This window comes from Streptomyces sp. NPDC093261, assembly GCF_044753645.1.
Lineage (GTDB): Bacteria > Actinomycetota > Actinomycetes > Streptomycetales > Streptomycetaceae > Streptomyces.
In genome coordinates this window covers 1-110,573 of sequence record NZ_JBIVNO010000014.1, presented here as the reverse complement: position 1 = coordinate 110,573, position 110,573 = coordinate 1, and the positions used below count along the sequence as shown (strand labels likewise).

General features: G+C 71.6%; 108 protein-coding genes, 1 rRNA gene, 3 pseudogenes and 1 riboswitch (1 of these 113 running past the window's edge). Of the genes and pseudogenes, 51 read left to right on the top strand and 61 right to left on the bottom strand.

Annotated features, from left to right (window positions below):
* The 4 genes from bioB to ACIP94_RS26530 all read left to right on the top strand — a co-directional run.
* Window positions 1-641, top strand: the 3' portion of a protein-coding gene (gene bioB, locus ACIP94_RS26545; protein ID WP_402430582.1) for a biotin synthase BioB. The gene continues 571 nt to the left of window position 1, outside the view; 641 of the gene's 1,212 nt are visible here — the last part of the coding sequence; its start codon lies off the left edge, out of view; its stop codon occupies window positions 639-641.
* Window positions 634-1,914, top strand: coding sequence for an adenosylmethionine--8-amino-7-oxononanoate transaminase (locus tag ACIP94_RS26540; protein WP_402430579.1), 1,281 nt, complete (start codon window positions 634-636; stop codon window positions 1,912-1,914). The genes bioB and ACIP94_RS26540 overlap by 8 nt, the downstream gene beginning before the upstream one ends.
* A 1-nt stretch (window position 1,915) precedes the next feature.
* Window positions 1,916-2,632 carry a dethiobiotin synthase gene (gene bioD, locus ACIP94_RS26535; RefSeq protein ID WP_402430576.1) on the top strand — a complete coding sequence of 239 codons (717 nt, stop codon included), beginning with the start codon at window positions 1,916-1,918 and terminating at the stop codon, window positions 2,630-2,632.
* Between the two features lie 158 nt (window positions 2,633-2,790).
* Window positions 2,791-3,477: a class I SAM-dependent methyltransferase gene (locus ACIP94_RS26530; protein ID WP_402430573.1), complete on the top strand. Its 687-nt coding sequence runs from the start codon at window positions 2,791-2,793 to the stop codon at window positions 3,475-3,477.
* Here the strand turns inward: ACIP94_RS26530 and ACIP94_RS26525 are convergent, their stop codons facing one another.
* Together ACIP94_RS26525 and ACIP94_RS26520 are read right to left on the bottom strand one after the other, a co-directional pair.
* Window positions 3,478-3,852: a fic family toxin-antitoxin system, toxin component gene (locus ACIP94_RS26525; protein ID WP_402430570.1), complete on the bottom strand. Its 375-nt coding sequence runs from the start codon at window positions 3,850-3,852 to the stop codon at window positions 3,478-3,480.
* Window positions 3,849-4,115 (bottom strand): antitoxin, encoded by a 267-nt coding sequence (locus tag ACIP94_RS26520; RefSeq protein WP_402430567.1) that lies wholly within the window; start codon window positions 4,113-4,115, stop codon window positions 3,849-3,851. The genes ACIP94_RS26525 and ACIP94_RS26520 overlap by 4 nt, the downstream gene beginning before the upstream one ends.
* 237 nt (window positions 4,116-4,352) lie before the next feature.
* Between ACIP94_RS26520 and ACIP94_RS26515 the strand changes: the two genes are divergently transcribed.
* From ACIP94_RS26515 to mug, 9 genes and pseudogenes are all read left to right on the top strand, one after another.
* Complete coding sequence (locus ACIP94_RS26515; RefSeq protein WP_402430565.1) at window positions 4,353-5,192, top strand: ABC transporter ATP-binding protein; 840 nt, start codon at window positions 4,353-4,355, stop codon at window positions 5,190-5,192.
* A gap of 7 nt (window positions 5,193-5,199) precedes the next feature.
* Window positions 5,200-7,782, top strand: coding sequence for an ABC transporter permease (locus ACIP94_RS26510; RefSeq protein WP_402430562.1), 2,583 nt, complete (start codon window positions 5,200-5,202; stop codon window positions 7,780-7,782).
* Window positions 7,783-7,804: 22 nt separating this feature from the next.
* Window positions 7,805-8,014 (top strand): annotated as a pseudogene (locus ACIP94_RS26505) (hypothetical protein); the annotation flags it as partial.
* Between the two features lie 171 nt (window positions 8,015-8,185).
* Window positions 8,186-9,511 (top strand): hemolysin family protein, encoded by a 1,326-nt coding sequence (locus ACIP94_RS26500; RefSeq protein WP_402430559.1) that lies wholly within the window; start codon window positions 8,186-8,188, stop codon window positions 9,509-9,511.
* Window positions 9,508-10,521 (top strand): hemolysin family protein, encoded by a 1,014-nt coding sequence (locus ACIP94_RS26495; RefSeq protein WP_402430557.1) that lies wholly within the window; start codon window positions 9,508-9,510, stop codon window positions 10,519-10,521. Before ACIP94_RS26500 ends, ACIP94_RS26495 begins: the two co-directional genes overlap by 4 nt.
* A gap of 142 nt (window positions 10,522-10,663) precedes the next feature.
* Window positions 10,664-11,461, top strand: coding sequence for an SGNH/GDSL hydrolase family protein (locus ACIP94_RS26490; protein WP_402430554.1), 798 nt, complete (start codon window positions 10,664-10,666; stop codon window positions 11,459-11,461).
* Between the two features lie 24 nt (window positions 11,462-11,485).
* Window positions 11,486-11,845: a DUF4326 domain-containing protein gene (locus ACIP94_RS26485; RefSeq protein WP_402430551.1), complete on the top strand. Its 360-nt coding sequence runs from the start codon at window positions 11,486-11,488 to the stop codon at window positions 11,843-11,845.
* 136 nt (window positions 11,846-11,981) lie between these two features.
* Window positions 11,982-13,424 (top strand): adenylosuccinate lyase, encoded by a 1,443-nt coding sequence (gene purB / locus ACIP94_RS26480; RefSeq protein WP_402430548.1) that lies wholly within the window; start codon window positions 11,982-11,984, stop codon window positions 13,422-13,424.
* On the top strand, window positions 13,421-14,002 hold the full coding sequence (gene mug / locus ACIP94_RS26475) for a G/U mismatch-specific DNA glycosylase (RefSeq protein WP_402430863.1): 582 nt from the start codon (window positions 13,421-13,423) through the stop codon (window positions 14,000-14,002). Before purB ends, mug begins: the two co-directional genes overlap by 4 nt.
* Here mug and ACIP94_RS26470 read toward each other — a convergent pair.
* Window positions 13,980-14,423, bottom strand: a complete 444-nt coding sequence (locus ACIP94_RS26470; RefSeq protein ID WP_402430545.1) for a hypothetical protein — start codon at window positions 14,421-14,423, stop codon at window positions 13,980-13,982. The two genes, mug and ACIP94_RS26470, sit on opposite strands and share 23 nt — an antisense overlap.
* A gap of 89 nt (window positions 14,424-14,512) precedes the next feature.
* Window positions 14,513-15,247 carry an SDR family oxidoreductase gene (locus ACIP94_RS26465; protein ID WP_402430542.1) on the bottom strand — a complete coding sequence of 245 codons (735 nt, stop codon included), beginning with the start codon at window positions 15,245-15,247 and terminating at the stop codon, window positions 14,513-14,515.
* A gap of 111 nt (window positions 15,248-15,358) precedes the next feature.
* Between ACIP94_RS26465 and ACIP94_RS26460 the strand changes: the two genes are divergently transcribed.
* Together ACIP94_RS26460 and ACIP94_RS26455 are read left to right on the top strand one after the other, a co-directional pair.
* Window positions 15,359-16,027 (top strand): TetR/AcrR family transcriptional regulator C-terminal ligand-binding domain-containing protein, encoded by a 669-nt coding sequence (locus ACIP94_RS26460; protein ID WP_402430539.1) that lies wholly within the window; start codon window positions 15,359-15,361, stop codon window positions 16,025-16,027.
* 143 nt (window positions 16,028-16,170) lie between these two features.
* Entirely contained in the window at window positions 16,171-17,328 is a 1,158-nt protein-coding gene (locus ACIP94_RS26455) for an ROK family transcriptional regulator (protein ID WP_402430537.1), read from the top strand.
* A 69-nt stretch (window positions 17,329-17,397) separates the two neighbouring features.
* Here the strand turns inward: ACIP94_RS26455 and ACIP94_RS26450 are convergent, their stop codons facing one another.
* Entirely contained in the window at window positions 17,398-18,159 is a 762-nt protein-coding gene (locus tag ACIP94_RS26450; protein ID WP_402430534.1) for a GntR family transcriptional regulator, read from the bottom strand.
* A 351-nt stretch (window positions 18,160-18,510) separates the two neighbouring features.
* Between ACIP94_RS26450 and ACIP94_RS26445 the strand changes: the two genes are divergently transcribed.
* From ACIP94_RS26445 to ACIP94_RS26435, 3 genes are all read left to right on the top strand, one after another.
* The gene (locus ACIP94_RS26445) at window positions 18,511-19,341 is read left to right on the top strand and encodes an alpha/beta fold hydrolase (protein ID WP_402430531.1); all 831 of its coding nucleotides are present in this window, start codon (window positions 18,511-18,513) and stop codon (window positions 19,339-19,341) included.
* Window positions 19,342-19,610: 269 nt separating this feature from the next.
* On the top strand, window positions 19,611-21,197 hold the full coding sequence (locus ACIP94_RS26440) for an alkaline phosphatase D family protein (protein WP_402430528.1): 1,587 nt from the start codon (window positions 19,611-19,613) through the stop codon (window positions 21,195-21,197).
* A 285-nt stretch (window positions 21,198-21,482) separates the two neighbouring features.
* Entirely contained in the window at window positions 21,483-22,904 is a 1,422-nt protein-coding gene (locus ACIP94_RS26435; protein WP_402430525.1) for a GNAT family N-acetyltransferase, read from the top strand.
* A 77-nt stretch (window positions 22,905-22,981) separates the two neighbouring features.
* Here the strand turns inward: ACIP94_RS26435 and ACIP94_RS26430 are convergent, their stop codons facing one another.
* On the bottom strand, window positions 22,982-24,199 hold the full coding sequence (locus tag ACIP94_RS26430) for a trans-sulfuration enzyme family protein (protein ID WP_402430522.1): 1,218 nt from the start codon (window positions 24,197-24,199) through the stop codon (window positions 22,982-22,984).
* 60 nt (window positions 24,200-24,259) lie between these two features.
* Here ACIP94_RS26430 and ACIP94_RS26425 point away from each other — a divergent pair, with 60 nt between their 5' ends.
* On the top strand, window positions 24,260-24,763 hold the full coding sequence (locus ACIP94_RS26425) for an Lrp/AsnC family transcriptional regulator (RefSeq protein ID WP_402430520.1): 504 nt from the start codon (window positions 24,260-24,262) through the stop codon (window positions 24,761-24,763).
* 55 nt (window positions 24,764-24,818) lie between these two features.
* On the top strand, window positions 24,819-26,513 hold the full coding sequence (locus tag ACIP94_RS26420; RefSeq protein WP_402430517.1) for a DUF885 domain-containing protein: 1,695 nt from the start codon (window positions 24,819-24,821) through the stop codon (window positions 26,511-26,513).
* Between the two features lie 49 nt (window positions 26,514-26,562).
* Here the strand turns inward: ACIP94_RS26420 and ACIP94_RS26415 are convergent.
* Together ACIP94_RS26415 and ACIP94_RS26410 are read right to left on the bottom strand one after the other, a co-directional pair.
* Window positions 26,563-26,803 (bottom strand): annotated as a pseudogene (locus tag ACIP94_RS26415) (SDR family oxidoreductase); the annotation flags it as partial.
* Window positions 26,804-27,004: 201 nt separating this feature from the next.
* Entirely contained in the window at window positions 27,005-27,463 is a 459-nt protein-coding gene (locus ACIP94_RS26410; RefSeq protein ID WP_402430513.1) for a rhodanese-like domain-containing protein, read from the bottom strand.
* Between the two features lie 124 nt (window positions 27,464-27,587).
* Here ACIP94_RS26410 and ACIP94_RS26405 point away from each other — a divergent pair, with 124 nt between their 5' ends.
* Window positions 27,588-28,034: an Lrp/AsnC family transcriptional regulator gene (locus ACIP94_RS26405; RefSeq protein ID WP_402430510.1), complete on the top strand. Its 447-nt coding sequence runs from the start codon at window positions 27,588-27,590 to the stop codon at window positions 28,032-28,034.
* On the opposite strand, the gene ACIP94_RS26400 is transcribed toward ACIP94_RS26405, so the two are convergent.
* The 3 genes from ACIP94_RS26400 to ACIP94_RS26390 all read right to left on the bottom strand — a co-directional run bounded on the left by ACIP94_RS26400 (window position 28,002) and on the right by ACIP94_RS26390 (window position 33,298).
* The gene (locus tag ACIP94_RS26400) at window positions 28,002-31,049 is read right to left on the bottom strand and encodes an AAA family ATPase (protein ID WP_402430507.1); all 3,048 of its coding nucleotides are present in this window, start codon (window positions 31,047-31,049) and stop codon (window positions 28,002-28,004) included. The two genes, ACIP94_RS26405 and ACIP94_RS26400, sit on opposite strands and share 33 nt — an antisense overlap.
* A 31-nt stretch (window positions 31,050-31,080) precedes the next feature.
* Window positions 31,081-32,238, bottom strand: coding sequence for an exonuclease SbcCD subunit D (locus tag ACIP94_RS26395; protein WP_402430504.1), 1,158 nt, complete (start codon window positions 32,236-32,238; stop codon window positions 31,081-31,083).
* A gap of 421 nt (window positions 32,239-32,659) precedes the next feature.
* Window positions 32,660-33,298: a YigZ family protein gene (locus tag ACIP94_RS26390; protein WP_402430501.1), complete on the bottom strand. Its 639-nt coding sequence runs from the start codon at window positions 33,296-33,298 to the stop codon at window positions 32,660-32,662.
* Between the two features lie 308 nt (window positions 33,299-33,606).
* On the opposite strand from ACIP94_RS26390, the gene ACIP94_RS26385 reads away from it, so the two are divergent.
* Window positions 33,607-35,595: an amino acid transporter gene (locus ACIP94_RS26385; protein ID WP_402430498.1), complete on the top strand. Its 1,989-nt coding sequence runs from the start codon at window positions 33,607-33,609 to the stop codon at window positions 35,593-35,595.
* A gap of 16 nt (window positions 35,596-35,611) precedes the next feature.
* Here ACIP94_RS26385 and ACIP94_RS26380 read toward each other — a convergent pair whose 3' ends face one another.
* Together ACIP94_RS26380 and ACIP94_RS26375 are read right to left on the bottom strand one after the other, a co-directional pair.
* Window positions 35,612-36,154: a SixA phosphatase family protein gene (locus tag ACIP94_RS26380; RefSeq protein WP_402430495.1), complete on the bottom strand. Its 543-nt coding sequence runs from the start codon at window positions 36,152-36,154 to the stop codon at window positions 35,612-35,614.
* The gene (locus ACIP94_RS26375) at window positions 36,151-36,834 is read right to left on the bottom strand and encodes a hypothetical protein (RefSeq protein WP_402430492.1); all 684 of its coding nucleotides are present in this window, start codon (window positions 36,832-36,834) and stop codon (window positions 36,151-36,153) included. The genes ACIP94_RS26380 and ACIP94_RS26375 overlap by 4 nt, the downstream gene beginning before the upstream one ends.
* 172 nt (window positions 36,835-37,006) lie before the next feature.
* On the opposite strand from ACIP94_RS26375, the gene ACIP94_RS26370 reads away from it, so the two are divergent.
* Together ACIP94_RS26370 and ACIP94_RS26365 are read left to right on the top strand one after the other, a co-directional pair.
* Window positions 37,007-37,414 carry a CoA-binding protein gene (locus ACIP94_RS26370; protein ID WP_402430489.1) on the top strand — a complete coding sequence of 136 codons (408 nt, stop codon included), beginning with the start codon at window positions 37,007-37,009 and terminating at the stop codon, window positions 37,412-37,414.
* A 560-nt stretch (window positions 37,415-37,974) separates the two neighbouring features.
* Window positions 37,975-38,157: a hypothetical protein gene (locus ACIP94_RS26365; RefSeq protein ID WP_311691280.1), complete on the top strand. Its 183-nt coding sequence runs from the start codon at window positions 37,975-37,977 to the stop codon at window positions 38,155-38,157.
* Window positions 38,158-38,200: 43 nt separating this feature from the next.
* On the opposite strand, the gene ACIP94_RS26360 is transcribed toward ACIP94_RS26365, so the two are convergent.
* The 5 genes from ACIP94_RS26360 to ACIP94_RS26340 all read right to left on the bottom strand — a co-directional run bounded on the left by ACIP94_RS26360 (window position 38,201) and on the right by ACIP94_RS26340 (window position 42,680).
* On the bottom strand, window positions 38,201-39,061 hold the full coding sequence (locus tag ACIP94_RS26360; protein ID WP_402430486.1) for an ABC transporter permease: 861 nt from the start codon (window positions 39,059-39,061) through the stop codon (window positions 38,201-38,203).
* Window positions 39,021-39,875 carry an ABC transporter ATP-binding protein gene (locus ACIP94_RS26355; RefSeq protein ID WP_402430483.1) on the bottom strand — a complete coding sequence of 285 codons (855 nt, stop codon included), beginning with the start codon at window positions 39,873-39,875 and terminating at the stop codon, window positions 39,021-39,023. The genes ACIP94_RS26360 and ACIP94_RS26355 overlap by 41 nt, the downstream gene beginning before the upstream one ends.
* Window positions 39,872-40,327: a MarR family winged helix-turn-helix transcriptional regulator gene (locus ACIP94_RS26350; RefSeq protein ID WP_402430480.1), complete on the bottom strand. Its 456-nt coding sequence runs from the start codon at window positions 40,325-40,327 to the stop codon at window positions 39,872-39,874. The genes ACIP94_RS26355 and ACIP94_RS26350 overlap by 4 nt, the downstream gene beginning before the upstream one ends.
* Before the next feature lie 133 nt (window positions 40,328-40,460).
* The gene (locus ACIP94_RS26345; protein WP_402430477.1) at window positions 40,461-41,471 is read right to left on the bottom strand and encodes a cation diffusion facilitator family transporter; all 1,011 of its coding nucleotides are present in this window, start codon (window positions 41,469-41,471) and stop codon (window positions 40,461-40,463) included.
* A gap of 534 nt (window positions 41,472-42,005) precedes the next feature.
* A complete protein-coding gene (locus ACIP94_RS26340; RefSeq protein WP_402430474.1) occupies window positions 42,006-42,680 on the bottom strand; it encodes a TetR/AcrR family transcriptional regulator in 675 nt (224 codons plus the stop codon).
* 151 nt (window positions 42,681-42,831) lie between these two features.
* Here ACIP94_RS26340 and ACIP94_RS26335 point away from each other — a divergent pair, with 151 nt between their 5' ends.
* The 4 genes from ACIP94_RS26335 (at window position 42,832) to ppk2 (ending at window position 45,961) form a co-directional block, all read left to right on the top strand.
* Entirely contained in the window at window positions 42,832-43,389 is a 558-nt protein-coding gene (locus tag ACIP94_RS26335) for an NAD(P)H-dependent oxidoreductase (RefSeq protein WP_402430471.1), read from the top strand.
* A 255-nt stretch (window positions 43,390-43,644) separates the two neighbouring features.
* Window positions 43,645-44,799: an anion permease gene (locus ACIP94_RS26330; protein WP_402430469.1), complete on the top strand. Its 1,155-nt coding sequence runs from the start codon at window positions 43,645-43,647 to the stop codon at window positions 44,797-44,799.
* A gap of 19 nt (window positions 44,800-44,818) precedes the next feature.
* A complete protein-coding gene (locus tag ACIP94_RS26325; RefSeq protein ID WP_402430466.1) occupies window positions 44,819-45,052 on the top strand; it encodes a hypothetical protein in 234 nt (77 codons plus the stop codon).
* A 21-nt stretch (window positions 45,053-45,073) separates the two neighbouring features.
* The gene (gene ppk2, locus ACIP94_RS26320; protein WP_402430463.1) at window positions 45,074-45,961 is read left to right on the top strand and encodes a polyphosphate kinase 2; all 888 of its coding nucleotides are present in this window, start codon (window positions 45,074-45,076) and stop codon (window positions 45,959-45,961) included.
* A gap of 211 nt (window positions 45,962-46,172) precedes the next feature.
* Here ppk2 and ACIP94_RS26315 read toward each other — a convergent pair whose 3' ends face one another.
* A complete protein-coding gene (locus tag ACIP94_RS26315) occupies window positions 46,173-46,550 on the bottom strand; it encodes an ArsR/SmtB family transcription factor (protein ID WP_402430460.1) in 378 nt (125 codons plus the stop codon).
* Window positions 46,551-46,624: 74 nt separating this feature from the next.
* Between ACIP94_RS26315 and ACIP94_RS26310 the strand changes: the two genes are divergently transcribed.
* Entirely contained in the window at window positions 46,625-47,734 is a 1,110-nt protein-coding gene (locus tag ACIP94_RS26310) for a cation diffusion facilitator family transporter (protein ID WP_402430457.1), read from the top strand.
* An 81-nt stretch (window positions 47,735-47,815) separates the two neighbouring features.
* On the opposite strand, the gene ACIP94_RS26305 is transcribed toward ACIP94_RS26310, so the two are convergent.
* Complete coding sequence (locus ACIP94_RS26305) at window positions 47,816-48,370, bottom strand: YbaK/EbsC family protein (RefSeq protein WP_402430454.1); 555 nt, start codon at window positions 48,368-48,370, stop codon at window positions 47,816-47,818.
* A 43-nt stretch (window positions 48,371-48,413) separates the two neighbouring features.
* A complete protein-coding gene (locus ACIP94_RS26300; protein WP_402430451.1) occupies window positions 48,414-48,986 on the bottom strand; it encodes a helix-turn-helix domain-containing protein in 573 nt (190 codons plus the stop codon).
* Between the two features lie 93 nt (window positions 48,987-49,079).
* Here ACIP94_RS26300 and ACIP94_RS26295 point away from each other — a divergent pair, with 93 nt between their 5' ends.
* Window positions 49,080-49,937, top strand: a complete 858-nt coding sequence (locus ACIP94_RS26295; RefSeq protein WP_402430448.1) for an EamA family transporter — start codon at window positions 49,080-49,082, stop codon at window positions 49,935-49,937.
* Between the two features lie 73 nt (window positions 49,938-50,010).
* On the opposite strand, the gene ACIP94_RS26290 is transcribed toward ACIP94_RS26295, so the two are convergent.
* Window positions 50,011-50,775: an acyltransferase gene (locus ACIP94_RS26290; protein ID WP_402430445.1), complete on the bottom strand. Its 765-nt coding sequence runs from the start codon at window positions 50,773-50,775 to the stop codon at window positions 50,011-50,013.
* Between the two features lie 106 nt (window positions 50,776-50,881).
* On the opposite strand from ACIP94_RS26290, the gene ACIP94_RS26285 reads away from it, so the two are divergent.
* Entirely contained in the window at window positions 50,882-51,415 is a 534-nt protein-coding gene (locus ACIP94_RS26285; RefSeq protein WP_402430442.1) for a gamma carbonic anhydrase family protein, read from the top strand.
* Window positions 51,416-51,421: 6 nt separating this feature from the next.
* Here ACIP94_RS26285 and ACIP94_RS26280 read toward each other — a convergent pair whose 3' ends face one another.
* The gene (locus tag ACIP94_RS26280) at window positions 51,422-52,078 is read right to left on the bottom strand and encodes a DedA family protein (protein WP_402430440.1); all 657 of its coding nucleotides are present in this window, start codon (window positions 52,076-52,078) and stop codon (window positions 51,422-51,424) included.
* Window positions 52,079-52,804: 726 nt separating this feature from the next.
* Between ACIP94_RS26280 and ACIP94_RS26275 the strand changes: the two genes are divergently transcribed.
* The gene (locus ACIP94_RS26275) at window positions 52,805-53,215 is read left to right on the top strand and encodes a DUF485 domain-containing protein (RefSeq protein ID WP_402430437.1); all 411 of its coding nucleotides are present in this window, start codon (window positions 52,805-52,807) and stop codon (window positions 53,213-53,215) included.
* A complete protein-coding gene (locus tag ACIP94_RS26270) occupies window positions 53,215-54,819 on the top strand; it encodes a cation acetate symporter (RefSeq protein WP_402430434.1) in 1,605 nt (534 codons plus the stop codon). The genes ACIP94_RS26275 and ACIP94_RS26270 overlap by 1 nt, the downstream gene beginning before the upstream one ends.
* A 191-nt stretch (window positions 54,820-55,010) precedes the next feature.
* Here ACIP94_RS26270 and ACIP94_RS26265 read toward each other — a convergent pair whose 3' ends face one another.
* From ACIP94_RS26265 to ACIP94_RS26250, 4 genes are all read right to left on the bottom strand, one after another.
* Complete coding sequence (locus ACIP94_RS26265; protein WP_402430860.1) at window positions 55,011-55,448, bottom strand: DUF4442 domain-containing protein; 438 nt, start codon at window positions 55,446-55,448, stop codon at window positions 55,011-55,013.
* 95 nt (window positions 55,449-55,543) lie between these two features.
* The gene (locus ACIP94_RS26260; RefSeq protein WP_402430431.1) at window positions 55,544-56,389 is read right to left on the bottom strand and encodes a spermidine synthase; all 846 of its coding nucleotides are present in this window, start codon (window positions 56,387-56,389) and stop codon (window positions 55,544-55,546) included.
* Window positions 56,390-56,872: 483 nt separating this feature from the next.
* On the bottom strand, window positions 56,873-58,042 hold the full coding sequence (gene tuf / locus ACIP94_RS26255; protein ID WP_402430428.1) for an elongation factor Tu: 1,170 nt from the start codon (window positions 58,040-58,042) through the stop codon (window positions 56,873-56,875).
* A gap of 289 nt (window positions 58,043-58,331) precedes the next feature.
* Window positions 58,332-59,060 carry a DNA alkylation repair protein gene (locus ACIP94_RS26250; RefSeq protein ID WP_402430425.1) on the bottom strand — a complete coding sequence of 243 codons (729 nt, stop codon included), beginning with the start codon at window positions 59,058-59,060 and terminating at the stop codon, window positions 58,332-58,334.
* A gap of 49 nt (window positions 59,061-59,109) precedes the next feature.
* Between ACIP94_RS26250 and ACIP94_RS26245 the strand changes: the two genes are divergently transcribed.
* Window positions 59,110-59,946 (top strand): TVP38/TMEM64 family protein, encoded by an 837-nt coding sequence (locus ACIP94_RS26245; protein ID WP_402430422.1) that lies wholly within the window; start codon window positions 59,110-59,112, stop codon window positions 59,944-59,946.
* Window positions 59,947-59,953: 7 nt separating this feature from the next.
* On the opposite strand, the gene ACIP94_RS26240 is transcribed toward ACIP94_RS26245, so the two are convergent.
* Complete coding sequence (locus ACIP94_RS26240) at window positions 59,954-61,123, bottom strand: thiolase family protein (RefSeq protein WP_402430419.1); 1,170 nt, start codon at window positions 61,121-61,123, stop codon at window positions 59,954-59,956.
* A 115-nt stretch (window positions 61,124-61,238) separates the two neighbouring features.
* Between ACIP94_RS26240 and ACIP94_RS26235 the strand changes: the two genes are divergently transcribed.
* The gene (locus ACIP94_RS26235; protein WP_402430416.1) at window positions 61,239-61,709 is read left to right on the top strand and encodes a winged helix-turn-helix transcriptional regulator; all 471 of its coding nucleotides are present in this window, start codon (window positions 61,239-61,241) and stop codon (window positions 61,707-61,709) included.
* 6 nt (window positions 61,710-61,715) lie between these two features.
* On the opposite strand, the gene ACIP94_RS26230 is transcribed toward ACIP94_RS26235, so the two are convergent.
* From ACIP94_RS26230 to ACIP94_RS26215, 4 genes are all read right to left on the bottom strand, one after another.
* Window positions 61,716-62,438: a cupin domain-containing protein gene (locus ACIP94_RS26230; RefSeq protein WP_402430413.1), complete on the bottom strand. Its 723-nt coding sequence runs from the start codon at window positions 62,436-62,438 to the stop codon at window positions 61,716-61,718.
* Window positions 62,432-63,361, bottom strand: coding sequence for a PmoA family protein (locus ACIP94_RS26225; RefSeq protein ID WP_402430410.1), 930 nt, complete (start codon window positions 63,359-63,361; stop codon window positions 62,432-62,434). Before ACIP94_RS26225 ends, ACIP94_RS26230 begins: the two co-directional genes overlap by 7 nt.
* The gene (locus ACIP94_RS26220) at window positions 63,358-64,740 is read right to left on the bottom strand and encodes a Gfo/Idh/MocA family oxidoreductase (protein ID WP_402430407.1); all 1,383 of its coding nucleotides are present in this window, start codon (window positions 64,738-64,740) and stop codon (window positions 63,358-63,360) included. Before ACIP94_RS26220 ends, ACIP94_RS26225 begins: the two co-directional genes overlap by 4 nt.
* A 272-nt stretch (window positions 64,741-65,012) precedes the next feature.
* Complete coding sequence (locus tag ACIP94_RS26215; RefSeq protein ID WP_402430404.1) at window positions 65,013-65,810, bottom strand: SAM-dependent methyltransferase; 798 nt, start codon at window positions 65,808-65,810, stop codon at window positions 65,013-65,015.
* Between the two features lie 234 nt (window positions 65,811-66,044).
* On the opposite strand from ACIP94_RS26215, the gene ACIP94_RS26210 reads away from it, so the two are divergent.
* The 4 genes from ACIP94_RS26210 to lnt all read left to right on the top strand — a co-directional run bounded on the left by ACIP94_RS26210 (window position 66,045) and on the right by lnt (window position 69,747).
* Window positions 66,045-66,224 carry a hypothetical protein gene (locus ACIP94_RS26210; RefSeq protein ID WP_402430401.1) on the top strand — a complete coding sequence of 60 codons (180 nt, stop codon included), beginning with the start codon at window positions 66,045-66,047 and terminating at the stop codon, window positions 66,222-66,224.
* Between the two features lie 490 nt (window positions 66,225-66,714).
* Complete coding sequence (locus ACIP94_RS26205) at window positions 66,715-67,368, top strand: hypothetical protein (protein ID WP_402430398.1); 654 nt, start codon at window positions 66,715-66,717, stop codon at window positions 67,366-67,368.
* Window positions 67,369-67,471: 103 nt separating this feature from the next.
* Window positions 67,472-68,083: a nuclear transport factor 2 family protein gene (locus tag ACIP94_RS26200; protein WP_402430395.1), complete on the top strand. Its 612-nt coding sequence runs from the start codon at window positions 67,472-67,474 to the stop codon at window positions 68,081-68,083.
* Between the two features lie 89 nt (window positions 68,084-68,172).
* Window positions 68,173-69,747, top strand: a complete 1,575-nt coding sequence (gene lnt, locus ACIP94_RS26195) for an apolipoprotein N-acyltransferase (RefSeq protein ID WP_402430392.1) — start codon at window positions 68,173-68,175, stop codon at window positions 69,745-69,747.
* Here lnt and ACIP94_RS26190 read toward each other — a convergent pair.
* The gene (locus tag ACIP94_RS26190) at window positions 69,665-70,576 is read right to left on the bottom strand and encodes a Gfo/Idh/MocA family protein (protein ID WP_402430389.1); all 912 of its coding nucleotides are present in this window, start codon (window positions 70,574-70,576) and stop codon (window positions 69,665-69,667) included. The two genes, lnt and ACIP94_RS26190, sit on opposite strands and share 83 nt — an antisense overlap.
* A gap of 209 nt (window positions 70,577-70,785) precedes the next feature.
* Between ACIP94_RS26190 and ACIP94_RS26185 the strand changes: the two genes are divergently transcribed.
* Window positions 70,786-71,250 (top strand): hypothetical protein, encoded by a 465-nt coding sequence (locus ACIP94_RS26185; protein ID WP_402430386.1) that lies wholly within the window; start codon window positions 70,786-70,788, stop codon window positions 71,248-71,250.
* Between the two features lie 77 nt (window positions 71,251-71,327).
* Here ACIP94_RS26185 and ACIP94_RS26180 read toward each other — a convergent pair whose 3' ends face one another.
* The 7 genes from ACIP94_RS26180 to ACIP94_RS26150 form a co-directional block, all read right to left on the bottom strand.
* Entirely contained in the window at window positions 71,328-71,891 is a 564-nt protein-coding gene (locus ACIP94_RS26180; protein WP_402430384.1) for a hypothetical protein, read from the bottom strand.
* 338 nt (window positions 71,892-72,229) lie between these two features.
* Entirely contained in the window at window positions 72,230-72,913 is a 684-nt protein-coding gene (locus ACIP94_RS26175; RefSeq protein ID WP_402430381.1) for a uracil-DNA glycosylase, read from the bottom strand.
* Window positions 72,914-73,004: 91 nt separating this feature from the next.
* Entirely contained in the window at window positions 73,005-74,591 is a 1,587-nt protein-coding gene (locus ACIP94_RS26170) for an ABC transporter substrate-binding protein (protein ID WP_402430378.1), read from the bottom strand.
* Between the two features lie 179 nt (window positions 74,592-74,770).
* Window positions 74,771-75,529 carry an SDR family oxidoreductase gene (locus ACIP94_RS26165; RefSeq protein WP_402430375.1) on the bottom strand — a complete coding sequence of 253 codons (759 nt, stop codon included), beginning with the start codon at window positions 75,527-75,529 and terminating at the stop codon, window positions 74,771-74,773.
* Between the two features lie 19 nt (window positions 75,530-75,548).
* Window positions 75,549-76,310 (bottom strand): 3-oxoacyl-ACP reductase FabG, encoded by a 762-nt coding sequence (gene fabG, locus ACIP94_RS26160; protein WP_402430373.1) that lies wholly within the window; start codon window positions 76,308-76,310, stop codon window positions 75,549-75,551.
* Between the two features lie 162 nt (window positions 76,311-76,472).
* The gene (locus ACIP94_RS26155) at window positions 76,473-76,889 is read right to left on the bottom strand and encodes a DUF3037 domain-containing protein (protein ID WP_402430370.1); all 417 of its coding nucleotides are present in this window, start codon (window positions 76,887-76,889) and stop codon (window positions 76,473-76,475) included.
* A complete protein-coding gene (locus ACIP94_RS26150; protein WP_402430367.1) occupies window positions 76,886-77,650 on the bottom strand; it encodes a HipA family kinase in 765 nt (254 codons plus the stop codon). The genes ACIP94_RS26155 and ACIP94_RS26150 overlap by 4 nt, the downstream gene beginning before the upstream one ends.
* Before the next feature lie 200 nt (window positions 77,651-77,850).
* Here ACIP94_RS26150 and ACIP94_RS26145 point away from each other — a divergent pair, with 200 nt between their 5' ends.
* Window positions 77,851-78,360, top strand: coding sequence for a Rieske (2Fe-2S) protein (locus tag ACIP94_RS26145; RefSeq protein ID WP_402430364.1), 510 nt, complete (start codon window positions 77,851-77,853; stop codon window positions 78,358-78,360).
* Window positions 78,361-78,372: 12 nt separating this feature from the next.
* Here ACIP94_RS26145 and ACIP94_RS26140 read toward each other — a convergent pair whose 3' ends face one another.
* Window positions 78,373-79,023 carry a cysteine hydrolase gene (locus tag ACIP94_RS26140; protein WP_402430360.1) on the bottom strand — a complete coding sequence of 217 codons (651 nt, stop codon included), beginning with the start codon at window positions 79,021-79,023 and terminating at the stop codon, window positions 78,373-78,375.
* A gap of 231 nt (window positions 79,024-79,254) precedes the next feature.
* On the opposite strand from ACIP94_RS26140, the gene ACIP94_RS26135 reads away from it, so the two are divergent.
* Window positions 79,255-79,722 (top strand): pyridoxamine 5'-phosphate oxidase family protein, encoded by a 468-nt coding sequence (locus tag ACIP94_RS26135; RefSeq protein ID WP_402430357.1) that lies wholly within the window; start codon window positions 79,255-79,257, stop codon window positions 79,720-79,722.
* 28 nt (window positions 79,723-79,750) lie between these two features.
* Here ACIP94_RS26135 and ACIP94_RS26130 read toward each other — a convergent pair whose 3' ends face one another.
* Window positions 79,751-80,659, bottom strand: a complete 909-nt coding sequence (locus tag ACIP94_RS26130) for a LysR family transcriptional regulator (RefSeq protein ID WP_402430354.1) — start codon at window positions 80,657-80,659, stop codon at window positions 79,751-79,753.
* Between the two features lie 74 nt (window positions 80,660-80,733).
* Between ACIP94_RS26130 and ACIP94_RS26125 the strand changes: the two genes are divergently transcribed.
* Window positions 80,734-81,687, top strand: a complete 954-nt coding sequence (locus tag ACIP94_RS26125; protein WP_402430351.1) for a DMT family transporter — start codon at window positions 80,734-80,736, stop codon at window positions 81,685-81,687.
* A gap of 30 nt (window positions 81,688-81,717) precedes the next feature.
* Here the strand turns inward: ACIP94_RS26125 and ACIP94_RS26120 are convergent, their stop codons facing one another.
* Window positions 81,718-83,049: an aminotransferase class I/II-fold pyridoxal phosphate-dependent enzyme gene (locus tag ACIP94_RS26120; protein WP_402430348.1), complete on the bottom strand. Its 1,332-nt coding sequence runs from the start codon at window positions 83,047-83,049 to the stop codon at window positions 81,718-81,720.
* Between the two features lie 36 nt (window positions 83,050-83,085).
* On the opposite strand from ACIP94_RS26120, the gene ACIP94_RS26115 reads away from it, so the two are divergent.
* Together ACIP94_RS26115 and ACIP94_RS26110 are read left to right on the top strand one after the other, a co-directional pair.
* Window positions 83,086-83,775, top strand: coding sequence for a pyridoxamine 5'-phosphate oxidase family protein (locus tag ACIP94_RS26115; protein WP_402430345.1), 690 nt, complete (start codon window positions 83,086-83,088; stop codon window positions 83,773-83,775).
* The gene (locus tag ACIP94_RS26110) at window positions 83,769-84,401 is read left to right on the top strand and encodes an FMN-binding negative transcriptional regulator (protein WP_402430342.1); all 633 of its coding nucleotides are present in this window, start codon (window positions 83,769-83,771) and stop codon (window positions 84,399-84,401) included. Before ACIP94_RS26115 ends, ACIP94_RS26110 begins: the two co-directional genes overlap by 7 nt.
* Window positions 84,402-84,575: 174 nt before the next feature.
* Here ACIP94_RS26110 and ACIP94_RS26105 read toward each other — a convergent pair whose 3' ends face one another.
* The 3 genes and pseudogenes from ACIP94_RS26105 to ACIP94_RS26095 all read right to left on the bottom strand — a co-directional run.
* Window positions 84,576-85,529, bottom strand: coding sequence for a DMT family transporter (locus tag ACIP94_RS26105; RefSeq protein WP_402430339.1), 954 nt, complete (start codon window positions 85,527-85,529; stop codon window positions 84,576-84,578).
* A 179-nt stretch (window positions 85,530-85,708) separates the two neighbouring features.
* A complete protein-coding gene (locus ACIP94_RS26100) occupies window positions 85,709-86,713 on the bottom strand; it encodes an EamA family transporter (RefSeq protein ID WP_402430336.1) in 1,005 nt (334 codons plus the stop codon).
* Window positions 86,714-87,040: 327 nt separating this feature from the next.
* Window positions 87,041-87,592 (bottom strand): annotated as a pseudogene (locus tag ACIP94_RS26095) (Clp protease N-terminal domain-containing protein); the annotation flags it as partial.
* Between the two features lie 244 nt (window positions 87,593-87,836).
* Here ACIP94_RS26095 and ACIP94_RS26090 point away from each other — a divergent pair.
* A complete protein-coding gene (locus ACIP94_RS26090) occupies window positions 87,837-88,265 on the top strand; it encodes an SRPBCC family protein (RefSeq protein WP_402430333.1) in 429 nt (142 codons plus the stop codon).
* 74 nt (window positions 88,266-88,339) lie between these two features.
* On the opposite strand, the gene ACIP94_RS26085 is transcribed toward ACIP94_RS26090, so the two are convergent.
* Window positions 88,340-88,996, bottom strand: coding sequence for a PadR family transcriptional regulator (locus ACIP94_RS26085; protein ID WP_402430330.1), 657 nt, complete (start codon window positions 88,994-88,996; stop codon window positions 88,340-88,342).
* 328 nt (window positions 88,997-89,324) lie between these two features.
* Here ACIP94_RS26085 and ACIP94_RS26080 point away from each other — a divergent pair, with 328 nt between their 5' ends.
* Together ACIP94_RS26080 and ACIP94_RS26075 are read left to right on the top strand one after the other, a co-directional pair.
* On the top strand, window positions 89,325-89,918 hold the full coding sequence (locus ACIP94_RS26080; protein WP_402430327.1) for a DinB family protein: 594 nt from the start codon (window positions 89,325-89,327) through the stop codon (window positions 89,916-89,918).
* A 420-nt stretch (window positions 89,919-90,338) separates the two neighbouring features.
* Window positions 90,339-91,148, top strand: coding sequence for a PhzF family phenazine biosynthesis protein (locus ACIP94_RS26075; protein ID WP_402430324.1), 810 nt, complete (start codon window positions 90,339-90,341; stop codon window positions 91,146-91,148).
* A gap of 15 nt (window positions 91,149-91,163) precedes the next feature.
* Here the strand turns inward: ACIP94_RS26075 and ACIP94_RS26070 are convergent, their stop codons facing one another.
* Window positions 91,164-91,964, bottom strand: coding sequence for a CPBP family intramembrane glutamic endopeptidase (locus ACIP94_RS26070; protein ID WP_402430321.1), 801 nt, complete (start codon window positions 91,962-91,964; stop codon window positions 91,164-91,166).
* Window positions 91,965-92,207: 243 nt separating this feature from the next.
* Window positions 92,208-93,725 (bottom strand): glutamate-cysteine ligase family protein, encoded by a 1,518-nt coding sequence (locus tag ACIP94_RS26065; protein ID WP_402430319.1) that lies wholly within the window; start codon window positions 93,723-93,725, stop codon window positions 92,208-92,210.
* 549 nt (window positions 93,726-94,274) lie between these two features.
* Between ACIP94_RS26065 and ACIP94_RS26060 the strand changes: the two genes are divergently transcribed.
* Complete coding sequence (locus ACIP94_RS26060) at window positions 94,275-94,859, top strand: hypothetical protein (protein ID WP_402430316.1); 585 nt, start codon at window positions 94,275-94,277, stop codon at window positions 94,857-94,859.
* A 429-nt stretch (window positions 94,860-95,288) separates the two neighbouring features.
* On the top strand, window positions 95,289-95,495 hold the full coding sequence (locus ACIP94_RS26055) for a DUF5999 family protein (RefSeq protein ID WP_200423537.1): 207 nt from the start codon (window positions 95,289-95,291) through the stop codon (window positions 95,493-95,495).
* Between the two features lie 142 nt (window positions 95,496-95,637).
* On the opposite strand, the gene gcvP is transcribed toward ACIP94_RS26055, so the two are convergent.
* Window positions 95,638-98,523, bottom strand: a complete 2,886-nt coding sequence (gene gcvP / locus ACIP94_RS26050; protein ID WP_402430312.1) for an aminomethyl-transferring glycine dehydrogenase — start codon at window positions 98,521-98,523, stop codon at window positions 95,638-95,640.
* 177 nt (window positions 98,524-98,700) lie between these two features.
* A riboswitch (glycine riboswitch) is annotated at window positions 98,701-98,796 on the bottom strand.
* A gap of 114 nt (window positions 98,797-98,910) precedes the next feature.
* Here gcvP and ACIP94_RS26045 point away from each other — a divergent pair.
* Complete coding sequence (locus ACIP94_RS26045; RefSeq protein ID WP_402430309.1) at window positions 98,911-99,282, top strand: PRC-barrel domain-containing protein; 372 nt, start codon at window positions 98,911-98,913, stop codon at window positions 99,280-99,282.
* 479 nt (window positions 99,283-99,761) lie between these two features.
* On the opposite strand, the gene ACIP94_RS26040 is transcribed toward ACIP94_RS26045, so the two are convergent.
* The 11 genes from ACIP94_RS26040 to rrf all read right to left on the bottom strand — a co-directional run.
* A complete protein-coding gene (locus tag ACIP94_RS26040) occupies window positions 99,762-101,294 on the bottom strand; it encodes a DNA polymerase IV (protein ID WP_402430306.1) in 1,533 nt (510 codons plus the stop codon).
* Between the two features lie 54 nt (window positions 101,295-101,348).
* Window positions 101,349-102,023: a MerR family transcriptional regulator gene (locus tag ACIP94_RS26035; RefSeq protein WP_402430303.1), complete on the bottom strand. Its 675-nt coding sequence runs from the start codon at window positions 102,021-102,023 to the stop codon at window positions 101,349-101,351.
* Window positions 102,024-102,536: 513 nt separating this feature from the next.
* The gene (locus ACIP94_RS26030) at window positions 102,537-103,010 is read right to left on the bottom strand and encodes a bifunctional nuclease family protein (RefSeq protein ID WP_004002801.1); all 474 of its coding nucleotides are present in this window, start codon (window positions 103,008-103,010) and stop codon (window positions 102,537-102,539) included.
* Between the two features lie 84 nt (window positions 103,011-103,094).
* Window positions 103,095-103,850 (bottom strand): MerR family transcriptional regulator, encoded by a 756-nt coding sequence (locus tag ACIP94_RS26025; protein WP_402430300.1) that lies wholly within the window; start codon window positions 103,848-103,850, stop codon window positions 103,095-103,097.
* A gap of 45 nt (window positions 103,851-103,895) precedes the next feature.
* Complete coding sequence (locus ACIP94_RS26020) at window positions 103,896-104,768, bottom strand: FHA domain-containing protein (protein ID WP_402430297.1); 873 nt, start codon at window positions 104,766-104,768, stop codon at window positions 103,896-103,898.
* A gap of 61 nt (window positions 104,769-104,829) precedes the next feature.
* On the bottom strand, window positions 104,830-105,786 hold the full coding sequence (locus ACIP94_RS26015; RefSeq protein WP_402430294.1) for a DUF881 domain-containing protein: 957 nt from the start codon (window positions 105,784-105,786) through the stop codon (window positions 104,830-104,832).
* A gap of 5 nt (window positions 105,787-105,791) precedes the next feature.
* Window positions 105,792-106,124 (bottom strand): small basic family protein, encoded by a 333-nt coding sequence (locus tag ACIP94_RS26010; RefSeq protein WP_019708255.1) that lies wholly within the window; start codon window positions 106,122-106,124, stop codon window positions 105,792-105,794.
* Window positions 106,121-106,951 (bottom strand): DUF881 domain-containing protein, encoded by an 831-nt coding sequence (locus tag ACIP94_RS26005; protein WP_402430291.1) that lies wholly within the window; start codon window positions 106,949-106,951, stop codon window positions 106,121-106,123. The genes ACIP94_RS26010 and ACIP94_RS26005 overlap by 4 nt, the downstream gene beginning before the upstream one ends.
* Before the next feature lie 166 nt (window positions 106,952-107,117).
* Window positions 107,118-109,613, bottom strand: coding sequence for a sugar phosphate nucleotidyltransferase (locus ACIP94_RS26000; RefSeq protein ID WP_402430288.1), 2,496 nt, complete (start codon window positions 109,611-109,613; stop codon window positions 107,118-107,120).
* A 113-nt stretch (window positions 109,614-109,726) separates the two neighbouring features.
* Window positions 109,727-110,335: a CDP-alcohol phosphatidyltransferase family protein gene (locus ACIP94_RS25995; protein ID WP_402430285.1), complete on the bottom strand. Its 609-nt coding sequence runs from the start codon at window positions 110,333-110,335 to the stop codon at window positions 109,727-109,729.
* A gap of 143 nt (window positions 110,336-110,478) precedes the next feature.
* Window positions 110,479-110,573, bottom strand: a 5S ribosomal RNA gene (gene rrf, locus ACIP94_RS25990); the annotation flags it as partial.

Sequence of the window (110,573 nt, the reverse complement as noted above, 5' to 3'; positions counted from 1 at the left end):
TGCAGAAGGCGCACGCCGCCGGTCTGTCGGCCTGCTCCGGGCTGATCGCGGGCATGGGCGAGAGCGACGCGGACCTGGTGGACGTCGTCTTCTCGCTGCGGGAGCTCGACCCCGACTCCGTTCCGGTGAACTTCCTGATCCCGTTCGAGGGCACTCCGCTCGCCAAGGAGTGGAACCTGACGCCGCAGCGGTGTCTGCGGATCCTCGCCATGGTCCGGTTCGTCTGCCCGGACGTGGAGGTGCGGATCGCGGGCGGGCGCGAGGTCCACCTCCGTTCGATGCAGCCGCTGGCCCTGCATCTGGCCAACTCCATCTTCCTCGGGGACTACCTGACCAGCGAGGGCCAGGCCGGCAGGGCCGACCTGGAGATGATCGCCGACGCCGGGTTCGAGGTGGAGGGCACGGACCAGGTGACGCTGCCCGAGCACCGCGTGGCGGGCGGCTGCGGCTCGCACGGGGACGCCGGGTGCGCGTCCCACGCAGGTGGTGGGTGCGGGTCCCACGAAGGCGCCGGGTGCGGGTCCCGCGAGGAGAGCGGTGTCTGTGGCTCCGCTTCCGCGCCGCACGTCGGCGAGGCCCGTACGGACCTGGTCGCCGTGCGCCGCCGGGGCGCCGGAACGGATCTGGCGCCCAATGCCTGAGTTGTCCGTGGACGAGCTGCTGGTGCTCGACCGGCAGCACGTCTGGCATCCGTACGGCCCCATGCCGGGCCGTCAGGAGCCGCTCGTCGTGGAGTCGGCGAGCGGGGTGCGGCTGCGGCTGGCCGACGGCTCCGGCGAACTGGTCGACGGCATGTCGTCCTGGTGGGCGGCGATCCACGGCTACCACCACCCGGTGCTCGACGAGGCCGCGCGCGACCAGCTCGGGCGCATGAGCCATGTGATGTTCGGCGGGCTCACCCACGAGCCCGCCGTCCGGCTGGCGAAGCTCCTTGTCGACATGTCGCCGGACGGTCTGGAACATGTGTTCCTCGCCGACTCGGGCTCGGTCTCGGTCGAGGTCGCGGTCAAGATGTGCCTTCAGTACTGGCGTTCGCTCGGCCGTCCTGCCAAGCAGCGGCTGCTGACCTGGCGCGGCGGCTATCACGGCGACACCTGGCACCCGATGTCCGTGTGCGACCCCGAGGGCGGCATGCACGAGCTGTGGCGGGGCGTTCTGCCCCGGCAGGTCTTCGCCGAGGCGCCGCCGGCCGCCTACGAGGAGGCGTACGCCGACCTGTTGCGCGAGACGATCGCGCGCCACGCGGACGAACTGGCCGCGGTGATCGTCGAGCCGGTGGTGCAGGGAGCGGGCGGAATGCGGTTCCACTCCCCCGCGTATCTGCGGGTGCTGCGCGAGGCCTGCGACGCGCATGACGTCCTGCTCGTGTTCGACGAGATCGCCACCGGCTTCGGCCGCACCGGCGCGCTGTTCGCCGCCGACCACGCGGCGGTGACCCCCGATGTGATGTGCGTCGGCAAGGCGCTGACCGGCGGTTATCTGACCATGGCGGCGACGCTGTGCACCCCGCGGGTGGCCGAGGGGATCTCCCGGGGGGAGGTGCCCGTGCTCGCGCACGGCCCCACCTTCATGGGCAACCCGCTGGCGGCGGCCGTCGCCTGCGCCTCGCTCGGCCTGCTGCTCGGTCAGGACTGGCAGACCGAGGTCAAACGGATCGAGACGGGCCTGAAGGAGGGGCTCGCTCCCGCGCGGGACCTGCCCGGAGTGCGCGAGGTGCGGGTGCTCGGCGCCATCGGCGTCGTCCAGCTCGACCACGAGGTGGACATGGCGGCGGCGACCCGGGCCGCGGTACGCGAGGGTGTGTGGCTACGGCCGTTCCGCGACCTCGTCTACACGATGCCGCCGTATGTGACGGGCGACGCGGATGTGGCACTGATCGCGCGCGCGGTGTGCGCGGCGGCACAGGAGGGCTGACATGTCGGTACTGGTGGTCACGGGGACCGGCACGGAGGTCGGCAAGACGATGGCCACCGCCGCCGTCGCGGCGGTGGCGGTCGCGGCGGGCCGGTCGGTGGCCGTGCTCAAGCCCGCGCAGACCGGTGTGGGACCGGACGAGCGCGGGGACGCCGACGAGGCGGCCCGGCTCTCGGGCGCCTGGACGGTGCGCGAACTCGCCCGCTACCCCGACCCGCTGGCGCCCGCGACGGCGGCCCGGCGGGCCGGCCTGCCGCCGGTACGGCCGGGTGAGGTGGCGGAGGCGGCCGCCAAACTGGCCGTCGAGCACGACCTCGTGCTCGTCGAGGGGGCGGGCGGGCTGCTCGTACGGTTCGACGACGAGGACGGCACTCTGGCGGACGCGGCCCTGCTGCTGGCGGCACCGGTGCTGGTGGTCGCGACGGCCGGCCTCGGCACCCTCAACGCCACCGAGCTGACGGTGCGGGAGGTGCGGCGCCGGGGGCTGGAGTTGACGGGTGTGGTCATCGGCAGCTGGCCCGAGGCCGCGGACCTCGCCTCCCGGTGCAACCTCGCGGATCTTCCGGTGGTGACGCGGGCGCCGCTGCTCGGGGCGCTGCCCGCGGGCGCCGGAGCGTACGCGCCCGCCGACTTCCGCGCCGCAGCGCCCGGTTGGCTGGCGCCGGTGCTCGGCGGGACATGGGACGCGGAGGCGTTCACCTCGTCCCACGCGCCCTAGCGACGGGGCCGGCCACGACGGGGGCGGCCACGGCGGGGGCGGCCACGGCGGGGGCGGCCACGGCGGGCGCGTATGGCACGTATGGACGGCGGCGGGGATGCGGACGGCGGGTGCGGGGGACAATCCGGATAAGGCCCGATCCTCCCCCGGAGGTGCTCATGGCGTTGCGGTCCGCCCGCCCCCGTACGGTGTCGCGCGACACCGTGCACCATCCGCTCTTCGCCCGCTGCTACGAACGGATCAGCGTCGCCGCCGAGACCCGTGCCGGTATGGGGGCGGTACGGGACCGGCTGCTGGCCGGTCTGTCCGGCCGCGTGATCGAGATCGGCGCGGGCAACGGTCTGAACTTCGCCCACTATCCGCGTGCGGTCTCGGAGGTCGTCGCCATCGAGCCGGAGCGACACCTGCGCAGGCGGGCGGTCGAGGCGGCCCTGCGCGCCGACGTGCCCGTGGACGTGGCCCCGGGTGCGGCGGAGGCGCTGCCGGTCAAGAGCGAGGCCTTCGACGCGGCGGTCCTCTCGCTGGTGCTGTGCAGCGTGCGCGACGTGCCCCGGGCGCTCGCCGAGGTGCGGCGGGTGCTGCGGCCCGGCGGGAGCCTGAGATTCCTCGAGCACGGAGCGGGCGGCGGACCCGCCATGCGCTACGCCCAGCGCGCCCTGGACCGCACGGTCTGGCCGCCGCTCAACGGGGGCTGCCACCTCTCCCGGGACCCGATCGGGGCCCTGCGCGCCGCGGGCTTCGAGCTGGGCCCCTACCGACAGACGCTGATGCCGGAGAAGGGGCTGCGGCTGCCGACGTCGTACTGCGTGCTGGGCACCGCCTGGCGGCCCGGGCACGGGGCGTAGTCACAGGCTCCACTGCCGCAGCTCCCGGGCGATGTCGTCCACCGAGGCGGCCCCGCTCTTGACCAGCCGGGCCAGGTCGCGCACCTGCTCCGGTGAGGTAGCGACCTTGACGCCGCTGGCGACGAGGTAGGCGTAGGCGACCGCGGAGGCGAACAGCGCGTTGGAGCGCTCCAGCGCCGGTATGTGCAGCAGGAGTTGGAGCAGGGCGGCGGCGCGGGTGTGCGGGGTGTCGTAGACCGGGACGCCGAATATCTCCGCCTCGTGTCGGCTGACCGCCGCGACCAGCGCTCCCCAGTCGGTGACCTGAGGGTCCCCGGGGGTCTTCTGTTCGGCGACCATCAGCAGCCAGGCGAGGTCGATTCCAAGGGGGCTCAACGGCTCGGCGACTTGCCTTCGCTCCGGCGCTCCCGCGGGCCCGTGCCCTCGGGGGCGGACCCGAACTCCTCGGCGAAGACCGACTCGTACTGCTTCATGAAGTCGGCGGCTGCCTCGACGAACGTGTGGCCGACCTCGCCCGTGTCCTGCCGGACCAGTTCCTCGATGTAGCGGTTGACACTCATACCGCGCTCCAGGGCACGTTCGCGGGCGGCTCGGGCGGTGTCCTCGTCCACCCTCACATTCAGCTGGGTCTTCGCCATGCTTCGACGCTAGCGCCATGGTGCTAGCACCGGCAAGGGAGCGCGGAATCCGGCGCGGTGCGGCGCGGGCGCCCCCGCGCGCCGGTGGCCGGGCGGACATGCCGGTGACCGGGGTACGGACCGTGAGGGAGGCGTGTCTGGACTCAGGGGGATACCCGGTGTGCAGCGCATCACATTACGCTCGTGCGGGACAGGACGGGCGAAGGGGCCGGACAGTCCACGACCGAGGAGGCGGCCTTGTCCACTGCTGCTGCGGAGCACTCTCCCGGCCGCGGGGAGGCGGACGGCATCGCCGCCCGCGCCCGGGGGCTGACAAAGGCGTACGGCTCGGGGGAGACCACGGTGCTCGCCCTCGACGCGGTCGACGTGGACATCGCACGCGGCCGTTTCACCGCGGTCATGGGTCCCTCGGGCTCCGGAAAGTCGACTCTCATGCACTGCCTGGCGGGGCTCGACACCGCGTCGGCCGGGCAGGTGTGGCTCGGCGACACCGAGATCACGGGCTTGAAGGACCGCGAGTTGACGAGGCTGCGCCGGGACCGGATCGGCTTCATGTTCCAGTCGTTCAATCTGGTGCCCACGCTCACCGCGGCCGAGAACATCACGCTGCCCATGGACATCGCGGGCCGCCGGCCCGACCGGACGTGGCTGGACCAGGTGATCGACACCCTCGGACTGCGCGACCGGCTGACGCACCGGCCGGCGCAGCTCTCCGGCGGGCAGCAGCAGCGCGTGGCGTGCGCCCGCGCCCTCGCCTCACGCCCCGAGCTGATCTTCGCGGACGAGCCGACGGGCAACCTCGACTCCCGGGCGGGGCTCGAAGTGCTGGGTTTTCTGCGTGAGGCGGTCGACGAGCTGGGGCAGACCGTCGTCATGGTCACGCACGATCCGGGCGCGGCGGCCCACTCCGACCTGGTGCTGTTCCTGGCCGATGGGCGGATCGTGGACGAGATGGAGCGGCCCACGGCGGAGGCGGTGCTGGGACGCATGCGTCTGTTCGCCGGGGCTCACCACGGCAGGCCCGCCTCCGGCGCGGTCCGGGCGGGCGTGGACGACGCGGTCCGCCGCGAGGACTGAGGCGACCATGCTGAGGGCGACGCTGCGCAGCTTCCTGGCGCACAAGGGACGGCTCGCGCTCTCGGCCCTGGCCGTCGTGCTGTCGGTGGCGTTCGTCGCGGGCAGCCTGATCTTCTCGGACACGGTCACCCGTACCTTCGACCGGTTGTTCGCCTCCACGGCGGCCGATGTGACCGTAAGTCCCAAGGAGGACTTGACCTCCCCGTTGCCGAGCGGGGTGACCGCGACCCTGCCCGCCTCGCTCGCCGGGCGGATCGCCCGGGTGAACGGGGTGGCGGCGGCCCATGTGGATGTCGCCGTCCGGAACATCACGGTCGTCGACCACAGCAACGAACCCGTGGGCCCGACCACGGGCGCGCCCACCATCGCGAAGAACTGGTACGTCACCGACCGCAGCCCGGTGAAGCTGACGTCGGGGCGCGCTCCGCACGGCGCCGGCGAGGCGCTGCTCGACGCGGACACGGCCCGGCACAGGCAGGTGCGGATCGGCGACACGCTGAGGGTGCTCGCACAACCCGGCTCGTTCCCGGTGCGGGTGACCGGCATCGCCACCTTCACCACCACCAACCCGGGTGCCGCCCTGGTCTTCCTGGACACCCCGACCGCCCAGACGCGGCTGCTCGGCCGGCCCGACACGGCCACCGCCATCTCGGTCGACGCGGCCCCGGGCCTGACCGACGCGCGGCTCAAGGAGCGGATCGCCGCGGCGCTCCGCTCCCCGTCCGGCGGCTCGGCGTCCTACGACCTGAGGACCGCGAGCGAGCAGGCCAAGTCCAGCACCGACCAGCTCGGCGCGTTCCTCGACGTGATCAAGTACGTGATGCTGGGCTTCGCCGGCATCGCCGTGCTGGTCGGGGTGTTCCTCATCGTCAACACGTTCTCGATGCTCATCGCCCAGCGCACCCGGGAACTGGGCCTGCTGCGCGCCCTGGGCGCCGACCGGCGGCAGGTGCGCCGGTCCGTGCTGACGGAGGCGCTCCTGCTCGGCCTGGTCTCCGCGACGCTGGGGCTCGCCGTGGGGATCGGGCTGGCCGCCGGACTGATCCGGCTGATGAGCGCGTTCGGCATGAACCTGAAGTCCACCGAGATGGTGGTCGGCTGGGTGACCCCCGTCGCCGCGTATGCCGTGGGGGTCGGTGTCACCTTCGTCGCCGCGTACCTGCCGGCCCGGCGCGCGGCCGCCGTCTCCCCCATGGCGGCCCTCGCGGACGCCGAGGTCGCCGGCGTGGGACGGCCCCTGACCGTCCGCGCGGTGGCGGGGACGGTCATGGGCGCGCTCGGCGTGGCCGCGCTGGCGGGTTGCGTACGGGCGACACAGACCGCGCCGTCCGCCTCGCTGCTCGGGCTCGGCGTGGTCCTCACGCTCGTCGCCACGGTGATCGCGGGCCCGCTGTTGGTGCGTCCCGTGATCCGGGTGCTGGGTGCCGCCTTCCCCGCCCTGTTCGGCTCGGTCGGACGGATGAGCCAGCGCAACGCGCTGCGCAATCCGCGGCGCACCGGTGCCACCGCCTCCGCCCTGATGGTGGGGATCGCCCTGGTCGCCGCGATGTCGGTGGCGAGCACCTCCATGTCCAAGTCGTTCGACCAGCAGATCGACAAGACGCTGGGCGCCGACTTCGTGGTGCAGAACACCAACTTCCAGCCCTTTTCTCAGGAGATCACCGACCGGGTCAGGGCGACGGACGGCGCGGGGCTCGTCGTGCGCCAGCGGTTCGCCCCCGTGGCGCTGCGGCTTCCGGACGGCAGACGGGTCGAGACGACCGCCGGGGGCTATGACGCGCCACTCGACGCCGTGGCCCATATCAACTACGTCCGGGGCGACACGGCCTCCGCGCTCGCGGACGGCGCCCTCGCCATGGACGCGACGTTCGCGAGGGATCACGGCGTCCATGCCGGCAGTACCCTTCCGGTCCGGTTCCCGGACGGGCACAGCGCCGTCCTCAGGGTCGGCGCGCTCACGGACCAGGGCACCTCGGACGGGTTCGGCACCGAGGGCGGGCTGTTCCTCGGCATGGCCACGTTGCGGAAGTACGTGCCGGGCGCACAGGACTCCGCGCTGTATGTGAACGCCGCACCGGGCACGCCCAAGGACCGGCTGCGGTCCCGTCTGGAGCGGACACTCGGCCCGTACCCCCAGGTGCAGGTCCGGGACCAGGCCGACTACAAGAAGATGGTGCACGACCAGATCGCCGTGCTGCTCTACCTCGTCTACGCGCTGCTCGGTCTGGCGATCATCATCGCGGTGCTCGGAGTGGTCAACACCCTGGCCCTGTCGGTCGTCGAGCGCACCAGGGAGATCGGGCTGCTGCGGGCGATCGGGCTCGCCCGGCGGCAGCTTCGCCGGATGATCCGGCTGGAGTCCGTGGTGATCGCCGTGTTCGGGGCCGTCCTCGGGCTGGGGCTCGGGCTGGTGTGGGGTGTGTGCATCCATCGGGTGCTGGCGTTGCAGGGCATGAAGGCGCTGGCGATCCCCTGGGGCACCATCGTGGCCGTCATGGTGGGCTCGGCGTTCGTGGGCGTGGTGGCCGCGCTGCTGCCCGCGTTGCGCGCCTCGCGGATGAATGTGCTGGCGGCGATCGCCCACGAGTGAGGGCGTCCCCGGTGAAGCCGCCCGGCGGCGGCGCGGCGTCGGCTCCGCGCTGTCGGCCGCCGCCGCGGAGCGCTTCGTACGGCTCGGCGGGCGCCGCGGAACGCTTCGTACGACTCGGCGGGCGCCGCGGGGACGCGAGGGTGCTCCGGCGCAACGAGAGGGCCGGCATGCGTGGCGGGCCGCCGGGTACGCACCCGAGGAGCGGTGGCGCCGCTGGGTGAAGCCCCTGGCGAGCGGCGCGACTTTGCCGATCTTTTACCATAGGGGGGATGAACGGTCCTCCCTCGGGGTCAACCCGTCCCACCATGGAGATGTGTGAGCATCAGCCGATGGGCGAACCTCCCGAAACCCGACCACGCGTGGTCGCCACGTCCCCGGCCGATCCCGGGACGGAGGTGACCCGATGACCGAGCTGCTCCTCCTGCTGGTGGCGATCCTGCTCTCACTCGCCTGCGGTGGATTCGTCGCGGCGGAGTTCTCGCTCACCACGGTCGAGCGCAGCGAGCTTGAGCACGCCGTACGACGCGGTGAGCGCGGCGCGTCGGGCGCCCTCAAGGCCGTACGGAATCTGACGTTCCAGCTCTCCGGCGCCCAGCTCGGCATCACGGTCACCAACCTGGTGGTCGGCATGCTGTCCGAACCGTCGATCGCCAAGCTGATCGCGGGTCCGCTCGCCTCGCTGGGCCTGTCGCGCTCCACGTCCACCTCCGTGGCCCTCGTCCTCGGCACGGCTCTGTCGACCGTCTTCCTGATGGTGGTCGGCGAACTGGTGCCCAAGAACTGGGCGATCTCCTCGCCGCTCGCGGTGGCCAAGCGGGTGGGCACGCCCCTGCGCTGGTTCAGCTCCGCGTTCCGCCCCTTCATCACGCATCTGAACAACACGGCCAACCACATGGTCCGCCGCTTCGGCCTCGAACCGGCCGAGGAGCTGGCCTCCGCGCGCAGTCCCCAGGAGCTGGTGGCGCTCGCCCGGCACTCCGCCAAGGAGGGCGCCCTGGAGGCGGACACCGCCGAGCTGTTCGTGCGCACCCTCAACCTCGCCGACCTGACCGCGGAGAACGTGATGACCCCGCGCGTCCAGGTGATCGCCCTGGACGCCCAGGCGACCTGCGAGGACGTGGCGAACGCGACGCGCGCCACGGGTCTTTCCCGCTTCCCCGTCTACCGCGGAAACCTGGACTCGGTCATCGGCGTCGCGCACATCAAGGACGTCGTCGCCGTGCCCGCCGACGCACGGCCCCACCGTTCGGTCGCGCAGGTGATGCGCGAACCGCTCTTCGTCCCGGAGTCCCTCACCGTCGACCGGCTGCTGGACCGGCTCTCCGGCAAGAACACCATGGCCGTCGTCATCGACGAGTACGGCGGCACCGCCGGGGTCGCCACCCTGGAGGACATCGTCGAGGAGGTCGTCGGCGAGGTGCGCGACGAGCACGACCCGCACGAGACGCCCGATCTGGCCCCGGCCGGCACGGACGCCGCGGGCCGCGCGCTGTACTCGGCCGACGGCTCGGCCCGGATCGACCAGCTCGCACGCGTCGGGCTGCGGGTGCCCGAAGGCCCCTACGAGACGCTCGCCGGGCTGATCGCCACGGAGCTCGGGCGGATACCGGCCAAGGGGGACAGCGTCGAGGTGGCCGGGTGGCGCCTCGACGTGGTGGACGCGACGGGGCGCCGGGCCGCCCGGATACTGCTGCACGCGCCGGCCGCCGAGCGGGAGGAGGAGCGGTGACCCTCGTCCAGCTGCTGATCGGTCTGCTGACGCTCGTCGCGAACGCCTTCTTCGTGGGCGCCGAGTTCGCGTTCATCTCCGTGCGCCGCAGCCAGATCGAGCCGCACGCCGAGACGGGCGACCGACGGGCCCGCAGTGTGCTGTGGGGCATGGAGCATGTGTCGGCGCTGCTCGCGGCCGCGCAGCTCGGCATCACGCTGTGCACCCTGGTCCTCGGTGTCGTCGCCGAGCCCGCGATCGAGCATCTGCTGGAGCCGGTGTTCCACGCGGTCGGTGTCCCTCCGGGCGCCGGCCGGGCGGTGTCGTTTGTGATCGCGCTGGCCCTGGCGACGTATCTGCACATGCTGTTCGGCGAGATGGTGCCGAAGAACATCGCGCTCGCCGAGCCGGTGCGGCTGGCGCTGCTGCTCGGTCCGCCGCTGGTCGGTCTGGCCCGGGCCCTGCGGCCGGTGATCTTCACCGTCAACGCGTTCGCGAACGCGCTGCTCACGCTGTTGCGGGTGGAGACGAAGAGCGAGGTCACCGCCACCTTCTCGGACGACGAACTGGCGCGGCTCGTCACGGACTCCACCGAGGCCGGGCTCATCGACGACCGCGCCCAGGAACGGCTGCACGACGCCCTGGAACTGGGTCGCCGGCCCGTGCGCGACGTGGTGGTGCCGCTGGAACGCGTGGTGTACGCGCGTGTGGGCATCACTCCCGAGGAGCTGGAGCGGCTGTCGGCCGAGTCCGGGTTCTCGCGGTTCCCAGTGGTGGACGAGGGGCGGCGGATCGTCGGCTATCTGCACGTCAAGGACGCCCTGGACGCATCCCCGCGGGACGAGCCGTTCCGGCTGCAGGACATGCGGGCCATCGCGCGGGTACGGGAGAGCACACCGCTGGACGACGTGCTCACGGCGATGCGCCGCAGCCGTACGCATCTGGCGGCGGTCCAGGGCACGGACGACCGCCTGGCGGGCCTGGTCACGATGGAGGACGTCCTGAGGGAACTCTTCGCCCGGCGGCCGTGACAGCCGGGGCGGGACTCCGGACGGCCGGGGCAACGTCCTGACCGCCGCAACCCGCGGACGGCCGCGGCCAAGGGACGGTGACAGCCTGCGGGCGGAGCCGACCGACCGGCGGGTATGGACTCGGGATACGATCGTCGGCGCCATGCACACGAACCCCACCCACACCAGCCTGGTCGCGGTCGGCGACTCCTTCACCGAGGGCATGTCGGACCTGCTTCCCGACGGCTCGTACCGCGGCTGGGCCGACGTCCTCGCGGGCCGGATGGCAGCCCGGACACCCGGCTTCCGATATGCCAACCTGGCCGTGCGCGGCAAGCTCATCGGGCAGATCGTCGAAGAGCAGATCGACCTCGCCGCCGCGATGCGGCCCGATGTGATCACCCTGGTCGGCGGCCTGAACGACACGCTGCGGCCCAAGTGCGACATGGGCCGGGTGCGCGGCCTGCTGACCGAGGCCGTGGAGCGCCTGGCCCCCTCCTGCAAGCAGCTCGTCCTGATGCGCAGCCCGGGTCGCCAGGGCCCGGTCCTCGAACGCTTCCGGCCTCGTATGGAGGAGCTGTTCGCCTGCGTCGACGACCTCGCCGAGCGGCACGGCGCGCTGGTGGTCGACCTCTACGGCGTGCCCTCGCTCGCCGATCCGCGCATGTGGGACGTGGACCGGCTGCATCTGACGGCCGAGGGACACCGCCGGGTGGCGGAAGCCGTGTGGCAGACCCTTGGGTACGAGGCGGAGGATACCGAGTGGCGCACGCCGATGCCGCCGAGCGCTCCGCCCGGCTGGCTCGAGCGCCGGACCGCGGACGTCCGCTTCACCCGGCGGCATCTGCTGCCGTGGATAGGGCGGCGGCTGACGGGCCGCTCATCGGGCGACGGGCGCCCGGCCAAGCGTCCGGACCTGCTGCCGTACGAGGAGCCGATTGTCCAGATTATCCAGGAGTAGCGAACGCTCCGGAGGGAGTCACGCGTGACCACCAGGGTGATCAACCTCAAGGGCCGTCTCCAGGACTTCGGTCCCCGGCTGGAATTCGCCCCCAGCGACGTCGTCTACATCGGTCGCCGCCTGGTCAGGGGCGGCTGGGACCTGCCCCAGCACCCGCTGTTCAACCCGTTCCAGATCGACACCGCGAAGAAGAAGCACGACGGGACCCGGGCCGAGGTGATGGCCAAGTACCGGGAGTATCTGATGGCACGGCCCGATCTGCTGGCCCAGGTGCCCGAGCTGCGGGGCCGGACGCTGGCCTGCTGGTGCGCGCCCGAGCTGTGCCACGGGGACATCCTGGCGGAGGTCGCGGACAAACCGAAGCGCCCGAAGCACCGGTCGTAGCGGCGAAGTGCGGTTGCGCCCCTGGTGGCGCGGGGCCCGGCGGCCGGGGCGGGGCTCGCGTGACGGAGGTCTCGTAGGTTCCACCGAACCGCCCGGTGGCACTGGCCTGCACGAATCGCCAGTAAACTCAGTGCACGTGACTGCTGCGCCCGCAAAGCCCCGAATCCCGAACGTCCTCGCCGGACGCTACGCCTCCGCCGAGCTTGCCACGCTCTGGTCCCCCGAGCAGAAGGTGAGGCTGGAGCGGCAGCTCTGGCTCGCCGTGCTGCGGGCCCAGAAGGATCTCGGGGTCGATGTGCCGGACGCGGCGGTCGCCGACTACGAGCGCGTGCTCGACCAGGTCGACCTCGCCTCGATCGCCGAGCGCGAGAAGATCACCCGGCACGATGTGAAGGCCCGGATCGAGGAGTTCAACGCCCTCGCCGGACACGAGCACGTGCACAAGGGCATGACCTCCCGCGATCTGACGGAGAACGTCGAGCAGCTGCAGATCCGGCTCTCCCTGGAGCTGATGCGCGACCGCACGGTGGCCGTGTTGGCACGCCTCGGCAAGCTCGCGGCCGAGTACGGCGAGCTGGTCATGGCCGGCCGCTCCCACAATGTGGCCGCGCAGGCCACCACCCTGGGCAAGCGCTTCGCGACCGCCGCCGACGAGCTGCTCGTGGCCTACGGCCGGGTCGAGGAGCTGCTCGGCCGCTACCCGCTGCGCGGCATCAAGGGCCCCGTCGGCACGGCGCAGGACATGCTCGACCTGCTCGGCGGGGATGCGGCCAAGCTCGCGGACCTGGAGCGGCGGATCGCCGGTCACCTGGGCTTCTCGCAGGCCTTCACCTCGGTCGGCCAGGTCTACCCGCGCTCGCTCGACTACGAGGTCGTCACCGCGCTGGTGCAGCTTGCCGCGGCGCCGTCGTCGCTGGCCAAGACGATCCGGCTGATGGCCGGGCACGAGCTGGTGACCGAGGGCTTCAAGCCCGGCCAGGTCGGCTCGTCGGCGATGCCGCACAAGATGAACACCCGCTCCTGCGAGCGCGTCAACGGCCTGATGGTGATCCTGCGCGGCTACGCCTCGATGACCGGCGAGCTGGCGGGCGACCAGTGGAACGAGGGCGATGTGTCCTGCTCGGTGGTGCGCCGGGTCGCGCTGCCGGACGCGTTCTTCGCGCTGGACGGCCTGCTGGAGACGTTCCTGACGGTGCTCGACGAGTTCGGCGCCTTCCCCGCCGTCATCGCGCGCGAGCTGGACCGCTATCTGCCGTTCCTCGCCACGACCAAGGTGCTGATGGCGTCGGTGCGCGCGGGCGTCGGCCGGGAGGTGGCCCACGAGGCCATCAAGGAGAACGCGGTGTCCTGTGCGCTCGCCATGCGCGAGCAGGGTGCCGAGCGCAACGAGCTGCTGGACCGGCTGGCCGCCGATGAGCGCATCCCGCTGGACCGCGCCCGGCTCGACGCGCTGATGGCGGACAAGCTGTCCTTCACGGGCGCCGCGGCCGACCAGGTCACCGCCGTCGTGGGCCGCGTCGAGGAGATCGTGAAGCAGCAGCCCGAGGCCGCCGGCTACACCCCGGGGGCGATCCTCTGACCCGCTTCACCCCGGCAGACCTGGAGGCCGCCCGCGACCGTCTGGTGCCGGACGTGGTCGCGGACGGCCTCAAGGTCCTTTTCTGCGGCATCAATCCAGGTCTGATGACGGCGGCGACGGGCCATCACTTCGCCCGCCCCGGCAACCGCTTCTGGCCGGTACTGCATCTGTCCGGCTTCACACCGAGGCTGATGAAGCCGTCGGAGCAGCGGGAGTTGCTCACATACGGACTCGGCATCACCAATGTGGTGGCGCGGGCGACCGCGCGGGCCGACGAGCTGAGCCCCCGGGAGTACCGGGAGGGCGGGCGGATCCTCACCGCCAAGGTGGAGCGGCTGCGGCCGCGGTGGCTGGCGGTGGTCGGGGTGACCGCGTACCGGACGGCCTTCGACGACCGCAGGGCCGCCGTGGGTCCACAGCAGCGGACGATCGGCTCGACCCGGGTGTGGGTGCTGCCCAACCCCAGTGGTCTGAACGCGCATTGGACGGCGGCGACGATGGCGCAGGAGTTCGCGCGGTTGCGGACGGCCGCGGAGGAGCAGCCGGCCGGGAGGGTCACGGGGGATCCGTCTCCGTGACGACCGCGAGGAGTTGGAACGGCAGCTCCGAGTCCCACTGGGACACGCCGAGGGCGATCCACCGGCCCGTCTCGGCCGACTTCCACAGCTGCACATCCGGCACATGCCCGCTGAGGGCGGCCCAGGGCTCCTCGATGTCCTCGCCGTCCAGGGTCCGTTCGAGAACGCTGTAGAGGCTGAAGGCCTGGGGCGGCCCCCACCGCTCGGTCAGCCGCTCGCCGAGGCCGTCCCGGTCGGCCTCGTACTGCGCCCCCGTCTCCTCCCGCTCGCTCCCGCCGTCCTCCCGGAATGCGCCGCTCGTCTGTAAGGCCGCCGTGTGATATCCGGGACCGCTCTCACCGTGCTCCGTCCTGCCGTGCGCCGCGGGGAACTCCCGGGCGCACAGCAGGTCTATGACGGAGAGGTACCTCGCGATGTCCATGGGGTCCAGTAAAGCGGGCACCACTGACAAGTGGCATGGCGTCAGACGCCGGTGGCGTCGTGTTCCCTTCCGCTCCTCGGTGCCGGCGATCAGGCGATGCCGCCATTGGCGAAGACCACCTGGCCGTTGACCCACCGCCCCGGTCCGGCGAGGAACGCGACGGTCTCGGCGATGTCCTCGGGCGTGCCCAGACGCTCCAGCGGGGACTGCGCGGCGAGCCGGTCGATGGATGCCCGGTCCTTGCCGTCGAGGAAGAGCGGGGTGGCCGTGGGGCCGGGTGCGACGGCGTTCACGGTGATGTCACGGCCGCGCAGCTCGCGCGCCAGCACCAGGGTCATGGCTTCGACGGCGCCCTTGCTTGCGGCGTAGGCGGCGTAGCCGGGGAAGGCCAGCCGGGTCACCGAGGTGGAGAAGGTGACGACGGCGCCGCCGTTCCGGACGCGGCGGGCCGCCTGCTGGGCCACCACGAACGTGCCGCGGATGTTGGTGCGGTGCATCCGGTCGAGCGCGTCCAGGTCGAACTCGGCGACCGGGCCGAGGAGCATCACGCCCGCGGTGTGGACCACGACGTCGATCCCGCCGAAGGCCCGCTCGACCGCATCGAACGCCTTGGCCATGGCGGCGTCGTCGGCGACATCCCCGGTCACCGCGATCGCCCGGCCCTGTGCCTCCTCGATGGCGGCGACGGTCTCGTCGGCGGCGGCCTTGTTGCCCGCGTAGTGGACGCCGACCGCCATGCCGTCGGCGGCGAGCCGCTGGGCGACCGCGCGTCCGATGCCTCCTGATGCCCCGGTGATCAGCGCAACGCGAGTGGTGTCGGACATGGTGCTGCCTCTCTTCCCTTTATGGACGACGCGTTCATATAATCATGTGGTGAACGCGCCGTCCATATGTGAGGGTGGGAAACGGTCATACACGAGGCGAGAGGACAGTGGGTGCCGGAGCGATCGGAGCGAGACGCGACCCCGGAGCGAGACGCGACCCCGGAGCGAGACGCGACCCCGGAGCGGGACGGCACCTCGCGGGTGCGGCGCGGCCGCGGGCGGCGGCCGGCGGCCGAGGTGCGCGCGGATGCCCTGGAGGCGGCCGGCGCCCTGCTGCTCGAAGGGGGCATGGGCCCGTTCACCATCGAGGCGGTCGCCGACAAGGCCGGCGTCAGCAAGACGACCATCTACAAGTGGTGGCCGTCCAAGGGCGCACTCGCCCTCGACGGCTATTTCCACGCCGTCGAGTCCGCGCTGACCTTCCCCGACAGCGGCGACATCGAGGCCGACCTGACGGCACAGCTCCGCGCGTTCGTCCATGTCGTCACCCAGACCCCCGCCGGGCGGGTCATCGCCGAACTCATCGGCCAGGCCCAGACGGACCCCGACCTGTCCGCCGCCCTCCTGCAGCGCTACTCCGGCCCACGGCGGGAGCTGGCCGTGGAGACGATGCGACGGGCCCGGTCACGCGGCCAACTGCGCGCCGACGTCGACCCCGAGGTCCTGGTCGATCAGCTCTGGGGCGCCTGCTACCACCGGCTGCTCCTGCCCAACCTGCCCCTCACCGAGGAGTTCGCGGTGAGCTTGGTCGCCCACCTCATGCGAGGCGTCAGAGCCTGAACCGCCGGGCGGCCCGCTCGGGGAGAGGATCCGCCGCGCCGGCCGGCCGCGCCCGTTCCGCTCGGAGGCCGCCCGGCCCTCGCGGGTGAGCGCGGTGCCGAGTACGATCCGGCCAACACGCGCACGAGCTGGGAGGACGGACGTTGGGGCGGCTGACCGGCGGGGATCCCTCTCTGCTCAGAAGGATCAACTCCGCGGTGGTGCTGCACGCGCTGCGCGCCACGGACTGCGCGACGCTCACCGAGATCACCAGGGTGACCGGGCTGTCCCGGCCGACCGTCGAGGGCGTGGTCGAGGGGCTGATCGAGGCCGGGCTCGTGGTGGAACAGGCCGCCGAGGAGGGCGCGGCCCGCCGGCAGGGCCGCCCCGCGCGCAGGTACCGGTTCCGGGCGGAGGCCGGGCATCTGCTCGGCCTGGACGTCGGCGCCCACCGGGTGACCGCCCTCCTCGCCGACCTCGACGGCCGGGAACTGGGCTCGCTGTCCAAGGAGATCTCCGAGGCGGCGCCGGCGGACGAACGGCTGGACCGGCTGCGGGGCACGGTCGCCGAACTGCTGCGCCGTGCGGGCGTGTCACGCGGTTCGCTGCGCGCGGTGGGCGTGGCGAGCCCCGGGATCGTGGAGGCGGACGGCACCGTGCGTCTGGGCACGGCCCTGCCGGAGTGGACCGGCCTCAGGCTGGGCGAACGGCTCAGCCGCTCCTTCAAGTGCCCGGTCCTCGTCGAGAACGACGCCAACGCGGCGGCCGTGGCCGAGCACTGGAAGGGCGCCGCCACCGAGTCCGACGACGTCGTCTTCGTGCTGGCGGGACTGAGTCCCGGCGCCGGTGCGCTGATCGGCGGACGGCTGCACCGTGGCTACGGCGGGGCGGCCGGGGAGATCGGCGCCCTACACCTGCTGGGCCGCGAGGCGGCTCCGGAGAAGCTGTTGTCGACCACGGACGAACCGCTGCAACCGCTGGACGAACAACAGGTCGCCGATGTCTTCGCTCTTGCCCGCGAGGGCGACCAGCGGGCCCGCGCGGCCGTGGACCGGTTCATCCGGCGGCTGGTGCACGACGTGGCCGCGCTCGCCCTGGCCCTCGATCCCGAACTGGTCGTCATCGGCGGCTGGGCGGCGGGCCTGGACGGCGTACTGGATCCACTGCGTCACGAGCTGGACCGCTACTGCCTGCGCCCGCCGAAGGTGACCCTGTCACGGCTCGGCGAGGCCGCGGTGGCGACGGGGGCGCTGCGGCTGGCCCTCGACCATGTGGAGGAGCAGTTGTTCGCGGTGGACGGCACGGTCACGGCACGGCGCTGAACCGGAGGGGCCACCGGGCCCGGTCGTCCCCGTCTGCCACGGTCGGCCCCGGCGGCCCTCCACGGGTGGTCAGGAGGCCTGGCGCTCCGGATCGTGGTGGATCTCGACGCGGCCCGAGGCGCCGAAGGTCAGCCGGCAGGTGTCGGCGCGATACGTGGCGAGCGAGACCGCCGCCGTCCGGCCCCCGGCGTGGTAGCGGGTGGTCACGACGAGGACGGGTGCGCCGGGCAGCCGGTCCAGCTCCTTGGCGTCCTCGGCGCTCGCCGAGCCCAGCTCTACGGCCTGGTCCTGGTCCTCCAGCTCCAGATGCTGCAACTCGCGCAGCACGGCACGCGCGCGTGCCGCACCGGAGGGTGAGTCGATCGCGGAGAGGTCGGGCACCGAGGAGCCGGGGATGTAGAGGAGTTCGGCGGCGACGGGCTGGCCATGGGTCATCCGGGAGCGGCGCACCGTGTGCACCCGCTCGGCCCGGTCGGTCTCCAGGAGGTCGGCCACGGCGGCGGGCGGTGCGGCGGCCGTGCAGTCGACGGGCTGCCAGGCGTCCCCCTCGGCACCCGGCCACAGGTGCCGCTCGGAACCGACCGCGACCCCTACACGCGGCGGGGCGACCGTGGTACCGACTCCGCGGCGGCGCTGGAGCCGGCCCTCCAGTTCGAGCTGTTCCAGTGCCTGCCGGAGGGTGGCACGGGCGACGCCGAAGCGGGCCGCGAGATCACGTTCGTTGGGCAGGATCTCGCCGACGGAGAACTCGGAGTCGAGTGCCTCGGTGAGCACGGTCTTGAGATGCCAGTACTTGGGTTCCGGCACCGATTCCAGCTGCGTGGTCCCCACCCTGTCCTCCGCAATCGCCATGGTGCGGCGGCGTTTCAGCGCCCTTGTTTATTAAAGGTTGTTGCACTTCTCTGCGACCATAGGGCGGCCCCCACCCTTGGTCAAGACCAATCCTCGATCCCTTACGGGTTGCGGGGATGCCATGCCGCGGGGCGTTCACACGGCGTTCGTGGTGCGCGACACGGATGACACGAGGGCGCCCCCTGCGTCCACGAACGTTCATGTAAGGCGGCGTTGCGTCCTCGACGGGTGCCGACCGTTTCCCACCGGGGGCTACCGACCGGTAGCACTTGCTGACAAGCTGTCTACGAACAGCGATCATCAGCGTGTCCCCAGACGAGGAGCAGCAGCATGGCCGCCACGGTCTCCTTCAGCGTCCCCTCCACGCACGGCCCGCGGACCGTCACCGTCTCCTACGCGCGCGTGGGCGCCGGCGAACCGCTCCTCCTGCTGCACGGCATCGGTCATCACCGGCAGGCCTGGGACCCGGTCGTGGACATCCTGGCCACCGAGCGCGACGTGGTCACGGTGGACCTCCCCGGCTTCGGAGCGTCTCCGGCGCTGCCGGACGGACTCGCCTACGACCTGCCGACGGTGGTGCCCGCGCTCGGCGCGCTGTGCACAGCGCTGGACCTCGGCCGTCCGCATGTGGCGGGCAACTCCCTGGGCGGTCTGCTGGCCCTGGCACTGGGCCGCGAGAAGCTCGTACGGTCCGTCACCGCGTTCTCGCCGGCGGGGTTCTGGAGCCAGGCCGAGCGGCGGTACGCGTTCACGGTACTGCTGGCGATGCGCCAGGCCGCGCGGAACATGCCGCTGCCGGTGGTGGAGCGGCTGTCGCGTACGGCCGCCGGGCGCACGGTGCTGACGAGCACCATCTACGCCCGCCCCGGCCGCCGTTCACCGGAGGCCGTCGTCGCCGAGACACTCGCGCTGGCCCGCGCCGAGGGGTTCGCCGCGACCCTCCGGGCGGGCACCTCGGTCCGGTTCGAGGAGGACCTGCCCGGACTGCCCGTCACCGTGGCGTGGGGCACCCATGACCGGATTCTGATGCGCCGTCAGGGCATCCGCGCCAAGCGGATCATCCCCAAGGCCCGCCTGGTGCGGCTGCCCGGCTGCGGACATGTGCCGATGAGCGACGATCCGGCACTGGTCGCCCGGGTCATCCTGGACGGCAGCCGCTGACCGTGCCCGAGTGACGGCGCGTTCGCCGGGCGCACACGGGACGGTGGCCGCCGACGGCGTACGGCTGGTGCCCGGACACACGTATCCGCACGTCCACCGGATCCGGTGGGTCGGGCGGACGAGGGCCCTTGCGACGGGGGCACGAGAGGCGGTCCGCGGTTCCCGCGCCACCACGGTCCGTTGTTCACTCGTGGTTTCCGTGTGCGCTGCGGCGCACCAGTAGTTGTGGCAGTGCCCATTGGCAGGAACCGTCCACCGGAGGCGTCTTCATGTCACACCGTCCCCTCCCCGGCCGCCGCAGCGTCCTGCGCGGCTCCCTCGCCGCGTCGGCGGCCCTCACCCTGCCCACCGCGCTCGGCGCGGCGCCCGCGTTCGCCCGGTCGGGGCGTCCCACTGCGGGATGGGGTGTCCAGGCCGGTGACGTGACCGCCCACTCCGGTCTCGTCTGGGTGCGCTCCGACCGCCCCGCCCGCATGATCGTCGAGACGTCGGCGACGGAGTCGTTCCGCGATCCGCGCAGATGGCAGGGCCCGCTGCTCGGCGCCGGCACCGACTTCACCGGTACCACACGGCTGCACGGGCTGCCGGCGGGCGAGCAGATCCACTACCGCGTGCTGCTGGCCGACCCGCACGACCCGCGGCGCACCGGCGAGCCCGTGACGGGCACCTTCCGCACGATCCCGCTCGGACGGCGCCGTGGGGTTCGCTTCCTGTGGTCGGGCGACCTGGCGGGCCAGGGCTGGGGCATCAACCCGGACCACGGCGGTTACCGGATCTACGACGCGATGGCGAAGCTCGACCCGGACTTCTTCCTGTGCAGCGGCGACAACGTCTACGCCGACGGGCCGATCGCGGCGACCCAGGCCCTGCCCGACGGCAGCACCTGGCGCAACATCACCACCGAGGAGAAGTGCAAGGTGGCCGAGACGCCGGCCGAGTACCGCGGCAACTTCCGCTACAACCTGCTGGACGAGAACCTCAGGCGGTTCAACGCCCAGGTCCCGTCGATCATCCAGTGGGACGATCACGAGGTCCGCAACAACTGGTACCCCGGCGAGGTGATCGCCTCCTCCGACACCCGCTACACCGAGAAGAGCATCGACGTACTCGCCGCCCGCGCCCGTCGCGCGTTCAGCGAGTACTTCCCGATCTCGACGCTTGAGCCGGGCGACCGGAACGGCCGGGTGTACCGGGTCATGCGCCACGGTCCGCTGCTGGACGTCTTCGTGCTCGACATGCGCACCTACCGCAACGCCAACTCCACCGACGACCAGACCGTGGACCCGCAGGGCATCCTCGGCGCCGAGCAGGTGGAGTGGCTCAAGCGGGAGCTGGCCCGCTCGCGCGCGGTCTGGAAGGTCATCGCCGCGGACATGCCGCTCGGCCTGGTGGTCCCGGACGCGATGGAGAACCTGCCCGACATCGAGGCGGTCGCGCAGGGCGACCCGGGCGCGCCGCTCGGGCGGGAACTGCAGATCGCCGAACTGCTGCGGTTCATCAAGCACCGGAGGATCACGGGCACGCTGTGGCTGACGGCCGACGTCCACCACACCTCGGCGCAGCACTACCACCCCTCGCGGGCCGCGTTCACCGACTTCGAGCCGTTCTGGGAGTTCGTCTCCGGACCGCTCAACGCCGGTGCGTTCCCGGCGAACGCACTCGACAACACGTTCGGCCCGGACCGGGTTTTCGTGAAGGCGCCGACCGACTCGAACGTCTCCCCGGCGAGCGGCTACCAGTTCTTCGGCGAGGTCGACATCGACGGCGACAGCGGGGAGCTGACGGTCCGGCTGCGGGAGCTGGACGGTACCGTGCTGTTCACTCAGGTGCTCCAGCCGGGCCGGGTCGGGCAGTAGCCGGCGCTCTCCCGTATCCCGCCGGACTCTCCTGTCCCACGGACCGGTTGAGGGTCGCGCGGCGGCGTCACCCGGCCCGCGACCGGCCGCCGGCTCGCGTACCCTCGATCACCGCCGCCGCGCACCGGAGTCATCCCCCGATGCGCGGCGGCGGTGATGATCGGCCCGCGGGTAAGGGCTTCATCAAAAACAATAAAAAGGACAGAAGCACACTTTACCCATCAGACACAAAGCGTTTGTGATCACGCAACACCCTTCCTTCACAGTGGTGGCATGACTCCTGACATGTCTGATGTGACGCGCGCGAAGCACGGGCGCCCGGTCCACCACTGGCGACGGGACCTGATCGAGCTGGCGGCCCTGTTCACAGCGGTCGCGGTGGCGGACGTGACCGCCAATCTGGTCGGGCACGGCCCCGACGGCCCCGCCCTGCTGGGACTCTCGGCCGCGGCGCTGGTCGCGACGGCCGGCTTCCACGCCTGGTGGACACGCCGCCACGGTCACGCGCCCCCGACGAGTGATACCGACGCCCGGCCGCTCACCGAAGGGGAGCAGGCCGGGCCGCCCGGGCGTGACGCGGCCACCGGGGCAACCGCGCTGTGGCGGATGCGGACCACGGTGAAGGACGAGCCGGGCACCCTGGCCGCGCTGTGCACGGCGCTGGCCGGGCAGCGGATCGACATCCTGAGCCTGCAGACGCATCCGCTGGCCCAGGGCACGGTCGACGAGTTCCTGGTGCGGGCCCCGGCCGAGGTGGACCCCGGCGAGATCACGCGGGCCGTGTCGCTCTCCGGGGGCACCGAGACCTGGGTCGAGCGGGCCGACGCGCACGACCTCGTGGACGCCCCCACCCGGGTACTGGGCCTGGCCACGCGCACCGCACTGGACGCGGCGGAACTCCCGCTCGCGCTCCGTCAGTTGCTCGGCCGGTGCACCATCCGCTCCCTGCCCGCCATCTCCCCCGGCTCAGGACGCCCGGAGGAGGACGCTCCCGTCGAGGGGGCCCTGGAGGACACGGTGATGCGGCTGCGGGCGCCGGAGGGCGGGGTGATCACGGTGGAGCGGCCGTATCTGCCCTTCACGCCGACGGAGTTCGCCCGGGCGCGGGCGCTGGTCGAGCTGGACGCCCGGCTCGGCCCGCGCATCCCCCGCAGCCAGGACGTACTGACCTTGCCGAAGGGCACCCCGATCACCGTGCGGCGAGCCGACACCTCGGACCTGGAGGCGGCGAAGGAGATGCACGACCGGTGCTCGCCGCGCACCCTGAGCATGCGGTACCACGGACCCGTCGTTGACGCGGACCGCTACCTCAACCACCTGCTCAGCCCGCGCTTCGGCCGCACCCTCGCGGTGCAGACCCCGTCGGGGCGCATCGTCGGCCTCGGGCATCTGCTGTGGGACGGCGACGAGACGGAGGTGGCCCTGCTCGTCGAGGACGAGTGGCAGCGGCGCGGCGTCGGCAGCGAACTCCTCGGACGTCTGGTGACGGTGGCGGTCGAGGCGGGCTGCGAGAGCGTCTACGCGGTCACGCAGGCGTCGAACACGGGCATGGTCACCGCGATGCGCGGCCTCGGGCTGCCCCTCGACTACCAGATCGAGGAGGGCATCCTCGTCATCACGGCCCGCCTGGACGCCACCCCGGTGGCCTCGAGGCCGCCCTACGGCCACGCCTACGAGCAGCATGGCGCGAAGGGCGCCCAGGACTGAAGGCATACGGAACGGCCCGGCGTCCACCGCCGGGCCGTTCCGCGTTCCCGGGCACCTCGGACGAAGTCCGAGCCCTGCTACCGCCCCGCGACCTCTTCCGTCCGCCGCCCGCCGTCGGTCCGCCCGGCGTCGAGGGCCCCGTCGAGATCGGCCCACAGGTCCTCGACGTCCTCCAGGCCCACCGACAACCGCAGCAGCCGGTCGCCGACCCCGGCGTCGTGGCGGTCGGTCTCGTCGACGATGCGGTGGCTGATGGACGCCGGGTGCTGGATGAGGGTGTCCACGCTGCCGAGGCTCACCGCGGGCGTGATCAGCCGGACCCCGGCGATCACCGCGTGCGGATCACCGTGCACCTCGAAGGCGACCATCGCGCCACCGATGCGCGGGTAGTGCACACGGGCGACACGCGGATCGGCGGCGAGCCTGCCGGCGAGTTCGGCGGCGGTGGCGGACGCGGCCCGGACCCGTACCGGCAGCGTCGACAGACCGCGCAGCAGCAGATAGCCGGCCAGCGGATGCAGGACCGCGCCCGTCGCGAAGCGCACCTGGCGCAGCCGGCGCGCCAGCTCCTCGTCGCACGCCACCACACCGCCCATCACATCGCCGTGCCCGCCCAGATACTTGGTGGCACTGTGCAGCACCAGCCGGGCGCCGTGCCCGGCTGGGCGCTGGAGTACGGGCGTCGCGAAGGTGTTGTCCACCAGCAGCGGCACCGAACCGCAGGCGTGGGCGACCGCGCGCAGGTCGACCTCCGCGAGCGTCGGGTTGGCCGGGGACTCGACCATGACGAGACCGGTGTCGGGGCGCAGCGCCGCAGCGATGCCCGCCGGGTCGGTCCAGGTCACCTCCGAGCCCAGCAGTCCGGCGTTCAGCAGATGGTCGCTGCAGCCGTACAGCGGTCGTACGGCCACCACGTGCCGCAGCCCGAGCGCGTTCCGTGCCAGCAGGACGGCGCTGAGCGCGGCCATCCCGCTGGCGAACGCGACCGCGCTCTCGGTGCCCTCGAGCCGGGCGAGCGCGGTCTCGAAGCGCGCGACCGTCTGGTTGCCGAGCCGCGCGTAGACGGGCGGGCCGGTCAGTTCCGCGCCGTCGGCCGCGAAGGCGTCGATCCGGGCCGCCTCGCCACGGCTGTCGCGGCACGGGTAGGTGGTGGAGAGGTCGAGGGGCGGCGCGTGCAGCCCCAGGGCGACGAGGTCCTCGCGTCCGGCGTGCACGGCCTCGGTGGCCAGTGCCCTAAGGCCCGGCGGCTCGCCGACGGGGAATCCGTTGCGCCTGTCCTGAGTACGGGAATCCATGGCCCGCAGCGTGAACACCGCACGGGGTCGTGGCGGGGACACCCGTGTTACGTTCGGCGCATGGCTGAATCTGTCGTACTGGACCCGGTGGATCTCCACCTTCTGCGTCTGTTGCAGAACGACGCCCGGACGACCTACCGCGATCTGGCCGCCCAGGTGGGGGTGGCCCCCTCGACCTGTCTCGACCGGGTCACCCGGCTCCGCCGCTCGGGAGTGATTCTCGGCCATCAGCTGCGACTGGATCCGGCGCGGCTCGGACGCGGACTCGAGGCGCTGCTGTCGGTGCAGGTCAGGCCGCACCGACGGGAACTGGTGGGGCCTTTCGTGGAGCGGATCCGGGCGTTGCCGGAGTCCCGCACGGTGTTCCATCTCACCGGACCCGACGACTATCTCGTCCATGTCGCGGTGGCGGACATGGCGGATCTTCAGCGGCTTGTCCTCGACGAGTTCACGGCCCGGCGCGAAGTGGCGCGGGTGGAGACCCGGCTGATCTTCCAGCAGTGGGACTGTGGCCCGCTGCTGCCACCCGGCCATGCCGCGCCGAAACCCGCTGAGCAGGGATAAGCCGAGCGCGGAAACCCCGTGACGCGGACCGCGTCACCGTATGAGGATGGTCCGCATGTCAGACACCACCAGGAGACTTCTGCCCCGGGAGGTCGCCGACGCCTATGTCGACGACCTCGTCACCCTCGACCCGGTCACCGGCACGTACCTCGGTGTGAAGGAAAGCGCGAGCAAGCTGCCCGACACCTCGCCCGCGGGCCAGGAGGCGCTCGCCGAGCTGGCGCGGGCGACCCTCGCGCGGCTGGACGAGGCGGAGCGCCTACCCGGCGCGGACAGTGACATCGAGCGCCGGTGTGCGCGGCTGCTGCGCGAGCGGCTGACCGCCGAACTCGCCGTGCACGAGGCGGACGAGGGCCTCAGGACGGTGGGCAATATGCACACCCCGGTGCACTCCGTGCGTGACGTCTTCACGATCACTCCCACCGCGACCGACGAGGACTGGGCCGCGGTGACCGAGCGGCTGCGCGCCGTGCCGGCCGCCCTGCGCGGCTACCGCGAGTCCCTCGCCCTCGGACTGGAGCGCAAGCTGTACGCGGGCCCGCGCGCGACGGCGACCTTCGTCGAGCAGCTCACCGAGTGGTCGGACCTGGACGGCGAGGGCCGCGGCTGGTTCGAGGACTTCGCCTCCCAGGGGCCGGCGCCGCTGCGCACGGAGCTGGACGAGGCCGCGCGTGCGGCGACCGCGGCCGTCGTCGAGCTGCGGGACTGGGTACGCGAGGTGTACGCGCCGGCGATCGAGGGCGCGCCGGACACGGTCGGCCGCGAGCGCTACGCCCGCTGGGCCCGTTACTTCAACGGCACGGACCTGGACCTCGACGAGGCGTACGCGTACGGCTGGTCCGAGTACCACCGCCTCCTCGGCGAGATGAGGAAGGAGGCCGAGAAGGTGCTGCCCGGCGCCGAGACGCCCTGGGTGGCGCTCGCGCACCTCGATGTGCACGGTGCCCACATCGAGGGCGTCGACGAGACCCGCGCCTGGCTCCAGGGTCTGATGGACGAGGCGATCGAGGCGCTCGACGGCACGCACTTCGAACTCGCCGAGCGGGTGCGGCAGGTGGAGTCGCGCATCGCGCCGCCCGGCAGCGCCGCGGCGCCGTACTACACGTCGCCGTCCGCCGACTTCTCCCGCCCGGGCCGGACCTGGCTGCCCACGATGGGGCAGAGCCGGTTCCCGGTGTACGACCTGGTGTCGACCTGGTACCACGAGGGCGTGCCGGGCCACCACCTCCAGCTCGCCCAGTGGGTGCATGTGGCGGAGAACCTCTCGCGCTACCAGGCGACGGTGGGCGGTGTCAGCGCCAATATCGAGGGCTGGGCCCTGTACGCGGAGCGGCTCATGGACGAGCTGGGCTTCCTCACCGATCCGGAGCAGCGGCTCGGTTATCTGGACGCGCAGATGATGCGGGCGGTCCGCGTGATCATCGACATCGGCATGCATCTGGAGCTGGAGATCCCGGCGGATTCGCCGTTCCACCCGGGCGAGCGCTGGACGCCGGAGCTGGCGCAGGAGTTCTTCGGCGCGCACTGCAGCCGCCCGGCCGACTTCGTCGAGAGCGAGCTGATCCGCTACCTGTGCATGCCCGGCCAGGCGATCGGCTACAAGCTCGGCGAGCGCGCCTGGCTGCTGGGCCGCGAGAACGCCAGGAAGCGCCACGGTGAGGCGTTCGACGCGAAGGCCTGGCACATGGCGGCGCTCTCGCAGGGCTCCCTGGGCCTGGACGACCTGGTGGACGAGCTGTCCCGGCTCTGATCGCCCCCACGCGGCGGCCGGGCCCACGCCACCGGCGGGGGCCCGGCGGTCAGCGCCGGAAGCCGCCCTCGGAATCGATGACCTGACCCGTGATCCGGCCCGCCTCGTCCGTGGCGAGCCAGGCGACGAGGCGGGCGGGGTCGTCGGGCGTGCCCAGCGGCCGGCCGGGAACCTCGCGGCGACCTCGTCGTACCCGGCGCCGGTCAGCTAACCCGTGTCCACGGGACCGGGTTGGCCGTGTTGACGGTGACGGCGTGCTCCGCGAGCGCCGTCGCCGGGGAGCGCGTGACGCGCCGTACGCGGCCGGCCGTCCGGCCACCGCGTATCCGATACCCGCGCGGCGGCTCGCCCCGGTGACGAGGGCTGTCCGGCCGCGCGGCGGCAGGGGGCCGCGGCGCAGGTACTCGGGAGCGGGATCGGGACGTCATGGCATGGGTGCCATCCGGCATCCGGGACGGCATCGGGCAATGCCCCGGGGCGCCCCCGCCCGGTCAGCAGCCGCAGTCGTCCGCGGCGGCCGCGGGTCCGGGTCCCCGCCCGGTGTCGTAGGCAAGGCCCTCGCGCACCCAGTACTCGAAGCCGCCGAGCATCTCCTTGACGTGGAAGCCCAGTTCGGCGAGGGCGAGGGCCGCCCGGGCCGCGCCGTTGCAGCTCGGGCCCCAGCAGTACGTGACGACCGGCACCGCCCTGTCCAGCAGCTCCCCGGCCCGCTCGGGGATGAGCGCGGTCGGCAGATGAACCGCGCCGGGGACATGCCCCCGGTCCCACGCCTGTGTCGAGCGCGAGTCGAGGACGACGAAACCGGGGTCACCGTCCGCCGACAGCGCGGCGGCGACGTCGGCCACATCGGTGTGGAAGGCAAGGCTCGCCCGGAAGTGGGCGGCGGCGGTGGCCGGGTCGGCCGGGGCGAAGCCCAGGACGGGGTTGACGGCGGCGGGGCCGGTGGTCATGGAAGGGCCTCTCTCTCGCGGATCTCGACGCCTGATGAATCTATGGCCGTTGACCGTCTGCCTGAAGTCACGATCCACGGCACACCCCTTGATCTGCCGGGGATTCCCCTGCTATCTCTCGGTGATGACCGCGTATTCCCCGGACGCCACCGACTGGCGCATTCTCGACGTCCTACAGCGCGAGGGCCGCGCCAGCTATGCCGAACTGGCCCGTGCCGTCTCCATGTCCGCGAGCGCGGTCACCGAACGGGTGCGCCGGCTCGAGGAGGCGGGCGTCATCAAGGGCTATGCGGCGGTCGTCGATCACGAGCGCCTGGGCCTGCCGATCCTGGCGTTCGTCCGGTTGCGCTACCCGAACGGCAACTACCGTCCGTTCCACGATCTCGTGGCCACGACACCGGAGATCCTGGAGGCACACCACGTCACCGGGGACGACTGCTTCGTCATCAAGGTCGCGGCGCGTTCGATGCGCCATCTGGAGGAGGTGTCGGGCCGGATCGGCGCGCTGGGTTCGGTGACGACGAGTGTCGTCTACTCGTCACCCCTCCCCCAGCGCCCCCTCGGCCGCTGACCGGCTCCCGCCGAACCCGCCTGAGCCGGCTCCCCGCTGCCGTACGGCCGATCCCGTCCTGCCCTTGACTATCTCCAGCTGCGCGTGGACACGCCGCCGCAGGTCCGCGACATGGCTGACGATGCCCACGCTGCGGTCCCGCTCCCGCAGGGAGTCCAGCACGTCGAGGACCTCGTCGAGGGTCTGGTCGTCGAGGCTGCCGAACCCCTCGTCGATGAAGAGGGTGTCGAGACGGACCCCGCCGGCCTCGTCGGTGACGACGTCCGCGAGGCCCAGGGCGAGCGCCAGGGACGCGAAGAACGTCTCCCCGCCGGAGAGCGTCGCGGTGTCCCGCTCCCGCCCCGTCCACGCGTCGACGACATGGAGCCCCAGGCCGCTGCGGCCGCGTCCGGAGCGGTCGTCGGAGTGCACCAGGGTGTAGCGGCCGGAGGACATGCGCTGGAGCCGCACGGTCGCGGCGGCCGCCACCTGTTCGAGGCGGGCTGCGAGCACATACGACTCCAGGCGCATCCTGCGTTCGTTGTCGGCGGAGGTGCCGGCCGCCAGGGACGCCAGCCGGGCCACCCGGTCGTACTCCTCACGCACCGGCGCGAGACGCCGTACGGACGCGGTGGCACGTGCCGACAGCCGGTCCAGTTCGGCGCAGCGGTCCACTGCCGCGTCCAGCGCGGAGACCGCCTCCTGGAGCCGCCGGGACGCGGCCCCGGCAGCCCGTTCGGCGGCGGCGAGATCGGCGGGCGGCTGCTGCGCGGCGGCCGTCGTGTCGGCCTCGGTCAGTATCGCGCGCACGGCGGCCTGTTCCTGCTGCCAGGCGTCCAGCCGTCGCTGAAGCTCGCGATGGGCCGTGTCGTCCAGGAGGGCGGCGGCCGCGGCCTGCGGGGTGTCGAACCCGGCGCGGAAGGCCGCGTCGGCGAGGCGCGCGTCGGCCTCCTTGAGCCGCTGCGCGGCGTCCTCGGCGGTCCGGGCGGCATCGGCCGCGTCCGTGAGCAGGGCGGCCCGGTGCTCAAGCTGCGCCGAGCGCGCGGCGACGCTTGGGGCCTCGCCCCGGGCGCGGGCCAACTCCTCCTCCAGTGCGGCCCGTTCTCTCTCCAGGGTGTCCCTGCGGGAGGTCCGGGCCGCCCCGCGCACCGCGGCTTCCTGGCGGGCCGCGGCCCGCTGCTCCCGCTCGTGTTCGGCCCGTCTCAGGTCCTCCTGCGCCGCGTGCAGCCCGGAGGCGCCGTCCCGGGCGATGCCGTAGAGCCGCTCCATGTCCTGTGCCCCGGCGGCGAGTTCGGCGGTCGGTGTGTCACCGGCCTCGGCGGTGGCGGCGGCCAGCGCCTCGCGTACGGCGCCGAGCCGCCGTTCGTCCCCGGCGCGCTGCTCCTCCGCGTGCCGATAGACGGCGAGGGCGCGCTCCTCCGCCTCCCGGTCGACATGTCCGGCGACCTTCCGCGCGGGCGCGGGGTGGTCGGTCGCTCCGCAGACCGCGCAGGGTTCTCCGTCGACGAGTCCGGCGGCGAGTTCGGCGGCGATGCCCTTGAGGCGCTGCTCCTTGAGGTCGAGCCAGTGCTCATGGGCCTTGAGCGCGGCCTCCCGCGCGGCGAGGACACGGGTCTGTGCGGCCTCGGCGTCCTGGGTCAGCCGGTCCCGCTCGCGGGCCGCCTCGAGCCGCTTGCGCGCGGGCTCGCGCTGCACCGCGAGCTGCTCCGCCCGGGCGGCGTCCTCCTGGGCGGAGTCGATTCGGGCCTGGAGCCCCGTGCGGGTCTGCTCCCACTCGGCGAGCCAGTTCTCGGCATCCTGGAGGACCGCCTCGTCGGCGCGCTCCTCGCGGTCCAGATCCGCCCGTTCCGCGGTGAGGGCAGCCAGCCGCCGCTCGGCACGACGGGCCGACTCCAGTCCGCCGAGTTCCTCGGCGGCACGGCGTGCGGCGGCGGTGAGTCCGGCCGCGCCGGCGTCCGCGAACGTCTCCGGGAGCAGGGCACGCGTGCGTGCCTCCTCGGCGGCGGCCCTGCGGTGCTCGCTCTCGGCGGACTCCCGCAGGTCGAGGGCGGGCGCCACGGCCTCGGCCTTCCGGGAGCGCTCCATCCGCGCCCGCGCCTCCCGATGGGCGTCGGCCCGCTGTTCGAGCAGGGCCGCGCGCTCCCGGGCCTCGGCGAATCTGCGCTGGAGCCGGGTCCGTTCGCGTACGGCGTCGAGATCGCGTTCGGCGGCGGTGCTCGCCGACTCGGCGGCCGTCCGCGTGCACTCCGCGATGGTGAGCCGCTCCCGGGCCGTGCTCCGGGCAGCGGCGGCCCAGCCCAGGACGGCGGTGACGAGGTCCGGGTCGCCCGGCCCCAGGTCCGGCAGGGGCAGCGGGTCGCCCGCGGCCTGTTGCATCCGGTGCGCGTCGGCGAGCAACTCCGCGTCGCCCTCACGCACTTCGGCCTCGGTGGCCCGGCGCCGCTCGGCGAGGCGCTTCTCGACCTCGGCGAAGCGGCGGGTGTCGAAGAGGCGGCCCAGCAGCTTGCCTCGGGCCTCGGCGTCGGCGCGCAGAAAACGGGCGAAGTCGCCCTGCGGCAACAGCACGACCTGGCAGAACTGCTCACGGCTCATACCGAGAAGCCGGGTGATCTCCTCGCCGATCTCCTGATGGGAGCGGCTGAGGTCCTTCCAGGCGCCGGCGGTGGCGTCGTACTCGCGCAGCCAGGTCTGCGCCTTGTCCGTCGTCGTGCCGGTGCCGCGCTTCTTGGGGCGCTCCCACGGCGGCTGCCGGGTGATCTCCAGCCGGCGTCCGGCGACGGTGAGTTCGAGCCGGATCTCGGTGCGCGTGCCCGGCGCCGCGTGGTCGCTGCGCAGCGTGAGGCCCTGGCCGCTCTGCCGGGCACCGGGAACGGCCCCGTACAGCGCGTAGCACACGGCGTCCAGGACCGAGGTCTTGCCCGCGCCCGTGGGTCCGTGGAGCAGGAACAGCCCGGCGGCGGACAGCGCGTCGAAGTCGACTCGCTGGGTGCCGCCGAAGGGGCCGAAGGCGGTGATGTCGAGCCGGTGCAGCCTCACAGGGCCCCCTCCGTGTCCCGGCCGTGCGCGGTCACGCGACCTCCCGGACGGTCTCGTCGGCGCGCACCGCGTCGAACGCGTCCTGGAGCACCGCCCGTTCGTGTGCGTCGGGTCCCGCCCCGCGCACATGGGCCACGAAGTCCTCCGCGATCTGCTGGTCGGAGCGGCCGGCCAGCCGCCGCGCATACGACGCGGCGGGGTCCTCGGGGGCGCGCTCGGGGTCGAAGACGAGGCTCAGCGTGTGCGGGAAGCGCGCGGCCAGCCGGGCCATCGGCTCGGCGGGCCGCACCGGGTCGGTCAGCGTGGCCTCCACCCAGGACTGCTCGTGGCGCTCCAGCCCCGGGTCCGCGAGAAGGTCCTCGAGTCTCCCCCGGATGCGGGCGAGGGGCCGCGGCACCGGGCAGTCGACGCGGTCCGCCGCCACAAAGCCGTCGGCCCCGAGGTCGACGAGCCACATGCTCTTGCGGTGGCCCGCCTCCGAGAAGGAGTACGGCAACGGGGAGCCGGAGTAGCGCACGCGCTCGGTGATGGTCTGGCTGCCGTGCAGATGGCCCAGGGCCGCGTAGTCCACCCCGGCGAAGACGCCCACGGGCACCGCGGCGACCCCGCCGACCGTGATATCCCGCTCGCTGTCGCTGGGCTCGCCACCGGTGACGAAGGCGTGGGCGAGGACGACGGAGCGGGTGCCCGGCGGGCGCGTGGCGAGGTCGGCGCGGACCCGGTTCATGGCGGCCGCGAGCACCGCCTCGTGGCCGGCCTTGGTGCTGAACTCGTCCTTGACCAGGGCCGGTTCGAGATACGGCAGGCCGTAGAAGGCGACGTCCCCATGGGTGTCTCGCAACACGACGGGGGTGCCGCAGGCGGCGGGGTCGGTGCGCAGGTGGATGCCCGCGCGGCCGAGGAGACCGGCGCCGACGCCGAGGCGGCGCGCGGAGTCGTGGTTCCCGGAGATCATCACTGTGGGCACGCCCAGACCGGCGAGGCGGTGCAGGGCGTCGTCGAACAGCTCGACCGCGGCCAGCGGCGGAACCGCCCGGTCATACACGTCTCCCGACACGACCACCGCGTCCACGCCGTGGTCACGCACGGTCGCGACGAGATGGTCGATGAACGTGGCCTGGGCGTCGAGCATGTTCACCCGGTGGAACGCTCGGCCCAGATGCCAGTCGGACGTGTGCAGGAACCTCATGATCCCCGAGACTATCGGCCGGGTCTGACATCACGGGCGGATACTCCCGTTTCAGCCGGTCCCTCCCCCTCCGACCGAACCGGTTGCTCCCCCTGTTTCCGACACACCCTTTGCGAGTCGGCTTTCCCGCCCCTGCGTTCGGTCAAAGCGCGCTCGAGGCAGCGGGGGAGGAGGCCGGGCGGTCCGGCTGAGGCGGCGGCGCACGGCTCGTCGAGCGGATCCGCGCACCCGGAGCCCTCACCGTCCTGAGTCCGCGTTCCCGGGACCTCACCGACTTCACTCCGCGCCCCGGACCACTCACCTTCCCGAATCCACGCCCCCGCAGCACTCACCTTCCCGAGTCCATGCCCCCGCAGCACTCACCTTTCCGAATCCACGTCCCCGGAGCACTCACCTTCCCGAGCCCACGCCCCCGCAGCACTCACCTCCCCGAATCCACGTCCCCGTAGGCCTCTCCGCCCAGTTCGAACCCGGCGGTGCCCGCGGTGGTGTCCGCGAGCCATGCCCGGAAGGCCTCGACATCGGCGTCGGGCAGTCCGATCCCGATGGTGACGGCCTCGCCGTAGCGCACGTCGCGCACCTCGCGGCCGGTCGCCCTCAGATCGTTCTGCACCTTGCCGGCGCGCTGGTGGTCGACCGTCACCGTGGCGAGCCGGAACCGGCGGCGGGTGAGGGTGCCGAGGGCGTCCAGGGCCTCGCCGACCGCTCCCCCGTAGGCCCTGATGAGCCCGCCCGCACCGAGCTTCACCCCGCCGTAGTAGCGGGTGACGACGGCGACGACGTACCGCATGTCGCGCCGCAGCAGCATCTGGAGCATGGGGACGCCCGCGGTGCCGCCCGGTTCGCCGTCGTCGCTCGCCTTCTGGATCGCGGCGTCGGCGCCGATGACGTACGCGTAGCAGTTGTGGGTGGCGTCGGCGTGCTTCCTGCGGACTTCGGCGATGAAGTCCTGGGCCTCCTGTTCGGTGGCGGCCGGGGCGAGGGCGCACAGGAAGCGGGAGCGGTTGACCTCGGTCTCGTGCACGCCCGCGCGGGCGACTGTGCGGTACTCGTCCTGCATCTCGCCAGCCTATGCGGCGCTCCCGGGAGCGCCGCACGAGGGCGCCGCCGCGCCTTGCGTACCTTGGGAGCCGTCCGCACCTGTCGACTCCCCCGGTCCTCCGCGCGCCCCACACCCTCCCCCTCCGGGCGGGTGTGCCACACGTCTCACCGGTCCGGTCCGCCTCGGCGCGTCCGCCCCCGAGCGCCCGGGCACACTGCCCCATATTGGATACTCGCTCGTCGTTGCCGGGTTCCGGGCCGTCCCAGGCCCGGGCCGGTGCACCGGCCCCGCGAGGCCGCCCGAGCGAATACAGGAGAGAGCGCAGCATGACCGGCACCCAGGTGGACCGTCCGGACGCCGCCGAGCCCGGCCATTCCACGCCCGCCGCCAAGGCCCGCTGGCGGGCCTGGCTGCTGGAGGGCCTGAGCGAGCGGGCGGCCCGTCACCCGGGCCCGCACGCCACCCCGGACGCCACGCACGAGGGCAACCCCTGGTGGCGCGTCATGTGCCTGACGGGTGTGGACTACTTCTCCACCCTCGGCTACCAGCCCGGTATCGCCGCCCTCGCGGCCGGCCTGCTGTCGCCGCTCGCCACACTCGTGCTGATCGCACTGACCCTCTTCGGCGCCCTGCCCGTCTACCGCCGGGTGGCCCACGAGAGCCCGCACGGCGAGGGCTCTATCGCCATGCTGGAGCGGCTGTTGCCGTGGTGGGCGGGGAAGATCCTCGTGCTGGTGCTGCTGGGCTTCGCGGCCACCGACTTCATGATCACGATGACCCTGTCGGCCGCGGACGCCGCCGCGCATGTCGTGGAGAACCCGTACGCCCCGCACTGGGCGGACGGCGCCAACCTTTGGATCACCCTGTTTCTGCTCGCCGCGCTCGGCGCTGTCTTCCTGAAGGGGTTCAAGGAGGCCATCGGCATCGCGGTGGCCCTGGTCGCGACCTATCTGAGCCTCAATGTGATCGTGCTCGCGGTCGCCGTCTGGGAGGTGCTGAGCCACCCGGTGAAGGTCGGCGACTGGACGGACGCGATGACCGCCGAGCACTCCTCACCCCTCGCGATGATCGGTGTGGCGCTGCTCGTCTTCCCGAAGCTGGCGCTCGGCATGTCCGGCTTCGAGACGGGCGTGGCGGTGATGCCGCAGATCAAGGGTGATCCGACGGACACCTACGAGCACCCGGCCGGACGGGTGCGTGACACCCGGAAGCTGCTCACCACGGCGGCCGTGATCATGAGCTGCCTACTGCTGCTGTCCAGCCTGGCGACGACGATCCTGATTCCGCAGGATGCCTTCAAGAGCGGCGGCCCCGCCAACGGACGCGCTCTCGCCTATCTCGCGCACGAGCATCTGGGCGGGGCCTTCGGCACGTTCTACGACATCGCCACCATCGCGATCCTCTGGTTCGCGGGCGCCTCCGCCATGGCCGGGCTGCTCAACCTGGTGCCCCGCTATCTGCCGCGCTATGGGATGGCCCCGGAGTGGACCCGAGCCGTGCGGCCCCTGGTCCTGGTCTTCATGGTGGCCGCCGTGCTCATCACGCTGTGGTTCCACGCCGACGTCGACGCCCAGAGCGGCGCGTATGCGACGGGCGTGCTCGTGCTGATGCTCTCCGCGGCGTTCGCCTCGACGGTCGCGGCGCACCGGCGCGGTCACCGGGCCGCCGCGCTCGGCTTCGGGACGATCACCGCCGTCTTTCTGTACACCCTGGTCACGAATGTGATCGAGCGACCCGACGGCCTCAAGATCGCGCTGATCTTCATCCTCGCGATCCTGGTCACGTCGTTCGCCTCACGGGTGCACCGGGCCTTCGAACTGCGGGCCGCGACGGTCTCCTTCGACGAGCCGGCCACCCGGTTCATCGAGGAGGCCGCGGCCCATGGCCCGCTGCGGCTGATCGCCAACGAGCCTCAGGAGCACAGCAGACGGGAGTACCGTGCCAAGGAGTACAGCCAGCGCGAGCAGACCCATATCCCGGACGGGCGGCCGGTGTTGTTCCTGGAGGCCTTCGTCACCGACTCCTCCGACTTCAGCGCCGATCTGACGGTGCACGGCGACGAGAAGTACGGGGTGCGCAGGCTGAGGGTGTCGGGAGCGACCGTGCCCAACACCATCGCGGCCGTCCTGATGGAGCTGCGCGACCGCACCGGCCAGGTGCCGCACGCCTATTTCAACTGGACCGAGGGCGCCCCGTTCAGCCATCTGCTGCGCTTCCTGGTGTTCGGTGACGGTGAGGTCGCCCCGGTCACCCGCGAGGTACTGCGGCGCGCCGAGCCCGATCCCGCGCGCCGCCCCCGCGTCCACGTCGGATAGCTGTCTCTTCCCGTAGTCATTTCTTCTCGCCCCTCGGCACGGTCATTCCCGTCAGGAGTGCCCTGCCGGGGGCGAGGGCCTTCCAACTGGCGCCATGGGCGGCGAGGACGGCGATCGCCGCCGTGGGGAACTTGGTCCGGACGCGCTCCAGCGTGTCGTCCAGGCCCTGTCCGGCGAGCGCGAGCACCAGGTCCGTGAGTCCGGGGTTGTGCCCGATCAGCAGCAGTGTCTCCACCTCGGCGGGCGTTTCGTGCACGACCTCCAGCAGATCGGGCACGTCGGCGCCGTACAGCCGCGGGTCGAACCGTACGGGCGGCGGGGTGCCCCACTGCGCCGAGGCGAGCTGCCAGGTCTGACGGGCACGCACCGCGGTGGAGCAGAGCGCGAGGTCGGGCAGGCAGTCGGCCTCGGCGAGCGCACGCCCGGCGGCCGGGGCGTCCCGGCGACCGCGCGGCGCGAGGGGCCGTTCATGGTCGGCGACGCCGTCGGGCCGGGCGGACTTGGCGTGCCGCAGGACCACGAGCCGACGCAGCGGGGCCGCCCCGGAACGGATGATCACGCCCGGGTTCCGATCTCGCGGGCGAGGTCCAGGCCGAGCAGGCGGTCGGCGTAGGCGTATGTCTCGAAACGCGCCCCCTCCGGCACGTCGTCGTCACCCTCCACGCGCTCCAGCACCTCGAGGACGGCCGGTACGTCGAGGTCGTCCTCCCAGGCGGCGCGCAGTTCGTGCCGCACCTGTTCCGGGATGGGCCGCGAGGGGTGGACCGCCCATCCGGCGACGGCCCTGCGCCAGCGTTCGAGCGTGTCCTGCGCCGCGGCCAGGGCGGCCTGGTCGAGGACGACGGGGTGGCGGCGGGGCCGGGCGAGCAGGGCGAGGCGTACGGCCGACGGCGGGGCGGCGGTGTCGGCGGGCCCGGTGGCCGTGGCGACCTCGAGGCGCACCCCGTCGGGTGCGGTGTCCTTTGCCCCGACCACATGCAGGGCCCGGCCGAGACCCGGCGCGTCCGGCTCGGCGGGGCGGATGCCGAGGGCGTCGGCCTGTTCCCGGAGGGCGGCGGACGGGGCGGCGACCGTGACCACGGGCGTTCCGCCGAGTTCCAGGGCCCGGGCCAGCACATCGGCCGTCAGCAGCACCCGCAGGGCCGAGGCGTCGGCCCTGGTGACATGGGCGTGAACCCGGACCAGGCCCGGGCGGACGTGGGTGGGCTCACCGTTGCGGGCGTCGATGATACGGAGCACGGGGCGAGCGTAGGCGGATCGGGACCCCGGCGCAGGGAGGTGGGACCCATTCCGGGCAACGGACGGACCACCATTCGGGCGTCGGCGGGGGAATCTCCTTGTCCCGCCCGCTGTTGCCCCACAGCAGACGGCGCGGGCCCGCGGCGTCGCGGGACGTCGAAGGGGACCGGCCGTGTACGGCGACGCAGCAACGATCCGCAAGATCCTCACCGAGCTGGGCGACACCTGGGCGATCGTCGGCCTGTCCGGCAACCAGCGCCGTGCCGCCTACGGGGTCGCCGCGGTCCTCCAGCGCTTCGGCAAGCGGATCGTTCCCGTCCATCCCAAGGCGGAGACGGTCCACGGCGAGCAGGGATACCCGTCGCTGGACGCGATCCCGTTCCCGGTCGACGTCGTCGACGTCTTCGTCAACAGCGACCTGGCGGGCCCGGTGGCCGACCAGGCCGCCGCGATCGGCGCCAAGGCCGTCTGGTTCCAGCTCGACGTGATCGACGAGGTCGCCTACCACCGCACCCGCGCGGCCGGGCTGGAGATGGTGATGGACCGCTGCCCGGCCATCGAGATCCCGCTGCTGGACTAGTGCCACGCCCTGGCCCACCCCGGCAGGGGCGGCGCTCTTTATGAGCGTTGTCAAAGGGCGGCTATGAGCCCGGTGAAAGGGGGCATCCGCCCCCGTCGGCGGGGCCCCGCCCCTCCCGTGGACGGCCGGCAGGAGACCCAACGGGTGAACGCATGCGCGAGTCAGGCGCGTTCGAGTGGGTCGGGCGGATACGGTTGATACCGAGAAGTAACTGGTCAGGCGGCGACGAGGAGTCTGCCCCGCCACCGCCGGCGTCGACGAGACGGAGCCCCACCAGGCGCCGAACTCGCCGGACTCGATGACGCCGTCCCCGCCGAACTCGCGGAGCAGCACAACACGGCAGTGGCGTCGGGCCTCTCGACGTACGGGCGCCACATCGTGCCGACCAGGCAGCGGAAGGCCCCCTGGTGTGGATCCGCCTTCCCCTCCCGGTACCACGCGGCCGCGGTGCGCAGCCGGCGGGCGCTGCGTGATGACAGGCGTCCGCCTGCCTTCGTGAAGGCCTCGCGCCCTGGCGAAGCCTCCCCGGAAGCAGCGGCCGGGACCGTCCGGGAGGCAGTATGTGGGCCGTACTCGAGCAAGTGGCCGGAGTTGCTCCGCAGCTCTTCCTTTACGCCGTCGCCCTCTTCGTCGTCATGATCCTCTTGGCGCTGGTCATCAGCCTGCGCCAGGCGGAGGCGTCCGAACGGCCCGAGATCATCAGGGCCCTGGCGGATCTGATGGCGTTCTGGAAGAAGAGGTGAGGCGGCCGCCGCCGAAGCCGCTCTTCCCGGCGACGGCCGCGGTTCAGCGGGCCAGCCGCCCCAGCAGCGACGAGGCCGAGGTGACGCCCAGGGCCGCGGCCACCGCCAGCACGCCGAAGTCGAGCGGCAGATGGGACGGCGTCCCGAGCAGCAGGCCGCGCAGGGCGTCCACCTGATAGCTCAGGGGGTTGACCCTGCTGATGGCCTGGAGCCAGCCGGGCATGACGGCCACCGGGTAGAGGGCGTTGGAACCGAAGAAGAGCGGCATGGTGATCGCCTGGCCGATGCCCATCAGCCGGTCGCGGGTCAGGACGATGCCCGCGATCGTCATGGACAGACAGGAGAAGAAGGCCGAGCCGAGGACGACGGCCACCGCCACGCCCAGCAGACGCAGGGGGTTCCAGGTCATCGCGACGCCGAGGAGCGCCGCGATCACGACGACCACCAGCGCCTGGATCAGCGCCTTCAGCCCCGCGGCGAACGCCTTGCCGGTGATGAGTGCCGCCCGCGGGGTAGGTGTGACCAGCAGCTTCGTGAGGATGCCGGCGTCCCGCTCCCAGATGATCATGATGCCGTAGAAGATGGCGATGAACATCGCGGACTGGGCGATGATCCCGGGCGCCAGATAGTCGAGGTAGGGGATGTTGCCGGTCGGGATGGCCCTGATCCGGGTGAACGTCTCACCGAAGATCAGCAGCCACAGCGCCGGCTGGATCGCTCGTGTGTACAGCTCGGTGCGGTCGTGGCGCAGCTTCTGCAGCTCGACCGCGCACATCGCGGCCACCCGCGCCGGCAGTACCCTCCAGCCCGTGCGGGCCCGGGGCGGGGTCACCAGCAGACCGAGGTCCGGCCGCGGTGCGCGGTCAGCCGACACGGGACGCGGTGCGGCGGGTGCTTCGGACATCGCGGAAGTCTCCTGACTGGTCGTCCAGGCCGCTGCCGGCGACGTCACGGAAGACGTCCTCCAGCGTCGGCAGCGGACCTTCGGTGCCGAGCCGTTCCCGAAGGCCGTTCCGCAGCTCGGCGGGGGTGCCGAGGGCACGGATGCGGCCGCGGTGCATCAGGGCGACTCGGTCGCAGTACTGGTCGGCCTCGTCCATGTAGTGGGTGGTGACGAGGACGGTCATGCCGGTGGCGGCGCGGACGGCGTTGATGTGCTCCCACACATTCGTCCGGGCGATCGGGTCGAGGCCGATGGTCGGCTCGTCGAGGATCAGCAGCCGGGGCGCGCTGACCAGCGCCTGGGCGAGTTCCAGCCGGCGGACCATACCGCCGGAGTAGGTCTTCGCCAGACGGTCGGCCGCGGCGGTCAGGTCGACGGCCGCGAGGGCCTGCTCGACCCGCTGGGCCCGCTCGCGGCGGGAGACGTCGAAGACGCGGGCGAACAGGGCGACGTTCTCCCGGCCGGTGAGTCCGGAGTCGGCGGAGAGCTGCTGCGGTACGTAGCCCAGCAGCCGCCGTACGGCCATCCGGTCGCGGGCGGCGTCGTGGCCGAAGACCCGGACCATGCCCGCCGGGACCGGCAACAGCGTGGTGATGCAGCGGATCGCGGTGGTCTTGCCCGCGCCGTTCGGCCCGAGCAGTCCGAACACCTCGCCGTCGCCGACCCGCAGGTCGAGCCCGTCGACGGCGGTCGTCTCCCCGAAGGAGTAGCGGAGTCCGTCACAGGTGACGGCGTCCGCCGCGGGCGCCTCGCCGTGCGTCGCGTTGCTCGTCATATCTCCTCGGTCTCCTCGTGCAGGTTCTCCGCCAGCTTGCGCAGGGCCGGAAGGGCCGCCTCCAGCGCCTTGCGGTCCTCGTCGTCGAGACGGGCGACCTGGCGGCGCACGAGGGCGGTGCGCCGCTCGCGCCAGTCACGCAGCCGCGTCTCGGCCGCCTCGGTGGGCAGCAGCCGCGCGGCCCGCCGGTCGGCCGGGTCCGTCTCGCGGATCAGATAGCCCTCCCGCGCGAGCTGATTGACCAGCGTGGAGACCGAGTTCCCAGCGAGGTACAGCTCCTTCGCGGCGTCCGACACACCGACGCCCGGACGCGCCACCACCAGCCGCAGCAGTTCGACCTCCGCGCCGCGCAGGCGTGGTGCGCCGATCCCGCTGCGCAGCCGCCGCCGGATCAGGCGCTGCACCGCCACAAGGGCGGTGGAGAGGTCGTCGGCGAAGTTCTCGGATTCCACACCACCGATATTAGCTCTGTGTCAGAGGTATTGGGGGAAAGGGACGGTCAAGAGGGGTGAAGGGCAGTGCTGTCCGAGGCACGGCGCCGTGCGGCCCTGCCACCCGAGAGGCACTTTCGTCCCGCCGCCGGCGTCAGTGGTGGTGCGGCTCCCCCCGGTGCACCGGGCCGTGCGGAGCCGCGCAGTGTGCGGGGTCGTCCGCCGCGTTCGGGTCGCCGGGCGGCGCCACCTGGAGGACTCGTTCCGGGGCGTGGTCGACCTGGAGGGTGGTGTGGGTGATGCCGTAGTCGTGGTGCAGCACGTCCTCCAGGCCGCGGCGGACCGCATGGCAGTCGCCGCCGGGTTCCACCAGGATGTGCGCGGACAGCGCGGCCTGGCCGGAGGTGATCTGCCAGACGTGCAGATCGTGCACCTCGACGACGTCCGGCCGGGCGACGAGCCGGTCGCCGAGCGCGTCCGGATCGACGTCGACGGGCGCGGCCTCCAGGAAGATACGGCCCGAGTCACGCAGCAGTCCGTAGGCCGCCTTCACCATCAACGCGACGACCACGAGCGTGGCGATGGCATCGGCGCGCCCGAAGCCCGTCAGAAGGACCACGAGCGCGGCGACCGCGGTGCCGATGAAGGCGAACAGGTCGTTCAGGACGTGCTGGTAGGCGCCCTCCACATTGAGGGAGGTGCGGTTGGCCTTGGAGATGCACCAGGCGGCGGCCACGTTCACGACGACTCCGGCGAGCGCGGTGGCCAGCATCGGGCCGCCGGCGACCTGCTGCGGGGCGATGAGCCGCCGTACGGCCTCGTACGCCAGCCAGGCCCCGAGCAGCAGCAGCGTGAGGCCGTTCACCTGGGCGGAGAGGATCTCCGCTCGCTTGAGGCCGTAGGTGTAAACGCCACGCGCCGGCCGGGCGGCGAGCCGCATCGCGATGAGGGCGAGCACGATGGACGCGGCGTCCGTGAGCATGTGGGCCGCGTCGGAGAGCAGGGCCAGGGAGCCCGCGAGGACACCGACGGCCACCTCGGCCGCCATGAGCACGGTGATCAGCGCGAGCGCGGCAGCGAGCCAGCGGCGGTCGGCGTCCGCCGACACCCCGTGGGAGTGTCCCGTGTGACTGCCCGGGCCGTGCCCATGACCGTGGTCGCTCATCTGATCCGCCTTCCCCGCGCATCGGGTGCCTCACCGCAGTGAAACCCATGGCGGCGCCTCGGGGCAAAGGCTGCACCGGGGATCGTTGTCATGTCCGATAGTACGACGCTGACCTGCACAAACGACGAGACGTCGGGAGACGTGGAAGTGGCCGGGGCTCGTCCGGGACAATCACGGCCGACGACCGGTGCGCCTGTGCCGGGGCACGCGCACTTGAAGTTCCAGCATGGTGCGCCGGGCGGCGAGGGAGGCGACCAGGAGGCGTTCGTCACCGGTCGCGGACCGAGGCCACGCGGGTCGCGCTCGGCGGCGACGAACATCTCGGCTCGTCTGCCCGAAGGGGTCATGGACCCATCATCGGGCGCCCGGGACAGCCGATCGGCCCGCAGGGCAGCAGGTTTTCAGCCCGCGGAGTCGATTTCAGGCCGCGGGAGGCACTTCAACCCGCGAGAAGCGGTATCAGCCCTTACCAGGGTTTTCGGGTCATACAAGCGCTGTCGGCCCGTACAAGCGGGAGCAGCCCCCACAAGCGGTTCAGCCCGCACATCGGCTACATCGGCCCGTGTAGCGATCGACGAGATCGCGCCATCCTGCCTCCACGCGCTCCAGGGACATCCCGAGGACGGAGACCAGATGGTCAACGAGCACCGTCTCCAGAGAGCCGAGCAGCAGGTGGGCGACCAGTTCGCAGTCACCGTCCGCGCGCGCCTCGCGCAGCAGCATGCGGACATGGGCCAGCCGGAAGTGGTACGCGGGGCTGGTGCGGCGCCGGCCTGGTTCGATGTGGGCCTCCAGGTAGAAGTCCCGGTGGGCATGCTCATGGCGGATGACGGCCGAGCCGAAGGCATACAGCCGCTCCACCGGGGACACCCCCGGGCCGAGCGGCGGCGGCCCGGCGAGGAAGGCCGCCTGGAGCTGTTGCTCGTGATGGCTGAGCAGCTCCACCAGCAGGCCCGTGCGGTCCCCGAAGCGCCGGAAGACGGTGCCCTTGCCGACGCCGGCCCCGCAGGCGATGTCGTCCATGGTCACGTTGGCGATACCGCGCTCGGCGGCCAGCCGGGCGGCGACCTCCAGCAGCCGGGTGCGGTTGCGGGCGGCATCCGCGCGCAGCTGGGGCGTCTCACCCGCCGGCAGCAGGGCGAGGTCCGCGAGGCCCCCCAGGTCGTCCCGGTCCTGGGGCACGGAAGAAGGCGCGAACGGCTCGGTCATGGCTCCAGATTAGCCCCCGGGGAAGACAATCGGACCACGGTCCGTTTACGGTGACACTGGAAGTGGACCGCGGTCCGGTTGAGGTGATACAAACTTCAACGGGGCCGATTGGTCCGATTCTTACCGATCGCTTGATTCTGGGAGTTTCGCCATGTCCGTACGCATCCTTGCCCTGGTCGGCAGCCTTCGCGCCGGTTCCCACAACCGTCAGCTCGCCGAGGCGGCCGTGAAGCACGCCCCCGAGGGCGTGGAGGTCGTGCTGCACGAGGGTCTGGGCCAGGTGCCCTTCTACAACGAGGACATCGACGTCGAGGGCAGCGTCCCCGAGGCCGCCGCCGCGCTGCGCACCGCCGCCGCCCAGGCCGACGCTCTGCTGCTCTTCTCGCCCGAGTACAACGGCACCATCCCGGCCGTCCTGAAGAACGCGATCGACTGGCTGTCGCGTCCGTACGGCGCCGGCGCCCTGTCCGGCAAGCCGGTCGCCGTTGTCGGCACCGCCTTCGGCCAGTACGGCGGTGTGTGGGCGCAGGACGAGACCCGCAAGGCCGTGGGCATCGCCGGCGCTGCCGTCGTCGAGGAGGCCAAGCTGTCCATCCCCGGCTCGATGACGCGCTTCGCCGAGACCCACCCGGCGGACGACACCGAGGTCGTCGAGAACCTGACCAAGGTCATCGAGCAGCTCTCCCAGGCCGCGCCCGCCGCCGCCTGATCCGCCGAGCCCCGGCTGCGACGCCGACCCCGAGCGTGACCGGACCGTGGGTCAGGACCCGGAAGTCCTGACCCACGGTCATTTTTTCACCCGGGCGCGATCCAACCGGGTACGGCGCAGATCACGCGACGCCCGCCGCCGTCTCCTCCACCCGGTCCACACAAGGGAGTTCGAGGCTCGTTCACCCATACGACGCACGCCCCGCCGTTGCCTGTCCTTCTCCGGAAATACGTGTTCGGTTGCTTTCATCTGGGGATGGACCACATCACGTTCCTCGTGGCCGTCGTCATCGTCACGGCGCTGGCCTTCGACTTCACGAACGGATTCCATGACACCGCCAACGCGATGGCCACCTCCATCGCCACGGGCGCCCTCAAGCCGCGAATCGCGGTCCTGATCAGCGGTGTGCTCAACATCGTGGGCGCCTTTCTGTCCACCGAGGTCGCCAAGACCATCTCGGGCGGCATCGTGGACGACACCCTGGTGACCCCAGGAATGATCTTCGCCGGGCTGGTGGGCGCGATTCTGTGGAATCTGCTGACCTGGCTCGTCGGGCTGCCGTCGAGTTCCTCGCACGCGTTGTTCGGCGGACTGGTCGGCGCCGTCTGGGTCGGTGCCGGCAGCCATGGTGTGCACTTCGACAAGGTTGTCGAGAAGATTCTGATCCCGGCGGTCGCCTCGCCCGTCGTGGCCGGTGTCGCGGCGCTGCTGGCCACCTACCTCGCGTACCGGATCACCGCCCGTGCCCGCAAGGAGTCGGTGACCAAGGGGTTCCGGCTCGGCCAGGTCGCCTCCGCCTCGCTCGTCTCCCTCGCCCACGGCACCAACGACGCCCAGAAGACGATGGGCGTGATCACGCTGACACTGATCTCGGCGGGCGCGCTGGGCCATGACGCGGGCCCTCCCGTGTGGGTGATCGGGTCGGCCGGTCTCGCCATCGGTCTCGGCACCTATCTGGGCGGCTGGCGCATCATCCGCACGATGGGCAAGGGCCTGACGGACATCCAGTCGCCCCAGGGCTTCGCCGCCGAGGCCGCGTCCACCACCGTCATCCTGACCTCCGCCCACCTCGGCTTCGCGCTCTCCACCACGCAGGTCTGCTCGGGCGGCATCCTCGGCGCGGGCCTCGGCCGGCGGCTGGCCGAGGTGCGCTGGGGCACCGCGGGCCGCATGGTGATCGCCTGGCTGGTCACGCTCCCGGCGGCCGCGCTGGTCGGCGGCGTCTCCGCAGGCGTTGTGAAGCACGGCGGCAACGCGGGTACGGTGGTGATCGCCCTGGTCGCCGCCGCGGTCGCCGCCTTCATCGTGCTCGCCTCGCGCCGCAGCCCGGTCCACGCCGACAACGTGAACGAGACCCACGAGGTCACCATCCGCGCCACCGAGGCCACGCGCGTCGGCAGCGCCGCCTGAGCCAGGGAGAGTTCGAGCCATGCACCTTGACTGGACCGCCCTCGGCCAGGTCACCGCGGTGAGCATCGGAGTCACCGTCGCCGTGGTCGTCGTCTTCGCGCTCGGCGTGCTCGGCCTCGCCCAGGCCGAGGCCGCCCGCGAACGGGAGGGCGGCGGCCACACCCTGGCCATCGCCCAGGCCGGGCTCTGCTTCCTGGCCTGCGCGGCCGTGGTCGCGTACGGGATCTGTCTGATCGTGCCGCAGTTCCACTGAGGCGTGCGGAGAAGGATGACGATGACACCTCTGGTGACCGAAGGCCTGCGGGTCGACTACACCGACCATGACGACCCCGTGCTGCTCAGGTCCGACGGCAGCCCCGTGAACACCTGGCGGGAGAACTACCCCTACGACCACCGGATGGAGCGCAAGGAGTACGAGTGGCACAAGCGGCTCCAGCAGATCGAGCTGCTGAAGCTGCAGAGCTGGATCAAGGAGTCCGGCCGCCGGCTCGTCATAGTCTTCGAGGGGCGTGACGCGGCCGGCAAGGGCGGCACGATCAAGCGCTTCACCGAGCACCTCAATCCGCGCGGCGCCCGGGTGGTGGCCCTGGAGAAGCCGACCGAGCGCGAGCGCGGTCAGTGGTACTTCCAGCGCTATGTCGAACATCTTCCCACCGAGGGCGAGATCGTGATGTTCGACCGCTCCTGGTACAACAGGGCGGGCGTGGAGCGGGTGATGGGCTTCTGCTCGGACGACGAGTACCGCCGCTTCATGCGTCAGGCGCCGCTGTTCGAGCGGATGCTCGTGGACGACGGCGTCGACCTGGTGAAGTTCTGGTTCTCGGTCTCGCAGAGCGAGCAGCGCACCCGCTTCACGATCCGTCAGGTGGACCCCGTACGGCAGTGGAAGCTCAGCCCGATGGACCTGGCCTCCCTGGACCGCTGGGACGACTACACCGCCGCCAAGGTCGCCATGTTCCGCGCCACGGACACCGAGTACGCGCCGTGGACCGTGGTGAAGAGCAACGACAAGAAGCGGGCGCGCGTCGAGGCGATGCGCAGCGTTCTGGCCCGCTTCGACTACGGCGACAAGGACATGGAGGTCGTCGGCACCCCCGATCCCAGCATCGTGGGCGCGGCGGCCAACCTCCTGGAGGCAGGCGAGGACGACAGCACCCCCTGAACGGCAGCACCCGCATGAACGGCCCCGGGCGCTGGGCCGGCGACGCGTCGCGGCCACGGTCTCGCGCGCCTGACCGCCGAACGCCTTGCCGTGTCCGTCTCGTCGCCCGCCCGGGGCCGGATGACCGTCGCGCCGGACGAGCGCGGCACGCCCGCCCGACACTCGGTGCGCCGATCGCCCCTGAACCGCCCGTTCGCCCCTGAACCTCCCGTCAGCCGTGCGCCGGGCGGTTGGTGAGCCGGTGGTCGGCGAGGCTGAGCGCCTCCTCCACGACCCGGCACAGATGGCCGTCGCGCAGCGCGTAGATCACCCGGCGGCCCTGCTTGCGGGTGTCCACCAGGCCCGCGAGCCGGAGCCGCGCCAGATGCTGGCTGACCGCGGGCCGGGCCGCGCCGCATGCCTGGGTGAGCGTGGAGACATCGGCCTCGCCCCCGGTGAGGGCGTGCAGCAGGGCGAGGCGGGTGCGGTCCCCGAGCAGGGCGAGCAGCTCGGCGGCGAGCGCGAACTGCTCCTCACCGGGAGAGCGGGGGTGCCCCTCGGGCGCGCCCCCCGTGCGCGGCTGCGCACTGTGCGCAGGTGATAGGTGCATGCGTGCGCTCATACGCACATAATGGCTCCGTGGGAGCGATCGCGTCCACTGTCGCGCGGGGAAGGGGCCTTCCTATGGGACAGCAGTACGAGGCACACGAGCACAGCGGGGCACCGGGCCACAGCCACAGCCACAGCCACAGCCACAGCCACAGCCACGATGACGCGCACGCCCGTCAACACGAGCATCCCCACGGTCCGCTCTCCCGCCTCCGCCACCTCGTGACCCCCCACTCCCATGAGACCGCCGACAAGCTCGACCCCGCGCTGGAGTCCTCCGCGCGGGGCATGCGGGCGCTCTGGGTCTCGCTGGCCGTCCTCGGCGGGACCGCGCTGGCCCAGGCGGTCGTGGTCGTGATCTCCGGGTCGGTCGCGCTGCTCGGCGACACCGTCCACAACGCGGCCGACGCCCTGACCGCCGTCCCGCTCGGCATCGCCTTCGTCCTGGGCCGCCGCGCGGCCACGCGCCGTTTCACCTACGGCTACGGCCGTGCCGAGGATCTCGCCGGGATCGTCATCGTGCTGACGATCGCCGCGTCATCCGCCTTCGCCGCCTGGAGCGCCGTCGAACGGCTGATGGACCCCCGCCCCATGGCGCACATCCCCGCGGTCGCGGGCGCGGCCGTCATCGGTTTCGCGGGCAACGAGTGGGTGGCCCGCCACCGCATCCGGGTGGGCCGCGCGATCGGCTCGGCCGCGCTGGTCGCGGACGGACTGCACGCGCGGACGGACGGGTTCACCTCCCTCGCGGTCCTGGCCGGGGCGGGCGGCGCGGCACTCGGCTGGCAGCAGGCCGACCCGGTCGTGGGGCTGGTGATCACGGCCGCCATCGTGCTGGTGCTGCGGGATGCCGCCCGGGAGGTGTTCCGGCGGTTGCTGGACGCCGTCGATCCGGCGCTGGTGGACCGGGCCGAGCGGGCGCTGCGAATGGTGCCGGGCGTGCTCGGGATCGGCGAGCTTCGGCTGCGCTGGATCGGCCACCGATTGCGCGCGGAGGTCGCGGTGGTGGTGGACGGCGAGGTGAGCGTGCGCCGGGCGCACGACATCGCGGTCGAGGCCGAACACGCCCTGCTGCACGCGGTTCCGCGGCTGACCGCGGCGCTGGTCCACGCCGACCCGGCCCCGGCACCCGGCTCGGCGGATCCGCATCGGGCCCTGGCCCACCACGCCGGCGCCCGGTCCTGACCCGGCCAGGCCCCGGCCCGGCGCCCGCACCACGGGGGCCGCTGGTGCCGGCGCGGGTCCCGCGTGGTGGCCCAGGTGCCCTCAGACGCCCAGCCCCTCCAGGACCACGGCGTTGGCCAGCTCCGTGAACGCCTTGCCCGGCACCAGCAGCTTCCCCCGGCGCCTGCCGCTGCCGACCAGGACGTACGGCAGGTCGACGACCGCCGAGTCGACCAGGATCGGCCAGCCGTCGGGGAGTCCGATCGGCGTGATGCCGCCGTACTCCATGCCGGTCTCCCCGGTCGCCACCTCCATCGGCGCGAACGACGCCTTCCGGGCGCCCAGTTGACGGCGGACCACGCCGTTGACGTCGACCCGGGTGGCGGACAGGACCACACAGGCGGCCAGCATCGTCTCGCCGCCCCGCCTGCCCGCGACCACGACGCAGTTGGCGGACCGCTCGAGCAGTTCTCTGCCGTAGTGCTCGAGGAAGACCGCGGTATCGGCCCACTCCGGCTCGGTGTCGACGTAGAGGATCTGGTCGGCAGGCACGCTGCCGCTCCACCGGCGTACGGCGTCGGCCACCGGGCGGGTCAGCTCGTCGAGGCAGTCGGGCGCGGGTGTGGCCGGGTCGAAGTCTCCGATGGGTGCGCGCATGCCGGCACGCTAACAGCCGTACCGCGGCCGCAGGACCGGTGTCTCAGCGGACGGGCGGCACCGAGACCGCCATCACCATCTCCATCGGCACATCGCCGTCGTTGGCGTACGTGTGCGGGGTGTCGGCCTCGAAGGAGGCGCTGGCGCCGGTGGGGACGTCGTAGTCCACGCCGTCCACGGTGATCGTCAGCCGGCCGGCGGTGACATGGACGAGTTCGACCGTGCCGGCGGGGTGCGGGTCGGAGGGACTGCGGTCCCCCGGCATCAGCCGCCAGTCCCACATCTCCAGCGGACCGGGGGCCTCGGTGCCCGCGAGCAGGCGGTTGTAGCTGCCCGCCTCGGTGTGCCAGAGGCGTACGGCCTGCTCGGCCGGGACGATCCGGACCCGGGGGCCCTGCTCGTAGTCGAGCAGCGTGGTGACGCTGACGCCGAGCGCGTCGCCGATCTTGACGATCGTGCCGATGCTCGGGTTGGTGCGGGCCTGCTCGATCTGGATGAGCATGCCGCGGCTGACTCCGGCACGGGCGGCGAGGGCGTCCAGAGTGAAGCCGCGCTCGGCGCGCCAGCGCTTCACGTTGCGTGCCAGGGACTGGGTCAGCAGGTCGAGGTCCGACACATCGAGTCCAATATTCTGTATGACAGAGTTCAGTTCGCTCAACTATGGTGTGGTGCACCTGATTGTTCACCGAACTGTACTGCGAGGCGGCCCATGACAGCACTTTTCGCCCTGGCCACCAGCCTTCTGTGGGGGCTGGCCGACTTCGGCGGGGGGCTGCTGACCCGGCGGATGCCCGCACTCACGGTGGTGGTCGTCTCGCAGGCCGTCGCCGCGTCCGTGCTGGGCGTCGTCGTGCTGGTCACCGGCGCCTGGAGCGAGGCGGGGCCCCGGCTGTGGTTCGCGTTCGCCGCTGGCCTGATCGGCCCGATCGCCCTGCTCTCCTTCTACAAGGCGCTCGCCCTGGGGCCCATGGGCGTCGTCTCCCCGCTCGCCACCCTGAGCGTGGCGGTGCCCGTGGGCGTGGCGCTCGTGTTCGGCGAGCGCCCGGGGCCGGTGCAGGCCGCCGGGATCGCCGTCGCGGTCGCCGGGGTGGTGCTCGCGGGCGGGCCCGAGCTTCGGGGTGCCCCGGTGCGACGGCAGGCGATCCTGCTGACCCTTGTCGCCGCACTGGGGTTCGGCACGGTGTTCGCGCTGATCGCGGAGGCGTCGGCGACGGTGACCGGGCTGTTCCTGGCGCTCTTCGTGCAGCGCGTGACCAATGTCGTGGTGGGCGGTGCCGCCCTGGGCGCGGCGGTGCGGCGCGGTGCGCCGGCCCTCCCGCAGGGCGGCTTGCCATGGCGTTCGCTGCCCGCGCTCGCCTTCGTCGGTCTCGCCGACGTCGCCGCCAACGGCACTTATGCGTTCGCGGCCCAGCACGGTCCGGTCACGGTGGCCGCCGTCCTCGCCTCGCTCTACCCGGTGGTCACCGCGCTCGCCGCGCGCGGCTTCCTCAGCGAGCGGCTGCGCCCGGTACAGGCCGCGGGAGCGGGCCTCGCGCTGGTCGGTACGGTGCTGCTGGCCACCGGCTGACGTCCGGACCCTGCCGCCGGATCCGCCCGCCGGGCCGTCGGCACGCGGCGTCCAGCGCCATGATCCCGGGCCCTCAGGACTCCGCTTCCAACTCCGCGAGCCGGGCGATGTCCTCCTCGTCCAGCTCGGACAGGGCCAGCAGCTGATCCGGCGTGACCCCGTCCGGTATCGGCACCGGGGCCGGTGTTCTGAGCGGCGGCCGCCAGCCCTCCTCGGGTGTCCAGCGCCGTACGACCCGGGCAGGCGCCCCGGCCACCACCGCATGGTCCGGCACGGCTCCCCGCACCACCGCCCCGGCCGCCACCACCACGTTCCGCCCGATCCGCGCGCCCGGCAGGATCACCGCGCCGGTCCCGACCCAGCAGCCCGGGCCGATCTCCACGGGTTCCATCCGCGGCCACTGCCTGCCGATGGGCTCGTGCGGGTCGTCGTAGGAATGGTTGGTGGAGGTCACATAGACGTACGGCCCGAAGTAGCAGTCGTTGCCGATCGTGACCGAGGTGTCGGCGATGACATGGCTGCCGCGGCCGAGAACGACACCGTCGCCGATGCGCAGGATCGGGTCGGGACCGAGGTCGAGGCCGGGCATCAGTCCGGCCGTCAGGGTGACCTGTTCGCCGACGATGCAGTGGGCGCCGACCTGGATCCACGGCTCACCGAACACCGTGCCCAGGGGGAAGGCCAGCCTGGTACCCGTTCCCATCGCGCCGAAGCGGAAGCGTCCGGGGTGCTCCGCGGTCACGGAACCCGCGCGCTGCGCCCAGGCCCAGCCCGCGTGGACGGCGCGCTGCGCCAAACCACGACGCCATGACGAGAACGTGTTCTTGCTCCTGGGCACGCGCTCACGTTACTCAGCGCCGGGCCCGCCCATGCGCCCGTACCGCTGTGATCTTCGCCCCACCGATGGCGTACGGTGCGGGAGGACCGACCACGAGGAGACGGCAATGACGCACACGGCGCTGATCGCGGGGATAGGCGGCAGGGATCCCGAGGTGGACGCGGCGGCGTTCGTGTCGCCCACGTCCGTGGTGATCGGCGGCGTCACGCTGCACGCGGGCGCAAGCGTCTGGTACGGCGCGGTGCTGCGCGGCGACGTCGAGCGGATCACCGTCGGCGCGCGCAGCAACGTCCAGGACAACTGCACGCTCCACGCCGACCCGGGCTTTGCGGTCGATGTCGGCGAGCGGGTCTCCATCGGGCACAACGCCGTGGTGCACGGCGCGACCATCGAGGACGACTGTCTGATCGGCATGGGCGCCACGGTCCTCAATGGCGCGGTGATCGGCGCGGGCTCGCTGGTCGCGGCTCAGGCCCTGGTGCCCCAGGGCATGCGGGTGCCCCCGGGCTCCCTGGTGGCGGGTGTGCCCGCCAAGGTGAAGCGGGAGCTGACCGCCGAGGAGCGCGAGGGCATCACGCTGAACGGCACGATGTACGCGGAGCTGGCGCAGGCCCACCGCGCCGCGCACCGGCAGGACTGAGCCGCTTCAGGCCCGGTCGGCGGCGGGGGCGGTCTCCGCCTCGGCCGCCTCCCGCTGCGCCGCCGTCTTCCCGGCCTTGCGCCTGACCACCAGCATCGACGCCAGTCCGATGAGGACCGCGGCCACCAGCCCCAGCCACGAGAACTTCTTGAGCCACGACTCGGCGACGACGCCGACGTAGTAGATGACCGCGGTGGTGCCGCCCGCCCAGACCACACCGCCCAGGAAGTTGGCGGTCAGGAACTTCCAGTAGGGCATCCGCAGTACACCGGCGAGCGGTCCGGCGAAGATCCGCAGCAGGGCGACGAAGCGGCCGAAGAAGACGGCCCACATGCCCCACCTCTCGAAGGACCGCTCGGCCGTCGCGACATGCCCCTCGCCGAAGTGCCGGGGGAACCTCGTGCCGAGCCAGGCCAGCAGCGGCCGTCCGCCCTTGCGGCCGATCGCGTAGCCGATGGAGTCGCCGACGACCGCACCGACGCAGGCGCAGGCCCCGAGGATGATCGGATTGATGCCGCTGTGCTGGGAGGAGAGCAGTGCCGCCGACACCAGGACGATCTCTCCCGGCAGTGGGATGCCGAGGCTCTCCACACCGATGACGAGGGCCACCACGGCGTAGACGGCGGCCGCGGGCACCGTGTCGAGCCATTCCTGGACGTGCAACGCCACATCCTCCCCGTTTCGCGTCCGCGCTTTCCTGGGGGCTCGCCCGCTCGGACGGGCCCCCTGGAAGCCTACACACCCCCGCGGCGGCCCTCGCGGGCGAAGGCCGTGGCGAGCACCGGCCCCCTGGCACCGGCGTGAAGTGAAGCCGCACCGGAGGCGTACGACGATTCCCGGGCGCCGCACACACGGGGGCACCCTGGCCGGAGCGGCGGGAACGGCCGCAGCGACGGGAACGACCGCAGCGACGGGAACGACCGGAACGGCAGGAACGACCGGAACGGCAGGAACGACCGGAACGGCAGGAACGACCGGAACGGCAGGAACGACCGGAACGGCAGGAACGGCCGGATCGGCGGGAACGGCGGGAACGACCGGAAAGCGGAAACGATTCTGTTCAATCTGCCTTCCGTACAGGCGGTTGATAGGCCAATGGCCCCACTGCAATACTCCGCTTCCGACCCCGTTGACACCCCCCTGCAGGACCGTCCCCATCTCCCGGAAAAGCCGGGAGCGGAAACCTCGCGAACCCCCCACAAAGGCCGCACGAAAAACCGGTTTCGACACCGGGAAGAAGTTCCCGACGGGCCATTCCTCCGGGAAAGACCCGACGACGGCTCACTTCTCCCGTCCCCCGCTCTCCTTTCTCTCCCCTTCCCTCCGAAACCGGCCCGCCCGGGCATGGCCCGCCGGGAGCGCGGCACACGGCAGCAAAGAAGGTGCGTCATGAACGGATATCCGCGGCAGCACGCCGGCCGCTCCCCTTCCCCCGCCACGCCAGCGGATTCCGCAAGCCCCCCGTCGCTGCGCGACCACCCCGAATTCCCGCCCCTGCGCCATGCCTTCCGCGCCTTCGGCGCCACGGCGGCGGCCCTTGTCGTCGGCGGATTTCTGCTCTACGTCCTCCTGTCGGGTTTCGCTCCGGGTCTGATGAACCAGCCGCTGGCGGGCCATCTCACCCTCGGCCTCGCGCTCGGCCTCGCCCAGTTCGGCCTCATGGCACTCGCGGTGTGGCGCTACACCGCGCACATGAGCAGACGCGTCGACCCGGTGGCGCGTCGGCTGCGCTCCGAGCGGGACCGGGCGCGACCCGGCGACCGGCCACGCCCCGCGCAGCAGAGGTGGCCGCGCGCGTGATGACGGCCTTCGCGAGTGTCGCGAACCGCTTCGGCCTGCAACTGACCTTCGTCCTCTTCCTGTCCGTCGTCGTGGTCACCCTCTTCGCCGCGCTGCTGACCGCTCCCCAGCGGGACGAGGTCGGCGAGTTCTACCTCGGCAGCCGGACCATGTCTCCGCTGCGCAACGGCCTGGCGATGTGCGGCGACTATCTGTCGGCGGCGACGCTGCTGGGCAGCACCGGCCTCGTGGCCCTCACCGGCTACGACGGCCTGCTCTCTCTGGGCGGGACCACGGTCGCGTGGATGGCGGTGCTGTCCGTCGTCGCCGAACCGCTGCACAACGCGGGCCGGTTCACCCTCGGGGACACCCTGGCGCTGCGGCTGCCCCGGGCCCAGCGGCCCGTGCGCCTCGCCCTCGCCCTGTGCACCCTGGCCGTCACCACGCTGTATCTCGTCGCCCAGCTCATCGGCGGGGTGGCTCTGCTGACCCAGTTCGTCGGCGAGCCGAACCAGGCCACGCGCACCCTGTGCGTGGTCGTCATCGGCACCATCGTGGTGGTGTACGCGGCGCTCGGCGGGATGCCCGGCGCGACCTTCATCCAGGTCGTCAAGGCCGTGATGCTGGTGTCCGGGGTCGCGATCACGGCCGCGATCGTGCTGGCGCACTTCCACTGGAGCGTGGCCGCGCTGTTGTCGGCCGCCGAGCGGGGCAGCGGCCTCGGGCACCGCTTTCTCGAGCCGGGGCTGCGCTACGGCGCCGGCACCACCAGCAAGCTGGACTTCTTCAGTCTGGAACTCGCCCTCGTGCTCGGTCTCGCCGCGCTCCCCCACGTGGCGATGCGGCTCCTGGCCCCGCGCAGCAACCGCGTGCTGCGCACCTCCACCGTGTGGACCACCGTGCTGGTCGGGTTCGTCTGTCTGGCCGCGGGCGTCGTCGGCCTCGGCGCGACGGCCGTCCTGGGCCGCGAGGCGATCGTGAAGATCGACCCCAAGGGCGACGCGGCCGTTCTGCTGCTCGCCCAGTCCCTCGGCGGCGGCGTGTTCACCGCGCTGGTCTCCTGCCTGGCCTTCGTGACCCTGCTGGCGGTCGCGGTCGGCCTCACCCTCGCCGCGGCCACCTCGCTCGCCCACGACCTTTATGGCGAGGTCATCCGCAGGGGCGGGGCGACCCAGGCCGAAGAGCTGGGTGTGGCGCGCGTGTCCGCCGCCGTCATCGGGATCCTGGCCATGCTGCTCGCCCTGCTGCCATGGGAGATCAGCACGGCGACTCTGGCGTTCCTCGCCTTCGCCATCGCCGCGTCGGCCCTGCTCCCCGCGCTCGTCTACGGCCTGTTCTGGCGCCGCTTCACCGCGTGGGGTGCCCTGCTCGGCCTGTACGGCGGCCTGATCTGCTCGGTGCTCCTCGTGTTGTTCTCCCCGGTGGTCTCCTCGCAGCCCACCTCGGTCTACCCCCACGCCGACTTCGCCTGGTTCCCGCTCCAGAACCCGGGCATCGTCTCCATTCCGGCCGGCTTCCTCCTCGGCTGGTTAGGCAGCGTTCTGAGCGGTCGTCAGGAGGGCGGCTCCTACGAGGACTTCGAGGTGCGCACGCTGATCGGTTCGGGCCGGAACGGGGCGCCGTGACCACGCGGCACCCATGCGCCCACTTCCTCCTGCCACCGCCCTGCGCGGCACCGGCCGCCGGGGCAGGCCGGGGGTCCATGTCTGCTCTCCGGCCGTCGCGCCCGACGGCCGGGATCCATACGGAAGCCGGCAAGCGACACCGAGCCGGCGGCGGCACACCGCCGGGGAGCGGCAGGGATCCGGCTGCTTCGTCACCCGTTCGGGCGAAGGGTCCACACCACCGTCATCTCGCCGGTGACGGCGCCGTCCCCGCGCTGGATGGCGATCAAGACGGGGAACTCGGGGCGCCGCCCCGCGTCCAGTTCGGCGACGACCTCGGCGGCCGGACGGCCCAGCGTAGCGGTCGCGGTGACCGGGCCCATCGCCAGCTTCTTGTACGCGATCTCGGCACTGACGGCGAGCGGTACCGCCCGCGACAGCTGATCCCCGAACGCGGCCAGCACGATGGCACCGCTCGCCGACTCGCCCAGCGTGAACATCGCCCCGGCGTGCGGCCCGCCGACATGGTTGTGGAAGTCGCTCTGGTCGGGCAGGGCCACCACGGCCTTCTGCGGAGTGGTCTCCAGGAACTCCAGCTTCAGGGTCCTGGCCATCGGCACCGTGGCGGCGAGCATCTCGCCGATCGACATCTGGTCTGCACTCATGCGCGTCATGTTACCCATGAGTAGCCATCCAGGCCAGGGTCGCGCGACGATCAGCGGGACCGCCCTGCGGCCCGGCCCGCTCAGCCGATGGTGAAGGTCCCGTCGGGCGGCTCGGGTGACGGGACGGCGTCCTCGTCCTGGACCGGCTCGGCGGTGCCGATGAACCGCCGGAGGGCGGGCCCCTCTTCAACCCGGGCCGGGAACGCGTCCGCGGCCGTGCGGCGGGCGAGTGCGGCCATGTCCAGGGGCCGGTGGGCGGCGACGAGCACGGCGTTCCCGAAACGGCGGCCGCGGAGCACGCCCGGCTCGGCGATCAGCGCCAGTTCCTCGAACACCAGGGAGAACGTGGCGAGTTGGGAGCGGAGGAAGGCGAAGGGTGTGGCGTCCGCGAGGTTCGCGAGATAGACGCCGTCCGGGCGCAGCACGCGCTCGGCGGCGCGGGCGTAGGCCACGGTCGTCAGATGGGCCGGCACCCGGGAGCCACCGAAGACGTCCGCGATCACGATGTCCGCGGAGTGCGGCGGGGCGGCTTCCAGCCAGGCACGTGCGTCGGCCGCGGTCAGCGTGACACCGGCGTCGTCGGGCAGGGGCAGGTACTCCGCGACCAGGTCCAGCAGGCCCCGGTCGGCCTCGACCACGTCCTGCCGTGAGCCCGGCCGGGTCGCGGCGACGTAACGCGGCAGGGTGAGCGCGCCTCCGCCGAGGTGCAGCACGTCCAGTGGACGGCCAGGCTCCATCAGCGTGTCCAGGGCATGACCGAGCCGTCGCGCGTACTCGAACTCCAGATGCGTCGGCGCGTCGAGATCCACGTAGGACTGCGGCGCCCCGTCGAGCGTCAGCAGCCAGGCCCGCTCACGGTCGACATCGGGCATCAGCTTGGCGGTCCCGTGATCCACGACACGCGTCACGGGTATCGACTCGGTCACGACACCATTGTGCAGGGCCGCCGCGGGGGGAGTACGGCGGAAGGCCGCGGCCGGAACGAGGTCGGCCCGCCCGGGCTGCCAGGACATGGACCCGACGGACGCGACCGGCCGCTCCAGCGCCCGATCCCAACCGCCCCAGTGCCCGGGCCCACCGGACCAGAAGGCGACAACCGCCCACCCCTCCACCCGGCCCCACCAGACGCGACGCAACCGCCACTCCCGCGCCCGAACCCGCCCGACCGGTCAAGGGCGGTCCTGCCGCACGCGACCGACCACCCCACCCCCAGGCCCCGGCCCAGCGGACGAGAAGGCCATAACCGACACCCCTCCACCCCGACCGCCAGATCCCACCACCCCGGCCCCGAGCGACCGGACGAGACGATCACAACCGCCCCCCAGGCGCCGGTCCCGGACACAAGCGACCGGGGTCAGGCCGCCGACCCGGATGCTCCCGGGTCGGCGGCCGACGGCCGTACGTCGGGCTCAGCCCACGGTCGTCACCGTGCCCGCGCCGACGGTCCGGCCGCCCTCGCGGATCGCGAAGCCGAGGCCGGGCTCCAGGGGCACGTCGCGGCCCAGTTCCACGGTCATGGTGACCGTGTCACCGGGCCGGGCGACCGCCGTCTCGCCCAGGTCGATGTCGCCGACCACGTCCGCGGTGCGGATGTAGAACTGCGGCCGGTATCCGGTCGACACCGGAGTCGTACGACCACCCTCGCGGGCCGACAGCACATACACCCGGGCCGAGAAGCGGCGGCTCGGCACGACGCTGCCGGGCGCCGCGACGATGTGCCCGCGCCGGACCGCGTCACGCGGCACCCCGCGCAGCAGCAGCGCCACGTTGTCCCCGGCCTGCGCCTCCTCCATGGGCTTGCCGAAGGTCTCCAGGCCGGTGACCACGGACTCCAGCCCGGCGCCGAGCACCTCCACCCGGTCGCCGACTCGCACCGTGCCGCGCTCGACCGCGCCGGTGACGACCGTGCCGCGCCCGGTGATGGTGAGCACGTTCTCCACCGGCAGCAGGAACGGCGCGTCGAGGTACCGCTCGGGCATGGGCACATAGGTGTCCACCGCGTCGAGCAGCGCGTCGATCGCCGCGGTCCAACGGGGGTCGCCCTCCAGGGCCTTGAGCCCGGAGACACGGACCACCGGGACCGAGTCGCCGGGATAGCCCTGCGCGCTGAGCAGTTCGCGGACCTCCAGCTCGACGAGGTCGGTGAGTTCCTCCTCCCCCGCGTCGGCCTTGTTGAGGGCCACGACGATGTGGTCGACGCCCACCTGCCGGGCCAGCAGCACATGTTCGGCGGTCTGCGGCATGATCCCGTCCAGCGCCGAGACCACGAGGATCGCCCCGTCGAGCTGGGCGGCCCCGGTGACCATGTTCTTGACGTAGTCGGCATGGCCCGGCATGTCGACATGTGCGTAGTGCCGGGTGTCCGTCTCGTACTCGACATGCGCGATGTTGATGGTGATGCCGCGCGCCGCCTCCTCCGGGGCCCGGTCGATCCGGTCGAACGGGACGAACGTGCCGGTGCCGCGGTCGGCCAGGACCTTGGTGATCGCGGCGGTCAGGGTGGTCTTGCCGTGGTCGACGTGCCCCATCGTGCCGATGTTCAGATGCGGTTTGGTGCGCACGTATGCCGTCTTGGGCATGGCTGTACCTCGAAGCCTCTTCAGTGGTACTGAATGACGGCCCCGGCAGCGGACGATCCGGCCGGGACGGGGACCCCAAGGACTTGCCGACCCTCCCCCTGCGGGGTCCGCCGGACGATCCGGGAAGGGTCAGCTTCGGGCGCCGTCGACGGCGGCCGGGAAGAGCGGGACGGCAGCCTTCGGCGCATCCGCGGCGGCGGATGCTGCGAGGACGAAGGCGTACCGGAACATGCCGTAGAGCATCGTCGACGCGTGCGCCCACGTCGAATGGTTTTTCCGCGGGGGCCTTTCAGAGGTTCTTGAGCGCTTCCCGCACCGACAGCGGGGAGAGCCGTGTCGCCTCCCGGGCCACGAACTGCCGTACGGCGTCCGGATCCGTCTTGGCGTACTCCCGCAAGGCCCACCCGATCGCCTTCCTGATGAAGAAGTCGGGATCCGCGGACCGGCGTACGCAGTACGCGAAGAGACGGCTCGTGTCGGTGGCCTCCTTGTGACGCAGCTGGTGGAGCAGGGCGGTCCGGGCGATCCACGGCTCGTCGTCCTCGATCCACGCGTCCATGGCACCGCGCAGCCGCGGATTGGCGGTGACAAGGCCGCCCACCACATGGGCGGCCAGCGCGTCGACGGTGTCCCACCAGGGGTCTGTGGAGACCAGATGGCGCGTCACGGGGAGGAATCCCGAGGAGAGTTGCCTCACATGGCGGCGGAGGTAGTCGACGGCGAAGTAGTGGTACTCGCGCTCGGGCAGCGCCCAGCAGCGCAGCGCGAGCGCCGTGCAGTCTGCCTCATCCGGGCGGGGCGTGCCCGCCAGGACGGTGCCGGCCAGGGCCCGGCGAACGGGCGTGGTCAGACCGAGGAAGGGCGCCACGTCCTTCATATAGGCGCGCATCGGCACGGCCCGCTGCGGGTCCGCCGCGGCGGCGTATGCGACGGTGAGCCGCTCCATCACGGCGTCCGCGAGACCGCTGGGCGGCGGCGTGGGCGGCGCGTCCGTTGTTCCGGAACCTGTGGCCTCCATGAGACGAACCATACGGCGATCACACACATCGGTCGGTTAGTGTCACCGGATGCTCGATGCCACCACCCGCTCTGGGGGCACCGCCACGGCCTCTCCCCGGGCCGCCGCCACGGAGCTCACCGCCGCTGTCTCCCCTCGCGCCACGGCGGAGTTCACCGCCACGCGGGCCGCCGCGGTCGCCGTACCGCTCGGATTCTCCGCCCGCTGCACCAGAGTGCTGCTGTCGCCCTGGTCCCGTCTGTCCCTGCTCCTGGTGCTGCTCGGCGCGGCGGCGGCCTGTGTGCTGGCGTATCAGCCGCAGAAGCTGCTCACGCACGGCTGGCCACCGCAGCTCGGAGGTGCCACGGCGGCCGTCGTCTTCGCGGTGGCGTACGGGCTGTGCACGGTCGCGTTCGTGCCGCGTCCGCTGCTCAATCTGGCGGCGGGCGCGCTGTTCGGCTCGCAGCTGGGCACGGGAACGGCCCTCGCCGGCACGATGCTGGGCGCCGGGATCGCCTTCGGGCTCGGCCGGGTGCTGGGGCAGGACGCGCTGCGTCCGCTGCTGCGGGGCCGCTGGCTGAAGGCGGCGGACGGCCAGCTCAGTCGGCACGGCTTCCGCTCGATGATGGCGGCCCGGCTGTTCCCCGGGGTGCCGTTCTGGGCGGCCAACTACTGCGCCGCCGTCTCCAGGATGCGCTGGGCGCCGTTCCTGATCGCGACGGCGCTCGGATCGGTTCCGAACACCGCCGCGTACGTCGTCGCGGGTGCCCGCGCCTCGCGCCCGACCTCACCGGCCTTTCTGATCGCGATGGCCCTCATCGCGGGGCCGGCGGTGGCCGGGGCGGTGATGGCCTGGCGCAAGCGCCACCACCTGCGAGCCGTCGCTGACACCGGAGGGGCCGACTAGACCACGACTAGACCGCCTCGAGAATCATGGCGTTGGCGAGTCCTCCCGCCTCGCACATCGTCTGCAGGCCGTATCGCGCTCCACGCGCGCGCAGCGCGTGCACCAGGGTGGTCGTCAACCGGGTGCCGCTCGCGCCGAGCGGGTGGCCGATGGCGATGGCCCCGCCGTGCACGTTGACCCTGTCGAGTTCGGCGCCCGTCTCCTGCTGCCAGGCGAGGACGACGCTGGAGAAGGCCTCGTTCACCTCGAACAGGTCGATGTCGCCGATCGTCAGGCCCGCCTTGCGCAGCACCTTCTCGGTGGCGGGGATGACCCCGGTGAGCATCAGGATGGGATCGGAGCCCGTGACCGCGAAGCTGTGCAGCCGGGCGAGCGGACGCAGGCCGAGACGGGCCGCGGTGTCGCTGGTGGTGATGAGCACCGCCGAGGCGCCGTCATTGATCGGGCTCGCGTTGCCGGCGGTGACGTTCCACCCGATCTGCGGGAACCGCTCCGCGAAACCCGGGTCGTAGTAGGCGGGCTTGAGTCCGGCGAGGGTCTCGGTGGTGCTGGACGGCCGCATGGACTCGTCGCGTGTGAGGCCCTCCAGCGGCGCCGTCTCGGCGTCGAACAGACCGGCGTCCCACGCGGCCGCGGCCTTGTGGTGGGAGGACACGGCGAAGGCGTCCATCTGGTCCCGGGTGATCGACCACTTCGCGGCGATCAGCTCGGCGCTGATGCCCTGCGGGACGAGGCCCTCCGGGTAGCGCTCGGCGACTCCGGGCCCGAAGGGGTCCTTGCCGGCGGGCACGTTCGACCACATGGGCACGCGGCTCATGGACTCCACGCCGCAGGCCACGACGATGTCGTAGGCACCCGACAGCACGCCCTGGGCAGCGAAGTGCACGGCCTGCTGGGAGGAGCCGCACTGACGGTCCACGGTGGTCGCGGGCACCGTCTCCGGGAAGCCCGCGGACAGCACGGCGTACCGGGTGGTGTTCATGGCCTGCTCGCCGACCTGGTCGACGGTGCCGCCGATGACGTCGTCGATCAGCGCCGGGTCGACGCCGGAGCGATCCACGAGGGTGCGCAGAGTGTGTGCGAGGAGTTCCACGGGGTGGACATGGGCCAGGGCGCCGTTCGGCTTGCCCTTGCCGACTGGGGTGCGTACGGCTTCGACGATCACGGCGTCGCGCATGGTGCGGGCCTCCTTGCCCGGCGGGTGCCGGTGGGACGGTTACCGGTGAGTAGGAAATCTGGATTCACGATAACGCGTTAAGTTGGAAAAGCAAACCCTCACCTAGACTGGACCCATGGCCGCCTCCAAAGACCCGCGCCCCTGCTCGATCTCCGACACCTTGGCCGTGGTGGGCGAGAAGTACTCCTTGCTCGTGCTGCGCGAGGTGTGTCTCGGCAACCGCCGCTTCGACCAGCTCGTGCGCAACATCGGCGCCCCGCGCGACATCCTGGCCGCGCGGCTGAAGCGTCTTGTGGAGGCGGGGATCCTGACGAAGAGGATGTACAGCGAGCGCCCGCAGCGGTTCGAGTACCGGCCGACGGCAGCGGGCCTGGAGCTGGAGCCGGTCCTGATGACCCTCATGGCGTGGGGCGACCGTCATCTCCGCAAGGACGGCGATCGCCCCATGGTGATCGAGCACGCCTGCGGCAACGAACTGATCCCGGTCGTCACCTGCTCCGCCTGCGGCGGGGAGGTCCGTCACGGGAACCAGACGCCGCATCCCCAGGCTCCGGGCTGGACGATCTCGGGACCGGCCGCCGCCTAGGCCTGCCTACGGCTCCCCCCGGTACACGTCCAGCCGCCCGCACATCCCGAACCTTCCTTGCGTGGAGGGCTGTTCGGCCCGTACGACCGCGTCGGCGAGGTGGGACACATCGCCCCGCTCCAGGCGGTCCAACTGCTCCGCCGTCGCCTCGGTGGCGGCCCGGGCCCCGCGCCGCCACCGCTCGCGCCATTCGGCCAGGCGCGGCCGTACGAGCGCCGCGGCGGCCCGGTGGAAGGCGGCCAGCGGCTCGGGTCCGTCCGCGTCGCGCAGCGCCCGGTACCCCTCCAGCGCCAGATCGCGGCGGGTCCGGGCGATCCGCTCCCGCTCCGCCTCGGGCGCGCCGGCCGGGATGACGGTCGCGGCGGCGTAGGTCTCGGGGTCCGTCAGGTGCTCGGGAGGCAGGGTGAGTACGGCATCGCCCGCCTCCGGCAGTCCGCCGTTCTGCATGAGGACGGTGATACGCAGCTCGTCTTCGTTGACCAGCCGGTGGATGGTCCCGGGCGTGAACCAGGCGACCGTGCCGGGAGCGAGCGGCGTGACCTCGTACCCGGATGTCGTCAGCGTCTGCACGGCGCCCCGCCCGCCGGTGACGACATACGCCTCCGAACAGGTCAGATGCAGATGGGGCGTGCCACCGCGCACACCGTCGGCCGCCGGCCAGTCGTACACGCGCAGATGCGAGACGGCGACGGCGCCCGGCAGACCCCTGAACTCCCCGGCGCTCACCACGGGTGATCCGCAAGGTACTCGGCGACCTCCTCGCGCCCCCACGCGCCGTCCGCCACCACCACGCGATAGCGCCGGCGCAGTGTGTCGCCCGGGGCCAGTTCCAGTTCGTCGTGGAACGCCCAGGACGGGGCGACGGCCGCGAAGGGGTCGTTGCGCACGAACCAGTGGGAGGGGTGGGTTCCCCGCTCCCCCAGGTGGTCGTTCTCCGGAGCGTGCGCGAAGACGAGCGTGGCATGTCCGTCGGCGCCGTCGTGCTCGCCCGAGTACGCGAGCCAGGGGGTCTGCCGGCCCATCAGTCCGGGTCCCTCGGAGTCGGGCCCGCTGACCCGTCCGTCCCGGAAGGAGCGCGGCCCCCGCCAGAACAGTCCCGTGTAGCCGGCCGTCTCCCGCCCGGCGGTGGTCGGACTGCCGAAGAGCAGCGGCTCGTCACGGCGGTTGGTGATCGCCGAGGTCCAGGTAAGCGCCCAGGACCGGGAGGCGGGCTCCACGTCGTGCACCTCGATGCGGCGCTCTTCGTCGGCCCACAGCTCCCCGGTGTACGGATGCCAGGTCAGCCGCTCGGCGATCATCGCGCCCTCGCCGTCCGCGCCGATCTCATCGAAGGCGATGTGCGCCATCGAACCGACGCGCTCCGGCAGGGCGAGGTACCCCTCGCCGTGCACATAGGTGTTGCCGCCCCACAGGTTCTGCCCCGACAGATGCGAGGCGGTGAGCTGGAGGCCCTTGTGCCAGCGGTGGTCGTTGGGCCGGTAGCCGGTGACCACGTCGCCGGCCAGCGTCCGCACCGGATGCAGATACGGCTTGGGTGCCTCCCAGGCCGCCTCGGGACCGTAGACGTAGGCGAACAGCTCGATTCCGGTGGCCGGTTCGGTGACGGTGATGCGGTCGCCGTGCGCGTGCACGATGCGCAGGGTCGCGGTCATGCGGACACCTCCTCACCGGGCGCCGCCACAGACGCCTCGGCCGCCGCGGTCGTCTCGGGGGCCCAGCCGGGAGCGCCACCGTGCAGGGCCGCGTAGTAGGGGTCGCCGGGGCGGATACCGCCCACGCGGACGGTCGTGTCGGTGAATGCCGACTTGTACAGCGCGGTGATCAGTTCCAGACTGGTGCGCCCGTCCGCGCCGCTGCTGCGGGGCCGGACCCCTGCGCGCATGGCGGCGACCAGCTCGCGCAACTGCGCCAGATGCGAACTGGGCACGTCCGCCCCGAAGTCCCGCCAGGCCGCGGCCTCCTCCTCGGGCACATCGGGAGCAGGCGTGATGCGCCAGTTGTCGTTGCGGTGGCCGTACAGATGCGTGAGTTCCACGGTGGCACGCTCGCAGTCGATACGGATACGGCTGACCTCGTCCGGGCTGAGCACACTGTTCACGACCGTGGCGAGCGCGCCGTTCCGGAAGCGTACGAGCGCCGTGGAGACGTCCTCGGTCTCCACGGCGTGCACCAGGCGCCCGGCCATGGCGCGCACCTCGCTCCACGGTCCGAGCAGGTCGAGGAGCAGGTCCATCTGATGGATGCCGTGCCCCATGGCCGGTCCGCCGCCCTCGGTCCGCCAGCGGCCCCGCCAGGGCACCGCATAATAGGCCGCGTTGCGGTACCAGGTGGTCTGGCAGTGCGCCACCAGCGGGCGGCCCAGGGTCCCTTCGGCGAGCAGCCGTCCGACATGGCGGGCGCCCGAGCCGAAGCGGTGCTGGAAGACGATCGCCGCGAAGGGTCCGCCGTCCGTGCCCTCCGCCGCCTCCACGGCGTCGAAGTCGGCGAGCGTCGGCACCGGCGGCTTCTCGCACCACACCCAGGCGCCGGCCCGCAGCGCGGCCACGGTCTGCTCACGGTGCAGGACCGGCGGGGTGCAGATGCTCACCAGGTCGGGCCGCTGCTCCTCGAGCATGCGGCCGAGATCGGTGTACGGATGCGGAATACCGCTCTCTGCGCACAACTGCTCGACCGAGCCGGCATCGATGTCGACGGCGGCGACGACCTCGGTCTCGCCCTCCTCGGCGAGCCGGGCGAGCGCGGGGAGATGCGAGCCACGCGCGATGGCACCCGTGCCGACCAGGGCGGCCCTGATGCGACGGCCGGCGAACGGCGCGGCCGGGCGGTGTGTGCGCACGGTCGGGACCGGAGTCGGGGTCGGGGTCGGTTTCAGGGTGGGAGTCGGGGTCCGTTTCAGGGTGGGAGTCGGGGTCCGTTTCAGGGTGGGAGTCGGGGCAGTGTCCGGGGCTGGGTTCGGGCTCGGATCCCGGTGCGGGGTGGGTTCGGGGCTCCTGGGATCGTGGGCGGTGGACGCGTTCCGGGCTGTGGGCATGGACGTGATCAGCGCTCCATCGGACGGGACGTCAGACAACGTCAGACGTCGGCCAACGCGTGATGGCTCCGGAGAATCCGAGGGCGGCAAGCGCTTTCCCTCCGCTGCAACGTACGGTCCGCTCGAAGAGCCGGTCAACACCCCGGAGAGCACCGTTGCGCAGAACCGGCCCCGGCCGGTTCACCTCAAGCGCTGGCAAAGAGGGGGTGGCGTCGGCTAGGGGGCGGCGCCCCGACAGGGCGCCCCTCCTGATCCGTCTTGTGGAGGGCGGTTCAACCGGACTTGCGCGCCACGCCCCCGTAGAAGCCGATCTCACCGGATCGCGCCGGCGGAGGGGTGTCCGGGCGCCAGAACGGGACCTGGGCAAGGCCAGGTTCGACCAGCTCCAAGCCGTCGAAGAAGCGCTCGACCTCGGCGCGGGACCTCAGGTTCAGGGTGGCCGTGGCCTTGTTGTAGACGGCCTGGGCCTCACTGCGATCCGCGAAGTCGTCCGTGGCGTGCGAGAGCACCAGGAAGCTGCCTGCCGGCAGCGCGTCGCGCAGGGTGGCGACGACCCGCTCGGGCTGCTCCGCGTCGGTGAGGAAGTGCAGGACGGCGACGAGGAGCAGTGCCACCGGCTCGTCGAAGTCGATGACCCCGCGGACCTCCGGGTGGTCCACAATGGCCGCCGGGTCCCCCAGATCGGCCAGCACGATGCCGGTCGCGCCGGAGCGGCTGAGCAGCGCGTCGGCGTGCACCTTCACGATCGGGTCGTTGTCGACATACGCGACGCGTACGTCCGGTGCCACCTCGTGGGCGATCTCGTGCACGTTCGGCGAGGTCGGCAGCCCGGTGCCGATGTCGAGGAGCTGGCGGACGCCGCTGCCGACGACGTAGCGGACGGCGCGCCGCAGGAAGGCGCGGTTGGCCTGGAGCCCGATCCGCACCTCGGGTGCGGCAGCGGCGAGTTCGTCACCGGCGACCTGGTCCACCTCGTAGTGGTCCTTGCCGCCCAGCAGATAGTCGTAGATCCGCGCAGGGTGCGGCCTGCCGGTGTCGATCTCCTCGGCGCGGAAGTCGCCCTGTTTCACAGTGCCCTCCTCTCGACGGCCGCCACGGTCCCACCCGCGCCCGACCGACGGCAGCTGTCCACAACAACTGCCCTGCCGATGTCCGCAGTTACGCCACGGCGGCGGCCACGGGCGGTTCACAGTCCTGTCCTGATCCTCCACCGACGATCCACGGAATCGACCGTGACCAACCACATACCGTGTGCGCAGTCGTCCGGTGGCGCGCTGTCACTGCTTGCCCCTAGGCTTGCCCGCATGTCCCCCGATTCCCAGAGCCTTGGTTCCGTGCGGTCCGCCGACGACTTAAACGAGCGGATCCGCGCGCTGTGGCTGCGCGCGGGCGGCTCCCTGTCGGCCCAGGAGCGCGCGGAGTACGAGCTGTTGGTGGTGGAGTGGGCCGCGGCGATCCGCAGCGAGGTCATCGAGGCAGCCTGAAGGCGCCGCCGAAAGGGCGCGGTTCGGCGACTGCGGCCGCAACTGCCGTTGCCCGACTGGCACTTGGTCGCACGGGGCGGTGTGCGGCAGGTGCCAGGAAGAGGTTCGGCCGTGAGCGCCCGCTCGGGAACCTCTTGAGGCGTGGGGCATATGAGCCCGGGCCCGCGCGACCGAGACCCGCCCCCCTCGTCTCGCAGACCCTTCGCCTCGCAGGCCCTTCGCCTCGCAGACCCTTCGCGCCGTAGAGCCCTCCTGCCGTACACCCGTGCGCATGCCGTCCCGCGCCGATCCGGGTGCCGCGGCACGTCCGGCCACCGCGAGCCGCACAGCGATGACGCCGGCGCGTCCACGCGCCACGCCGGGTATGCGCCCGATCGGCCCTGCGAGATCACACCCGGAACATGTCCGATATGACAGTTATAAGGGGCTGTCAGTACGTTCATCGCAGATCGGCTGCCCGGCCGGCGTCTCTGCGACAGAGAGAAGTGACATGCCCACACGTACGTTCGCCGTGACCGCGGCCGTGGTGGCCGCCGGGGTCCTGGCCACCGCCGGCCTCACCTACGCCTCGACCCTGGAATCCACCGAGGCGCGCCCGCCCGCCAAACACGCGGCCCGGAAGGCCGCGCACGCGGCCCGGAAGGCCGCGCACGCCGCCCATCCGGCCTCGAAAGCCACGCACCCCCGGCATGCCGCAGCGGCCGCCCCCGCCCAGGCCGCCCCCGCCGCCGCGGCTGCGAGCGGTGGCGGCGACACACATGGCAAGAGGGACGAGGGCGGCTCGGACAGGGGCCGTGGCCGCGGCCGTGGACACAGGGGGCCGGGGTGGATCCACTTCAACGAGCGGACGTACTCCGCCGCCGTGGAGGGCTGCGTCACCGCGGCGAGCGGGCTGGGCTCGAACAGCTTCAGCATCGACAACGACAGTGACAAGTTCGTTGAGGTCTACCGCGGTTTCACCTGCGACAACGGCGCCCCGGTCGCCACCGTCGGTCCCTACGGCAGCACCTTCGGCGTCGTGCCGAGCACCTCCAACGAGGGCGGCGACTACTCCCACGGGGACGAGTTCTTCCGGGCGAGCATGTTCGCCGACGACAACGTCGCGGGCAGCTTCCGGGTGGTCCACCGCGAAGACATGTGGTGAGCGACCACAGGCCCACCGCCTCGGCCGTCCACGACCCGAGGGCCCGCCCGAAACCCCGCGCACACCCCTTGGCTGCGCCTGCCGCGTCCCCAACACTGAGCCGATGACCCAGCGCGTGGAGCTCGCGACCGTGATGGACCGCCTGGCCGTCGACGGACTCGTCACCGAGTACGCGGCAGCCGTGGACGACGGAGACTGGCAGGCGTACCGAGAGCTGTTCACCCCGGATGGGCGGGCCGACTACCGCTCGGCCGGCGGCATCGAGGGGGACGCTGATCAGATCGCCACATGGCTGGAGCGGACCATGCGGCTGTTCCCGGTGCGCCAGCACCTGATCATGAACCGGCACCTGCGCTTCGGCACCCTCGCGCACGACGTCGGCGACACCGCCCGGGTCCGGGCCGACTACGTCAACCCGATGCGGCTCGCAGAAACGGAGCGCCTCGCCGCGACGGACCACCTCGCCGCGACGGACCACCTCGCCGCGACGGACCACCTCGCCGCGACGGACCACCTCGCCGCGACGGACCACCTCGCCGGGACGGACCACCTCGCGGGGATGGCCGACGGCCCGTCCGCGCCGGGCTTCGTGTGCGGAGGCCGGTACGCGTTCGCGTTCCTGCGGACGGAGGAGGGCTGGCGGCTGCACGAGGTGGTCGTCCGCGAGAAATGGCGCAGCCTGTTCCGGCAGCCCGACCAGGAAACGGCCACCTGAGCACGCGCTCGCCGCTCGCCGCAGGCACTCTGTCGTAGATCTTCCCCAGCGCGCACACTGGAGACATGCACTGGGGAGGAATGCGCCGCATGAGGATGCCCGACGACTGGCTCGTCCCCCGTGGGTGGCGCGGTATCGCCGCTGTTCTCGCGGGTGCGCTGCCGGTGTTCGCCTTCCCCGCGCCGTCCTGGTGGTGGTTCGCGTACATCGCCCTGGTCCCGTGGATCCTGCTCGCCCGGTCCGCGCCGACCGCGCGGCGGGCCGCGTACGACGGCTGGCTCGGCGGCTTCGGCTTCATGACCGCCGTGCACCACTGGCTGATACCGAGTCTCAACGTCTTCACCTTCGTCATCGCGGCCCTGCTCGGGGCGCTGTGGGCGCCCTGGGGCGTGCTGGTGCGGCGGTTCCTTGGCGGGGTGCCCTCACCGCGACGGCTGGGCGCCGCCCTTCTCGTCCTGCCCTCGGGCTGGCTGGTGGTCGAGCTGGTCCGCTCCTGGCAGGGGCTCGGCGGACCGTGGGGGCTGCTCGGTTCGAGCCAGTGGCAGGTGGGGCCGGCGCTGCGGCTGGCCTCGATCGGCGGGGTCTGGCTGCTGAGCTTCCTGGTCGTGGGCGTCAACATCGCCGTGGCGATGCTCGTCGCGATACGGGCGTCGCGTGTTCCGGCCGTGGCCGGGCTCGTCGCGGCGGCCGCGGCGGCATCGGCGGCATGGGCCTGGTCGCCGCGCCCCGACGTCGACGGGCGGGTGCGCGTCGCTGTCGTCCAGCCGGGCGTGATAGACGGCGCGGACAGCGGCACCAGACGGTTCGAGCGTGAGGAGCAGCTGACCCGTCGTCTCGCCGGGCAGGACGTGGACCTCGTCGTGTGGGGCGAGAGCAGCGTCGGTTTCGACCTCGCGCAGCGGCCCGATCTGGCGGACCGGGTCGCGGCGTTGTCCCGGCTGGTGAAGGCCGACGTCCTCGTCAACGTCGACGCCCGTCGCTCCGACCGCCCCGGCATCTACAAGAGTTCCGTGCTCATCGGCCCGCAGGGTCCGACGGGCGACCGCTACGACAAGATGCGGCTGGTCCCGTTCGGTGAGTACATACCCGCGCGGTCGGTGCTCGGCTGGGCCACCTCGGTGGGCAAGGCGGCCCGCGAGGACCGCCGGCGCGGCACCGAACAGGTGATCATGAACGTCGGCCACGGACTGCGCGTGGGCCCGATGGTCTGCTTCGAGTCCGCGTTCCCCGACATGAGCCGCCATCTCGCCGAGGACGGGGCCGGACTGCTGCTCGCCCAGTCCTCGACGTCGACGTTCCAGCACAGCTGGGCGCCGGAGCAGCACGCCTCACTTGCCGCGCTGCGCGCCGCGGAGACCGGCCGCCCGATGGTGCACGCCACCCTGACCGGTGTCTCCGCCGTCTACGGCCCGAGTGGTGAGCGCGTCGGTTCCTGGCTGGGCACCGGCCGGAGTGCGTCGATGGTCTACGACGTCCCGCTCGCCCACGGCATGACGCCCTACGACCGCTACGGCGACTGGCCGGTGCACGGGGCCCTGCTGGTGATCGCCGCGCTGGGCGCGACGGAGGGCGTACGGGCGCTCAGAGCCCGACGGAGCGCTCCTGCACCGCAGCTACCACCCGCTCGCACAGCTCATGGGTCGCCAGTGCGTCACGGGCGCTGAGCACCTTGCCGGCGCGGACGGCGTCGAGGAAGGCGAGCGCGGCCTGCTCGATACCGCGCTGCCGGGCCACCGGCACCCAGTCCCCACGCCGTCGCACGGTCGGCTGGCCCTTGTGGTCGACGATCTCGGCGAGGTTCAGCACCTGCCGCTTGGTGTCCTGCCCGGAGACCTCGAGGATCTCCTCGGCCGAACCGCTGAGCCGGTTCATCACGCCCAGCGCGGTGAAGCCGTCGCCGGCGAGCTGGAGCACCACATGGTGCAGCAGACCGTCCTCGACGCGGGCCCGTACCGTGACATCGTCGACCGGTCCCGGGACCAGGAACCGCAGCGTGTCGACGACGTGGATGAAGTCGTCGAGGATCATGGTGCGGGGCTCCTCGGGCAGCCCGACGCGGTTCTTCTGCAGCAGGATCAGCTCGCGCGGATGGTCGGCGCACTGTGCGTACCCGGGTGCGTAGCGCCGGTTGAAGCCCACCGCCAGGCCGACGTTCCGCTTTTCCGCGAGCCGTACCAGCCGTTCGGACTCGGCGAGTTCGTAGGCGAGGGGCTTGTCGACGTACGTGGGAATGCCCGCCTCCAGGAGCCGGGCCACGATCTCGGGGTGGGCGACGGTGGGCGCGTGCACGAACGCCGCGTCGAGGTGCTGGTCCAGGAGCGCGTCCAGATCCGCGTGCCGTTGCCGCTCGGGCAGGTGCAGGCTGTCGGCGACGCGGTGCAGGGTCGAGGGGGTCCGGGTCTGGAGGTGCAGCTCGACTTCCGGCTGCACCCCGAGCACCGGCAGATACGCCTTCTGCGCGATGTCACCGAGTCCGATGCAGCCGAGCTTCACGGGTGTCTCCTGGGATGACCGACGATGCCTCGTCGGAAGCATACGACCGCCGCGCCGTGGGGACTCCGGCGGCCGTATGCCCGGCGGGCATGCGCGGCGGGAGGGGCGGACGGGGGTGCCCCCGGTATCCGGGGTCGGAGGTCACCCGTGCGGGGCATCCTCCGTGCGTCCGCGCCCCAAAGTCCGCCGGAACCAGCAGAGTTGCGCGGGTGCAGCGAACGACGACGAGTGCAACGCTCCTGGTCACCGTGGCCGTCTCGGCCCTCGCCGGCTGTGTGACCGTCCAGCGGCCGCCCGCTCCGCTCCCGCCCCGGGCGCCCTCGCGGTCCTCGACGCCCCGGACGGACGGCAGCGTGGCGCCCCGTGTGGTGCAGGCCCCGGCACGGGAGGCGCTGGAGATGGTCGGACCCTCCCGCCGTCCGTCGCCACCGGGCGCCGACGCACGCCGCACACCCCGGCCGGCCCCCACCATCGAGCGGACGACAGCCCCGCATCACCGGTCCACGTCCCCGCACCCCGGGCATGAGCATCCCGGACACCACACCGAGGTGCCGCCCGCGGCTCCGGGGCCGCTGCCGGGGAACCCGGACGTGTGCGCGCTCGGCCGCAGCTACGGCGGGTGGCGGCCGGACAGCCCGGAGGCGAACATCTGCCGGGGCACCTACGGCCGGTGAGCGGTCCCGGCGCCGCGAGCCCCCCGCTTTCCCTCACGACCCCCGAACCGCCCCCTCCGGCCGCCGATGCCCGGCGCTCACGACCGCCGTCTCGGCGGGCCCAGGGTCTCTCCGCCCGGGCCCTTCGGGGGACCCGGCTCGGGTGTGCTGTTCGTCGGTGTCTCCGCGAGCCGCCGCTCCAGGCGGGCGATCGCCGTCCTGATGCCGTCGCCGTAGCCGTCGTCGCCGAGCCCGTCGGCCGCGCCGCGCGCCCGGCTCAGATGGGCGCGCGCGGCCTCGCAGCGGCCCAGCTTCACATAGTCGGCGGCCAGGTTCAGATGGAGGGAGGGGAAGAACGCGCGGACCGCGAGTGCCCCGTCGTACCCGTCGTACCCGTCGACGCGCTCGTCGCTGAGTTCCTCGGCGGCCGACAGCGCCCTGAGGTCCCAGGCGAGCTCGTCCGACGGGTCGTCCTGGGTGTCCGCCATGTAGTGCGCCACCGTACAGCGGTGCAGCGGGTCACCGTCCTCGCCGATCTCGGCCCACAGCCCCAGGAACCGGTCCCGGGCCTCCTCGCGGTCGCCACCGTGGTGCAGCATGACGACCTGACCGATCCGGCTCATCACGGCATCCGGCGCCGCCTGCCCCTGTCGCTTCGCCACCGTGTCCTCCACGCTCGTCGACCGTCATCACGACGCTAGCCGTCCGCGCCGACAATCACACTCAGGCGGCTCCGCAGGGCGCTGGGCCAAGCCGGTGACGACGCGGGAGAACCGATGGCCGGACGGTTCGGGACCTGAATCCGGACTCGGACCCGGACCTGAATCCGGACTCGGGTCCGGACCTGAATCCGAACTCGGACCCGGACCGGGATCCAGACCAGGGCCAGGACCCAGGACCAGGACCCGGGCACGGACCGGGACGGGAGCGGGATCCAGACCCAGACCCGGAGCCGGATCCGGATCCGGGGGCCGAGATCCGGACCCGCCCCGCCCCCGTCTCACCCCAGGTTGGGAATCGCCCAGTCGATCGGCTCGTGTCCCTGGCGGGCCACCGCCTCGTTGATCTGCGTGAACGGGCGCGATCCGAAGAACTTCTTCGCGGACAGCGGCGAGGGGTGCGCGCCCTTGACGACGACATGCCGGCTCTCGTCGATGAGGGGCAGCTTCTTCTGCGCGTAGTTGCCCCACAGCACGAACACCGCCGGGTCCGGCCGGCCGGCCACGGCGCGGATCACCGCGTCCGTGAACTTCTCCCAGCCTCTGCCCTTGTGCGAGTTCGCCTCACCGCCGCGCACCGTCAGCACCGCGTTCAGCAGCAGCACGCCCTGCTCGGCCCACGGCATCAGATAGCCGTTGTCCGGGACGGGCGTGCCCAGTTCCTGCTGCATCTCCTTGTAAATGTTCCGCAGGGAGGGCGGGGTCTTCACCCCGGGACGCACGGAGAAGCACAGGCCGTGTCCCTGGCCCTCGCCGTGGTACGGGTCCTGACCGAGGATGAGCACCTTCACCTTGTCGTATGGCGTGGCGTCGAGGGCGGCGAAGACCTCCTCGCGCGGAGGATAGACGGGACCCTTGGCGCGCTCCTCCTCGACGAACTCCGTCAGCTCCTTGAAATAGGGCTGCTGCAGTTCGTCACCCAGAACGCCCCGCCAGGACTCCGGCAGCATGGCGATGTCGGTCACGTCAACTTCCTCCGATGTGCGGTCACTTCCAGGTCAAGAACCTACAGGCGACCACTGACAACCGGTGCCCGAACCCCGCCAGGAGCCCGGACTACCAGCTGGTCTTGCGGTACAGCTCCCACATCATCATGATCGTCGACGGGTCCAGGGCCTGCTCCCCGCCGGAGACGTCCTCGCTGGCCGCGACGAACTGCTTGCCCTGCCACAGCGGCAGCAGCCGGGCGTCGTCGACGAGGATCTGCTGGGCCTGCTGGAACTCCTTGACCACCTTCGCACGGTCGCTCTCGCGACGGGACTCGGGCAGCAGCACCCCGGTGATCCTCGGCGCCGGGTAGGGTGTGCCGAGCGCGTTCTGCTCGCCCACGAAGGGCGCGATGAAGTTCTCGGCATCCGGGAAGTCGGGGAACCAGCCGCGCCCGAATACCGGGTACTCGCCCTTGCGGTACCCCTCCTCGTAGGTCTTCCAGGGACGGCTTTTGAGGGTGACGGTGAACAGGCCCGAGCCTTCGAGCTGGCTCTTGAGCTCCTGGAACTCGGGGCCGGTCTCCGAGCCGTAGCGGTCGGTGGTGTACCAGAGGGTGAGCGGAACCCTGCCGGTGATGCCCGCGGCCGACAGGATCTTGCGCGCCTTGGGGGTACTGGGATCCCCGTAGTCGTCGAAGAAGCCCGCGGTGTGCCCCGTGAGCCCCTTGGGCACCATCGAGTACAGCGGGTCCACGGTGTCCTTGTACACCTTGTGGGCGATCGCCGGACGGTCGACGATCTGGGCGATGGCGCGGCGCACGGCGAGCTTGCCCGCCCAGGGGTCCTTCGGGTTGAAGACCAGGTAGCTGATCTCGGTGCCCGCACCCTCGATGAGCTGGAGCGACTCCTTGGACGCCTGGTTCTGCAGGGTGACGATGTCGGGGGCGGCGAGCCCCCGGTAGGTGACGTCGATCTCCTTCTTGCGCAGCGCGGAGACCATCGCGCCCGAGTCCTGGAAGTAGCGGATGGTGACCGCGCTGTTGTGGAGTTCGGCGAACCCCTTGTAGCGGGCGTTGCGGACGAGTTCCGCCTGCTTCCCCTCCTCATAGGACTTGAGGCTGTAGGGGCCGGAGCCGAGGACCGTGCCGTCCTTGCGCAGCGAGTGGGCCGGGTAGTCGTCGGGGTCGACGATCGACATGGCGGGGGTGGCCAGCACGAAGGGAAACGTGGCGTCGGGCTTGTTGAGGTAAAAGTCGACCTCCCGGGCGCCGCGGGTGGTGATGTGGTCGAGGCTGCCCAGCAGGCCCGCGGGACCGCCCTGCACATTGATCGTGCGGATTCGGTCGATCGAGTACTTCACGGCGCGCGCGTCCAGCGCTCCGCCGTCGGAGAAGGTCATGCCCTTGCGCAGCACACAGCGGTAGACGCGGTTCGTCCCATCGGTGAAGGCGCAGAAGTCGGCGGCGTCGGGCTGGGGCACCGACGCACCGGTCGGATAGCTCAGCAGCGTCTGGTAGATGTTGCGGAACAACTCCCAGGAGCCGTCCCAGGAGGCGGCGGGATCCAGCGTGCTGGGGGCGCTGGTGGTGCCCACGACGATCGGCCCCTTGTCACCGGAGGAACCCGAGGAGAGCGCACCGCAGCCGGCCACCAGGGATAGGGACGCGATCGCCGCCAGCGGACGCAGACGACGCTTCCGGTTGAACACGCGCACACTCCTCGATCGGCCGTTCCAGGGTTGGCCGCAGACCCTACCGCAGCCCCGGCCGCCTGGACCGGGTTCGCGAAGGGCTTGTGATCAGCGCGTATCTGACTACGTTGTCATCCGTCTGGGTGTCTCCAATACGTCGGCACGGGCGCGCTTTCTGTCAACGGCGCCCGTGCCGCACCTCGTCAGACCCCGGCGTTCAGGAACATGCCGCCGTCGACGACGAGTGTCTGGCCGGTGATCCAGTCGGACTGGTCCGACGTCAGGAACGCGGTAGCGCCGCCGATGTCCGAGGGCACACCGAGCCGGCCGAGCGGGTAGGCGGCGGCGGCCTCCGCCTCCCGGCCCTCGTACAGGGCCTGCGCGAACTTCGTCTTCACCACGGCCGGGGCGATGGCGTTGACCCGCACCAGGGGCGCGTACTCGTGCGCGAGCTGCATGGTCAGGTTGATCATGGCGGCCTTGCTGATGCCATAGGCTCCTATGAACGGTGAGGCGGACAGCCCGGCCACCGAGGAGATGTTGACGATCGCGCCGCCGTTGTCCTTCTGCCAGGCGTGCCAGGTCCGCTGGGCGAAGCCGAGCGCCGAGACGACATTGGTCTCGAACACCTTGCGCGCCACATTGAGGTCGAGGTCGGCGATCGGCCCGAAGACCGGGTTCGTACCGGCGTTGTTGACCAGGAAGTCGACCCGGCCGAAGGCCTCCATGGTGCGCTCCACGGCGACGCCCTGGTGGTTTTCGTCGTGGGCCTTGCCGGCGACACCGATGACGCGGTCGGCGCCGAGCTTCTCGACGGCCTCCTTGAGGGCGTCCTCGTTGCGGCCGGTGATGCACACCCGGTCGCCGCGGGCGACGAGCGCCTCGGCGACGCCGTAGCCGATGCCGCGGCTGGCGCCCGTGACGAGGGCGACCTTGCCGGAGAGTTCAGGCAGTTCAGTCATGTCCGTGCTCTCCCGGGCCCTAGTCGAGCGGTCCGCCGGCCACGTACAGCACCTGGCCGGAGACGAATCCGGCCGCGTCGCCGGTGAAGAAGGCGATCGCGTTGGCGATGTCCTCGGGCTCGCCGACGCGGTGCACGGGGATCTGGGTGGCGGCCGCGGCCTTGAAGTCCTCGAAGCCCATGCCGACCCGCTCGGCGGTGGCCTTGGTCATCTCGGTGGCGATGAAGCCGGGGGCGACGGCGTTGGCGGTGACACCGAACTTGCCCAGTTCCTTGGCCAGGGTCTTGGTGAAGCCCTGGAGACCGGCCTTGGCGGCGGAGTAGTTCACCTGGCCTCGGTTGCCGAGCGCGGAGGACGAGGAGAGGTTGACGATCCGGCCGAAGTTCGCGTCGACCATGTGCTTCTGGCAGGCCCGCGACATCAGGAAGGCTCCGCGCAGGTGCACGTTCATGACGGTGTCCCAGTCCGAGACGCTCATCTTGAACAGCAGGTTGTCACGGAGCACACCCGCGTTGTTGACGAGAATCGTCGGCGCGCCCAGTTCCTCGGCGATACGGGCCACGGCCGCCTCGACCTGCGCCTCGTCCGAGACGTCGCACCCGACGGCGATGCCCTTGCCGCCCGCGGCGGTGATCTTCTCGACGGTGTCCTTGCACGCGGCCTCGTCGAGGTCGATGACCGCGACGGCACGGCCTTCGGCGGCCAGTCGTACGGCGGTGGCGGCGCCGATGCCGCGCGCACCGCCGGTGACGACAGCGACCCGCTGCTCAGTGGTGGACATTGATGGTTCTCCTCGCCCTTGGAAAGCCCTAAACACCTTCGGAACGTCTGCGGCTCGCAACGGTACGCCCGATGGGTGAGCGACCGCTTAGTACCCTCAGCAGACGTGACGCTAGAAGCCCTGGCACCCGGTGTCAACGGCACACCGGCTGCGTGTGATCCATTACCTCACCAGGAGGTCGAGCAACCGCTCGGTCTCGGCCGCCGGGTCGGCGGTCAGTCCGGTGTGCACCGGTCCGGGCTGGACGACCGTCGAGCGGGGCGCGATCAGCCAGCGGAAGCGCCGTCCGGCGTCGTCGCGCGCCGCCGGCCCGGCGGACGCGCCCCCCGCGCACACATTCTCGACGGCGCGCAGCGCGGACCGCACGCCCGCCACGTTCGCCTCGGGGTCGAGGGCCAGCAACCGGGCCTCGTCGAGGTGGGTGCGGGCGCCGACGTAGGCCTTGGCCCGGCAGTAGACGAGCACGCCCGCGTTGATGCACTCCCCGCGCTCCACCCGCGGCACGACCCGGAGCAGGGCGTACTCGAAAACCTCCCGGTCGCTGTGTCGACCGCCCCTGATGATGTGGCGCTCGCTCACCGTGCCTCCTCGATTCCGTTGATGCGTTCGTGGACGACGGCGGCGCGGGCGAGCAGCGGCCGGGCGTACGCGCGGCGCAGCGCGTCCGGGGTGTCGAAGCCGGGCTCGCCGGTGAGCCACGTGTCCGGGATCTCCGCGGTCACCTCGGCCAGCAACTCCTCGGTGACGAGGGGGGCCAGTGCGGCGGCCGCGGCCGCGACATCGGGGGCGAAGGGGGCCAGGGCGTGGTCGGAGGCGTCGTAGGGCCGCGTGGCGGAGGCCTCGGCGCCGGGCCAGTTGTGGTGCCAGATCATGGTGGCGCCGTGGTCGATGAGCCATAGATCGCCGTGCCACATCAGCAGGTTGGGGTTGCGCCAGGAGCGGTCGACGTTGCCCACCAGCGCGTCGAACCAGACGATCCGCCCGGCCTCCTCGCGATCGACCGGGAACGCGAGCGGGTCGTAGCCGATCGCGCCACTGAGGAAGTCCATTCCGAGATTGAGCCCACCGCTGGCCCTGAGGAGTTCCTGCACCTCCTGGTCGGGCTCGCCGAGCCCCAGGACGGGATCGAGGTCGACCGTCACCAGCCGGGGCACCCTGAAGCCCAGCCGGCGGGCGAGTTCGCCGCAGACGACCTCGGCGACGAGGGTCTTGCGGCCCTGTCCCGCGCCGGTGAATTTCATGACGTAGGTCCCGAGGTCGTCGGCCTCGACCAGTCCCGGCAGCGAACCGCCCTCACGCAGGGGCGTGATGTAGCGGGTCGCGATGACTTCCTTGAGCATCGCCCCAGGTTACTGGCGTGTCCGCGATGGCCGGCGGCGGCCTGTCGGACGTCGCGTCCCTCTGACAGCCGAACGACAGCCGTGTCTTACGCGCGCCCGATCTCGGAGCGGTCAAGATCTCAGCACCATCTGAACAGCGACTGACCGCAGGCCGTACCAACCAGCAGAGCAAGGGAACATCCGTGGAAGGGAACGTCAGCATGACCAGCGAATCGCTCCAGCCCGTCTCGGGACCGGCCCGCCGCACGGTCGTGGCAGCGGTCGGCGCGACGGGACTCGCCGTCGCGCTGACCGCGTGCGGAGGCATGGACGACAGCTCCTCCAGCTCCACCGGCTCGCAGAACGAGAGCTCGGCCGGCAGCAGCGCGGCGGGCGACGGCAGCACGGGTGGTGGTGGCGGCGCCGCGGTGAGCGGCTCCGGCGGCAAGGTGCTGGCCAAGACCTCCGACATCCCCCAGGGCGGTGGCAAGGTCTTCGCCGACCAGGGTGTCGTGGTCACCCAGCCGTCCACGGGCACGTTCAAGGCGTTCTCGTCCAAGTGCACCCACCAGGGCTGCGCCGTGAAGGACATCGCCAACGGCGTGATCACCTGCCCGTGTCACAACAGCGAGTTCTCCGCGACCGACGGCAGCGTGAAGAAGGGTCCGGCGACCCAGGCACTGCCCGCCGCGAAGATCACGGTGACCGGGGACGAGATCAAGCTCGCCTGATTCCGCGCCCGCTCAGACCCGTGGCGCCCGGCGCCGTGGAACGAGACAGGCCGAGACCTCGTCCGTGGTCGCGACCGTGGCGACCAACGCGAGGGTGTTGCGGATCATCGCGGGAGTGTAGTCGGGGGGCACTCCCGCGATGGCGTCCGCGGGCACGACCGCGGTGTAGCCACGGTTGACGGCGTCGAAGACGGCGTTCGGGATCGCCACGTTGGCGGAGACCCCGGTGACGATCAGGGTGCGGCAGCCGAGGTTGCGCAGCAGCGCGTCGACCTCGGTGCCGGCGAGAGGCGAAAGGCCGTGCAGCCGGCGTACGACGAAGTCCTCCTCCCTCACCTCGATGGGTGGCGCGACGCGGACGGCCGTGGTGCCGGACAGCTGCCGCACCGGGAGCCGCTCGGCCGCGTGGAACAGGCGCGCGTTGCGGTTCGCGCCCCGGCCGTCGGGACGGCGCTCGGCGATCGCGTGGATCACCTGGACCCCGCCCCGGTGCGCGGCCGCGACCAGCCGGGCCACATTGGCCAGCGCGCCCGAGGAACGTGCCTGCCGGGCGAGCTCCGGCAGCGCGCTGTCCGGTCCTACGACGCCCTGCTGGCACTCGACGGTGAGCAGCACCGTGGTGCGCGGCTCGAGGAGTTCGCTGAGCTGTTCGTGCGACGGCATGGCTCCCCCTGTCGTCGGTGGCCGGGCGGGCGAGCGTAGCGACTGCCGTGGACGGGTGGAAGGCGGACGGGCCGGCGGTCGCGGGCAGGTGGAACCACCCACGACGCGAACGACGGAAGAGGGGCAGGCGGAGGAGGGCCATTGCGCGGGGACGGGCGACACCCCATTCTTTTCTGACGTGATGTCAGAGGATCTCTCTGGCACGACGTGGGAGAAGAAGAGGGGGACCGGATGGCCGAGACTCAGCGCAGAGGCCGCAAGATCATGATGTCACCCGGCGAGCTGGACGCGTTCCTCGCCACCCAGCGCACCTGCCGGGTGGCGACCGTCTCGGCCGACGGCACTCCGCATGTGAGCGCCCTGTGGTTCGCCTGGGACGGCACCTCGCTGTGGCTGTACTCCGTGGTCCGCAGCAAGCGCTGGGCCGATCTGCGCCGCGATCCGCGGGTCGCCATCGTCGTGGACACGGGAGAGGAGTACGAGGAACTGCGCGGCGCCGAGCTGTCCGGCACGATCGAGTTCGTGGGCGAGAGCCCCCGCACCGGACAGTTGTGCGCCGAACTCGACCTTCCGGAGACGCTGTTCGCGCGCAAGAACTTCGGACTGGACGAGATGCCCTACGACGGCCGCCACGCCTGGCTGCGGCTGACCCCGGCGAAGATCGTCTCCTGGGACTTCCGCAAGCTGGGTTCGGTGTAGCCGTCGCGGTGGCGCCGCGTGTGGCCGATCACCCGGCCGCGACGGCCTGCCCTGCCGCCTGGAGCGCCTCCACCGCCGCCCGGATCGACGGGCGGCGGTCGGCGTCGGCGCGCCAGACCACGTAGACATGCCTGCGCACCTGCTGCCGCAAGGGCACGGTCACCACTCCGGCCGGCACCGGATCGCGCCCCAGCAGCGGGGCGATGCACACGCCGAGCCCGGCGGCCACCAGGCCGAGCTGGGTGTGGGTCTCGCCGGCCCGGTGGCCGATGCGGGGTTCGACGCCCTTGGAGCGCAGGGTGAAGACAAGCCACTCATGGCAGAACTCGCCCTCGCCCCAGGTGATCCACTCGTCGTCGGCGAACTCCCCGAGGTCGACCTCCGGCCGGTCGGCGAGCCGGTGCCCCACGGGCACCGCCACATCGGCCGGATCGTCGAGGATCGCCGCCTTGACGAGCCCCTCGGGCAGCGGCATCGGCTTGTTGTACCAGTCGAGGACGACCGCGAGATCGAGGTCGCCGCGCACCACGCCGGCGACCCCTGCCTCCGGCTCCAGCTCCGACGACCGCAGGCGCAGGGCCGGGTGGCCGGAGCGCAGTGCGGCGAGTGCCGTCGGGAAGAGCCCGCGCGCCGCGGTGGGGAAGGCCGACAGGCGCAGCTCGCCGGCCACCTGACCGCGCTGTGCCTCCAGATCGGCCTGGGCCAGTTCCACCTGCGACAGAATGCGTGCCGCGTGGTCGGCGAGAAGCCGGCCCGCGTCCGTGAGCCGTACGCCCCGGCCGTTCCTGGCCAGAAGCCGCTGTCCCACCTCGCGCTCCAGCTTGGCCATCTGCTGGGAGACGGCCGAGGTCGTCACATGCAGTCCCTCGGCCGCACCGCTGACCGAGCCGTGCCGGGCCAGGGCGTCGAGGGTGCGCAGACGCTCCAGGTTCAACATGTAAGCAATCCTACGAGATATCCCGTGCAAAATCTCGATTGTGCTACGAGGTTGACTCCGCCATGGTTACGGTCATGAGCACCGTCGCCACCGCACGAGCCGCCGCCGGCCCCACCACCGCCCCTCACCGCCGGACCGCCCTCGACTGGCGGATCCGCTTCGGCGTCCTCTCGCTGATCTGGGGCTTCAGCTTTCTCTTCATCAAGGTCGGCACGGGGGCGTACGCCCCGTTCCAGGTCACCCTCGGCCGCCTGGCGTTCGGGACGGCCGTGCTCGCCGCCGCGATGGCCGTCAAACGCGAACGCCTGCCGCGCGGCGCCCGCACCTGGGGCCACCTCACCGTGGCGGCGTTCCTGCTCAACGCGCTGCCGTTCTCGCTCTTCGCCTACTCGGAGCTGACGATCCCGTCCACGCTCGCCGGGATCTGCAACGCCACCTCACCCCTGTGGGGCATGGTCCTGTCGCTGGTCGCGCTGTCCGAAGACCGGCCGACGCGGCGCCGCGTCGCGGGGCTCGGCCTCGGCTTCCTGGGCGTGCTCACGGTGCTCGGCGCCTGGCAGGGCTTCCACGGCCTGGATGTGACGGGCACGGCGATGGCCCTGCTCGCCTCGCTCAGCTACCCCATCGGCTGGATCTATGTGCGCCGCACCCTGGCCGGAACCGGTCACTCCCATCTGTCCCTGACCGGCGCCCAGCTGTTCCTCGCCACCGTCCAACTGGCCGCGGTCACGCCGCTGTTCACCACCCTGCCGAGCCGCTTCCCGCTGCTCCCGCTGCTGGCGGTCGCGGCCCTCGGCGCGCTGGGCACCGGACTCGCCGTGCTCCTCCAGTACGGCCTGGTCGCGGAGGTCGGGCCCACCACGGCCCAGATGGTCACGTACTTCATCCCCGTCATCGCCACCGCGGCGGGAGTGGCGATCCTGAACGAGTCACTGAGCTGGTCCACGCCGGCCGGGGCGGTGATCGTGCTGGCGGGCGCGGCACTGACCCAGTCCCGGACCAGGCCCGGGAGCCGGAATCCGGACTAGTGCCCCGGCAGCGTCGAGTGCGTGCGGGGACTACACGTAGCCGCGGGCGGGACCCGGGCCGAGGGCGGAGGCGACCGCGTCGGCCAGCGGCCCGGTCTCGTCCTCCGTCAGCGACGAGACGGTGATGCGGATGCCGGGCGGCGCGCTCATGCGGAAGCGGGCGCCCGGGGCGACGGCCCAGCCCGCGTGCAGCAGCCTCGCGACCGCACCGGTCTCGTCCGGCACCGGGACCCACACGTTCATCCCGCTGACCCCGTGTGCCCTGACACCGCGTGCCGCCAGCGCGCCGACCAGCGCGTCGCGGCGCCTTCCGTAGGCCGCCGCCACCGCCCGCGCGTCCACCGCGTCGTCGGCCCACAGCCGCACCAGGGCCCGTTGCAGGATCCGGCTCACCCACCCGGGCCCCAGCCGCTGCCGCCCCCGGATCCGGTCCACGGTGACGCTGTCGCCCGTGAGCACGGCGAGCCGAAGGTCGGGGCCGTATGCCTTGGCGGCCGAGCGCACGAAGGCCCAGTGCCTGGTGACCCCGGCGAGCGGGTGGAGGGGCACGTCGACGATCCCGTGACCGTGGTCGTCCTCGATCAGCAGGGTCCCCGGGTACCCCCGCAGCACGGACCGCAGGGCACGCGCGCGTGCGGCGCTCACCGCGGCGCCGGTCGGGTTCTGCGCCCGGTCCGTGACGATCAGCGCCCGCGCCCCGGCGGCCAGGACGTCGCGCAGGCCGTCCGGGAGTGGCCCCTCGTCGTCGACGGGGACGGGAGCCGTGCGCAGCCCGAGGGCCGGGACGAGGTCGAGGGTCCTGCCCCAGCCCGGGTCCTCCACCGCGACCGTGTCCCCTGGTCTCAGATGGGCCGCGAGGACCCGTTCGACGGCGTCCAGCGATCCGGAGACCACGGCGAGCGGCCCGTCCGGCACCCCGTCGGCGTCCAGGCCGGCCCGTGCGAGGCGGGCCAGTTCCGGCTCCACGGCCACCTCGCCGTACAGCACCGGGACGCGGTCGCCCTCGGCCGCCGCTGCCGCGAGCGCCTGCGCCAGCGAGGGCAGCAGCGCGGGGTCCGGATTGCCGCTCGACACATCGCGCACCCCCTCGGGCACGTCCACACGGATGTGATCCCGGCCCGTCGTGGCCGGCGCGGACCGCACCCGGCTGCCCCGCCGCCCGGCGGTCTCGATGACCCCGCGTTCGCGCAGCACGCGGTAGGCGGCGGCGACGGTGTTGGGATTCACACCCAGCTCAGCCGCCAACTCTCTCAGCGGCGGCAGCAGTTGCCCGGGCTCCAGGTCCCCCGAGCCCACCGCACGCTCGACGCTCGACGCGATCTCTGCTGCGCGTCGACCTTCGATCCGATAGTCTCCTAGCACAAAACATATTATGCACTAGTTCAATCGGGAGCACTCATGCGAGGGACCGAGCAGCCGACGTCGCCGCCCGCCGCCTACACGCCGACCGACCGCACCGTCCCCACGCGTTCGACGGAGCGGGCGTCGTACGACAGGGAGCTGGTGCACGCGATACTCGACGAGGGCTATGTCTGCCACCTCGGCTTCGTCCGCGACGGTGCACCGGTGGTCCTGCCCACTCTCTACGGCCGGGTCGGCGAGCGGCTCTACGTCCACGGCTCGACGGGCTCGCGTCCGATGCGGATGTCGGGCGCGGCCGACCCGGGGCTCGCGGTCTGTCTCACGGTGACCCATGTCGACGGTCTGGTCCTGGCCCGCTCGGCCTTCCACCACTCGGTCAACTACCGGTCCGTGGTGGTGCACGGCATAGCCCACCAGGTCACCGACCCGGATGAGCGGCGGACCGCCCTGGACGCGCTGGTCGACCATGTGGTGCCGGGCCGCTCGGGCGACTCCCGTCCCGCCAACAGGAAGGAACTGGCCGCCACGGCCGTCATCCGGCTCGACCTGGACGAGGTCTCCGCCAAGGTGCGCACCGGAGGAGTGCATGACGAGCCCGAGGACCTCGCCCTCCCCTACTGGGCGGGCGTGGTACCGGTCCGCAGGGAGTACGGCGCCCCGCAGGCCGACGCCGGCCTGTCGCCCGATGTCGCGCTGCCGGACTACCTGGCGGCCCTGGGATGCTGATCCACCCCTGGGACGCACCCCATGACGACGCCGAGTGGCACCACTGGCTGGCCGAGCACGACTTCGGGCGGCTCGCCGTCAACGGACTGCCGGGCGAGCCGCCGTACGTCCAGCCGCTGCACTTCGCCTACGACGCGCGGCGCGGCGAGGCCGTCGGCCACCTGGCGCGGCCGAACCCGCTCTGGGCGGCCCTGGAGGTGAACCCCGACGTGCTGCTCAGCGTGGTCGACGACTATGTGTACATACCCGGGCCCTGGCAGGCGCCCCCCGACGTCCCGTCCGAACACGGCGTGCCCACGAGCTTCTACGCGGCGGTCCAGCTCCGGTGCACGGCCCGCATCGTGGACGATCCGGCCGACAAGGCGGAACTGCTCAACCGCCAGCTCGGCCACTTCCAGCCGGAGGGGGGCTCGGCCCGGGCGGCGGCGGGCGAGGCCCCGTACGGCCGCATGCTGTCCGGCATCCGCGGTCTGCGGCTCGAAGTGACCGACGTCCGGGCGAAGTTCAAGTACGCCGGGAACAAGGTGGACCCGGTGCGGGACCGTATCGCGACCGCGCTGGCGGAGCGGGGCGGCCCGGGGGACGCGGCGGCCCGCGAGCATCTCCAGCGCAGACGGGGGGCGTGAGGGGTGCGGGTGCGGGGCCGTCACCGGCTCCGCACCCACATCCGCGCCCATGCCCCCTCTCCCACCCGCACGGCACCCGCACGACCGTCCGTCGGCCGGGAGTCGGCCCGAAGTCGGCCGTCGGCCGGCCGACTTCCGTTCCGCACCGGTCCCCGCACCCGGGGACCGGTTCCGTCACACGAGGACCGGCTCCTCCGTCGGCACCCGCACCCCGCGCGCCTCCGCCAGGGCGAGCCCCGCGACCGAGCCGAGCATCAGCGCGGTGCCGACGGCGGTCGCCGCCGTGAGCCGCTCACCGAGCAGGGCCACGGCGAGCACCGCCGCGCTGACCGGTTCGAGCAGCATCACCACGGACACGGTGGCGGACCGTACGACGGCCGCGCCCGCGAAGTAGAGGGCGTAGGCCAGGGCCGTGGGGACCGCGGCGATGTACGCCACCATCCACCCGAGGCGCACCGGTTCGGCGGTGTGCGGCAACAGCCCCTCGGTCAGGGCGAACGGCAGCAGCACCAGGGCGGTGACCGCGAACGCCGACACGGTGGTGCGGGACGCGTCGACGGCGCCGTCGCGGCCCCACCATCGGGTGAGCAGGGTCATGACCGAGTAACCGGCCGCGGACACCACCGCGAGCAGCACGCCCCAGGGGCGCACGGTCGCATTCCCGCCACCGAGTACGAGCACCCCGAGCCCGGCGAGCGCTCCGACGACGGCGGTCACCCCGCCCCGGCCGAGCCGCTCTCCCATCGTGAGCCGGGCGCCGAGCGCGATGAGCACGGGACCGGCGCCGAGGGTGACGACGGTCGCCACGGCGAGTCCGGTGGCCGAGACCGACGCGAAGTAGGCGGTCTGGAAGACGGCGAGGCCGAGGCCGGTCGCGCCCGCGCGCAGCGCCCGGCGCCCCAGTGGTTCCGGCACGACGGCGGTGCGGGCGCGCGGGCGCAGTCCACGGGCGGCGAGCAGCAGGACGAGCCCGGCCGCGCAGCGCCAGAAGGAGAGGGCAACGGGCCCCATGTCACTGGCCCGGTAGACCAGGGAGGCGGCCGCGCCCGCGGTGCCCCAGGCGACACCGGCGACGATCAGATACAGCAGGCCTCGCCCGACGGGCAGGCCGGAGGTGGCATTCGGCATGTTGTGTTCTCCGCAGATACGCAGAAGTTGGGGAAGGGCCCGTGAGCATCGGGGCCGTGGACTTCTTCTGCGGGCAGCACCGTTCCGCCCGGCGGCGTGCCGGGCGAGGATTCCGGAGGGCCCGCCCTCAGGCGGCCGGCGGCGGAAGAACGAGTGCGTGGGAATGCATGATCGACACCTTAGGCGGCCGTGCCACGGGCCGACAACTCCCTTTCCGCGCCCCCGCTCGCGACCGGCTCCTGCGAACCCTTCCCCGGCGCCGAGGACTGAGCTATGAACGCCCCCACCAGGACGACCGCCCCACCGGCCAGTTGCGGCGCCGAGAGGTGCTCGCCGAGCAGCACCCAGGCCAGGACTGTGGCGATGACCGCTTCCAGGCAGGCCACGACACCGGCCACCTGGGGAGAGAGCCGGCGCACGGACAGCACACCGGTGACATAGGCGAGGACGGTGGCGATCAGCACGATCCAGACCAGGAGCAGGACGGCCGGTACGCGGGTGCCGTTCATGTCCGCGGTGCCGGCGAGAACGGACCAGTCCATGGTCCACGGGCGGGCGACGACCGTCAGGACGGCGGCCCCGACGAGCAGTCCGTAGGCGATGACGCCGAGCGGGTCCGGGGACTCCTCGCCCGCCTCGCTGCCCTGGTCGGCCAGGACGAAGTAGCCGACCTGGCAGCAGGCGGCGCCCAGCGCGAGCAGCACGCCGACGGGGTCGAAGCTCAGCCCCGACCACACCTCCACGACACAGGCGAGTCCGCCGACCGCGAGGACCACACCGATCGCCGCGGCGCGGGTGACGGGCCGCCGCTGCACAAGGCGCACCCAGCCGAGCACGAGCGCGGGCGCGAGGTACTCGATGAGCAGGGCGACGCCGACGGGGATACGGGACAGGGCCGCGAAGTAGCAGGCCTGGACGCCGGCCACGGCAAGCAGCCCGAAACCGGTGAGCAGGGCGGGGCGCTCGCGCAGCAGCGCACGGCGGCGCACGGCGAGCGGGAGCACCACGAGCGCGGCGCCCGCGACCCGCAGCCACACCACATGGAGCGGGTCGAGGCCCGCCTCGATCAGCGGTTTGGCCGCGACGCCGGAGCCGCCGAAGGCGAGCGCCGACGCAAGGGCGAGCCCCAGGCCGACGCCCCGGTCACGGTTGCCCCGAGTCCCCTGAGACGTATGCATCGGCACATGATGCCAGGCGACGACATGAGCGTCACTCTCGATAGCACCTGTCTCAGGGGCTGGACGCGTCATCCGGCTCAGAGGCGGAGGCGGCTTCGCCCCAAGGACGAAGGCAGGCACGGCTCAGGGGCCGGATGCCGCGGTGCCCGGCAGGTGTCCCGGGTGGGGCGGCACCCGCGGAGGCGGGAGCACGGTCGGCCACGCGCCGTCCCCGCTGTGGGCCTCCCCCGCCCTCGCGCTGTTGTCGGCGTACTTCTCCCCCGTCGCCCTCGCGCTCCCGTCGGCGTACTTCTCCCCCGTCGCCCTCGCGCCCCCGTCGGCGTACTCCTCCCCCGTCGCCCTCGTCTCGATCCGGGCCCGCACGCTCGCCACATCGACGCCCGCGCGCCCGAGGACCTCGACGGCCCGTGACTCGGGGTCCGCCAGGATCGCCGCGAGCAGATCCAGCCCGTGGGCGCGTGCGGCGCCACGCCGGGCCGCGCGACCGTAGGCCGCGTTCAGGGCACTCGCCGCCGCCGGCGACCAGCGCTCCGGCTCGCCGAGCACCGGCAGGGCGCCGGAGTCCTCGACCGTGCTCTGCCAGCGCAGGCCGTAGCCGATGGCGCGCTGGACCAGGTAGCCGAGCAGCCGGGCGATCTGCGGCCCCTCGAAGACGGCGCGCACCTCGGCGTCGGACTCCACAAGAGTGTGCAGCAGATGCGCCGTGTCGGTCTGACGGTCACCGTCGCGCACCGCCCGTCGGCGGGCACCCCCGACCACCGCTGCCAGCTCGGAGGTGAGCCTGGCATCGAGGTGCGTGCGGTGCGCGCCGGCTTCGGCGGCCGGCCGCGGGGAAGGACGGGGTGCCACATCCTCCACCTCATCAGTCCCGGCGGCCCGGGTCATCCCCGGTGGGCAGCATCTTCGCATCCGACACAGGTTGGGGACGGCTGACCGGCTTCTCCTCCTTGCGGATGAGATCGCGCCGTTTTCCCTGATGAACCGCGCGCCGCCTTGCCCGGGGCCACCCTGTGAGCCGCCTTCGTGTTTCCTGACGACTCATCAGTATTGAATGTTGGGGATCCCCCGGCTACCTTCCGCGACACCGTAGCTGCGCCCGCCGCAGCAGCCGACACCAAGGGGTGGTCCCATGGCCGAAGTCAGCGCGGAAGCACATGTCGAGGCGCCCGCCGAGAAGGTGTGGACCCAGCTGACCGACTGGTCGGCGTACGGCGAGTGGAACGCGACGCACACCGACTTCCCCAAGGGCGGCCCGCGGTCCCTGGAAGTGGGCGCGACCTTCGAGGAGAACATGAAGCTCATGGGCTTCCCGGCCGAGGTCGTCTGGACCGTCGAGGAACTGGTGCCCGGGCGTGTCCTCGCCCTCCGCGGCAAGGGTCCGATGGCCGTGACCGTCGCCACGCGCTACACGCTGACACCGCACGGCGAGGGCACCTCGGTACGCATCGACGGGGAGTTCACCGGCGCGGCGGTCTCCCTCATGGCGGGCAGGCTGAAGGACTCGGCGACGGCCGCGCTGCACGAGTCGCTGCGCCGCCTCGGGGCGCTGGTGTCCTGAGGCGGCGGACGCGAAGGCGCCCCGCGGCGTGTGCCGCGGGGCGCCTTTCTGCCGGGCCGTGACCCGTCGTGCCGTCAGCTCTCGTCGGCCAGGATCAGGTACAGCTTCTTGCGGGCCTCGTTGATGACCGCGAGGGCCTTCTCGCGCTGTTCCTTGGTGCCGGTCTTCCAGACCTGGCCGAACGCCTCCATCAGACCGAAGCCGGCCTGCCGGATCTCGTGCAGCGCCTCCCAGTCGACGCCGCGCGAGGCCTCCTCCCAGGGAGCCTCCGGGCCCTGGTCGGCCGCGGCGCGGCCCGGCTCGGTGAGTGAGAAGAGCTTCTTGCCGCCCTCGGTCTCGCTGGCGATCAGCCCCTCGTCCTCCAGCAGCTGGAGGGTGGGATAGACCGAACCCGGGCTGGGCTTCCACGTCCCGCCGCTGCGCTCGGCGATCTCCTGGATCATCTCGTAGCCGTGCATGGGCCGGTCCTTGAGAAGGGCCAGGATCGAGGCCCTTACGTCACCGCGCCGCGCCCTGCCGCGAGGTCCGCCCCGACCGCGTCCGCCCCAGGGGCCGCCCGGCCCGAAGAATCCGGGGCCGCCGAACCCGCGGCCGCCGGGGCCGCCGGGATCACCCGGCCCGAAGGGCCCGAAGGCCGCGCGCTGCGTCTCGAAGCCACCCCGGGCGCGATGACCGGGGCCGCCGTGGTGTCCGTGCCGTTCGAATCCGAAGTCCTGTCCACGGGAACGCATTTCCATCACTCCATCCATCGTTGACCGGTCGCGATGCGTCAACGATATATCGGGACTGTTCGTATGACAAGAGCCCTGACTCTCGAGTCCAGCCGACCTGTGCCAGTGAACGTTGATCGATTGCCGGCAAAGGGCGATCAACTGATTTCTGTGCCGGTTGAGACTGACTGCCTGTGGGTTTGTGACAGTGGAGGAATGACCGCTGGTGGCAGTCCTGTCTCATCGAAGGTTGAGCGCGGTGCGTTCGGCCGTCGTCAGCCTCGGGCGCATCGCCGGCTTCTTGTCACAGGCCCGTGGTTGGGTGGCCTCATCCTTGAAGGAGGACCACGTGACTGATCTCAAAGCGGAGCTGCACGGCAAGCTGCGGGCAGGACGGGCCGGTCTGCTCTCCAAGCTGGAGGGACTCACCGAATACGACATGCGCCGGCCCATGACGCCCACCGCCACAAACCTGCTGGGCTTGGTCAAGCATCTGGCAGGCCTTGAGTACGGATACCTCGGCGAGTCGTTCGACCGGCCGGCACCAGAGCCCCTGGCCTGGGTCGAGGACGGTTCGATCTGGGAAGGCGCAGACATGTGGGCCAGACCCGATGAGTCCAGCAAGTACATCATCGGGCTCTATCAACGTGCCTGCGCGCATGCCGACCGGACCATCACGGATCTCGCACTCGAAACCCCGGGCCAGGTGCCGCACTGGCCTGAAGACCGCCGGGCCACCACCCTGGGCGTGCTGCTCGTTCGCATGGTCTCCGAGACTGCCCGGCATGCCGGCCATGCCGATGTCCTGCGAGAGCTCATCGACGGCAAGGCCGGACCAGATCACGACGGCTTCGGCGACGATGCCAAGTGGCAGCGGTATCACGCCCGCATTCAGGCGGCGGCCGACACCCACCGCGCTCAGGACTCGTTGAGACTTCGATGAGACGGGACAGCGGTGACGATCTTTTATCGGGGCTGCGTCGCCTTCCGCCGTCGATATGCCTTCTGGCGGCAGCGCTGGGAGCATGTCCAGCGCTGTGACCTGTGGCTTGCTTCTGGCATAGGGCCTGAACAGACCGGGCAGGGCGGTTTTTCAAGGGATTCCTTGCGGACCGGGGCCAAGGCGTCAGCCCTCGCCCCGGCCGTCTCGGGTGAAGGCGCAGGTCCTGGCACAGAACAACATCGGTCGGTTCATTGAGCCTGGACCACATCGGCTGAGATTTTCGGCTCCTCCTCATCTCCATACGTCTGGTCGCCGCAGGCCACCGGGGTGGCCAGGGACCAGCTCATTTGCGACGCGTCAAGTCCAGCCACCACGGATTGGCCTTGGGCCGGCCCGTCCGGCGGGGTCTACCGTCGGCCCATGCGGATTCGAATCGTGGACGCCTTCACCGACCGCCCCTTCACCGGCAACCCGGCCGGTGTCCTCCTTCTCGACGCGTTCCCGGGGGACGACTGGCTCCAGAGCGTGGCGCGCGAGGTCAACCACGCCGAGACCGCGTTCGCCCACCGGCTTCCCGACGGCGACGAGGCCGACTGGGCGCTGCGCTGGTTCACGCCCGCCACCGAGGTCGCCCTGTGCGGCCACGCGACCCTCGCCACCGCCCATGTGCTGCACTCCACGGGCACCCACGAGGGCCCCGTGCGCTTCGCCACCCGCAGTGGCGTACTGAGCGCCACGCCGCACGAGGATGGTTCCATCACGCTGGACTTCCCCACCGCTCCGCTCACCCGTGCCGAGATCCCCGAGGGTCTCGCCGACGCCCTCGGCGCGGAGCCCCTCACCGCGTTCGACACCGGCCCGGGCGTCGGCGACCTGATCGTCGAACTGGCCGACGAGCGGTCCGTGCTCGGCCTCTCCCCCGACCTCAGGGCGCTCGGCCGCCACTCCGAGCGAGGGGTCATCGCGACCGCCCGCGCCGAGGATCCCTCCCGGGGATACGACTTCGTCTCCCGCTGCTTCTTCCCGAACGTCGGCATCGACGAGGACCCCGTCACCGGCAGCGCCCACACGGCCCTGGCCCCCTACTGGTCCGAGCGGCTCGGCCACCCTGACCTCATCGGTCTTCAGGCCTCATCACGCTCGGGCCGCGTCCGCACCGCACTCCGCGGCGACCGGACCCTGCTCACCGGGCATGCGGTCACCGTCATCGAGGGCGAACTGCTCGGCTGACGCCGCGGTCACCCCTCACGCCGTGGGCAGCCAGCCCACCTTGCCCGCCAGCAGCGCGTACCCGACGAACGCCCCGATGTCGAGCAGCGAGTGAGCCACCACCAGGGGCCCGACCCGTCCCCAGCGCCGGTAGAGGAGGACGAACACCACGCCCATCACCATGTTGCCCAGGAACCCGCCGATGCCCTGGTAGAGGTGGTAAGAGCCGCGCAGCACCGAGCTGGCCACCAGGGCCGTACCGGGGGTCCAGCCCAGCCGGCCGAGGCGGCGCAGCAGATAGCCGACGACGATCACCTCTTCCAGGACCGCGTTCTGCACCGCCGACAGGACCAGCACCGGGAACTTCCACCACACGTCGGGCAGCGCCTCCGGCACCACCGTGAGGTTGGCGCCGAAACCCCGGGCGGCCAGGTAGAACGCGATGCCGGCGGAACCGATCACCGCGGCGATCACCGCCCCGCGCCCGAGGTCCGGCCACGGCCGTGTGCGGTCGAAGCCGAGCGTGCGCAGCGACGCGCCCTCGCGCAGCAGGAAGTGCGCGACGAGCGCGACCGGCACGAGGGCCGTCGCGATACCGAAGAGCTGCCAGGCGAGATCGAGCCAGGGGCGGCCTGGTGCGGCCGAGGCATTGAGGGTGGCCGCCTGGTCCCTGAGACCCCCCGGCTTGGTGACCGAGCCGACAAAACTGATCAGCGCGGACACTCCGCTCGCGCCGAGCGAGAGCGCCAGCACCAGCAGCGTCTCGTCACGGAGCATCCGTCGCGTCGGCTGCTCCGCCGGATAAGAATCGGCCACCGAGCCTGCCTCTACCTGCACTCCCGCCTCCTGTTGCGCCATGAGCGATCCCGCCGCGTCCCATCTTCGCCCCGTCAGGGTCTCGAATGAAGTTACGAAGATCGTGCGCGACAGGCCGAGGAGGCGGATACCGTGCGGAACACGGGCGCCGTAGCCGGCGCCTCTCCCCTCCGCTCTGCCATACGGCTGCTGCACGGCACAGGCTCAACAGGGATCAACAAGGAGGACACAGTTGGGAGGCAGGCAAAGGACGGCAGGCGCCGCTCAGCCCAGCAGCACCGGTTCCGGTAACCCGACCGGCCAGGTGTGCACCGGCTCGCCCAGGCGCATCAGCTCACCGTAGCGCCGGGTCGTCGCCGCGAGCGCGGCGCCCCGGTCGAGCCCCTGCTCCAGAGCCCGGTGGAAGGTGGCGGACTGCCAGGTCGCGCCATTGGCCCTCCGCCGGCACCGCTCCTCGATCACCCCCAGGTACAGGTCCCGGTCGGCCGGTTCGACACCCCATGCGTCGAGCCCCGCCTCGGCGAGCGGCAGCAGTTCGTCGCGCACCAGGTCCACGGCATCCACCTCGGCGATCCCGCCGTACCGCCCGCGGCGCGGCCACCTCAGACGTGCCTCGATGCCATAGCGGCAGGCGTTGTCGAAGTTGGCGGCGGCGTCCTCGAACGGCAGCCGCGCCCACACCGGCCGCGCGTCCTCGGCGAGGGCGCGGACGACGCCGTAGTAGAAGGCCGCGTTGGCGACCACATCGACGACGGTGGGTCCGGCCGGCAGCACCCGGTTCTCCACCCGCAGGTGCGGCACGCCGTCGGCGATCCCGTACACCGGCCGGTTCCAGCGGTACACCGTGCCGTTGTGCAGGACGAGTTCGGCGAGCTTGGGTGTGCCGCCCTCATCGAGGACGCGCAAGGGGTCCTCGTCGTCGCAGATGGGCAGCAGCGCCGGGAAGTAGCGCAGGTTCTCCTCGAACAGCTCGTAGGCCGAGGTGATCCAGCGCTCGCCGAACCAGGTCCGCGGTCGCACCCCCTGCGCCTGGAGTTCGGGCGGCCGGGTGTCGGTGGACTGCTGGAACAGCGGCGGACGGGACTCGCGCCACAGCTCACGCCCGAACAGAAACGGCGAGTTGGCGCCGAGTGCGATCTGCGCCGCCGCGACCGCCTGCGCGGCGTTCCACACGTCGGCGAAGCGCGCCGGGGTCACCTGGAGGTGCAACTGGACCGAGGTGCAGGCGGCTTCGGGCGCGATCGAGCGGGAGGTGCACACGAGCCGCTCCACCCCCTCGATGTCGAGGGTGAAGTCCTCGCCGCGGGCGGCCACGATCTGGTCGTTGAGCAGGGTGTACCGGTCGACGGCGGAGAGGTTGGAGGAGACCAGGTCGTCGCGGTCGAGCGTCGGCAGAATACCGATCATCACGATGCCGGCGTCGACCTCGTTCGCCTTCCGGTCGGCATAGGCCAGCGAGGTGCGCAACTCCTCGGCGAGCCGGTCGAATACCCTGCCGCCCAGCCGGTGTGGAGCTATGTTGACCTCTAGATTGAACATGGCGAGTTCCGTTTGGAAATCTCGACTGGCAATCCTTTCAAGCACTTGCGCGTTCATCATTCTCGGCATGCCGTCCGGTCCGGCGAGATTCAATTCGATCTCCAGACCCATGAGGTTCTTCGGCCGATCGAACCTCTCCTCCTCCAGCAGTCGCACAAGTCCCGTCAGACACTGCCTGAGCTTGTCTCGGTAGCGCTGACGATCGGACAGGTCGAACACCCCTGCCACGACCTTCTCTCCCATCGAGTACGTCCCTCCTAGGATGGGCAGGCCGACGTCCCGGCCGCTGCTGTCCCGGGTCACGGTGGATGATGCCCCGGCAACGCGATCGATAACGCCCCCGCGTGCGGCCACCACCCGCTAGGCTGGTGGGCGGTGACTCCGGGCACATTCCCCAGGCATGCGGCGGTATGCATTTTCGGGGCGCAACCACCTCGTAAAAAACGTCGACGAGAACCAGCCGACCGTTACGCACGAGCAATCCGAGGTCGCGCCTGGTGCGCCCGCTCGATATCGGGACGAATCCCGCTAATCAGCGACCGGATATCCTCTTGTTCGTCACCCGCGGGACGACTAGACGAAACATTGCATGAACATGTGTCGTATAAACTTTGCGCACGGGGCAGAGAGAGTTGGCGCGCGCGGTCGTGAGCCCTGTCGTCAAAGCGCCTCCATTCGTCCGGGCACCGTTCCCCCGCTCCTCTGACCCCGAGAGCTGACAGCGACGTCCGCCCGCCCCTTCCCGCACCGCCCCCCGCGCCACTGTGCCTGTCGAATGAGAGGCGACCCATCATGCTGCTGCATGTCCCCCCGGCACCCCCGCCCGCTCTCCGCTCCGTCCTCACGGCACTCGGTTCCCCCACCGCGGTCCAGGAGGCTCGTACCCCGTCCCTGCGAGCCGCCCAGGGACCCGTGACCCCCGAACTCCCGCTGCCCGTGCACGTACTGGACGGAATCACCCCCACGGGCGAGTGGGCCACCCGGCTCGCGGGGTGGCGCTTCCTCATTCGCTGCGGGGACCGCGCCGTCGCCGCCGCCGAGACCATGCTCACCCCCGACGGCTGGGCGTTCTCGCACTTCTTCGAAGGCCCCTACATCGCCGCCACCGAACGCGCCCTGCGCCAGGCGGAGACGGCGACCCAGCCCTGCCAGGCCCGGCTGCTGTCCGTGCCGAAGCTCTACATGCTCACACTGTGGCTGCACGGCGACTGCTCCGCCGACGGCGCGTCGGGGTCCCTGGCCGCGACCGATCTCCTCGTTCCGCTCGCCCCGGCCCCGCCCGGCATAGCGGCCCACCGTCCGCACCGCGTCGCCGACCTCCTGCCGGTGCTCACCCTGCGGATGACGCCGGCCCCGCTGCTCGGCTCGCCCGCATAGGCGCACACCCCCGTCCCCGCCCCGTGCCCCGCCGCCGGAAACGGCTGCGGGGCACCGGTCGTGCGCGTGTGTTCCGTGGGCGCCTGTTCCGTGCGCGCGCCGACGCACCCCCGCGCCCCTCGCTCGTTCGTGCCCCACCTTGCTCGTACGAGGGGAAAAGCGCGGGCCGACCTGCACGGACTAGCCCCTTCCGGCCATCACAAACCATCCGAAGAGACGGGGGAGTTGGGCTGAACCGTCCGCTTGGGTGACGCGTCATGAACCTGTGAGAACCGGTACAGCGAAATGCCTGCGGATTGACGGCCGTAGGGCAACACTGGGTCCGGAACGTATCGCCGACGGGGGGCGGCCATGAACGACACGACGAGCCGCAGGACAGACACGACAGCCATCTCACCCATCACGACACAGCGAAAGATCCCATCCACCATGTGCCAGCACCAGCCACCGTGCCCGACCGCCGAATCCGCCGACCGGGAGTCCGCCCGTCTCGTGGCGCACCACCCGGAGCAAGGATGGAGCCTGCTGTGCAACGGCGTTCTGCTCTTCGAGGACACCGGTGAGCTTCTGCCCGACGGCCAGATCATCGCCCCGCACCGCCCACTGGGCATCGACCAGGTGATGACGGCCGCCTGAGCGGCGCACAAGGGGCACTCGCTGCCCCGTGACACGAGGGGCACTCGCTGCCCCCGACACGGCGGGCAGAGGCTGCCCGCGACACGAGGGGCCGGCCGGAGACAGACGCCCCGAACCGGCCCCGACGCATGTCCTACGCCGATTACTCCTCGTAAGCGTCCAGCGGCGGGCAGGAGCAGACCAGGTTGCGGTCGCCGAAAGCCTGGTCGATGCGGCGCACCGGCGGCCAGTACTTGTCCGCGGCCGACACGCCGGCCGGGAAGACGGCCTCCTCGCGCGTGTACGCGTGCTCCCACGTGCCGCCGAGCGCCGCAGCGGTGTGCGGGGCGCCCCGAAGCGGGTTGTCCTCGGCGGGCCACTGGCCCGAGCCGACCTTCTCGATCTCTGCACGGATGGCGATCATCGCGTCGCAGAACCGGTCGAGTTCGGTGAGGTCCTCGGACTCGGTCGGCTCGATCATCAGTGTGCCGGCCACCGGGAACGACATGGTCGGCGCGTGGAAGCCGTAGTCGATCAGCCGCTTGGCGACATCGTCGACGCTCACGCCGGTCGCCTTGGTCAGCGGGCGCAGGTCGATGATGCACTCGTGCGCGACCAGGCCGCCCGGGCCGGTGTAGAGGACCGGGTAGTGCGGCTCCAGACGCTTGGCGACGTAGTTGGCGGAGAGCACCGCCATCTGCGTGGCCCGCTTGAGGCCCTCGCCGCCCATCAGCCGGACATACGCCCACGAGATCGGCAGGATGCCCGCCGAGCCCCACGGGGCCGCCGAGATCGGGCCGACGCCCGTCTCCGGGCCGGCCGCGGGCTGCAGCGGGTGGTTCGGCAGGTACGGCGCCAGGTGCGCCCGCACGCCCACCGGGCCGACACCGGGGCCGCCGCCCCCGTGCGGGATGCAGAACGTCTTGTGCAGGTTGAGGTGCGAGACGTCGCCGCCGAAGTGGCCCGGCTTGGCGAGACCGACCAGGGCGTTGAGGTTGGCGCCGTCGACGTACACCTGACCGCCGGCCTCGTGCACGGCGGCGCAGATGTCGGCGACGTGCTCCTCGAACACACCGTGGGTGGACGGGTAGGTGATCATCAGCACCGCCAGCTCGTCGCGGTACTGCTCGATCTTGGCGCGCAGGTCCTCGACGTCGATCTCGCCGTCCTCCGCGGTCTTCACGACGACGACCGTCATACCGGCCATGACGGCGCTGGCGGCGTTGGTGCCGTGCGCGGACGACGGGATGAGGCACACGGTGCGCTGCTCGTCGCCGTTGGCACGGTGGTAGCCGCGCACCGCGAGCAGACCCGCCAGCTCACCCTGCGAACCGGCGTTGGGCTGGAGGGAGACCTTGTCGTAGCCGGTCACCTCGGCGAGCCGCTGCTCCAGCTCGCCGATGAGCGTGAGGTAGCCCTGCACCTGCTCCGCGGGCGCGAAGGGGTGCAGCTGACCGAACTCCGGCCAGGTGACCGGCTCCATCTCGGTGGTCGCGTTGAGCTTCATGGTGCAGGAGCCCAGCGGGATCATGCCCCGGTCGAGCGCGTAGTCGCGGTCGGCCAGCCGGCGCAGATAGCGCAGCATCGCGGTCTCCGAACGGTGCTGGTGGAAGACCGGGTGCGTGAGGTAGGCGTCGGTGCGCAGCAGCGCCTGCGGCAGCGCGTCCTCGGTCGTCGCGTCCAGCGCCGCGACATCGCCCTCGACGCCGAACGCGGTCCAGACGGCAGCGAGCTGGGCCCGTCCGGTCGTCTCGTCACACGCGATCGACACCTGGTCGGCGTCGACGAGGCGCAGGTTCACCCCCCGCTCGCGGGCGGCGGTGACGACCGCGTCGGCCCGGCCCGGAACCCGCACGGTCAGGGTGTCGAAGTAGGAACCGTGGACGACCTCGACCCCGCCGGCGGTGAGCCCCGCGGCCAGGATCGCGGCGTACCGGTGCGTGCGCCGGGCGATGGTGCGCAGGCCCTCGGACCCGTGGTAGACGGCGTACATCCCGGCCATCACCGCGAGCAGCACCTGGGCGGTGCAGATGTTGCTGGTCGCCTTCTCACGGCGGATGTGCTGCTCCCGCGTCTGCAGCGCCAGCCGGTACGCCTTGTGGCCGTCCGCGTCCACGGAGACGCCCACGAGCCGGCCCGGCAGGCTCCGGGCGAACTTCTCGTGCACGGCCATGTAGCCGGCGTGCGGGCCGCCGAAGCCCATCGGCACACCGAAGCGCTGGGTGGTGCCGACGGCGATGTCGGCGCCCAGCGCGCCGGGGGAGGTCAGCAGCGTGAGCGCGAGCAGGTCGGCGGCGACGGTGACGACCGCGCCCAGCCTGTGGGCCTGCTCGATGACCGGCTTGATGTCGCGTACGGCACCGGAGGCACCCGGGTACTGGATCAGTACGCCGTTGATCTCGCGCTCGGCGACCTCGGCCGGGATGCCGTCGCCGAGGTCGGCGACGACGACCTCGACCCCGGTGGGCTCGGCACGGGTCTGGATCACGGCGATGGTCTGCGGCAGCGCGTCCGCGTCGACCAGGAACAGGCCCTTCTTGTTCTTGCCCATGCGCCGGGACAGCGCCATCGCCTCGGCGGCGGCAGTGCCCTCGTCGAGCAGGGAGGCACCGGAGGTCGGCAGGCCGGTGAGGTCGGCGACCATGGTCTGGAAGTTCAGCAGCGCCTCGAGCCGGCCTTGCGAGATCTCCGGCTGGTAGGGGGTGTACGCGGTGTACCAGGCCGGGTTCTCCATCACGTTCCGGAGGATCACCGGCGGCGTGAAGGTGCCGTAGTACCCGAGACCGATCATGGAGTCGAGGACCTGGTTGCGGTCGGCCAGCGAGCGCAGCTCGGCCAGTACCTCTGCCTCGGTGCGCGCGCCCGGCAGGTCCAGGGCGTCGGCGTTCTTGATCACATCGGGGACCGCGGTGGCCGTGAGCTCGTCGAGCGAGCCGTAGCCGACCTGCGCGAGCATCTTGGCCCGCGCCTCCTGGTCGGGCCCGATATGGCGCTGCTCGAAGGGCGTTCCCTGCTCGAGCTCGGAGAGCGGAATGCGATGGGCGGTCATTGCGGAGGCCTCCTGGTCTGACGCGACCTTCGGGGGGCACCTCGGCGCGGGTACCCCAACGGCCTCCCCCTCTGTCATCTCGACCTGAGAGCTTCACCGGTCCGCCCGAAGGCGCTCCGGTTTTCACCGTCGGTGAGAGCGGGAGCCGTCGACACCCGCCCTGCTTTCCAGAGTGACCTCGTCCGTGCGGTACGTGTGCCTGAGAGATTCCGGGGAGGGTTTGCTCCTTCGGCGCCTCCGGATCACTCCGAAGGACTCTCCCGCACGGGGTCAACAGCCGCTTGCCAGACTACCAGCGGGGACAACAAGACATCCTTCGAGTGGCCGCCGTGCCGAATGTGCTCTTTTGTAGTGCTGACGGATGTGTTGCGACCAGTTGGAGGGACCGTGCAGACCGATATCGATCCGCGGAATCTAATCGGCCGCAAGGCGTTCGACCGCAATGGCGTCAAGATCGGCACGATCGACGAGGTCTACCTCGACGACGCGACCGGGGTACCGGAGTGGGCGGCCATACGGACGGGTCTGTTCAGCAGGGACGCGTTCGTGCCGCTGGAACCCAGCCGGCTGGTCGAGGGTGTGCTCTACGTGCCCTTCGAGCGTGCGCTGATCAAAGAGGCACCCGACTTCGGGGTCGGGCGGCACCTCTCCCCCGAACAGGAGCTTCAGCTCTACCACCACTACGGCCTCGACGTGGCCCCGCCGCCTCCGCCGCCGGACCGCGACTTCGGGCACCTGGCGAAGCCCGACGGGGCCTGAGAGCGGGGCGCCTCGGGCCCGGTCCTGGGCACCTGTCGCCCCCTGGACCGACGGCTACCGGGCCATCGGCGCCGCGCCGGGCCATCGGCGCCGCGCCGGGCCATCGGCGCCACGTCGGGCCATCGGCGCCACGTCGGGCCATCGGCAGCCGCATGCCGCGCCGCACGTCGGGGCCGTCACACCCCCGACACGCCACCTCCCCGACGCCATACACCCCGCCGGCTTTCATGCGGCCGGCGCCACGCCGGACCGAGCGGCACGCTCCTTCCCGGGGCGCGCTTCCCAGGTCTCGCCCGTGCAGCACCCGTCGGTGGCCCGTGGGACCGGACCGTCCGGCCTCGACCGCCCGACGGCCCCGCCAGGGCCCGACGCCCATGGGCGCCCTCACGCCCTGCTGCTCTCCGGCATGGCCACGCCCCGTTGCTCCCCGGCATGGTCACGCCCTCGACGCCGTAATGGCCCGCCGCCCGTCCGGGCCGTCACGCCCCGCTGCCGGCCGGCGTAGACCGCGGCTCGGCGGCCTCGAATCCCGCCTCACCGGCCTCGGGGCTCTCTTCGGCGGCCTCGGGGCTCTCGTCGGCGGCCTCGGATACTGTCTCGGGGCTCTCTTCGGCGGCCCCGGATACCGCCTCGGCCTCGGCTCCTGCCTCCGCGGCCTCGAGTCTTCGTGGCACCAGGGGCAGCGGATCCGCCGGCTCCAGCCGGGGGTCGTCGGTGCGGAACGTCCGCACGCGCCCCGGCCCCGAGTCAGGCGTCTCGAACCGTATCGTCACCCTGCCCAGCCCGCTGCCCTGCACCCAGCCAGGCCCGTGCTCGGTGTGCCGCACATCCTGCCCAGCGCGCCAGACCCGCTCGGCGGGCACCGTCGACTCCTCCTCGGGGGACTCGGTGACGGCCTCCGCCTCCGGATGCTCCTCGGCCTCCGTCTCCCCGGCCGCCAGATGCGCCTGGGCGAACAGGTCCTCCTGTGTGAAGTCGGCGAGCCCGCTGACGCCGACGCCGAGCAGCCGGACCCCACCGGTGGTGTCCACGGACTCCAGCAGCCGCGCGGCCGCCTCGCGCACCACCCCGGGGTCGTCCGTCGGTCCGCGCAGGGTCTCGGAGCGGGTCAGGGTCGAGAAGTCGTATCTGCGCACCTTCAGCACGATGGTCCGTCCCGACAGCCCGGCGTCCCTCAGCCGTCGCACACAACGGTCCGCGAGCCGCCGCACCTCAAGACCGACCCGGACCCGGTCGTGGATGTCGACGTCATACGTGTCCTCGACCGAGATCGACTTGGCCTCCCGCTCCGCGACGACGGGCCGCTCGTCCCGGGCCAGAGCCATGGCGTACAGCGCCTGCCCATGGGCCTTGCCCAGCAGCCTGACCAGCTCGTCCTCGCCCGCCTCGGCGATCTCGTCGACCGTGGTGATCCCGGCCCGCCGCAGATGGTCCCCGGTGGCGGGCCCGACCCCGGGCAGCGTGCGCACCGACATCGGGCCGAGCAGCGCCCGCTCGGTGCCCGGCGGGATCAGCACCAGGCCGTCCGGCTTGGCCTGCTCGGAGGCGATCTTGGCGAGCATCTTGGAGGCGGCGAGTCCCACCGAGCCCGTCAGACCCGTGACCGACCGGATGTCCGCGCGCACCCTGACTCCCACGAGCCGCGCCGACTCCTCGTCCCAGGCCGCTCTCCCGGCCTCCAGGTCGACGAACGCCTCATCGAGGCTCAGCGGCTCCACCAGGGGCGACAGGGCCCTCAGCAGCCCCATGACCTGCTCGCTGATCTGCCGGTAGAACCCGAAGCGGGGCGTGAGATACGCGGCGTTCGGCGCGAGCCGCCTCGCCTGGGCCATCGGCATCGCCGAGTGCACTCCGAACACGCGTGCCTCGTATGACGCCGTCGCCACGACCCCGCGAGGCCCCAGCCCGCCCACGACGACGGCCTTCCCGCGCAGGCTCGGCTTGGATGCCTGCTCCGCCGAGGCGTAGAAGGCATCCATGTCGAGATGCAGGATCGTGGGCGCGGTTCTCACATCTCCGATGCTGCCCTACGCCACTGACAATGCGACCGGTCGTCGCCTCACGTGTCAGACGGCCCGGTTGCGGCGCCGCGCCAGCTCGTCCGTCGGGTTGTGGCCGACGATGGTCTCCCCGGTGTCGACGCGCTCCCCGTGCAGCTGAGACAGGGCGCTCTCCACGTCCCGCCACACGACGCCCACGGCGATGCCGAAGATGCCCTGTCCGCCCTGGAGCAGCGCGTGGACCTCGTCCGGCGAGGTGCACTCGTAGACCGTCGCGCCGTCGCTCATCAACGTCATCCGCTCCAGGTCGCGGAAGCCGCGCTCCCTGAGGTGCTGGACGGCGGTCCGGATGTTCTGCAGGGATACACCGGTGTCGAGGAAACGCTTGACGATCTTGAGGACGACGACATCCCGGAAGCTGTACAGGCGCTGCGTCCCGGACCCATAGGCGGGCCGCACACTCGGTTCGACGAGGCCCGTTCTGGCCCAGTAGTCGAGCTGCCGGTAGGTGATCCCCGCTGCGGCGCACGCCGTAGGGCCGCGATAGCCGATGTCCTCGGAGGCCACCCCTGCGTCGCCCGGCACGGCCGTCGGCCGCTGGGAGGCGGAGCCGGCCGCGTCGCCGTGATGGGGGCGGGCCCCGCTCGAGCGGAGCCGAGAGCCCGGGGGAGGGTACGGGCCGCTCTCTCCCAGACTGCGTCCGGGAGCCCCCCCTGCCGTACCGCCGCCGCTGCTTCTCACGCCGACCTCCGTCCTTGACCTGCCTTCTCGACGGTAGGCAGTCACCAGGGGTGCGTCAACGATCGCCACACTCGGCACGCCGAGTGATAATCACCCTAGGAGTGGTTTCCCGTGCCCCGCCGCGGGGAAAGGCTAGCCGAATGCTCTTGCGGCGGACCGTGAGACGTCGTACGGATCATCGACCGGAGCCGTGTGGACCGGACATTCGGCGTCCGGCATCCGGCTTCACGGCTCATCGCCGAGCGTCCGGCTTCACGGCGCGGCCCCGGCGCTCTCCGTGCCCGGTCCCCCGCACACGACGCGATGTCGGTGCGGCCGACCGCTCAGGCCCCTCGCCCCACGGCCTCCGTCGTTGATCGCGCGGTGGCCCCGCGCCCTGCGGGAACCCGAGCCACCCGGGCCCGCTCACCGAAGCGGGCTTGAGCCTGAGCGCCCGGTGACCCCGAGGCGCCGTAAGCGTGCCGCAACCGCCCCTCGGCCCCGCAAACCCGTCCGACGCGCCCCGGGGGCCCGTCACTGGCTGCTCGTACCGAAGTCCTCGGGAGAGATCTGGTCGAGGAACTCGCGGAACTTCTCGACCTCGTCCTCCTGCTCGTCCGGGATCGCGATACCCGCGTCGTCCAGCACCCCGTCACTGCCATAGATCGGCGTCCCGGTGCGCAGGGCAAGCGCTATGGCATCGGAGGGGCGGGCGCTCACCTCGACGCCGCTGGCGAAGACCAGCTCGGCGTAGAAGACGCCTTCACGCAGATCCGTGATGCGTACTTCCGTGAGCTCCTGGCCGACGGCTTCCAGCACGTCCTTGAACAGGTCGTGCGTCAGCGGTCGCGCGGGGGCCATGCCCTGCTGGGCGAACGCGATCGCCGTCGCCTCCCCGGGGCCGATCCAGATGGGGAGGTAACGGTCGCCTCCCACTTCACGCAGGAGCACGATCGGTTGGTTGGAGGGCATCTCGACCCGGACACCTACGACATCGAGCTCGTTCACACAGCAACCCTAGGCCGTGGTCGGGATGTTTGGGTAGTCGGGCACAGATCGGCGGCCCGATCCGCCGACCGCGAACGCTCCGGTTCAGGGCAGCCGAACGCCCAGCGCGGTCTGTACCAGCGCCGCGTGCAGCTTCACCGCCAGCCCGGCCAGCTCCTTCGTACGGGCTTCGGCGTGCGCCCTGGTCTGCGGATTGCGATGGCGCCGCAACGGGGCCACCACCTGGTCCACCAGACCCGCCTCGCGGTCCGCGGCGGCCTTCATCACCCGCAGATGGCGCGGCTCGATGCCATGCCGGCCCAGTTCGGCCAGCAGAGTGGCCACCGTGACGGCCTCCGCATCGTAGATCCCCTCCATCAGGGGCGTGACCAGGCCGTATGACTCCCACTCCGCGAGCTGCTCGGCGCTGATTCCGGTCGCCGTCATCAGCTCGTCGCGGTCGATCCGCGGGGCCGGGGCGGCCTCGGGCTCGCCGAGGAGCTCCTCCAGCAGTTCCCCGTCACCGGCATCACGCGGACGGCCCAGGGACGGCAACCGCACCTCTTCGCCCCTCTCCAGGGCGTCCAGATGCTCACGGATGACCTTGAGCGGCAGATAGTGGTCCCGCTGCATCCTCAGCACATGACCGAGGCGCTCGACATCATGTGCGCTGAACTTGCGATACCCCGAGGGGGCGCGCTGCGGTTCGATGAGCCCTTCCGACTCCAGGAAGCGGATCTTGGAGACGGTGACTTCGGGGAATTCCTCGCGCAGCACGTTCAGCACGGTGCCGATGCTCATCAGCCCGCGGTCCGGGGCGGCGGTGCCACGGTCGGCACCGCCGCTCGGTGTGTGAAGCATGGGACCTTCCCTGGGGGACCCCCCGGACGGAGTCCGGGGGGAGGGTCAGACGCCCCGCTGGTTGGCGTAGAAGACCAGCCGGTACTTGCCGATCTGCACCTCGTCGCCGTTGTGGAGCAGGACCTGGTCGATGCGCTCACGGTTGACGTAGGTGCCGTTGAGGCTGCCGACGTCGGCGACCGAGAACGAACCGTCGGGGCCCCGGCGGAACTCCACATGGCGGCGCGACACCGTCACATCGTCCAGGAAGATGTCGCTCTGCGGATGACGCCCCGCCGTGGTCAGGTCGCTGTCCAGCAGGAAGCGGCTGCCCGAGTTGGGGCCACGGCGCACCACCAGCAGCGCCGAGCCGAACGGCAGCGCGTCGACCGCCGCCTGCGCCTCCGGGGAGAGCGTGGGCACGGCCGTCTGGCCGGTCGCCTCCGCGTCGTACGCCTCCAGACCGGAGATGGAGATCGTGGACGTGGTCTCGGACGCGCGCTCCGGAACCGCCCCGGGCCGAAGCGGCGCGCCGCAGTTGGAGCAGAAGCGGCTGTTCTCCGCGTTGCGGTGGCCGCACCTCGTACACACCAGGGCCGACATGCCCCCGAAACCTATGGGGCCGGACGCGCCAGGGTCAACAGACGGCGCGCCCTGGCCTCCCGAAATGTCACCACCCGGACCAGTGACCTGGTCCCGGAACAGGGGGCGCCGGCCCTCCGCGTCCTGCGACTGTGCGCGATGACGGGCGGACGCGTTGTCGCTGCCCTCTCGCGCGCTCTTGCCGAACAACTTCGCAAACAACTTCACGGGCGATTCCCCTTGACCGAAACAGACCCGCCCGTGGGGCAGGACGAACCCTGATTGCATACACCGGCCGACCCGGACATCCTCACAACGTCCGTATCCACCAAACAGTTTCCACCACGCACCACCCATTCGGTGCGCCGACCCCCCGCAACCTGATGCCCTCGTCGGATGGGCTCCATGCACCCCCGGTTCACTGGGAGGACGACCGAGCGTAGTCAGGCTGCTTCGCCGCCCGCAAGGCATCGACGACGATCTTGGTCGAACGCTCCACGGTGACCGTGGCCTGCTCCTTCTCGAGGGTCTGCACCACGCCTCCCGGGATGTTGAGCGCCGGCTCCAGGTCCTGCGGCTTGCCGATGACCTTGAAACGATAGGGCTGGGTGATCTTGTTCCCGTCGACGCTCACGCTCTTCCCGAAGTCCGACAGATAGGTGCTGGCGACGACCCGTACGCCGTTCACCTCTATGGCCTCCGCGCCGGCCGCGCGCAGCTCCTGGATCGAGTCGAGCAGCATGTCCGCCTGGACCGTTCCCTTCGTGTCCCCGATGGTCATCGTGATCCCGGGGCCCTGTGCCGCCACCGTGCCCGCAAGAATGCCGAGTTGCTTCTCCTTCTCGGCGGTCTGCTTGCGGGCCTCCTCGGCGCGGTTCGAGCTGTTCTCCAACTCGGCCCGTTGATCTTCGAGACCTTGCTTCTCGTCCTGAAGACGCTGAGTGCGGTCGTCCAGTTCATCGAGGATGCGCACAAGATCTTCCTGGCGCGCGCCGCGCAGGGCGCTGCTTCCGTCGCTGTTGGAGGCGACCTGCACGGCCAGGCCGAAGCCCAGGCCGAACAGCAGCAGCGCGACGATGAGTTGGGCCCGGGTGACCCTCGGCGGCCACACACCCTGCACCAGGCGCTGCCGTCCGGTCAGCGCGGCCGACTGCTCCTCGGCCCCCTCGTGCGCCTGCGCGGCCCCGGGAGCCGGCGCAGGGATCTCCTGAGGGAGTTCCCTGCGCAGCCGGTGCTCGGGCCCCTGCTCACGCCCGGGCTCGAGACCGCGCTCATGCTCGGGACCCCGCCCGCTCCCTGGGCCCTGCTCGTGCCGAGGCTCCTGCTCGTGCCCGGGCTCCTGCTCAGGCCTCGGAGTCGCGTCGTCGTTGCTCATCGGCCTCACGCCCGGAACACGTGCCGGCGGATCGCCGCGGCGTTGGAGAAGATCCGGATACCGAGGACGACCACGACACCGGTGGACAGCTGCGCGCCGACGCCCAACTTGTCGCCGAGGAACACGATCAGCGCCGCCACCACCACGTTCGACAGGAACGACACGACGAACACCTTGTCGTCGAAGATGCCGTCGAGCATGGCCCGCAGACCGCCGAACACGGCGTCCAGCGCCGCCACGACGGCGATCGGGAGATAAGGCTCGACGACCGCTGGAACCTCGGGCCGGACCAGCAGGCCGACCACGACTCCGACGACGAGGCCCAGTACGGCGATCACGATGTGCCCTTCCCTGTGCTCTGTTGTGCTGTACGTACGATCACGCTTGGTGCGGCGGGAAGCCGGACGTCGGCCTCGGTGGAGATGGCCGTCCGGATCCCGTAGTTCTGCTGCAGCGCATGCAGGTAGAGCCCGTCGGCGCTGTTCTGGAACCTGGTGCTGAGCCGCTGGCCGTCCCCCACCGCGAGCACCGTGTACGGCGGCACCAGCGGCCTGTTGTCCACCAGTATCGCGTCACCCGCGGCCCTGATCGCCGACAGGGACGTCAGCCGCTGTCCGTTGATCGCGATCGCCTCGGCCCCCGACTCCCACAGCCCGTTGACGACGCGCTGCATGTCACGGTCGCGTACGCGTCCGGTGTCGGAGAAACCGGAGGTCTCGCGAGGATTGCCGTCACCGCCCGTGGTGGCTTCCTTGGCGTCGTTCACGACGAGCTTCACGCCGGGGCCGTGCACGGCGACGGCCCCCGCCAGAATTCCCACGAGGTCGTTTCCGCCCCCGTCGTTCTTCAGGGCCGCACGCTGCCGCGCGCTCACGTCGTCCCTCAGATCGTCGACCGTGGCCTCGAGCTTGTCCGCGGCCGCGGTCTCCCGCTCGATGCGGTCGATCAGTTCCTGACGCTCCTTGGCTACCGTCGGGGCCGCGATACGGGCCTGCGCGGCCCCCACGGTCACCACGAGGGCGGCGAGCACCAGCCCGGCCGCAAGGCCCAGCTTCGCGCGCACCGTCCTGGGCATGCCGCCGGCGCCCTCGGCCTTCTTCCGGGCGGCGGCCTCGGCGTATCCGTCGTCGAGGCTGTGGTCCATGACGTTGGTGAGCAACGACATGGATGCGTCCGGACGCGAGGGTCGCGTGGCTGTGCTCCGAACGGGGGGCGGCTGCGGCATGCCGCACATCGTCGCACGTCGCGCGTGATACCTCCGAATGGCCCCACCGGCGTGCCGGACAGGCCCCCTTGGGGACACTTGTCCGGCACGCGCGCGGGGGGGTGTTTTATCGGCCGGCGCTGTCCACGACCGCCGACCACTCGTCCAGCAGGGCCTGCGCGGAAGCGTCGTCGGGGCCCTCGGCCCACAGATGCGTGACGGCCTCGGCGGGGTCGGGCAGCACCAGCACCCACCGCCCGTCCGCCTCCACGACCCGCACGCCGTCGGTCGTGTCGACGAAGCGGTCGCCGGCCGCCTCCACGACCCGGCGCATCACGAGCCCCTTGACGGCCCACGGCGTCGCCAGATCACGCTTGAGGACGTGCGCCCGCGGAATCCGCGCGTCGATCTGGCTGAGGGTGAGCTGTGTGCGGGCCACCAGCCCGATGAGCCGTACGAAGGCCGCCGTACCGTCGAAGACGCTGCTGAACTCCGGCACGATGAACCCACCGCGTCCGTCGCCGCCGAAGATGGTCGACTCGTCCCTGCCTACGCGGGTGAGGTCGTCGGGCGAGGTGGTGGTCCACTCGACCTGCGTCCCGTGGTACGCCGCCACCTGTTCGGCGATCCTCGTGGTGGTCACGGGCAGCGCCACCCGCCCGCTGCGCCGCTCGGCCGCCACCAGGTCGAGCATGACCAGCAGCGCCCGGTCGTCCTCGACGATCCTCCCCTTCTCGTCGACGAGCGACAGCCGCTCGCCCACGGGGTCGAACCGCACACCGAAGGCCGCCCGGGAGGACGCCACGATCTCGCCGAGCCGGACCAGCCCCGATCGCCGCGTTTCGGCGGACTCCGTGGGCCGGGACTCGTCGAGACCGGGGTTGATCGTCAGCGAGTCCACCCCCAGCTTGCCGAGCAGGCTGGGCAGGACGAGGCCGGCGCTGCCGTTGGAGGCGTCCACGACGACCTTGAGGCCCGACTCGGCGATCCCCGAGGTGTCGACGCTCCGCAGCAGCGAACCGGTGTACGAGTCGAAGACGCTGGACGGGAAGTACAGGTCCCCGATCTCACCGGGGAAGGCCCGTCGGTACTCCTGCCGCGCGAACACCCGGTCCAGCTTCCGCTGACCGGCCTGCGACAGGTCGGCGCCCTGTCCGTCGAAGAACATGATGTCGACGGAGTCCGGCACACCGGGAGACGTCCGGATCATGATCCCGCCCGCGCTGCCACGCGCGGTCTGCTGCCGGGCAACGGGCAGCGGTACGTTCTCCAGGTCGCGTACGTCGATGGCGCTGGCCTGGAGCGCGGAGATGACCGCACGCTTCAGCGCACGCGCACCACGGGAGTGGTCGCGGGCCGTGGTGACCGTGGACCCCTTCTTCAACGTGGTGGCATAGGCACCGGCCAGCCGAACCGCCAGCTCCGGGGTGATCTCCACGTTCAGGATCCCGGACACGCCACGGGCGCCGAACAGATGCGCCTGGCTCCGCGATTCCCAGATGACCGAGGTGTTGACGAACGCGCCGGCCTCGATGGTCTTGAACGGGTAGACCCGGACATTGCCCTGCACGATCGATTCTTCACCGATCAAGCATTCATCGCCGATGACGGCGCCGTCCTCGATCCGTGCCGCGCGCATGATGTCGGTGTTCTTTCCGACCACACAGCCCCGCAGATTGCTGTGCTGGCCGATGTACACGTTGTCGTGGACAACGGCCTTGTGCAGGAACGCCCCGCTCTTCACCACGACGTTCGAGCCGACGACGGTGTGCTCCCTGATCTCGGCGCCGGCCTCGACCTTGGCGTAGTCACCGATGTAGAGCGGACCACGCAGCACGGCGTCGGGGTGTACCTCCGCGCCTTCCGCCACCCAGACGCCGGGGGAGATCTCGAAGCCGTCGATCTCGACGTCGACCTTGCCCTCCAGGACGTCGGCCTGTGCCTTCACATAGCTCTCATGCGTGCCGACGTCCTCCCAGTAGCCCTCGGCGACATAGCCGTAGATCGGCTTGCCTTCCTTCATCAGCTGGGGAAAGACGTCGCCAGACCAGTCGACGGGAACGTCCGGCTCGACGTAGTCGAAGACCTCGGGCTCCATGACATAGATGCCCGTGTTCACGGTGTCGGAGAAGACCTGGCCCCAGGTCGGCTTCTCGAGGAAGCGCTCGACCTTGCCCTCTTCGTCGACGATCGTGATGCCGAATTCCAAGGGATTGGGCACACGGGTCAGACAGACGGTGACCAGAGCGCCCTTTTCCTTGTGGAAATTGATGAGATCGGTGAGGTCGAAGTCTGTCAGGGCGTCACCGGAGATGACGAGGAAGGCATCGTCCTTGAGTGCTTCCTCCGCGTTCTTGACGCTCCCGGCAGTACCGAGTGGCTTCTCCTCGTTGGCATATGTGAGCTCCATACCGAGCTCCTCGCCATCACCGAAGTAGTTCTTGACCAGTGAGGCCAGGAATTGAACTGTGACGACGGTCTCGTGGAGCCCATGCCTTTTGAGCAGCCTCAGCACATGCTCCATGATCGGCCGGTTCACCACCGGCAGGAGCGGCTTGGGCATGCTTGAGGTCATGGGGCGAAGGCGTGTGCCCTCGCCTCCGGCCATTACGACGGCCTTCATGTCGGAAGCGTCCTCCTCGAAGAGACGACGGTCCAGCCGACTTCACCCATCTGGATTGTCCCGCAGTTTCCCTGCGCGGGCCATCGATCCACGGGGGCCGCCAATCCGCGGGCTCAATCGGCCATGGCATCCGCTCGGACAAGGCGGCGGACCTGGACCACGTAGAGAACTCCTGCCCACCAATACAGGGTTGTACCCCACCCGGCGAACGCCCATCCGAAAATAGCAGCGAGTGACGCGATCCAACCGTGTCCGTCACTGAGAAGCAGCAGCGGGAAGGCATACATCAAGTTGAAGGTGGCGGCCTTCCCGAGGAAGTTCACCTGGGGCGGCGGGTACCCGTGTCGCCTGAGGATGCCCACCATCACCAGCAGGACCAGCTCGCGCGCCACCAGCACCCCGGTCAGCCACAGAGGCAGGATCCCGCGCCAGGTCAGGCCGACCAGCGTCGAGGCGATGTAGAGCCGGTCCGCCGCGGGGTCGAGGAGCCGGCCGAGGCTGCTGATCTGGTTCCAGCGCCGGGCGAGCTTGCCGTCCAGGTAGTCGCTGACGCCGCTCAGTACGAGCACGAGCAGCGCCCAGCCGTCGCTCTTGGGCCCGCCGAACTCGGGCCTGAGGATCAGCCACAGGAAGACGGGCACGCCGACGAGACGCGCCATACTGAGGATGTTCGGGATGGTGAGGACCCGATCTGTCTGGATACGGGTCTCCTGGACCTCCACCCGGGGGCCTCCTGCGGAAACGAGCCAACGATGCCCCCTGACCTTACCCGCCCGGTTCGCGTCGCGGTGCGGAGGGGTCGGCACATCGTCCTGAACGCAGAAAACCCCCGTGCTGAAAAGCACGGGGGTCTCCCTCACATTTTGTTCGGCGGCGTCCTACTCTCCCACAGGGTCCCCCCTGCAGTACCATCGGCGCTGTAAGGCTTAGCTTCCGGGTTCGGAATGTAACCGGGCGTTT

Excerpts from the sequence above, each read along its gene's own strand:
- ACIP94_RS26500 (WP_402430559.1), top strand. The coding sequence starts at position 8,186 with ATGACCGAGCTGCTCCTCCTGCTGGTGGCGATCCTGCTCTCACTCGCC.
- ACIP94_RS26285 (WP_402430442.1), top strand. The coding sequence starts at position 50,882 with ATGACGCACACGGCGCTGATCGCGGGGATAGGCGGCAGGGATCCCGAG.
- ACIP94_RS26130 (WP_402430354.1), bottom strand. The coding sequence starts at position 80,659 with ATGTTGAACCTGGAGCGTCTGCGCACCCTCGACGCCCTGGCCCGGCAC.
- ACIP94_RS26110 (WP_402430342.1), top strand. The coding sequence starts at position 83,769 with ATGCTGATCCACCCCTGGGACGCACCCCATGACGACGCCGAGTGGCAC.
- ACIP94_RS26005 (WP_402430291.1), bottom strand. The coding sequence starts at position 106,951 with ATGTCGTTGCTCACCAACGTCATGGACCACAGCCTCGACGACGGATAC.
- ACIP94_RS26125 (WP_402430351.1), top strand. The coding sequence starts at position 80,734 with ATGAGCACCGTCGCCACCGCACGAGCCGCCGCCGGCCCCACCACCGCC.
- ACIP94_RS26265 (WP_402430860.1), bottom strand. The coding sequence starts at position 55,448 with ATGTCGATCGGCGAGATGCTCGCCGCCACGGTGCCGATGGCCAGGACC.
- ppk2 (WP_402430463.1), top strand. The coding sequence starts at position 45,074 with ATGACACCTCTGGTGACCGAAGGCCTGCGGGTCGACTACACCGACCAT.
- ACIP94_RS26025 (WP_402430300.1), bottom strand. The coding sequence starts at position 103,850 with ATGCTTCACACACCGAGCGGCGGTGCCGACCGTGGCACCGCCGCCCCG.
- ACIP94_RS26240 (WP_402430419.1), bottom strand. The coding sequence starts at position 61,123 with ATGCGCGACGCCGTGATCGTCGAAGCCGTACGCACCCCAGTCGGCAAG.
- ACIP94_RS26345 (WP_402430477.1), bottom strand. The coding sequence starts at position 41,471 with ATGAGCGACCACGGTCATGGGCACGGCCCGGGCAGTCACACGGGACAC.
- ACIP94_RS26085 (WP_402430330.1), bottom strand. The coding sequence starts at position 88,996 with ATGCGTTCCCGTGGACAGGACTTCGGATTCGAACGGCACGGACACCAC.
- ACIP94_RS26220 (WP_402430407.1), bottom strand. The coding sequence starts at position 64,740 with ATGCCCACAGCCCGGAACGCGTCCACCGCCCACGATCCCAGGAGCCCC.
- ACIP94_RS26410 (WP_402430513.1), bottom strand. The coding sequence starts at position 27,463 with ATGACCACCGGCCCCGCCGCCGTCAACCCCGTCCTGGGCTTCGCCCCG.
- ACIP94_RS26135 (WP_402430357.1), top strand. The coding sequence starts at position 79,255 with ATGGCCGAGACTCAGCGCAGAGGCCGCAAGATCATGATGTCACCCGGC.
- ACIP94_RS26245 (WP_402430422.1), top strand. The coding sequence starts at position 59,110 with ATGCTCGATGCCACCACCCGCTCTGGGGGCACCGCCACGGCCTCTCCC.
- ACIP94_RS26105 (WP_402430339.1), bottom strand. The coding sequence starts at position 85,529 with ATGCCGAATGCCACCTCCGGCCTGCCCGTCGGGCGAGGCCTGCTGTAT.
- ACIP94_RS26445 (WP_402430531.1), top strand. The coding sequence starts at position 18,511 with ATGGCCGCCACGGTCTCCTTCAGCGTCCCCTCCACGCACGGCCCGCGG.
- ACIP94_RS26390 (WP_402430501.1), bottom strand. The coding sequence starts at position 33,298 with ATGCAGGACGAGTACCGCACAGTCGCCCGCGCGGGCGTGCACGAGACC.
- tuf (WP_402430428.1), bottom strand. The coding sequence starts at position 58,042 with ATGCCCAAGACGGCATACGTGCGCACCAAACCGCATCTGAACATCGGC.
- ACIP94_RS26250 (WP_402430425.1), bottom strand. The coding sequence starts at position 59,060 with ATGGAGGCCACAGGTTCCGGAACAACGGACGCGCCGCCCACGCCGCCG.
- lnt (WP_402430392.1), top strand. The coding sequence starts at position 68,173 with ATGAGGATGCCCGACGACTGGCTCGTCCCCCGTGGGTGGCGCGGTATC.
- bioD (WP_402430576.1), top strand. The coding sequence starts at position 1,916 with ATGTCGGTACTGGTGGTCACGGGGACCGGCACGGAGGTCGGCAAGACG.
- ACIP94_RS26165 (WP_402430375.1), bottom strand. The coding sequence starts at position 75,529 with ATGACTGAACTGCCTGAACTCTCCGGCAAGGTCGCCCTCGTCACGGGC.
- ACIP94_RS26440 (WP_402430528.1), top strand. The coding sequence starts at position 19,611 with ATGTCACACCGTCCCCTCCCCGGCCGCCGCAGCGTCCTGCGCGGCTCC.
- ACIP94_RS26140 (WP_402430360.1), bottom strand. The coding sequence starts at position 79,023 with ATGCCGTCGCACGAACAGCTCAGCGAACTCCTCGAGCCGCGCACCACG.
- ACIP94_RS26530 (WP_402430573.1), top strand. The coding sequence starts at position 2,791 with ATGGCGTTGCGGTCCGCCCGCCCCCGTACGGTGTCGCGCGACACCGTG.
- ACIP94_RS26465 (WP_402430542.1), bottom strand. The coding sequence starts at position 15,247 with ATGTCCGACACCACTCGCGTTGCGCTGATCACCGGGGCATCAGGAGGC.
- ACIP94_RS26225 (WP_402430410.1), bottom strand. The coding sequence starts at position 63,361 with ATGACCGCGACCCTGCGCATCGTGCACGCGCACGGCGACCGCATCACC.
- ACIP94_RS26425 (WP_402430520.1), top strand. The coding sequence starts at position 24,260 with ATGGCTGAATCTGTCGTACTGGACCCGGTGGATCTCCACCTTCTGCGT.
- ACIP94_RS26235 (WP_402430416.1), top strand. The coding sequence starts at position 61,239 with ATGGCCGCCTCCAAAGACCCGCGCCCCTGCTCGATCTCCGACACCTTG.
- ACIP94_RS26150 (WP_402430367.1), bottom strand. The coding sequence starts at position 77,650 with ATGCTCAAGGAAGTCATCGCGACCCGCTACATCACGCCCCTGCGTGAG.
- ACIP94_RS26540 (WP_402430579.1), top strand. The coding sequence starts at position 634 with ATGCCTGAGTTGTCCGTGGACGAGCTGCTGGTGCTCGACCGGCAGCAC.
- ACIP94_RS26385 (WP_402430498.1), top strand. The coding sequence starts at position 33,607 with ATGACCGGCACCCAGGTGGACCGTCCGGACGCCGCCGAGCCCGGCCAT.
- ACIP94_RS26420 (WP_402430517.1), top strand. The coding sequence starts at position 24,819 with ATGTCAGACACCACCAGGAGACTTCTGCCCCGGGAGGTCGCCGACGCC.
- ACIP94_RS26210 (WP_402430401.1), top strand. The coding sequence starts at position 66,045 with ATGTCCCCCGATTCCCAGAGCCTTGGTTCCGTGCGGTCCGCCGACGAC.
- ACIP94_RS26090 (WP_402430333.1), top strand. The coding sequence starts at position 87,837 with ATGGCCGAAGTCAGCGCGGAAGCACATGTCGAGGCGCCCGCCGAGAAG.
- gcvP (WP_402430312.1), bottom strand. The coding sequence starts at position 98,523 with ATGACCGCCCATCGCATTCCGCTCTCCGAGCTCGAGCAGGGAACGCCC.
- ACIP94_RS26205 (WP_402430398.1), top strand. The coding sequence starts at position 66,715 with ATGCCCACACGTACGTTCGCCGTGACCGCGGCCGTGGTGGCCGCCGGG.
- ACIP94_RS26510 (WP_402430562.1), top strand. The coding sequence starts at position 5,200 with ATGCTGAGGGCGACGCTGCGCAGCTTCCTGGCGCACAAGGGACGGCTC.
- ACIP94_RS26275 (WP_402430437.1), top strand. The coding sequence starts at position 52,805 with ATGAACGGATATCCGCGGCAGCACGCCGGCCGCTCCCCTTCCCCCGCC.
- ACIP94_RS26365 (WP_311691280.1), top strand. The coding sequence starts at position 37,975 with ATGTGGGCCGTACTCGAGCAAGTGGCCGGAGTTGCTCCGCAGCTCTTC.
- ACIP94_RS26295 (WP_402430448.1), top strand. The coding sequence starts at position 49,080 with ATGACAGCACTTTTCGCCCTGGCCACCAGCCTTCTGTGGGGGCTGGCC.
- ACIP94_RS26340 (WP_402430474.1), bottom strand. The coding sequence starts at position 42,680 with ATGACCGAGCCGTTCGCGCCTTCTTCCGTGCCCCAGGACCGGGACGAC.
- ACIP94_RS26200 (WP_402430395.1), top strand. The coding sequence starts at position 67,472 with ATGACCCAGCGCGTGGAGCTCGCGACCGTGATGGACCGCCTGGCCGTC.
- ACIP94_RS26000 (WP_402430288.1), bottom strand. The coding sequence starts at position 109,613 with ATGAAGGCCGTCGTAATGGCCGGAGGCGAGGGCACACGCCTTCGCCCC.
- ACIP94_RS26060 (WP_402430316.1), top strand. The coding sequence starts at position 94,275 with ATGCTGCTGCATGTCCCCCCGGCACCCCCGCCCGCTCTCCGCTCCGTC.
- ACIP94_RS26065 (WP_402430319.1), bottom strand. The coding sequence starts at position 93,725 with ATGGGAGAGAAGGTCGTGGCAGGGGTGTTCGACCTGTCCGATCGTCAG.
- ACIP94_RS26270 (WP_402430434.1), top strand. The coding sequence starts at position 53,215 with ATGACGGCCTTCGCGAGTGTCGCGAACCGCTTCGGCCTGCAACTGACC.
- ACIP94_RS26405 (WP_402430510.1), top strand. The coding sequence starts at position 27,588 with ATGACCGCGTATTCCCCGGACGCCACCGACTGGCGCATTCTCGACGTC.
- ACIP94_RS26315 (WP_402430460.1), bottom strand. The coding sequence starts at position 46,550 with ATGCACCTATCACCTGCGCACAGTGCGCAGCCGCGCACGGGGGGCGCG.
- ACIP94_RS26075 (WP_402430324.1), top strand. The coding sequence starts at position 90,339 with ATGCGGATTCGAATCGTGGACGCCTTCACCGACCGCCCCTTCACCGGC.
- ACIP94_RS26020 (WP_402430297.1), bottom strand. The coding sequence starts at position 104,768 with ATGGGTGGTGCGTGGTGGAAACTGTTTGGTGGATACGGACGTTGTGAG.
- ACIP94_RS26310 (WP_402430457.1), top strand. The coding sequence starts at position 46,625 with ATGGGACAGCAGTACGAGGCACACGAGCACAGCGGGGCACCGGGCCAC.
- fabG (WP_402430373.1), bottom strand. The coding sequence starts at position 76,310 with ATGTCCACCACTGAGCAGCGGGTCGCTGTCGTCACCGGCGGTGCGCGC.
- ACIP94_RS26430 (WP_402430522.1), bottom strand. The coding sequence starts at position 24,199 with ATGGATTCCCGTACTCAGGACAGGCGCAACGGATTCCCCGTCGGCGAG.
- ACIP94_RS26325 (WP_402430466.1), top strand. The coding sequence starts at position 44,819 with ATGCACCTTGACTGGACCGCCCTCGGCCAGGTCACCGCGGTGAGCATC.
- ACIP94_RS26435 (WP_402430525.1), top strand. The coding sequence starts at position 21,483 with ATGTCTGATGTGACGCGCGCGAAGCACGGGCGCCCGGTCCACCACTGG.
- ACIP94_RS26395 (WP_402430504.1), bottom strand. The coding sequence starts at position 32,238 with ATGAGGTTCCTGCACACGTCCGACTGGCATCTGGGCCGAGCGTTCCAC.
- ACIP94_RS26520 (WP_402430567.1), bottom strand. The coding sequence starts at position 4,115 with ATGGCGAAGACCCAGCTGAATGTGAGGGTGGACGAGGACACCGCCCGA.
- ACIP94_RS26490 (WP_402430554.1), top strand. The coding sequence starts at position 10,664 with ATGCACACGAACCCCACCCACACCAGCCTGGTCGCGGTCGGCGACTCC.
- ACIP94_RS26335 (WP_402430471.1), top strand. The coding sequence starts at position 42,832 with ATGTCCGTACGCATCCTTGCCCTGGTCGGCAGCCTTCGCGCCGGTTCC.
- ACIP94_RS26355 (WP_402430483.1), bottom strand. The coding sequence starts at position 39,875 with ATGACGAGCAACGCGACGCACGGCGAGGCGCCCGCGGCGGACGCCGTC.
- ACIP94_RS26470 (WP_402430545.1), bottom strand. The coding sequence starts at position 14,423 with ATGGACATCGCGAGGTACCTCTCCGTCATAGACCTGCTGTGCGCCCGG.
- ACIP94_RS26330 (WP_402430469.1), top strand. The coding sequence starts at position 43,645 with ATGGACCACATCACGTTCCTCGTGGCCGTCGTCATCGTCACGGCGCTG.
- ACIP94_RS26360 (WP_402430486.1), bottom strand. The coding sequence starts at position 39,061 with ATGTCCGAAGCACCCGCCGCACCGCGTCCCGTGTCGGCTGACCGCGCA.
- ACIP94_RS26015 (WP_402430294.1), bottom strand. The coding sequence starts at position 105,786 with ATGAGCAACGACGACGCGACTCCGAGGCCTGAGCAGGAGCCCGGGCAC.
- ACIP94_RS26145 (WP_402430364.1), top strand. The coding sequence starts at position 77,851 with ATGACCAGCGAATCGCTCCAGCCCGTCTCGGGACCGGCCCGCCGCACG.
- ACIP94_RS26115 (WP_402430345.1), top strand. The coding sequence starts at position 83,086 with ATGCGAGGGACCGAGCAGCCGACGTCGCCGCCCGCCGCCTACACGCCG.
- ACIP94_RS26055 (WP_200423537.1), top strand. The coding sequence starts at position 95,289 with ATGTGCCAGCACCAGCCACCGTGCCCGACCGCCGAATCCGCCGACCGG.
- ACIP94_RS26305 (WP_402430454.1), bottom strand. The coding sequence starts at position 48,370 with ATGCGCGCACCCATCGGAGACTTCGACCCGGCCACACCCGCGCCCGAC.